General features: G+C 70.9%; 116 protein-coding genes and 4 pseudogenes (1 of these 120 cut by a window edge). 45 read left to right on the forward strand and 75 right to left on the reverse strand.

The genetic code is table 11. The features are described 5' to 3' along the window. Positions 1-1,426: MFS transporter (locus tag ABT324_RS01955; protein WP_351170072.1), on the reverse strand; the 1,426-nt coding region annotated here is incomplete at its 3' end. Positions 1,427-1,811: 385 nt separating this feature from the next. On the opposite strand from ABT324_RS01955, the gene ABT324_RS01960 reads away from it, so the two are divergent. After that, a complete protein-coding gene (locus ABT324_RS01960; RefSeq protein WP_351170074.1) occupies positions 1,812-2,630 on the forward strand; it encodes a DUF1206 domain-containing protein in 819 nt (272 codons plus the stop codon). Between the two features lie 7 nt (positions 2,631-2,637). On the opposite strand, the gene ABT324_RS01965 is transcribed toward ABT324_RS01960, so the two are convergent. The 4 genes from ABT324_RS01965 to ABT324_RS01980 all read right to left on the reverse strand — a co-directional run bounded on the left by ABT324_RS01965 (position 2,638) and on the right by ABT324_RS01980 (position 5,568). Next, a complete protein-coding gene (locus ABT324_RS01965) occupies positions 2,638-3,690 on the reverse strand; it encodes an SDR family oxidoreductase (protein WP_502949671.1) in 1,053 nt (350 codons plus the stop codon). Positions 3,691-3,694: 4 nt separating this feature from the next. After that, positions 3,695-3,874: a hypothetical protein gene (locus ABT324_RS01970; RefSeq protein WP_351170077.1), complete on the reverse strand. Its 180-nt coding sequence runs from the start codon at positions 3,872-3,874 to the stop codon at positions 3,695-3,697. An 88-nt stretch (positions 3,875-3,962) separates the two neighbouring features. Next, positions 3,963-5,150 (reverse strand): zinc-dependent alcohol dehydrogenase, encoded by a 1,188-nt coding sequence (locus tag ABT324_RS01975; RefSeq protein WP_351170080.1) that lies wholly within the window; start codon positions 5,148-5,150, stop codon positions 3,963-3,965. Positions 5,151-5,169: 19 nt separating this feature from the next. Continuing rightward, positions 5,170-5,568 (reverse strand): ChaB family protein, encoded by a 399-nt coding sequence (locus ABT324_RS01980; RefSeq protein WP_351170083.1) that lies wholly within the window; start codon positions 5,566-5,568, stop codon positions 5,170-5,172. 143 nt (positions 5,569-5,711) lie between these two features. Between ABT324_RS01980 and ABT324_RS01985 the strand changes: the two genes are divergently transcribed. After that, on the forward strand, positions 5,712-5,906 hold the full coding sequence (locus ABT324_RS01985; protein WP_351170086.1) for a hypothetical protein: 195 nt from the start codon (positions 5,712-5,714) through the stop codon (positions 5,904-5,906). A gap of 91 nt (positions 5,907-5,997) precedes the next feature. Here ABT324_RS01985 and ABT324_RS01990 read toward each other — a convergent pair whose 3' ends face one another. Both ABT324_RS01990 and ABT324_RS01995 read right to left on the reverse strand, forming a co-directional pair. Then, positions 5,998-6,564, reverse strand: a complete 567-nt coding sequence (locus ABT324_RS01990; protein ID WP_351170089.1) for a hemerythrin domain-containing protein — start codon at positions 6,562-6,564, stop codon at positions 5,998-6,000. A gap of 120 nt (positions 6,565-6,684) precedes the next feature. Beyond that, positions 6,685-6,852 carry a hypothetical protein gene (locus ABT324_RS01995; RefSeq protein WP_351170092.1) on the reverse strand — a complete coding sequence of 56 codons (168 nt, stop codon included), beginning with the start codon at positions 6,850-6,852 and terminating at the stop codon, positions 6,685-6,687. A 116-nt stretch (positions 6,853-6,968) separates the two neighbouring features. Here ABT324_RS01995 and ABT324_RS02000 point away from each other — a divergent pair, with 116 nt between their 5' ends. From ABT324_RS02000 to ABT324_RS02015, 4 genes are all read left to right on the forward strand, one after another. Further along, positions 6,969-7,166 carry a DUF2795 domain-containing protein gene (locus ABT324_RS02000; protein ID WP_351170094.1) on the forward strand — a complete coding sequence of 66 codons (198 nt, stop codon included), beginning with the start codon at positions 6,969-6,971 and terminating at the stop codon, positions 7,164-7,166. Between the two features lie 95 nt (positions 7,167-7,261). Further along, positions 7,262-8,530: an ATP-grasp domain-containing protein gene (locus ABT324_RS02005; RefSeq protein ID WP_351170096.1), complete on the forward strand. Its 1,269-nt coding sequence runs from the start codon at positions 7,262-7,264 to the stop codon at positions 8,528-8,530. A 90-nt stretch (positions 8,531-8,620) separates the two neighbouring features. After that, positions 8,621-8,797 carry a hypothetical protein gene (locus ABT324_RS02010; protein WP_502949672.1) on the forward strand — a complete coding sequence of 59 codons (177 nt, stop codon included), beginning with the start codon at positions 8,621-8,623 and terminating at the stop codon, positions 8,795-8,797. Positions 8,798-8,943: 146 nt separating this feature from the next. Beyond that, entirely contained in the window at positions 8,944-9,450 is a 507-nt protein-coding gene (locus tag ABT324_RS02015; RefSeq protein WP_351170099.1) for a hypothetical protein, read from the forward strand. A 15-nt stretch (positions 9,451-9,465) separates the two neighbouring features. On the opposite strand, the gene ABT324_RS02020 is transcribed toward ABT324_RS02015, so the two are convergent. From ABT324_RS02020 to ABT324_RS02045, 6 genes are all read right to left on the reverse strand, one after another. Next, complete coding sequence (locus ABT324_RS02020) at positions 9,466-10,305, reverse strand: MBL fold metallo-hydrolase (RefSeq protein WP_351170105.1); 840 nt, start codon at positions 10,303-10,305, stop codon at positions 9,466-9,468. Positions 10,306-10,434: 129 nt separating this feature from the next. Next, positions 10,435-10,677 carry a DUF6480 family protein gene (locus tag ABT324_RS02025; protein ID WP_351170108.1) on the reverse strand — a complete coding sequence of 81 codons (243 nt, stop codon included), beginning with the start codon at positions 10,675-10,677 and terminating at the stop codon, positions 10,435-10,437. A gap of 78 nt (positions 10,678-10,755) precedes the next feature. After that, positions 10,756-12,105 carry an acetyl-CoA carboxylase biotin carboxylase subunit gene (locus ABT324_RS02030; RefSeq protein ID WP_351170110.1) on the reverse strand — a complete coding sequence of 450 codons (1,350 nt, stop codon included), beginning with the start codon at positions 12,103-12,105 and terminating at the stop codon, positions 10,756-10,758. Next, complete coding sequence (locus ABT324_RS02035) at positions 12,102-12,341, reverse strand: acetyl-CoA carboxylase (protein ID WP_351170112.1); 240 nt, start codon at positions 12,339-12,341, stop codon at positions 12,102-12,104. Before ABT324_RS02035 ends, ABT324_RS02030 begins: the two co-directional genes overlap by 4 nt. A gap of 13 nt (positions 12,342-12,354) precedes the next feature. Continuing rightward, entirely contained in the window at positions 12,355-13,344 is a 990-nt protein-coding gene (locus ABT324_RS02040; protein ID WP_351170114.1) for a 5-oxoprolinase subunit C family protein, read from the reverse strand. Then, positions 13,341-14,243, reverse strand: coding sequence for a 5-oxoprolinase subunit B family protein (locus tag ABT324_RS02045; RefSeq protein ID WP_351170117.1), 903 nt, complete (start codon positions 14,241-14,243; stop codon positions 13,341-13,343). Before ABT324_RS02045 ends, ABT324_RS02040 begins: the two co-directional genes overlap by 4 nt. 172 nt (positions 14,244-14,415) lie before the next feature. On the opposite strand from ABT324_RS02045, the gene ABT324_RS02050 reads away from it, so the two are divergent. Further along, complete coding sequence (locus ABT324_RS02050) at positions 14,416-15,258, forward strand: LamB/YcsF family protein (RefSeq protein ID WP_351170120.1); 843 nt, start codon at positions 14,416-14,418, stop codon at positions 15,256-15,258. On the opposite strand, the gene ABT324_RS02055 is transcribed toward ABT324_RS02050, so the two are convergent. Beyond that, entirely contained in the window at positions 15,188-16,120 is a 933-nt protein-coding gene (locus tag ABT324_RS02055) for a nitrilase-related carbon-nitrogen hydrolase (protein WP_351170123.1), read from the reverse strand. The two genes, ABT324_RS02050 and ABT324_RS02055, sit on opposite strands and share 71 nt — an antisense overlap. A gap of 17 nt (positions 16,121-16,137) precedes the next feature. After that, positions 16,138-17,487, reverse strand: coding sequence for a glutamate decarboxylase (gene gad / locus ABT324_RS02060; RefSeq protein WP_351170126.1), 1,350 nt, complete (start codon positions 17,485-17,487; stop codon positions 16,138-16,140). 205 nt (positions 17,488-17,692) lie between these two features. On the opposite strand from gad, the gene ABT324_RS02065 reads away from it, so the two are divergent. The 5 genes from ABT324_RS02065 to ABT324_RS02085 all read left to right on the forward strand — a co-directional run bounded on the left by ABT324_RS02065 (position 17,693) and on the right by ABT324_RS02085 (position 21,095). Beyond that, positions 17,693-18,094, forward strand: a complete 402-nt coding sequence (locus tag ABT324_RS02065; RefSeq protein ID WP_351170129.1) for a helix-turn-helix transcriptional regulator — start codon at positions 17,693-17,695, stop codon at positions 18,092-18,094. A 124-nt stretch (positions 18,095-18,218) separates the two neighbouring features. Continuing rightward, positions 18,219-19,199 (forward strand): L-histidine N(alpha)-methyltransferase, encoded by a 981-nt coding sequence (locus ABT324_RS02070; protein WP_351170132.1) that lies wholly within the window; start codon positions 18,219-18,221, stop codon positions 19,197-19,199. A 37-nt stretch (positions 19,200-19,236) separates the two neighbouring features. Continuing rightward, complete coding sequence (locus ABT324_RS02075; RefSeq protein ID WP_351170135.1) at positions 19,237-19,890, forward strand: HemK2/MTQ2 family protein methyltransferase; 654 nt, start codon at positions 19,237-19,239, stop codon at positions 19,888-19,890. After that, positions 19,883-20,122 (forward strand): CDGSH iron-sulfur domain-containing protein, encoded by a 240-nt coding sequence (locus tag ABT324_RS02080; RefSeq protein ID WP_351170138.1) that lies wholly within the window; start codon positions 19,883-19,885, stop codon positions 20,120-20,122. The genes ABT324_RS02075 and ABT324_RS02080 overlap by 8 nt, the downstream gene beginning before the upstream one ends. Beyond that, positions 20,085-21,095, forward strand: coding sequence for an iron-containing redox enzyme family protein (locus tag ABT324_RS02085; RefSeq protein WP_502949673.1), 1,011 nt, complete (start codon positions 20,085-20,087; stop codon positions 21,093-21,095). The genes ABT324_RS02080 and ABT324_RS02085 overlap by 38 nt, the downstream gene beginning before the upstream one ends. Positions 21,096-21,109: 14 nt before the next feature. Here ABT324_RS02085 and ABT324_RS02090 read toward each other — a convergent pair whose 3' ends face one another. Then, positions 21,110-21,394 carry a WhiB family transcriptional regulator gene (locus ABT324_RS02090; RefSeq protein ID WP_351170144.1) on the reverse strand — a complete coding sequence of 95 codons (285 nt, stop codon included), beginning with the start codon at positions 21,392-21,394 and terminating at the stop codon, positions 21,110-21,112. Positions 21,395-21,603: 209 nt separating this feature from the next. On the opposite strand from ABT324_RS02090, the gene tal reads away from it, so the two are divergent. Beyond that, entirely contained in the window at positions 21,604-22,707 is a 1,104-nt protein-coding gene (gene tal, locus ABT324_RS02095; RefSeq protein ID WP_351170147.1) for a transaldolase, read from the forward strand. A gap of 53 nt (positions 22,708-22,760) precedes the next feature. Here the strand turns inward: tal and ABT324_RS02100 are convergent, their stop codons facing one another. Then, positions 22,761-23,615, reverse strand: coding sequence for an SDR family oxidoreductase (locus tag ABT324_RS02100; RefSeq protein ID WP_351170150.1), 855 nt, complete (start codon positions 23,613-23,615; stop codon positions 22,761-22,763). A 212-nt stretch (positions 23,616-23,827) separates the two neighbouring features. Here ABT324_RS02100 and ABT324_RS02105 point away from each other — a divergent pair, with 212 nt between their 5' ends. The 3 genes and pseudogenes from ABT324_RS02105 (at position 23,828) to ABT324_RS02115 (ending at position 27,807) form a co-directional block, all read left to right on the forward strand. Further along, the gene (locus ABT324_RS02105) at positions 23,828-24,937 is read left to right on the forward strand and encodes an enolase C-terminal domain-like protein (protein WP_351170153.1); all 1,110 of its coding nucleotides are present in this window, start codon (positions 23,828-23,830) and stop codon (positions 24,935-24,937) included. 13 nt (positions 24,938-24,950) lie between these two features. Next, positions 24,951-26,759: pseudogene (locus ABT324_RS02110) on the forward strand (FAD-binding oxidoreductase); the annotation flags it as partial. Positions 26,760-27,216: 457 nt separating this feature from the next. After that, the gene (locus ABT324_RS02115; RefSeq protein ID WP_351170156.1) at positions 27,217-27,807 is read left to right on the forward strand and encodes a (Fe-S)-binding protein; all 591 of its coding nucleotides are present in this window, start codon (positions 27,217-27,219) and stop codon (positions 27,805-27,807) included. Positions 27,808-27,839: 32 nt separating this feature from the next. Here ABT324_RS02115 and ABT324_RS02120 read toward each other — a convergent pair whose 3' ends face one another. Continuing rightward, positions 27,840-28,994, reverse strand: coding sequence for a citrate:proton symporter (locus tag ABT324_RS02120; RefSeq protein WP_351170159.1), 1,155 nt, complete (start codon positions 28,992-28,994; stop codon positions 27,840-27,842). On the opposite strand from ABT324_RS02120, the gene ABT324_RS02125 reads away from it, so the two are divergent. Beyond that, positions 28,978-29,208: an FCD domain-containing protein gene (locus ABT324_RS02125; protein ID WP_351170162.1), complete on the forward strand. Its 231-nt coding sequence runs from the start codon at positions 28,978-28,980 to the stop codon at positions 29,206-29,208. The genes ABT324_RS02120 and ABT324_RS02125 overlap by 17 nt on opposite strands. A 5-nt stretch (positions 29,209-29,213) precedes the next feature. On the opposite strand, the gene ABT324_RS02130 is transcribed toward ABT324_RS02125, so the two are convergent. Together ABT324_RS02130 and ABT324_RS02135 are read right to left on the reverse strand one after the other, a co-directional pair. After that, complete coding sequence (locus ABT324_RS02130; RefSeq protein ID WP_351170165.1) at positions 29,214-29,411, reverse strand: cupin domain-containing protein; 198 nt, start codon at positions 29,409-29,411, stop codon at positions 29,214-29,216. 115 nt (positions 29,412-29,526) lie between these two features. Beyond that, positions 29,527-30,936, reverse strand: a complete 1,410-nt coding sequence (locus ABT324_RS02135) for an amidase (protein ID WP_351170168.1) — start codon at positions 30,934-30,936, stop codon at positions 29,527-29,529. 492 nt (positions 30,937-31,428) lie between these two features. Here ABT324_RS02135 and ABT324_RS02140 point away from each other — a divergent pair, with 492 nt between their 5' ends. Then, a complete protein-coding gene (locus tag ABT324_RS02140; protein WP_351170171.1) occupies positions 31,429-32,349 on the forward strand; it encodes an alpha/beta fold hydrolase in 921 nt (306 codons plus the stop codon). A 374-nt stretch (positions 32,350-32,723) separates the two neighbouring features. Here the strand turns inward: ABT324_RS02140 and ABT324_RS02145 are convergent, their stop codons facing one another. Then, the gene (locus tag ABT324_RS02145) at positions 32,724-33,389 is read right to left on the reverse strand and encodes a maleylpyruvate isomerase family mycothiol-dependent enzyme (RefSeq protein ID WP_351170174.1); all 666 of its coding nucleotides are present in this window, start codon (positions 33,387-33,389) and stop codon (positions 32,724-32,726) included. 240 nt (positions 33,390-33,629) lie between these two features. Between ABT324_RS02145 and ABT324_RS02150 the strand changes: the two genes are divergently transcribed. Then, positions 33,630-33,935, forward strand: a complete 306-nt coding sequence (locus tag ABT324_RS02150; protein WP_351170701.1) for a biotin/lipoyl-containing protein — start codon at positions 33,630-33,632, stop codon at positions 33,933-33,935. Here the strand turns inward: ABT324_RS02150 and ABT324_RS02155 are convergent. Next, positions 33,834-34,820, reverse strand: coding sequence for a sigma-70 family RNA polymerase sigma factor (locus tag ABT324_RS02155; protein WP_351170177.1), 987 nt, complete (start codon positions 34,818-34,820; stop codon positions 33,834-33,836). The two genes, ABT324_RS02150 and ABT324_RS02155, sit on opposite strands and share 102 nt — an antisense overlap. Before the next feature lie 211 nt (positions 34,821-35,031). Between ABT324_RS02155 and ABT324_RS02160 the strand changes: the two genes are divergently transcribed. The 3 genes from ABT324_RS02160 (at position 35,032) to ABT324_RS02170 (ending at position 37,703) form a co-directional block, all read left to right on the forward strand. Then, positions 35,032-36,612, forward strand: a complete 1,581-nt coding sequence (locus ABT324_RS02160; protein ID WP_351170180.1) for an MFS transporter — start codon at positions 35,032-35,034, stop codon at positions 36,610-36,612. Positions 36,613-36,667: 55 nt separating this feature from the next. Beyond that, a complete protein-coding gene (locus ABT324_RS02165) occupies positions 36,668-36,961 on the forward strand; it encodes a putative quinol monooxygenase (protein WP_351170182.1) in 294 nt (97 codons plus the stop codon). 172 nt (positions 36,962-37,133) lie between these two features. After that, positions 37,134-37,703, forward strand: a complete 570-nt coding sequence (locus ABT324_RS02170; protein WP_351170185.1) for a hypothetical protein — start codon at positions 37,134-37,136, stop codon at positions 37,701-37,703. A gap of 180 nt (positions 37,704-37,883) precedes the next feature. Here ABT324_RS02170 and ABT324_RS02175 read toward each other — a convergent pair whose 3' ends face one another. The 10 genes and pseudogenes from ABT324_RS02175 to ABT324_RS02220 form a co-directional block, all read right to left on the reverse strand. Further along, positions 37,884-38,666, reverse strand: a complete 783-nt coding sequence (locus ABT324_RS02175; RefSeq protein WP_351170188.1) for a DUF1684 domain-containing protein — start codon at positions 38,664-38,666, stop codon at positions 37,884-37,886. 29 nt (positions 38,667-38,695) lie between these two features. Continuing rightward, entirely contained in the window at positions 38,696-39,139 is a 444-nt protein-coding gene (locus tag ABT324_RS02180) for a type 2 periplasmic-binding domain-containing protein (RefSeq protein WP_351170191.1), read from the reverse strand. Beyond that, positions 39,136-39,684, reverse strand: coding sequence for a GNAT family N-acetyltransferase (locus tag ABT324_RS02185; protein ID WP_351170195.1), 549 nt, complete (start codon positions 39,682-39,684; stop codon positions 39,136-39,138). Before ABT324_RS02185 ends, ABT324_RS02180 begins: the two co-directional genes overlap by 4 nt. A gap of 405 nt (positions 39,685-40,089) precedes the next feature. Continuing rightward, the gene (locus ABT324_RS02190; RefSeq protein WP_351170197.1) at positions 40,090-41,256 is read right to left on the reverse strand and encodes an FAD-dependent oxidoreductase; all 1,167 of its coding nucleotides are present in this window, start codon (positions 41,254-41,256) and stop codon (positions 40,090-40,092) included. Between the two features lie 167 nt (positions 41,257-41,423). Then, a complete protein-coding gene (locus ABT324_RS02195) occupies positions 41,424-42,836 on the reverse strand; it encodes a tetratricopeptide repeat-containing diguanylate cyclase (RefSeq protein ID WP_351170200.1) in 1,413 nt (470 codons plus the stop codon). Positions 42,837-42,939: 103 nt separating this feature from the next. Beyond that, entirely contained in the window at positions 42,940-44,259 is a 1,320-nt protein-coding gene (locus ABT324_RS02200; protein ID WP_351170203.1) for a DUF3100 domain-containing protein, read from the reverse strand. A 78-nt stretch (positions 44,260-44,337) separates the two neighbouring features. Further along, entirely contained in the window at positions 44,338-45,879 is a 1,542-nt protein-coding gene (locus tag ABT324_RS02205) for an aldehyde dehydrogenase family protein (protein WP_351170205.1), read from the reverse strand. Continuing rightward, on the reverse strand, positions 45,876-46,328 hold the full coding sequence (locus tag ABT324_RS02210; RefSeq protein ID WP_351170704.1) for an NAD-binding protein: 453 nt from the start codon (positions 46,326-46,328) through the stop codon (positions 45,876-45,878). The genes ABT324_RS02205 and ABT324_RS02210 overlap by 4 nt, the downstream gene beginning before the upstream one ends. After that, positions 46,320-46,778 (reverse strand): annotated as a pseudogene (locus ABT324_RS02215) (NAD(P)-binding domain-containing protein); the annotation flags it as partial. The gene ABT324_RS02210 and the pseudogene ABT324_RS02215, both read right to left, overlap by 9 nt. Positions 46,779-46,788: 10 nt before the next feature. After that, positions 46,789-47,667, reverse strand: coding sequence for a MurR/RpiR family transcriptional regulator (locus tag ABT324_RS02220; protein ID WP_351170207.1), 879 nt, complete (start codon positions 47,665-47,667; stop codon positions 46,789-46,791). Between the two features lie 200 nt (positions 47,668-47,867). Between ABT324_RS02220 and ABT324_RS02225 the strand changes: the two genes are divergently transcribed. The 3 genes and pseudogenes from ABT324_RS02225 to ABT324_RS02235 form a co-directional block, all read left to right on the forward strand. After that, positions 47,868-48,881: an NAD(P)-dependent oxidoreductase gene (locus tag ABT324_RS02225; RefSeq protein WP_351170210.1), complete on the forward strand. Its 1,014-nt coding sequence runs from the start codon at positions 47,868-47,870 to the stop codon at positions 48,879-48,881. Further along, a complete protein-coding gene (vanA, locus tag ABT324_RS02230) occupies positions 48,878-49,912 on the forward strand; it encodes a D-alanine--(R)-lactate ligase (RefSeq protein ID WP_351170212.1) in 1,035 nt (344 codons plus the stop codon). The genes ABT324_RS02225 and vanA overlap by 4 nt, the downstream gene beginning before the upstream one ends. Next, positions 49,909-50,088, forward strand: a pseudogene (locus ABT324_RS02235) (M15 family metallopeptidase); the annotation flags it as partial. The gene vanA and the pseudogene ABT324_RS02235, both read left to right, overlap by 4 nt. Positions 50,089-50,218: 130 nt before the next feature. Here the strand turns inward: ABT324_RS02235 and ABT324_RS02240 are convergent. The 3 genes from ABT324_RS02240 to ABT324_RS02250 are packed head-to-tail and all read right to left on the reverse strand — an operon-like array spanning position 50,219 to position 52,923. Then, entirely contained in the window at positions 50,219-51,283 is a 1,065-nt protein-coding gene (locus tag ABT324_RS02240) for a sensor histidine kinase (RefSeq protein WP_351170214.1), read from the reverse strand. Positions 51,284-51,293: 10 nt separating this feature from the next. Further along, entirely contained in the window at positions 51,294-51,974 is a 681-nt protein-coding gene (locus ABT324_RS02245; RefSeq protein WP_351170217.1) for a response regulator transcription factor, read from the reverse strand. Positions 51,975-52,023: 49 nt separating this feature from the next. Then, positions 52,024-52,923 (reverse strand): LysR family transcriptional regulator, encoded by a 900-nt coding sequence (locus ABT324_RS02250; RefSeq protein ID WP_351170220.1) that lies wholly within the window; start codon positions 52,921-52,923, stop codon positions 52,024-52,026. A 153-nt stretch (positions 52,924-53,076) separates the two neighbouring features. Here ABT324_RS02250 and ABT324_RS02255 point away from each other — a divergent pair, with 153 nt between their 5' ends. Together ABT324_RS02255 and ABT324_RS02260 are read left to right on the forward strand one after the other, a co-directional pair. Further along, entirely contained in the window at positions 53,077-54,321 is a 1,245-nt protein-coding gene (locus tag ABT324_RS02255; protein WP_351170223.1) for an MFS transporter, read from the forward strand. Continuing rightward, on the forward strand, positions 54,318-55,559 hold the full coding sequence (locus ABT324_RS02260; RefSeq protein ID WP_351170225.1) for an FAD-dependent oxidoreductase: 1,242 nt from the start codon (positions 54,318-54,320) through the stop codon (positions 55,557-55,559). Before ABT324_RS02255 ends, ABT324_RS02260 begins: the two co-directional genes overlap by 4 nt. A 64-nt stretch (positions 55,560-55,623) precedes the next feature. Here the strand turns inward: ABT324_RS02260 and ABT324_RS02265 are convergent, their stop codons facing one another. The 10 genes from ABT324_RS02265 to ABT324_RS02310 form a co-directional block, all read right to left on the reverse strand. Continuing rightward, on the reverse strand, positions 55,624-56,379 hold the full coding sequence (locus tag ABT324_RS02265) for an IclR family transcriptional regulator (RefSeq protein WP_351170228.1): 756 nt from the start codon (positions 56,377-56,379) through the stop codon (positions 55,624-55,626). A gap of 107 nt (positions 56,380-56,486) precedes the next feature. Further along, positions 56,487-56,951, reverse strand: a complete 465-nt coding sequence (locus ABT324_RS02270) for a hypothetical protein (RefSeq protein WP_351170231.1) — start codon at positions 56,949-56,951, stop codon at positions 56,487-56,489. Beyond that, a complete protein-coding gene (locus ABT324_RS02275; protein ID WP_351170234.1) occupies positions 56,948-57,121 on the reverse strand; it encodes a hypothetical protein in 174 nt (57 codons plus the stop codon). The genes ABT324_RS02270 and ABT324_RS02275 overlap by 4 nt, the downstream gene beginning before the upstream one ends. A gap of 11 nt (positions 57,122-57,132) precedes the next feature. Continuing rightward, positions 57,133-57,693, reverse strand: coding sequence for a 3-phenylpropionate/cinnamic acid dioxygenase subunit beta (locus ABT324_RS02280; RefSeq protein ID WP_351170237.1), 561 nt, complete (start codon positions 57,691-57,693; stop codon positions 57,133-57,135). Next, the gene (locus ABT324_RS02285) at positions 57,690-58,493 is read right to left on the reverse strand and encodes an SDR family NAD(P)-dependent oxidoreductase (RefSeq protein WP_351170240.1); all 804 of its coding nucleotides are present in this window, start codon (positions 58,491-58,493) and stop codon (positions 57,690-57,692) included. The genes ABT324_RS02280 and ABT324_RS02285 overlap by 4 nt, the downstream gene beginning before the upstream one ends. Continuing rightward, positions 58,490-59,827 (reverse strand): aromatic ring-hydroxylating oxygenase subunit alpha, encoded by a 1,338-nt coding sequence (locus ABT324_RS02290; protein WP_351170243.1) that lies wholly within the window; start codon positions 59,825-59,827, stop codon positions 58,490-58,492. The genes ABT324_RS02285 and ABT324_RS02290 overlap by 4 nt, the downstream gene beginning before the upstream one ends. Then, positions 59,824-61,101: an NAD(P)/FAD-dependent oxidoreductase gene (locus ABT324_RS02295; RefSeq protein ID WP_351170246.1), complete on the reverse strand. Its 1,278-nt coding sequence runs from the start codon at positions 61,099-61,101 to the stop codon at positions 59,824-59,826. Before ABT324_RS02295 ends, ABT324_RS02290 begins: the two co-directional genes overlap by 4 nt. Beyond that, positions 61,098-61,418 (reverse strand): 2Fe-2S iron-sulfur cluster-binding protein, encoded by a 321-nt coding sequence (locus ABT324_RS02300; protein ID WP_351170249.1) that lies wholly within the window; start codon positions 61,416-61,418, stop codon positions 61,098-61,100. The genes ABT324_RS02295 and ABT324_RS02300 overlap by 4 nt, the downstream gene beginning before the upstream one ends. A 148-nt stretch (positions 61,419-61,566) precedes the next feature. Beyond that, a complete protein-coding gene (locus ABT324_RS02305) occupies positions 61,567-62,838 on the reverse strand; it encodes an MFS transporter (RefSeq protein WP_351170252.1) in 1,272 nt (423 codons plus the stop codon). A 685-nt stretch (positions 62,839-63,523) separates the two neighbouring features. Then, complete coding sequence (locus ABT324_RS02310; RefSeq protein WP_351170255.1) at positions 63,524-64,240, reverse strand: AfsR/SARP family transcriptional regulator; 717 nt, start codon at positions 64,238-64,240, stop codon at positions 63,524-63,526. A 394-nt stretch (positions 64,241-64,634) separates the two neighbouring features. Between ABT324_RS02310 and lanL the strand changes: the two genes are divergently transcribed. The 6 genes from lanL (at position 64,635) to ABT324_RS02340 (ending at position 71,209) form a co-directional block, all read left to right on the forward strand. Further along, a complete protein-coding gene (gene lanL, locus ABT324_RS02315; RefSeq protein ID WP_351170258.1) occupies positions 64,635-67,511 on the forward strand; it encodes a class IV lanthionine synthetase LanL in 2,877 nt (958 codons plus the stop codon). Continuing rightward, positions 67,508-67,855, forward strand: a complete 348-nt coding sequence (locus tag ABT324_RS02320) for a hypothetical protein (protein ID WP_351170261.1) — start codon at positions 67,508-67,510, stop codon at positions 67,853-67,855. The genes lanL and ABT324_RS02320 overlap by 4 nt, the downstream gene beginning before the upstream one ends. Positions 67,856-67,987: 132 nt before the next feature. Next, on the forward strand, positions 67,988-69,277 hold the full coding sequence (locus ABT324_RS02325) for a S8 family serine peptidase (protein WP_351170264.1): 1,290 nt from the start codon (positions 67,988-67,990) through the stop codon (positions 69,275-69,277). A gap of 66 nt (positions 69,278-69,343) precedes the next feature. After that, the gene (locus tag ABT324_RS02330) at positions 69,344-69,580 is read left to right on the forward strand and encodes a hypothetical protein (protein WP_351170267.1); all 237 of its coding nucleotides are present in this window, start codon (positions 69,344-69,346) and stop codon (positions 69,578-69,580) included. Between the two features lie 49 nt (positions 69,581-69,629). After that, positions 69,630-70,199 carry a hypothetical protein gene (locus ABT324_RS02335; protein WP_351170270.1) on the forward strand — a complete coding sequence of 190 codons (570 nt, stop codon included), beginning with the start codon at positions 69,630-69,632 and terminating at the stop codon, positions 70,197-70,199. A 59-nt stretch (positions 70,200-70,258) separates the two neighbouring features. Further along, positions 70,259-71,209, forward strand: a complete 951-nt coding sequence (locus ABT324_RS02340; RefSeq protein ID WP_351170273.1) for a manganese catalase family protein — start codon at positions 70,259-70,261, stop codon at positions 71,207-71,209. 137 nt (positions 71,210-71,346) lie between these two features. Here the strand turns inward: ABT324_RS02340 and ABT324_RS02345 are convergent, their stop codons facing one another. The 5 genes from ABT324_RS02345 to ABT324_RS02365 form a co-directional block, all read right to left on the reverse strand. After that, on the reverse strand, positions 71,347-71,805 hold the full coding sequence (locus tag ABT324_RS02345) for an SRPBCC family protein (protein ID WP_351170276.1): 459 nt from the start codon (positions 71,803-71,805) through the stop codon (positions 71,347-71,349). Between the two features lie 116 nt (positions 71,806-71,921). Then, a complete protein-coding gene (locus ABT324_RS02350; protein ID WP_351170279.1) occupies positions 71,922-72,356 on the reverse strand; it encodes a universal stress protein in 435 nt (144 codons plus the stop codon). Between the two features lie 17 nt (positions 72,357-72,373). Continuing rightward, positions 72,374-72,631 (reverse strand): SHOCT domain-containing protein, encoded by a 258-nt coding sequence (locus ABT324_RS02355; protein ID WP_351170282.1) that lies wholly within the window; start codon positions 72,629-72,631, stop codon positions 72,374-72,376. 25 nt (positions 72,632-72,656) lie between these two features. Continuing rightward, a complete protein-coding gene (locus tag ABT324_RS02360; RefSeq protein ID WP_351170285.1) occupies positions 72,657-73,544 on the reverse strand; it encodes a universal stress protein in 888 nt (295 codons plus the stop codon). Next, entirely contained in the window at positions 73,544-73,744 is a 201-nt protein-coding gene (locus ABT324_RS02365; RefSeq protein WP_351170288.1) for a hypothetical protein, read from the reverse strand. The genes ABT324_RS02360 and ABT324_RS02365 overlap by 1 nt, the downstream gene beginning before the upstream one ends. Positions 73,745-73,989: 245 nt before the next feature. Here ABT324_RS02365 and ABT324_RS02370 point away from each other — a divergent pair, with 245 nt between their 5' ends. Beyond that, complete coding sequence (locus tag ABT324_RS02370) at positions 73,990-74,361, forward strand: CBS domain-containing protein (RefSeq protein WP_351170291.1); 372 nt, start codon at positions 73,990-73,992, stop codon at positions 74,359-74,361. A 12-nt stretch (positions 74,362-74,373) separates the two neighbouring features. Here the strand turns inward: ABT324_RS02370 and ABT324_RS02375 are convergent, their stop codons facing one another. Continuing rightward, a complete protein-coding gene (locus ABT324_RS02375) occupies positions 74,374-74,640 on the reverse strand; it encodes a DUF3040 domain-containing protein (RefSeq protein WP_351170294.1) in 267 nt (88 codons plus the stop codon). Between the two features lie 206 nt (positions 74,641-74,846). Here ABT324_RS02375 and ABT324_RS02380 point away from each other — a divergent pair. Next, positions 74,847-74,927: pseudogene (locus ABT324_RS02380) on the forward strand (hypothetical protein); the annotation flags it as partial. Between the two features lie 178 nt (positions 74,928-75,105). On the opposite strand, the gene ABT324_RS02385 reads toward ABT324_RS02380, so the two are convergent. From ABT324_RS02385 to ABT324_RS02425, 9 genes are all read right to left on the reverse strand, one after another. Then, positions 75,106-75,579: a universal stress protein gene (locus tag ABT324_RS02385; RefSeq protein ID WP_351170297.1), complete on the reverse strand. Its 474-nt coding sequence runs from the start codon at positions 75,577-75,579 to the stop codon at positions 75,106-75,108. A 143-nt stretch (positions 75,580-75,722) separates the two neighbouring features. Continuing rightward, positions 75,723-76,469 carry a D-Ala-D-Ala carboxypeptidase family metallohydrolase gene (locus tag ABT324_RS02390; RefSeq protein WP_351170300.1) on the reverse strand — a complete coding sequence of 249 codons (747 nt, stop codon included), beginning with the start codon at positions 76,467-76,469 and terminating at the stop codon, positions 75,723-75,725. Positions 76,470-76,618: 149 nt separating this feature from the next. Beyond that, entirely contained in the window at positions 76,619-77,977 is a 1,359-nt protein-coding gene (locus ABT324_RS02395; RefSeq protein WP_351170303.1) for a hypothetical protein, read from the reverse strand. Between the two features lie 669 nt (positions 77,978-78,646). Next, positions 78,647-78,889 (reverse strand): hypothetical protein, encoded by a 243-nt coding sequence (locus ABT324_RS02400; protein WP_351170306.1) that lies wholly within the window; start codon positions 78,887-78,889, stop codon positions 78,647-78,649. A gap of 315 nt (positions 78,890-79,204) precedes the next feature. Beyond that, complete coding sequence (locus ABT324_RS02405; RefSeq protein WP_351170309.1) at positions 79,205-79,471, reverse strand: hypothetical protein; 267 nt, start codon at positions 79,469-79,471, stop codon at positions 79,205-79,207. A gap of 250 nt (positions 79,472-79,721) precedes the next feature. Further along, positions 79,722-80,459 (reverse strand): 5-formyltetrahydrofolate cyclo-ligase, encoded by a 738-nt coding sequence (locus ABT324_RS02410; RefSeq protein WP_351170312.1) that lies wholly within the window; start codon positions 80,457-80,459, stop codon positions 79,722-79,724. 1,179 nt (positions 80,460-81,638) lie between these two features. Then, positions 81,639-81,845: a hypothetical protein gene (locus tag ABT324_RS02415; protein ID WP_351170315.1), complete on the reverse strand. Its 207-nt coding sequence runs from the start codon at positions 81,843-81,845 to the stop codon at positions 81,639-81,641. Between the two features lie 322 nt (positions 81,846-82,167). Then, entirely contained in the window at positions 82,168-82,500 is a 333-nt protein-coding gene (locus ABT324_RS02420) for an EthD family reductase (RefSeq protein ID WP_351170318.1), read from the reverse strand. Positions 82,501-82,516: 16 nt separating this feature from the next. Then, a complete protein-coding gene (locus ABT324_RS02425) occupies positions 82,517-84,046 on the reverse strand; it encodes a class I adenylate-forming enzyme family protein (RefSeq protein ID WP_351170321.1) in 1,530 nt (509 codons plus the stop codon). 144 nt (positions 84,047-84,190) lie between these two features. Here ABT324_RS02425 and ABT324_RS02430 point away from each other — a divergent pair, with 144 nt between their 5' ends. Both ABT324_RS02430 and ABT324_RS02435 read left to right on the forward strand, forming a co-directional pair. Further along, positions 84,191-85,753, forward strand: coding sequence for an acyl-CoA carboxylase subunit beta (locus tag ABT324_RS02430; protein WP_351170324.1), 1,563 nt, complete (start codon positions 84,191-84,193; stop codon positions 85,751-85,753). Positions 85,754-85,777: 24 nt separating this feature from the next. Next, positions 85,778-86,896, forward strand: a complete 1,119-nt coding sequence (locus ABT324_RS02435) for an alkene reductase (protein WP_351170327.1) — start codon at positions 85,778-85,780, stop codon at positions 86,894-86,896. 7 nt (positions 86,897-86,903) lie between these two features. Here the strand turns inward: ABT324_RS02435 and ABT324_RS02440 are convergent, their stop codons facing one another. The 11 genes from ABT324_RS02440 to ABT324_RS02490 form a co-directional block, all read right to left on the reverse strand. Next, positions 86,904-87,521, reverse strand: coding sequence for a TetR-type transcription factor C-terminal domain-containing protein (locus ABT324_RS02440; protein ID WP_351170330.1), 618 nt, complete (start codon positions 87,519-87,521; stop codon positions 86,904-86,906). A gap of 109 nt (positions 87,522-87,630) precedes the next feature. Further along, on the reverse strand, positions 87,631-88,365 hold the full coding sequence (locus ABT324_RS02445; RefSeq protein WP_351170333.1) for an SDR family NAD(P)-dependent oxidoreductase: 735 nt from the start codon (positions 88,363-88,365) through the stop codon (positions 87,631-87,633). Beyond that, positions 88,362-88,838 carry a MaoC family dehydratase gene (locus tag ABT324_RS02450; protein WP_351170336.1) on the reverse strand — a complete coding sequence of 159 codons (477 nt, stop codon included), beginning with the start codon at positions 88,836-88,838 and terminating at the stop codon, positions 88,362-88,364. The genes ABT324_RS02445 and ABT324_RS02450 overlap by 4 nt, the downstream gene beginning before the upstream one ends. Then, positions 88,835-89,305, reverse strand: a complete 471-nt coding sequence (locus tag ABT324_RS02455; protein ID WP_351170339.1) for a MaoC family dehydratase — start codon at positions 89,303-89,305, stop codon at positions 88,835-88,837. The genes ABT324_RS02450 and ABT324_RS02455 overlap by 4 nt, the downstream gene beginning before the upstream one ends. Continuing rightward, positions 89,302-90,183 carry an HpcH/HpaI aldolase/citrate lyase family protein gene (locus ABT324_RS02460; protein WP_351170342.1) on the reverse strand — a complete coding sequence of 294 codons (882 nt, stop codon included), beginning with the start codon at positions 90,181-90,183 and terminating at the stop codon, positions 89,302-89,304. Before ABT324_RS02460 ends, ABT324_RS02455 begins: the two co-directional genes overlap by 4 nt. Next, positions 90,183-90,932, reverse strand: a complete 750-nt coding sequence (locus ABT324_RS02465; RefSeq protein ID WP_351170345.1) for an SDR family NAD(P)-dependent oxidoreductase — start codon at positions 90,930-90,932, stop codon at positions 90,183-90,185. Before ABT324_RS02465 ends, ABT324_RS02460 begins: the two co-directional genes overlap by 1 nt. Further along, positions 90,929-92,740 (reverse strand): acetyl/propionyl/methylcrotonyl-CoA carboxylase subunit alpha, encoded by a 1,812-nt coding sequence (locus ABT324_RS02470; RefSeq protein WP_351170348.1) that lies wholly within the window; start codon positions 92,738-92,740, stop codon positions 90,929-90,931. The genes ABT324_RS02465 and ABT324_RS02470 overlap by 4 nt, the downstream gene beginning before the upstream one ends. Before the next feature lie 139 nt (positions 92,741-92,879). After that, positions 92,880-94,229, reverse strand: coding sequence for an MFS transporter (locus ABT324_RS02475; protein ID WP_351170351.1), 1,350 nt, complete (start codon positions 94,227-94,229; stop codon positions 92,880-92,882). Between the two features lie 255 nt (positions 94,230-94,484). After that, complete coding sequence (locus ABT324_RS02480; RefSeq protein ID WP_351170354.1) at positions 94,485-95,342, reverse strand: fumarylacetoacetate hydrolase family protein; 858 nt, start codon at positions 95,340-95,342, stop codon at positions 94,485-94,487. A gap of 18 nt (positions 95,343-95,360) precedes the next feature. Beyond that, entirely contained in the window at positions 95,361-96,575 is a 1,215-nt protein-coding gene (locus ABT324_RS02485; RefSeq protein ID WP_351170357.1) for an acyl-CoA dehydrogenase family protein, read from the reverse strand. Between the two features lie 67 nt (positions 96,576-96,642). Further along, the gene (locus ABT324_RS02490; RefSeq protein ID WP_351170360.1) at positions 96,643-97,068 is read right to left on the reverse strand and encodes a cupin domain-containing protein; all 426 of its coding nucleotides are present in this window, start codon (positions 97,066-97,068) and stop codon (positions 96,643-96,645) included. A gap of 428 nt (positions 97,069-97,496) precedes the next feature. Between ABT324_RS02490 and ABT324_RS02495 the strand changes: the two genes are divergently transcribed. Then, positions 97,497-98,627, forward strand: a complete 1,131-nt coding sequence (locus ABT324_RS02495) for a pyridoxal-phosphate-dependent aminotransferase family protein (protein WP_351170363.1) — start codon at positions 97,497-97,499, stop codon at positions 98,625-98,627. A 173-nt stretch (positions 98,628-98,800) separates the two neighbouring features. Here the strand turns inward: ABT324_RS02495 and ABT324_RS02500 are convergent, their stop codons facing one another. Continuing rightward, entirely contained in the window at positions 98,801-99,244 is a 444-nt protein-coding gene (locus ABT324_RS02500; protein ID WP_351170365.1) for an HIT family protein, read from the reverse strand. A gap of 196 nt (positions 99,245-99,440) precedes the next feature. Here ABT324_RS02500 and ABT324_RS02505 point away from each other — a divergent pair, with 196 nt between their 5' ends. Further along, entirely contained in the window at positions 99,441-99,671 is a 231-nt protein-coding gene (locus tag ABT324_RS02505; protein WP_351170368.1) for a hypothetical protein, read from the forward strand. Between the two features lie 110 nt (positions 99,672-99,781). Here the strand turns inward: ABT324_RS02505 and ABT324_RS02510 are convergent, their stop codons facing one another. Both ABT324_RS02510 and ABT324_RS02515 read right to left on the reverse strand, forming a co-directional pair. Next, positions 99,782-103,081, reverse strand: a complete 3,300-nt coding sequence (locus tag ABT324_RS02510) for a metallopeptidase domain-containing protein (RefSeq protein ID WP_351170371.1) — start codon at positions 103,079-103,081, stop codon at positions 99,782-99,784. A 468-nt stretch (positions 103,082-103,549) separates the two neighbouring features. Continuing rightward, positions 103,550-104,518, reverse strand: coding sequence for a GlxA family transcriptional regulator (locus tag ABT324_RS02515; protein WP_351170374.1), 969 nt, complete (start codon positions 104,516-104,518; stop codon positions 103,550-103,552). A gap of 172 nt (positions 104,519-104,690) precedes the next feature. Between ABT324_RS02515 and ABT324_RS02520 the strand changes: the two genes are divergently transcribed. From ABT324_RS02520 to ABT324_RS02545, 6 genes are all read left to right on the forward strand, one after another. Further along, positions 104,691-105,152 carry a hypothetical protein gene (locus tag ABT324_RS02520; RefSeq protein WP_351170377.1) on the forward strand — a complete coding sequence of 154 codons (462 nt, stop codon included), beginning with the start codon at positions 104,691-104,693 and terminating at the stop codon, positions 105,150-105,152. Positions 105,153-105,155: 3 nt separating this feature from the next. Then, the gene (locus tag ABT324_RS02525; RefSeq protein WP_351170380.1) at positions 105,156-105,434 is read left to right on the forward strand and encodes a DUF3817 domain-containing protein; all 279 of its coding nucleotides are present in this window, start codon (positions 105,156-105,158) and stop codon (positions 105,432-105,434) included. Positions 105,435-105,636: 202 nt separating this feature from the next. Continuing rightward, positions 105,637-106,299 (forward strand): DJ-1/PfpI family protein, encoded by a 663-nt coding sequence (locus ABT324_RS02530; RefSeq protein WP_351170383.1) that lies wholly within the window; start codon positions 105,637-105,639, stop codon positions 106,297-106,299. A 30-nt stretch (positions 106,300-106,329) separates the two neighbouring features. Continuing rightward, complete coding sequence (locus ABT324_RS02535; protein WP_351170385.1) at positions 106,330-106,629, forward strand: hypothetical protein; 300 nt, start codon at positions 106,330-106,332, stop codon at positions 106,627-106,629. A gap of 27 nt (positions 106,630-106,656) precedes the next feature. Further along, the gene (locus ABT324_RS02540; protein WP_351170388.1) at positions 106,657-107,829 is read left to right on the forward strand and encodes an MBL fold metallo-hydrolase; all 1,173 of its coding nucleotides are present in this window, start codon (positions 106,657-106,659) and stop codon (positions 107,827-107,829) included. Positions 107,830-108,226: 397 nt separating this feature from the next. Then, positions 108,227-109,207 (forward strand): hypothetical protein, encoded by a 981-nt coding sequence (locus ABT324_RS02545; protein WP_351170391.1) that lies wholly within the window; start codon positions 108,227-108,229, stop codon positions 109,205-109,207. 1,689 nt (positions 109,208-110,896) lie between these two features. Here ABT324_RS02545 and ABT324_RS02550 read toward each other — a convergent pair. Further along, positions 110,897-111,550 carry the end of a right-handed parallel beta-helix repeat-containing protein gene (locus ABT324_RS02550; RefSeq protein WP_351170394.1) on the reverse strand. Its footprint extends 1,737 nt past the window's final position, so only the last 654 of its 2,391 coding nucleotides appear in the window; the start codon falls outside the window, past its right edge — the gene reads right to left on this strand; the stop codon is at positions 110,897-110,899.

Genomic DNA, 111,550 nt, shown 5'->3' on the forward strand with positions numbered 1-111,550 from the left:
TGGTGGGGCCGGAGGCGGACACCCTCGCCGAGGACATCGAGGACCTGCGGTGAGTGTCGAGGTCGGCAGCCCGGTGGCGGGCCTGGCCACCGGGCCGCTTGCCCGGCCCGGTCCAGCGCGGCCCCCGGGAAGGCCTGCGCGGCGCCTTGCCGGGCTGCCCCGCGGGGACCGCCGGGTGCGCCACGAGGCGCGTCCACCGGGTGTGCGGGGGCATCGCGCGGCGCTGCGGGGACCGGGCGAACAGCACCCACGCGCCAACCGTGGCCAGCACGGTGACCAGGCCCGCGACCTCGAGGGCGTGCCCGGGCCCGGCGAACTCCGACAACCAGCCCAGCAGCGGGCCACCGACCGCGCCGGAGGCCGCGGTCACCATGCTCTTGGCCGCCAGCACCCGGCCGCGCATGTCCTCGTCGGTGTCCAGCTGGATCCGCGTGCTCGTGGCCGTGTCGAGCACGACCGCGCCGACGGCGATGGGCAGCAGGAACGCGGCGAAGACCCCCAGCGTGGGCGCGCTGCCGCTGAACAGCTGGAGCACGCTGGTGACCAGGGCCATGACCAGCACCAGGCGCAGCGTCAGCTGCTTGCACGCCGCGGCGGCGAACCCGCCGACGATGGTGCCGACCGCGAAGACCACCGACAGGAACCCGTAGCCCGGCGCTCCGCCGCCCAGCGGTCCGTCGCTCATGGCCGCCATGGTGACCTGGTAGTTGCGACCGAGGCAGGACAGCACGAAGCTGAGCAGGAACAGCACGATCAACGGCCGGTGCCCGAGCACGTAGCGCAACCCGGCGGTGACTCCCGCCCGCTCCGGCGCGCTGGTCCGGAGCACGAACATCCCCTCCGGCCGCACCCGCGCGATCGCGACCAGCACGGCCGCGAAGCTCAGCGCGTTGAGCAGCAGGAGCAGCGGCACACCGGTGACCACCACGAGCGCCCCGGCCAGCCCCATGCCGAGGATCCGGCCACCGGAGCTGATGATCGACCCCAGTGCCAACGCGTTGCTCAGGTCCTCGCGCGGGATCAGCTGGGAACCGAAGCGGCCGAGCGCCGGGCCGTCGAACACCGAGACGACCCCGCCGACCAGCGCGGTCGCGTACACCGCGGCCAGCGGCCCGTCGGTCCACGCCACGCCAGCGAGCACGAGCGCCAGCAGCCCGTGCAGCAGCTGGGTGGTGAACAGCACCCGCCGGGTCGGCCAGCGGTCCGCGACCGCGCCTGCCCACGGTGCCAGCACCACGCCCGGGAGGGTCTGGAACAGCAGCGACAACCCGAGCATCCCCGGAGACCCGGTCTTGACCAGGACGAACCAGTTGAGGGCGAGGTTCTGCATCCAGGCGCCGGTGACCGAGACGAGGTCTGCGGTCGCCCAGCGCCGGTAGTTCGGGTGCTTCAGCGCGCGGAACATGGTCGCGGCGGAGGCGCGCACGGTGGGGTCCTTCCTGGGGATCTCGTCACCGGCGGCCGGGGGTTCGGGGGTCGGCGCACCGGGCGGCGCCGGGTCGAGTGCGGCGCACCAGGCACGGTGGCACCCGCACCCATAACCTGAAAACTGTTTGTGTTCGGCTTCTCAGCCCGCGCCGAGAATTCCTGGCAGATCACGACCTTCCGCCGAACGACTGGTCACGAGCAGTCAGCGAAAGCGCTCGCGGTGCGGGTTTTCGCGAACCACCCGAGGGGTGGTGGAGCAGGAGTTGCCGCACACTGCCAACGAGGAGGCTCGTGCGCGAAGCCGCGGGGCGGCGGACAAGCAGTGCTCGCGCGACCCGACGTCCCTCCCGAGCCCCGAGGCTGGAGCAGCGCACGAGGACGACATGGCCGATGTCACGCGCCAAGCACGGCGCGCCGAACGCAGCACCGCGGTGCGGGTGCTGGGCGCGCTGGGGTGGACCTGCTACGGGTTCATCCACCTGATCATCGCGTGGCTGGCGGTCGAGGTCTCCCTCGGCGAGCCGCGCAAGCAGCCAGCTCCGCAGGGGGCGATCGCCGAGATCGCCCGGCAGCCGGTCGGCTCGGCGGTCCTGGTCACCCTCGCCGTGGGACTGGTCGGGTTCGCCGCCTCGCAGGCCATCATGGCGGTGATCGGCTTCCGGTGGGTCACCGGCCGCCCCACGCGCGCTACCCGGAAGCTGGGCGCGCTCGGGCGCGCGGTGTTCTCGCTCGGTCTCGGCGTGCTGGCGGCCAAGCAGCTGACCGGCCAGCGGGTCGGCTCCAGCAGCGCGGGCCAGCAGCACCTCACGGCCGACCTGCTCCGGCTACCGGCTGGCTGGGTCATCGTGGCGCTGGTCTCGGCCGTGGTGCTGGTGATCGCGGTGGCGACCGCCCGCCGCGGGGTGATCCGCAGCTTCCTGGAGGACCTCGACGTGCGCTGCCTCTCCGAGCGTGCCCGGCGCTGGGTCGAGCGGACCGGCATCGTCGGCTGGGTGGCGAAGGGCATCGCCTACGCCAGCATCGGCCTCCTCTTCGCGGCGGCGGCGATCTCCAGCGATCCGCACAAGTCCGGCGGCCTCGACCAGGCGCTGCACCTGCTGGCCGGGTACCTGGTCGGCCGGATCGCGCTGTGGTTGATCGCGGCCGGGTTCGTGGCCTTCGCCGTGTTCTGCTTCGCGGCCGCGCGAACCCACCGGCGGTAGGCCGCGCTCAGCGCCGCGTGCCGCGCCGGATGCGGAGCAGCGCGCTCAGGCCCGCCGCCGCCGCGGTCGTGAGGGCGAGCGCGGCACGGTGCCGGGAGGCCCACGCCTGCGGACTGCGCTCCTTGGCGTCGAAGACACCCCGCGCGCCGTAGTCCCGGCCGCCCGGACCGTCGGCGGGTGTCCAGAGGTTCTCCGCCTGGTTCGGGTCGTCGACGGAGTCGTTCTGCTGCGCGGCGTAGGCGTTGCGAGCCAGGTAGTGGTCGAGCGCTCCCGCGCCCACCGCGTTGGCGAGCAGGGTGCCCACGGTGCTGCCGCCGACCCAGTACTCGCGGCGGCGCGGGTGGTCCGCGGCGTGCAGCACGGCTTCCGCGGCGACCTCGGGCTGGTAGATCGGGGGCATCGGTTGCGGGTGCTGCGGCAGGCGGGACAGCGCCCACGAGAACTGCGGAGTGTTGATCGCGGGCAGTTGCACCATCGTGGTCCGGACACCGCTGCGCTCGTGCAGCAGCTCGCAGCGGAGGGACTCGTTGAAGCCCTGGATCGCGTGCTTGGCCCCGCAGTACGCCGACTGCAGCGGAATTCCCCGGTACGCCAGGGCAGAACCGACCTGCACGACCACGCCCCGGTCCCGGGGGCGCATGCACCGCAGGGCGGCCATCGTCCCGTGCACGTAGCCGAGGTAGGTCACGTCGGTCACCCGGCGGTACTCCGCCGGGCTGATCTCCTCGAACGGCGCGAACACCGTGGCGAAGGCGGTGTTGATCCACACGTCGATGGGCCCGAGCTCGGCCTCGGTGCGCGCCGCCGCCTGCTCGACCTGCTCGTGGTCCGCGACGTCGACGGGGATCACCAGCGGGGTCCCGCCAGCGCCGCGGACGTCCCGCGCGGCGGCCTCGAGCCCGACGCGACCGCGGGCCAGCAGCGCCACCTTGGCCCCGCGACGCCCGCACGCGCGCGCGACCGCGCGCCCGACGCCCGCGCTCGCGCCCGTCACGACCACCACGTTCATGGTGTACCGCCCCGACCACGCGGGGCCGGGGACGGCCGCGTTCCGGTGCACCGGCTCATCTCCGGTGCACCCCGCCCCTGCGCCCATCCATGAACACCCGGAGGACCTCCGGGCCGCTGGGGCCGGTCCGCAGCAGGTCCGGCGGGCCGGAGCGCTGCCTCGGGATCTCGCGGTGCGCTGACAACCTGGCGGTGATGCGGCGTGCCGCACCTCTCAGCTTCTCGGTGTGGTACATCCAGCCGAACCTCCTCGACACTGCAATCCGGGATCTCGGCCCCCGGCTACCCGAGCGCGCCTGGTCCTCAACCTCACCGTGACAAGCGCTACTTCCCCGGCTGCAGCAGCACCTTCACCGCACCGTCCACTTTGCGCTGGAAGATGTCGTAGCCGTGCGGCGCCTGCTCCAGCGGCAGCCAGTGGGTGGCCAGGTCGCGCACCCCGAGCGGGTCGGACTCGTCCACCACCAGCGGCAGCAGGTCACCGGTCCAGTGCTTCACGTGGGCCTGCCCCATGCTGACCCGCACGCCCTTGTCGAACATCGTCAGCATGGGCAGCGGATCGGCGGTGCCCGCGTAGACACCGCTCAGCGAGATCGTCCCGCCGCGCCGCACCGCGTCGATGCACTGGTACAGCGCGGTCAACCGGTCCACGCCCGCCTTGGTCATCATCGGTTCCGCCACGGCGTCGGGCAGCGCGGTGACCAGCTTCTGCAGGAACTCGGCTCCCGGGGACCCGTGCGCTTCCATGCCGACGGCGTCGATCACCGAATCGGTGCCCCGCCCCGCCGTCATGTCCCGGACCACCGCTGGCACGTCGTCCTGGTCGCGCGCGTCGACCACCTCGACGCCGTGCCGGACGGCCATCTCCAACCGCTCCGGCTCCAGGTCGATGCCGATCACCCGGGCGCCGCGGTGCGCGGCGATCCGCGCGCTCATCTGCCCGATCGGCCCGAGCCCGAACACCGCGACCGAGCCCCCTTCGGGGATGGCCGCGTACTCGACCGCCTGCCACGCCGTGGGCAGCACGTCCGAGAGGTAGACGAACTGCTCGTCCGGTGGCCCGTCGGGCACCTTGATCGGGCCGAACTGCGCTTGCGGCACCCGCAGCAGCTCGGCCTGGCCGCCCGGCACGCTGCCGTACAGCTTGGTGTAGCCGAACAGCGCCGCACCGCAGCCGTGCTCGCGCACCTGCGTGGTCTCGCACTGCGCGAACAACCCGCGGTCGCACATCCAGCAGTGCCCGCAGGAGATGTTGAACGGGATCACCACCCGGTCCCCCGGCTTGATGTGCGACACCGCCGACCCGGTCTCCTGGACGATCCCCATCGCCTCGTGCCCGAGCACGTCGCCCGGCGCCAGGAACGGGCCGAGCAGCTCGTACAGGTGCAGGTCGGAGCCGCAGATCGCGGTGGTGGTGACCGCGATGATCGCATCGGTGTCGGCTTCGAGCCTGGGGTCGGCAACGTCGGTGACCTCGACGTTGCGCGGCCCCTGCCAAGTGAGCGCCCTCATGCGCACCTCCGTGTTCTGCTCACGACCGCGCCCGCCGGGTCCGGCGTCCGCTCTCCTTGCGCAGCGCTTCGACGAGCTGCCCCTTGGTCATCCTGGAACGTCCCGAGATGTCGAGCTCCTTCGCCCGGTCGTACAGGTGCTTCTTGCTGGCCTGCTCGTCCACGCCGCCGCTGGTCGGCTTGGCCCGCTGCCCGGCGCCCCGCTCCGCCTGCTCGTCCGACGGGCCCTTGCGCTGCTTGGGCATCCACCGGTCGCCGACCTTCTCGTACTGGTGCTTCAAGGCCGAGTAGGCCGTCTGGTGCGCGCGCCGACCTTCCCCGTAGGACTCGACCGCGCTGTCGTGCGCCTTCATCCAGGTCTCCTGCGCGCCCTTCGGTGAGCGGCGCAACGTCGAGGGGAGTTCCTCACGAGCAGGCATGGTTTCCCTCCGTTCTGCTCGTCCTCCTGCGGCTGGGCCCGCGGGAGGACCGGGCGCCGCTGACCGGGGTGTTCCCGCCGTGGGCTCCGGGGCAAACGCGGCGCGGGTGAACTCGTGGTGTGAGGGCCGATCCCGGTGGGTAGGTGAGTGATGACCAAGACCCACCGGAGAAGGGCGGGATCATGATCACGCTGGGAATCATCCTCCTCATCATCGGTTTCCTCACCGGCGTCCAGATCATCTGGGTGCTGGGGATCGTCGCCGTCGTGGTGGGCGCCGTCCTGGCCATCGCGGGCGGCACCGGGCACGCCATCGCCGGTCGCAAGCACTGGTTCTAGCCCGGCCGCGCTGCCCTGCCCCGAGCGCGGGCAGCCATGCGAAGCGCGAGGACGTCGTTGCCGGGCAACGACGTCCTCGCGCTCGTCAGTCCTACTTGCCGCGACCCGAGAGCGCGTCCCGGAGGCGGTCGATCATGCCCGCGCCCGGGTCCAGCACCATGTTCGCCGGGGGCTTGTCCGGCGCCGACGGGTGCGGCCGGGTCGGGGCCCGCTCCTTGGCCTGCACGATCTTCGCGCCGAGGTCCTGCAGCTCGTCCGCCGAGCAGGCCTGCTGCAACCGGGGGAAGAGGTCCTTCTCCTCGTCGTCGACGTGGTGCCGGATGTCGGAGATCAGCTTGCGGACCAGGCGGTCGAACTCGGCGTCCGAGGGTTCCATCCCCTCCAGCTGCTTCATCACCTCTTCCGCTTCGGCGTGCTCCTCGATCTCGTGGTCGGCCAGCTCGTCGCCGTCCGGCAGGACCTTGCGGGCCGCCGGGTAGAGGTGCTGCTCCTCCGCGACGGAGTGGCGGACCAGTTCGGTGATGATGTGGTCGACGAGCCCGCGGCGGGCCTGGTCGGAGAGCCCGCCGCGCTCGTACTCCTCGAAGGCGCTCTCGACCGAGCGGTGGTCCTTGGTCAGGACGTCGATCAGATCGCCCTCGCGCGTGCCTTGCGCCATGTCGTCCCACGCTCCTCGGTGTGGTGGTTCGGAAAACGCGCACCAGAGGAGTGCCCGGACCAGCAGGCGCGGCAAACCCTCCTGGCCAGCACCACCGCGGCTGGGCGCGGGTGCGGGTGTTCACGACGTCGAGCGGTGGCTCCGCCAGCGCGAGCGGACGTAGCGCCGCCGACCACCGCTGGTCCACGACCACGGGCCGAGGTCCAGGGACCAGGTCCGCTTCCCGCGGCGACCGCGCCGCCAACTGAGCGGTCCGAGCTTGCCGCCGCGCTTCGACCGGTTCCGCATGTGATCCACCCCTCTCGATCCTGCCGGGACGCGCTGTGGCGCGGGCACCGCAGCCGGGTACCTGGTGGTGGGGCTTCCCGCTGAGGCCCACCAGCACACCAGCAGTGGAGGCGACGATGACCGATTCCGACGAACGACGGGTGCGGAAGGCGTTGCAGGGAGCGGACTTCCCGGCCACCAAGGAGCAGCTCGTCGACTACGCGCAGGAGCGCGGGGCCGACGCGAAGACCATGCTCGCGCTACGCGCCCTCCCGGAGGGCACCTACGACAACAGCGACCAGGTCGAGAGCGCGGTTCCCCAGCAACCGGCGTGATCCGCACGCGTGGGGGGAGCGGCTCCGCTTCCCCCACGCGGTGTGACGTTTCGCGCGATCGCGTAGCGGACCGGATCTCCGGGTACCTGGGGGGCGTGGCTGAAACGAGGAACATCTTCGTGCTCGGACCTGACGAGCGGAACTTCGCCCTGCTGCGCCAGCTGGAGCAGCGCACCGACTACCGGTTCCACTCCTTGCTGGACGAGGAGACCCTGATGCACGGCGACCACCCGCTGTCCGACCACCTCGACGCGGCGCAGCGCCGACTCGACTCGTTCGACGGTTCGGTGGACGCGATCGTCGGGTACTGGGACTTCCCGGTCAGCTCGATGGTGCCGATCCTGTGCACCGAGAACGGGCTGCCGGGGCCCAGTCTGGAGGCGGTCGTCAAGTGCGAGCACAAGTACTGGAGCAGGCTGGAGCAGCGCAAGGTCACCGACGCCCACCCCGGCTTCGACCTCATCGACTTCGACGACCCGCAACCACCACCGGGGTTGTCCTTCCCGATGTGGCTGAAGCCGGTCAAGTCCTACTCCTCCGACCTCGCCTTCAAGGTCGAGGACGAAGCCGGTCTGGTCGAGGCCACCGCCGAGATCCGCGCGGGCATCGGCCGGGTCGGCCAGGCCTTCGACTTCCTGCTCTCGCGCCTCGAGCTGCCGCCGGAGATCGCCGAGGCCGGTGGGCAGGCCTGCCTGGCGGAGGAAGCGGTCAGCGGGGTCCAGCTCACCGCGGAGGGCTACTGCTCCGACGGCGAGCCGCACGTCTACGGCGTGGTGGACTCGCTGTGCTACCCGGACAGCCCCAGCTTCCTCCGATACCAGTACCCGTCCGAGCTGCCGGCGGAGGTCCAGGACCGCGTCATCAGCACAGCGGCCGCGGTGATCCGGCAGATCGGCCTGGACAGCTCGATGTTCAACATCGAGTTCTTCTGGAACGCCGACCAGGACAAGCTCTACATCCTGGAGATCAACCCGAGGTTGTCGCAGTCGCACGCCCCGCTGTTCCAGTTCGTCGACGGCGCACCGAACTACGAGTGCATGGTGCGGCTCGCGCTCGGCGAGGAACCGGACATGCCGCGGCGGCAGGGTCAGCACGCCGTCGCGGCGAAGTGGTTCCACCGCAGCTTCACCGACGCCTTCGTGCGCACCGCGCCGACCGCGGAACAGGTGGACCAGCTCCGCCAGGAGGCGCCCGAGGCGATCATCGACCTCGTCGCCGAGGAGGGCCAGCGGCTCTCCGAGCTGCCCGCCCAGGACAGCTACAGCTACGAGCTCTTCGCCGCCTACCTGGGCGCGCGGGACACCGACGAGTTGACCGCCAAGTACCACAGGTGCGTGGCGGGGCTCCCCTTCACGCTCGTCTGACGCACGGCGCACCGGACGTTTCGGCGACGCCGCACCGGTCAACCCCCAGTGGTGTCGAACTGGGTTCCCACCGCCCCGAGGAGGGACATCATGCGTGGCTCGGACAAGCACGGACCGGCCAAGGACGACGCGCTGGAGAAGGAGATGGAGGGCTACCTGCGCGGTGGTCACCCCACGCGGGCGGACGAGTCGCTCGACGCCGAACCCCCGGCCGACGACGACCCGGACACCGACGTCCGGCCCACCCCGAAGCCGTCCGGCGACTGACCGGTTGGTGGTTCCCGCACCGCCGGCGGGGCCGGTGGAAGTCCCCCGTGCGCTTCGTCTCAGCTCGCGCACGGGTCTTCTGGCTGGTCACCGGGTTGTCCTACCGTGGGGGCGCTACTGGACCAGCGAGGAAGCGAGACCCCGACGTGTCCTCGGCCGTCGCCCCGATCATCACGGCCACAGCCCGCTGGCTGACCACGGCCTACCCCGCGCCCAGCGCAGGCGCCCTCAGCCGCGCGTTGGCCGAGGCGCAAGCCACCCAGGCCGTGACCGTCGCGGCTCAGCTGCGCTACCCCACCACCCTCGACGCCGACCTGGTGCGCATCGCCGGTCCCGGCGGCGCCGCGCGGCTGGACGCGCTGGTCGGTGGCCCGGCCGAGGTGGGCGAGGCGGACGACGCCTGGCGGACGTGGGTGGACGAGGTCCTCGCCAGCTGGGCGGCGTGCCTGCTCGGTGACCCCGAGCTGGCGGCGCGGGCGGTCGACGCGGTGACCGCCGATTCGCAGCAGTTCAGCCGCCTCCTCGACCCCGGTGACCGGGACCGGTCGGCCGCGGCGCTCCTGCGCCACCCGGACCTCCTGGTGCCGGTGGCCGAACTGCACCGCGCCCTGCTCGACGGCGTGCTGAGCGTCGACTCCTCCAACGCCGCCTGACGCGGGCAGGTTCGCTCAGGGCGGGGACCCGCCGCTGGGAGCGCGGCACTGGACCTCCACGGTCTCGCCCCGCTCGAGGTAGGTGACCTGGTCCTGCAGGCCTCTGCGGCGGACCTCCGCAGCGAAGTCCTCGAGGGAGGACTTGAACACCGCGTAGTCGTCGGTGTGCACCGGGATCGTCGTCCTCGCCGGGACCACTTCGAGCAGGTCCGCTCCCTGGCGGGCGTCCATCGTCACCAGCAGCCCACCGGGCAGCGTGGTCCCGCCGAGGTGCGCGATCACCACGTCGATGTCGGGGTGGCGCCGCGCGATCTCCCGCACGCCGTCGAACAGCAGCGTGTCGCCGGTGATGTAGAGCCGGAGCCACACCCCGCCGCCGACCGAGCAGAACTCCACCAGGCTGCCCATGACCGGCGGCAGCAGGAACCGCGCCGGACCGGGCGCGTGCCGACCGGGCAGCGCGGTGACCCGCACGAAGTCGTCGTGCTTGAGCAGGTCCTGCGACTCCCACACCCGCAGCCCGGTCGCCCGGCGGAAACCGTGCCAGCCCTGGAGGCGGCGCGCGGCGTGCGGCGTCGTCACGATCGGCACCCCGCGGTCGAGCGCGCGGCGGGTCACCCGGTCCCAGTGGTCGCCGTGCAGGTGCGAGAGCAGCACGGCGTCGATGTCCGAGGGCAGCTCCTCGACCGGGAACGCCGGTTCGCGCACGCGCTTGGAGGCCAGCCCGTGCCCGAGGTACGCCAACTGCCCGGCGTGCAGGAAGTTCGGGTCCGTGAGCAGGGTGAACGAGCGCCACCGCAGCAAGGTCGTCGCGGTGCCCACGAACGTCACCGCCACCGAATCCCGACCGCGCATCACCCTCACCCCAGAACCGCCCGCCAACCGGTGCACCACCCGGAATGCCCGCGCCAGCACATCCCAAACGCCGGGCCGGAGGGCCTGCGAGGAGCGGCGCACCAACCCCGGGATCGGGCAGTGGACCGGTCAGGACACCATGCCGAGGGCCAGGAAGACGAAGAACCCGGCCACCAGGACCACCACGACGACGATCACCGCGAGCCACACCCACTTCGCGGGACCCGCGGAGGCGCGGTTGGTGTGCGAAACGGCCCCGGTCGCGGAGGCCGACTCGGGTGGTGTCTCCCCCGGCGGCACCGAACCGCCCTGCTCCAGGCCGGGAGTCCGGTCCGGGTCCGGATCCGGTTCGGACGGGTTCTGCGCAGGCATGTTCCAGGGGTAGCCACCGGGCCCGCGCCGCGAAACGTGCCACCCACCGGGTGCCCTGCGCACCGCGACCGGAGCGCATCACTGCGCGGCGCGGGACTCCTCCAACCACTTGGTGTGGACCGGCCCGGCGAGCAGCCGCGGGTCCGCGGTCAACCGGCGGTGCAGCGCCACGGTGTTGGCCACCCCTTCGACGTGGAACTCCGCCAGCGCCTGCTGAGCCCTGGCGTAGGCCTGCTCGCGGTCGGCGCCCCAGCAGATCAGCTTGGCGATGAGCGAGTCGTAGAACGGGCTGATGCGGTCGCCCAGCACGATCCCGGTGTCCACCCGCACGCCCGGACCACCGGGTAGGTGCAGCGCGGTGATCTCGCCGGGCGTGGGCGCGAAGTCGCGCTCCGGGTCCTCGGCGTTGATGCGCATCTCGATGGCGGCACCGCGCCGCTGGATCGACCCCTGGTCCACCGACAGCGCCTCGCCGCTGGCGATCCGCAGCTGCTCGGCGACGACGTCGACCCCGGTGATCGCCTCGGTGATCGGGTGCTCGACCTGGACGCGGGTGTTCATCTCGATGAAGTAGAAGTCCTGCTCGGCGTCGACCAGGAACTCCACCGTCCCCGCGCTGCGGTACCCGACGTGCTCGGCCAGCCGCACCGCGGCCGCGGTGATCGCCTGCCGGGTGCTCTCCCGCAGGCCCGGCGCGGGCGCTTCCTCCAGGAGCTTCTGCCGACGCCGCTGCACGGAGCAGTCCCGCTCGAAGAGGTGCACCACGTTCCCGTGCTCGTCGGCGAGCACCTGCACCTCCACGTGCCGCGCCCCGGGGACCGCGCGCTCGAGGTAGATCGTCCCGTCGCCGAACGCGGCCCGCGCCTCGGCCTGCGCGCCGGGCAGCGCGTCGAGCAGCTCGGCCACGTCGGCGACCGGCCGGATCCCCCGGCCCCCGCCGCCCGCCGCCGCCTTGACCAGCAGCGGGAACCCGACCTCGGTGGCCACCCGGGCGGCCTCGTCCGGGTCGGTGACCGGACCGCTGCCCGGCACCACCGGCACCTCGGCGTCCTGCGCGGCACGCCGCGCCGCCGCCTTGTCCCCCATCCGCTCCATCGCAGACGGCGGGGGCCCGACGAACACCAGCCCGGCTTCGCCGATCGCCCGGGCGAACTCGGCGTTCTCCGACAGGAACCCGTAACCCGGGTGCACCGCCTCCACCTCGGTGGACCGAGCCGCCTTGAGCAGCGCGTCGGAGTCCAGGTAGGACTTCCGCGCGGCGGACCGGCCGATGTGCACGGCCTCGTCGGCGAGCTGCACCCAGCGGGAGCCCTCGTCGGCGTCGGAGTACACCGCGACGGCTTCGGCCCCGGCCGCGTGGCAGGCGCGAATGATCCGGACCGCGATCTCCCCGCGGTTGGCGACCAGCACCCTGCGCAGGCCGGTCACGGTTCGTCGACCTCGAACATCGTCTGCCCGACGTCCACCTCGTCGCCGTCGTCCAGCAGGATCTTGCTGACCCGGCAGGTCCGGTCCGCCTTGACCTCGTTGAACGTCTTCATCACCTCGATCAGCGCGATCGTCTGCCCGGCCTCCACGAGGCCGCCCGCCTCGATGAACGGGTCCGCGTCCGGCGAGGGCCGCCGGTAGAACACCCCCGGCACGTGAGCTTCCACTTCAGTCATGGCTTCCCCCTGTTCACCGCTGTTCGACGACCAACGCAGCCCGCACCTTCTCCAGCCGCACCCGCCGCTCCCGGCGCGCGGCCACCGCCGCCTCCACGTCCACCGGCGCGAACCGCACCCGGCCCCCGGTCCTGGCCTGGGCCACCCGGTCCCGGTCCACCGAGATCACCGTCCCGATGGTCGCGTAGCCGCCACCGGTGACCGCGTCGTTGAGCAGCACGATCGGTTCGTCGCCACCGGGGACCTGCACCGAGCCGACCGGGTAGCCGAGGTCGACGACGTTGGCCTGGTCGCGACCGGCGCCGAAGGGCTGCTCGCGCTCGACGAACTCCAGCGAGCCACCCCGCAGCCGGTAGCCGACGCGGTCGGCGTCCTTGGTGACCTTCCACTCCACCTCGAGGAACGACCGCAGCGCCCGCTCGGTCAACCGGTAGGCGCACAGCCCGACCACGAACCGCAGCTCGGTGACCGCCGGGAACTCGATCCGCAGCTCCTCGGGCACCGCCACCCCAGCGGCCGGTGCCCCGTCCGCGGGTTCCCCCAGCGGCAACCGGTCGCCAGCGGCCAGCGCACGACCCTGGAAGCCGCCGATGCCGGTGAGCAGGTAGGTCGACCGCGAGCCCAGGTAGGGCGGCACGTCGATGCCGCCACCCACCGCGACGTAGGGGCGGGCGCCGGCCCGGATCGGTCCGAACGCCAGCACGTCCCCGGCCGAGGCGCGCAGGGCAGTCCAGGTCGGCGCGGGCTCGCCGTTGAGGGTGATGGTGCAGTCCGCGCCGGTCACCGCGACGCTGCGCGCGTCGGTGAACTCCAGCTCCGGACCGAGGTAGGTGGCCTCCAGGGCGGCAGCGCCCGGCGGGTTGCCGACCAGCGCGTTGGCCACCGCGAAGGAGTACTGGTCCACCGCGCCCGACGGCGGCATCCCGATGGCGTACTGGCCGTCCCGGCCGGTGTCCTGCACCGTCGTGGACAAGCCGCCGGAGCGCACGATCAGCTCGGTCACCGGTACAACACCTCCATCAGCCGGGTGTTCACCGCGTCGGGGTCGGCGAGCAGCTCCGCGGGCAGGAACTCGGCCTCGCGGATCCGGTAGCGGAACTGCCCGGCCTCGACCTCGGCGCGGGTGCGGTCGTACTCGTCGCGGTCCACGGCCCGGTACCGCAGGATGTCGCTGGGTCGCGGGAAGGCGATGTCGTCGGCGAAGTCCGGCAACCGCTGCTGCAGGTCGAACACCGGGGCCGGGGCGATCCCGAACAGCTGGTAGCCGCCAGCTCCGCGCACCGGGTAGACCACCGCGAAGGCCCCGCCGTACCCGAAGGCCCGCTCCGGGGTGTCGGTGCGCGGGCGCACGTACTTGGGCACCTCGATCTGCCGCTCCCGAGGCACCATCTGGTAGCAGAACGGCAGCCCCGGGACGAACCCGAGCATGGTCACCAGGAACGGCGCCGAGGTGATCGCCTCGACCAGCGCGCGCACATCGCGGAAACCGTTGGTGCGGGCGGCGTATTCGAGGTCGGTGGCGTCCGGGTCCTGGTGCCGGTCGCGGAACCTCAGCAGCGTCTCGCGGGTCCACGGGTCGTCGAAGAGCACCGGCACGTCGACGATGCGGGTCCGCACCGCGGCATCGTCCGGGAGCTGGCCCGCCGAGTGCTCCAGCGCGCGCAGGTGGTCGACCAGGTCGGCGGGGTGCAGCCGGTCGGGGTCCAACCGGACCAGGTAGGAGGCGTTGGACGGGCAGATGTCGATGATCCCGTCGATGCCCTCGCGCCGCAGTTGCCCGGTGATCGCCACCGCCTTCAGGTTGGCTTCCAGGCTCATCTGCTGGTCGAGCTCGACGAAGACGAACTCGTCCCCGCCGTGCTCGTAGCGGGCTGGCGGCAACCGTACTTCCGATGCGCTCACGACCACCCCTCCTCGACCCCCCGGGTGCGAGTCGAGGATGCGGTGCGGCACCGCGCGACGCAGTGCGGTCGTGGCTGAACTCTGCCCCTTCGGGTGAGCGCGGCGCGGTGTGGCCGCCCGGTGCGCGGGGAATCCCGTTGCCATCGTCACCAGCCGACCGGGAGGTGGTCGTGTGCGCACGCTCGTCGATCTGAACGCGGACGCCGGGGAGAGCTTCGGGCGGTGGCGGCTCGGCGACGACGCCCGCCTCATCCCGCTCGTCACCTCGGTCAACATCGCGTGCGGTTGGCACGCCGGGGACCCGGCGACGATGAGCCGGTCCGTGGAACTGGCGCTGGCGGGCGGGACCTCGCTCGGCGCGCACCCCGGTTTCCCCGACCTGGTGGGCTTCGGGCGGCGCGCGGTGGCGATGACGCCGACCGAAGCCGCCCACGCGTGCCTCTACCAGTTCGGCGCGCTCCGCGCGATCGCCGAGGCCCACGGCGCGACCGTGGCGCACGTCAAGCCGCACGGCGCGTTGTACGGCTTGACGATGAGGGACGAGGGCGTCGCGGAGGCCGTGGTCGAGGCGATCGCCAACGCCGCTCCCGGGGTGCGGGTGGTGCTCATCGCCGGACCCGTCGCCGAGCGGCTCCACGAGCGCGGCTTCCCGGTGGTCCGGGAGGCCTTCGCCGACCTGGACTACGACGACTCCGGGCACATCATCATCGAGCCGGAGCCGATCGCCAAGTCCCCGCAGCGCTGCGCCGACCAGGCGATCGCGGTGCTGCGCGGTGAGGTCACCTCCGCCGCGGGCAACGCGATCGCCGTCGACGCCGACACCATCTGCCTGCACGGCGACCGGCCGAACGCGGTCGAGGTCGCGCAGGCGGTCCGCGACCGGTTCGACGCCGAGGGCGTGCGGCTGGCGCCGATGGCCGAGGTCGCCGACCAGCGGGGATCGGTCAGCCCGCTGGCTGCAGCTGGTGCGACGGGCGGATCCGGGAGTCCGCCCGGTGGTCGCCCTCGGGGCTGAACGGGTGCACGTCCTGCGGTAGGCAGTCGGCCACCAGCAGCGAGTCCACCGCGCGCTCGGCCGGGCCCGCCGAGACCACCGCGCTGCCGTCGGGCGCCCAGATCCCGGAGTTGCCGCGGTACTCCCACTGCCCGCGGTCCGAGGTCTCCCAGCCGCGCCGGTTCGCGTAGGCCACGAACACCCGCCACACCGCGGCCATCGCCGGGATGATGTGCTCGGTGGCGTCGGGGTAGGGGACCAGCGTCGGCGTGCCGTCGTGCAGCGTGAAGTGCCGGTCGGCGGCGGTGGGCCCGACGACGAGCCGCGCACCGCGGTCGGCCAGGCTCTGGTACAGCGGTGGGAACTCGCACTCGTAGCAGTTGAGCACGCCGACCGGGAAGCCGTTCACCTCGACGACCGGCGGCAGGTCGTCCCCAGGCGTGAAGTTCGCGCGTTCCGCGGCGCCGTACAGGTGCGTCTTGCGGTAGTTGGCGCGCAACTGCCCGCCGTCGACGACCGCCACCGAGTCGTGCAGGGCACCGGTCTCGGACCGCTCCACGTAGGGCAGCACGATCCCCACCCCGTGCTCCAAGGACAGCTCGCGGGCCAGGTCGACGGACTGGCCGTCGCAGGGCTCCGCCAGCAGCTGGCACTCCTCGGGGCCGAGCGCGTAGCCGGTGTTGAAGCACTCCGGGAAGGCGCAGAGCTGGGCGCGGTAGCTGGCCGCCAGCTCGACGGCCTCCTCCATCCTGGCCAGGTTGGCCTTCACCGCTTCCGGTGTTCCGGCCGGGTTCTCCGCTTGGAACAGCGCCAACCGGAGCCCGGCGCCGGGCTCCGGCGGCTCGCGGTGGGTCAAGCGGCTGACGATGCGAACAGGACGCATGGCAACTCCTCTCCCGATCAGTTCACCGCGGCGGTGAATTCCTCCACCGCGGCGCAGAAACGGTCCACTTCCGCCGCGCCGAGGTCGCTGCGGACGACGATCCGCATCACCTCGACGTCGATGAGTTCCCCGGGCAGCGCGTAGACCGGCACCGCCCAGCCCCGGTCCGCCAGGTGCATCGCCAGCTGCTCCAGCTTGAGCTCGGACCCCGCGGTCAGGGTGATGACCGGCAGCTCGCTGCCGTCCGAGAGCAGCCGGAACCGCCCGGTGCCGCGCAGGCGGGCGGCCAGCTGCGTCGCCAGGCTGCGGCAGCGCTCGTGCACGGCGCGGAAACCGGCGAACCCGAACCGGACGAAGTTGTAGTACTGGAGGACCACCGGGGCGGCCGGTCTGGAGAAGCTCAGCTCGTAGTGCGTCTCGTCGCCGCCCAGGTAGTTGATCCGCTGCCCCAGTTCCGGTCGGCGCCAGCTGGTGTCCCGCCAGAGCAGCCAGCCCAGCCCGGGCAGCACCAGACCGGACTTGTGGCCCGAGGCGTTGATGGAGACCACGCGTGGGAGCTGGAAGTCCCACCGCAGCTCGCGGTCCAGGAAGGGCGCGATGAACCCCCCGGACGCCGCGTCGACGTGGACGGGCACGTCGACGCCGCTGCGCTGCGCGAGCGCGTCGAGCGCCGCGGTGATCTCCGCGACCGGCTCGTAGCGCCCGTCCACAGTGGTCCCGAGCACCGCGATGACCCCGATGGTCGACTCGTCGCACAGGCCGGCGGCGCTCGCCCCGTCCAGGCCGAGGCGGTTCGCCGCGGCGGGCGCGATGCGCGCCTCCACCCCCCAGTGGCGGCAGAACTTCTGCCAGCAGGCGTGCGCGCCCGCCCCCATCACGAGGTTCGGGCGCAGCCCACCAGTTCCGCCACGGGCCTGCCAGCGCCGCAGCAGCGCAGCTCCGGCCAGCAGCGCCGCCTCGCTGGAACCGGTGGTCGCACAACCGACCACCCGGGACTCGTCGCCGTGCCAGAGCGCACCGATCATCCGCACGCAGTCGCGCACCAGTTCGTCGACCGCCGGGTACTGCTCGCGGTCGACCAGGTTGCAGTTGGCGTAGTCGTCGAAGAGCCGCCGGGCCTCCGGTTCGATGCTCGTGGTCAGGAAGGTGGCGAGGTTGCGGACCGGTTCGCAGTCGCCGCGCAGCCTGGCGCGGATGAGTTCGGACGCCGTCGCGGCGTCCAAGCCGGAATCCGGGAATGCAGCACCGGACCCGGGTGCGGACCGTGGCAACGCCCCGCTCAGCAGAGCCGACATCGCGTACCCCCTTTTCGCTCGTGGTCTGCCGTACGACGGCGACGCTACGAGCGGCGGAGCGGGCGGTGCCATGAACAATTCGGCCCAGCACTTCCGGACGGGTCCCAGGGCCGGGCGGCGTTCGGCTATCCGGGTCTACCCGGGCGGCATTCGAGCGATTTGCATGCCAGGCCGAACTGCTGGGCCGATCGCGTGGCGAAATAAGGGGTGGAGGTCGACAACCGGGCACGGGTGCCCCATCTGGACGACCGGGCCGTACGAAAAGTGGAGGCGCTTGATGGGCCGTGCTGACGAGCGGGCGCTGGACCGCGCGATAGCCGTTCTGCTGCACGAGGCCGTCGAGCACTCCCGCGCGATGCGGCACGTGCTGGGCCACGTGAGCCAGCTCGTCGCGATGCGGGTTCAGCTCGGGCAATCCCACAACGGCGATCGTGACGCCCGCGTCGCGGTGAACGGTGGTGCGCTCCCACCGTTGACGAAGCGGGAGGAGGAGGTGCTCGGGCAGCTGATGCGCGGTCGCTCCAACCGGGAAATCGCCCGATCGCTCGGGATTTCCGAGCGCACCGTGAAGAACCACCTGCGCAACCTCTTCACCAAGCTCGACGTCGGTGACCGGACCTCCGCGGTGGTGAAGGCACTGGGCAGCAACGGGGTCAGCCGGACCGGCGGCGCGGACTAGTCCGCCAGGACGTGTTGGTCGCCGAGTGATCCGCCGCCGGGGGTACCACCACCGTCCGAGTTTCGGCCGCTCGAGTTGCCGACAACACTGGGGAACCGGTGCCAACAGCGAGGAGGTGCCCGAGGTGGACGGAGCAACCGCGGTCGAGGCCGTGGACGGCGACACCGAGTTCTGGGCCGATGGCGGGTCGCTGCGGTCCGCGCTGCGGGAGGTACCGCCGCGCATCCCCCCGCACTTCGGCTACGACGACCTCGGCTCGCAGCTCTTCGAGGAGATCACCGAACTCCCGAACTACTACCTGACGCGGGTGGAGGACCGCCTGCTGCGGCGGCACGCCGACGAGATCGCGGACGCGGTCGGCACGCCGTGGGTCGCCGAACTCGGCAGCGGCAGCGGCAAGAAGACGCGGGCGCTGCTCGCCGCGTGCGCCGCCCGGCGGGACACCACGTACCTGCCGATCGACGTCAGCCGCGAGATGCTCGTCTCCAGCGGTGACGCGCTGGCCACCGAGCACCCGGAGGTGGCCGTGCGGGGCCTGTGGGGCCGGTACGAAGCCGGGCTCGGGTGGATCCGCCGGGAGCGCACCGCGCCCGTGACGGCGATGCTGCTGGGCAGCACCCTCGGCAACGGCACCGCGGTCGAACGCCGCGCCCTGCTCGCCGAGGTCGCCGGCACGCTCGCGCCCGGCGACCGCTTCCTGGTGTCCGCGGACCTGGTCAAACCCGCTGACGTCCTCGAACGCTGCTACAACGACCCGCCGGGGCACTCGGCGTTCGCGCGCTTCCGGCTCAACCACCTGACCCACCTCAACCGCCGCTTCGACGGTGACTTCGCGCTCGAGCACTTCCGCCCCGAGGCGCACTACACCGAGCGGATCCAGGCGGTCGAGGGCCACCTGCACGCCACGGCGGAGCACGTGGCGCACCTCCGCGCGCTGGGCGTCAGCATGGTGTTCCGGCCCGGTGACGTGATCAACGTCGGGATCTCCGCGAAGTTCGACCCGGGGGGCCTGGCCGAGGAGGTCCGCGAGCTCGGCCTCGTCCCCGGTCGGTCCTGGGTGGACGAGCACTGGCGCTACGGGATCTTCCTGTTCCACCGCCGGTGAGGGTTTGGCGCGGTTCCCCGCCGGGTATGGGCCAGCCATGCACCTCGTGCGCCCGCCCGGCGTGTACCGAGCAGCCGACGACACCGAGCTGCTCGCCGAAGTCATGCGCCAGGGCGGCTACGCCCGTGGCCGCCGCGTGCTGGACCTCTGCTGCGGCACCGGAGCCCTCGCCCTCGCCGCGGCCCGGGCGGGGGCCAGCTCGGTCACCGCGGTGGACCTCTCCCTGCGGTCGATCGCCGCGACGTGGCTCAACGCCCGCGTGCGGCGGGCCCCGGTCGTGGTGCGCCGCGGTGATCTCTTCGAACCGGTGCGGGGCCGGGCCTTCGACCTCGTGCTGGCCAACCCGCCGTACGTGCCCGCGCCCACCCCGGAGCTGCCCCGCCACCGGATCGGCCGCTGCTGGGACGGCGGGGTGGACGGCAGGCAGGTGCTCGACCGGATCTGCGCCGGGGCCGCCCCGGTGCTCTCCCACGACGGCACGGTCCTGGTCGTGCAGTCCGAGGTGTGCGACGAGGACACCACCGTGGAGCGCCTGCGGGAGGCCGGGCTGAAGGCGCAGGTCGTCGAGCGGGCGACCGTGCCTTTCGGCCCGGTGATGCGAGCTCGCGCCGCGCTGCTGGAAGGCCGGGAACTGCTGGAACCGGGCCGCCGCGAGGAGGAGCTCGTCGTCGTGGAGGCCCGCCGTGCCTGACCGCTCCCCCACCCGCGTCGAGATCACCGGCGAGGGGCCGGTGCTCGTCCACGGCCCGGTCGACCTGGTCCTGCCGGATGGCACCGCCGTGCACTCCGAACGGGCGGTCACCGCGCTGTGCACCTGCCGGCGGAGCCGCCGCTACCCGATGTGCGACACCAGCCACCGCCGCCGCACCCGAGATCGACGGAAGGATGACGATGGGACCAACCGGGACGGTCAGCAGCACTGAGGCCGCCGAGCTGCCTGCTCCCCGCGGCCCGCTCTCCGCCGGAGTCGTCGAAGCGCTCCGCACCGGCTCGGCTCCGGCTCCCCCCGCCCACGGCGCCGAGCCCTACGGGCAGGATCTGCAACTCGCCCTCTACTGCCTGTACGAGCTGCACTACCGGGGCTTCCGGGAGGTCGATCCGGAGCGGGAGTGGGACCCCGACCTGCTGGCGCTGCGCCGCGACCTCGAGCGGGCGTTCCTGTCGGCCCTGCGCGCGGACGTCCCGGCCGGCGACGACGTGGCGGCAGAGCTGCAGCAGCTGCTAGTCGAGCCGCTGGACGCCTGGGGCGCCACGCACCACCTCCAGCGCGACGGCGAGCTGTGGCAGTTGCGCGAGTACGTCACGCACCGGTCGCTCTACCACCTCAAGGAGGCCGACCCGCAAGCCTGGGTGATCCCGCGGCTGGCCGGCGCCGCCAAGGCGACCTTCGTGACCATCGAGCACGACGAGTACGGCGCCGGTCGACCCGAGCGCATGCACTCCCACCTGTTCGCCGCGATGATGCGCGCCCTCGACGTGGACGACACCTACGGGGCGCACCTGGACGTCGTGCCCGCCGAGGCGCTGGCCGAGGTCAACCTGATGTCGATGTGCGGGCTGCACCGCGGCCTGCGTGGGGCGCTGCTCGGCCAGTTCGCTGTGGTCGAGCTGACCTCCTCGCCCGGTTCCGCCCGGCTGGTCCGGGCGATGCGGCGACTGGGCTGCGGCCCCGAGGCCGTCGAGTTCTACGCCGAGCACATCGAAGCCGACGCGGTCCACGAGCAGCTGGTCCGCCGCGGTGTGCTCGGCCCGCTGCTGGCGGCTGAGCCGGAGCTGGCCGCTGATGTCGTCTTCGGGGTGCGCGCCGCGACGCACCTGGCGGGGAAGTTCGAGGCGGTGCTGCTCAACCGCTGGGCGCGGCAGGAGTCCACCCTCCTACCGCGCCCCAGCGGCTGAGCACGTCCCCTCCGTCAGGCGGCGAGCTGCTGGTCCAGCAACTCGCGCCGCTCCCGTTCACCCAGGCCACCCCAGATGCCGTACGGTTCACGGGCCTTCAGCGCGTGCTCGCGGCACTGCCGCACCACGGGGCACGTCGCGCAGACCAGCTTGGCCTGCTCCTCCCGGTTCTCGCGCGCGCTGCCGCGCTCGTTCTCCGGGTGGAAGAAGCGGCTGACGTTGACGTCCCGGCATGCGGCGTGGAGCTGCCAGTGCCAGGATTCGCTGACGGGCTTGGGCAGACGAGAGGTCGCGGTCACTGCACTCACTCCTCCACTTGTCGATGTTCGCCGGCTACCAAGCTCGCTACCCAGCAGCGCGCCGCCGCACACCTCCGGGTCCGATGTAGATCGACCTCGCCCGCGATGTTCACCCGTTCGGCCTAGCGCGAGCTCGATGTGCACCGACCGCGTGTCACCGCCGGATCTTCCGGGTAGACCGCTGGACACGACCTCGTACGGGAGGTGCCATGAGGACACCACTGCACGCGTTGGCCGAGCACGGGCAAAGCCCCTGGGTCGACTACCTGTCCCGGCGGTTCATCCGCGACGGCGACCTGGCCCGCCTGGTCGAACGGGGCCTGGCGGGCGTGACGTCCAACCCCACGATCTTCCAGGGCGCCATCGCGGAAGGCGACTTCTACGACGACCAGCTCCGCGACCTGCTGGCCGCGGAATCCGATCCCAAGGAGGTCTTCCTGGCGCTGGCCCAGGAGGACATCCGGGCCGCGTGCGACACCCTCCGCGAGGTCTTCGACCGCGACCCGGACAACCTGGGCGGGTGGGTGTCGCTCGAAGTCGACCCGAACCTGGCGCACGACACGCAGGCCACCATCGCCGAGGTCGCGCGGCTGCACCAGATGATCGACCGGCCGAACCTGTTCGTGAAGATCCCCGGCACGCTGGCCGGGCTGCCCGCCATCGAGGAGGCCATCGCCAGGGGCGTCCCGGTCAACGTCACGCTGCTGTTCTCCCTGGAGCGGCACCGCGCGGCGGGCAAGGCCTACCTGCGGGGGTTGCGGCGGCTCCGGGACAACGGCGGGGACCTGCGCTCGGTCGCCTCGGTGGCGTCGTTCTTCGTGTCCCGGGTGGACACCGAGGCCGACCGCCGCCTCGACGAGATCGGCGGGCACGACGAGCTCAAGGGCACCCTGGCCATCGCCAACGCCAAACTCGCCTACCAGGGCTACAAGGAGTTGTTCTCGGGTCCGGAGTGGGCGGAGCTGGCGGGTGCGGGTGCCACGCCGCAGCGCTGCCTGTGGGCTTCGACGTCCACGAAGAACCCGGAGTACCGCGACGTGCGCTACGTCGAGCAGCTCATCGGACCGCAGACGGTGAACACCATGACCCGGCAGACGCTGGACGACTTCCAGGACCACGGCCAGGTCGCGAACACCCTGGAGCGGGACGTCGACGAGGCGCGCAGCCTCTTCGACCGGTTCGCCGCCGCTGGTGTCGACTACGACGACGTCACCGCGGTGCTGGAGCGCGAAGGCGTGGACAAGTTCGCCACGTCGTTCAGGCAGCTGTTCGACGAGATCACGCACAAGCGCGACCAGCTGATCCGCAGCTGACCGCTCGGCCCGGTGGAGGAGGCAGCCGCGGGCCGCCTCCTCCACACGAGGTCTCAGCCCGGGTGGGTCTCCCCGCCGACCGGGGCCAGGACTTCACCGGTGTAGTAGCTGGAGAGCTGGTCGGCCGCGAAGAAGACGTAGGACGGTGCGATCTCGTCGGGGTGGGCCGGCCGCCCCATCGGCACGTGCTCGCCGAACCCCTCCACGTGCCCGGCGGGCAGCGTCGCCGGGATCAGCGGCGTCCATACCGGCCCCGGGGCCACGCAGTTGACCCGGATGCCCTTCGCGGCCAGCGACTGCGCCAACGACATGGTGAGGACGTGGATGGCGCCCTTGCTCGCCGAGTAGTCGATGAGCGTCTTGTTCCCGCGCAACCCGTTGACCGACCCGGTGTTGATGATCGCCGACCCCTCGCGCAGGTGCGGCAGCGCGGCGCGGATCAACCAGAACACGCCGTAGACGTTGACCTTGAAGGTGCGGTCGAACTGCTCGGTGGTGGTCTCGGTGAAGTCCTCCACCGCCTCCTGGGTCCCCGCGTGGTTGACCAGGATGTCGAGACCGCCCAGCTCCTCGACGGCCTCGCGGACGAGGCGCTCGCACTCCTGCTCGGAGGCGAGGTCGAGGCGGTGCAGATGGCAGTTCCGGCCCTCGGCGCGGACGAGCTCGGCGGTCGCCTCGGCGTCCTCGTCCTCCAGGCTCGCGAGGTAGGCGATCGAGACGTCCGCTCCCTCCTTGGCGAACGCCACCGACACGGCCCGGCCGATCCCGGAGTCACCGCCGGTGACCAACGCCCGCTTCCCCGACAGCAAACCCCGCCCCTGGTACCCGTCCATCCGGTCCTTCGGCACGGGCTCCATCGGGGGAGTCGTGCCCGGGTACTCCTGCTGCTGCCCCGATCCGTCAGACATGAACGCCTCCGACTCGCCGACCAGTCCTCCGGATCCCTGGTTAGCCACTGATCCCAGGGGGCAAACTCCGCGGGCCGGGTTCCCGGCATGGCCAGCCGGGCGGTGGGGTATGGCCGGGAGGTCACGTCGTGAAGTCGAGGAGGTGCAGGTGTGGCCGACCTGATCGTGCACTGCGACGTCCAGCGGTTCCGCCCCCGGGACTGTGATCGCGGGTGAGTTCGCCCGACACGCGCATCCGAAGGCTGCGGGCCAGCGCGTACCGGGTCCCGACCGAGGCGGACGAGGCGGACGGGACGCTGGCGTGGACCTCGACGACCATCGTCGTGGTCCACGCCGAGGTGGGTGCGGTGGAAGGGCTCGGCTGGACCTATGCCGACGCCGCCTGCGTGGACCTCGTGCACGGGGTGCTCGCGGCAGCGGTCGACGGCCGCGACGGGCTCGACATCCCCGCGGCGTGGCAGTCGATGCAGCGGGCGATCCGCAACCTCGGCAGGCCGGGCCTGGTGTCGTGCGCCATGTCGGCGACCGAGATCGCGCTCTGGGACGCCGCCGCCCGCGTCGTGGGGTTGCCGCTGTGCCGCTTGCTCGGCAGGGCTCGGGAGTCCGTTCCCGTCTACGGCAGCGGAGGGTTCACCAGCTACGACGACCACCAGCTCGCCGCGCAGCTGTGGCGCTGGGCGCACCGGTTCGAGCTGCCCGCGGTGAAGATCAAGATCGGTGACCGGTGGGGGCGTGACGTCGATCGAGACCTCGGGCGGGTGGACCTGGCCCGCGAGGTGGTGGAGCCGGGCACCGCGCTCTACGTCGATGCCAACGGCGCTTACGCACCGGCGCAGGCGGTGCGGGTGGGCAGGCAGCTCGACGAGCGCGGGGTGCTGTGGTTCGAGGAACCGGTGTCCAGCGACGACCTCGCGGGCCTGCGCGACGTGCGCGGAGCCGTCGGGGCGGACGTGACCGCTGGGGAGTACGGCTACCACCTGCCCTACTTCGCGGCCATGCTCGACGCCGGAGCCGTCGACTGCCTGCAGGTCGACGTGACTCGCTGCGGCGGTTTCGGCGAGTGGCTGCGGGTGGCGGCACTGGCCGCCGCGCGGAACCGGGAGATCTCCGGGCACTGCGCCCAGAACCTCAGCGCGCACGTCGCGCTGGCCACCCCCAACGCGCGGCACCTGGAGTGGTTCCACGACCACGACCGCGTCGAGTCCGTGCTGTTCGACGGGGTGCTGGACCCCAGCGGGGGCGAGGTGCGTGCCGACCTCGACCGCCCGGGGCACGGCATGCGGCTCAAGGAAACCGACGCGCACCGCTTCCGCATCAGCTGAGAGGAGCCTGGCGATGTCCACGGACCTGCTCGAACGCGACCTGCTCCGGGCCGTCGACGGCGAGATCCGCTTCGACGCCGGAGCGCGCGGGGCGTACTCGACGGACGCCTCCAACTACCGCCAGGTCCCGATCGGCGTGGTCCTGCCGCGCACCGTCGAAGCCGGGGTGCGGGCGATCGCCGTGTGCCGCGAGCACGACGTGCCCGTGCTCTCCCGAGGTGGCGGGACCAGCCTCGCCGGGCAGGGCACGAACGCCGCGGTCGTCGTCGACTGGAGCAAGCACTGCAACCGGTTGGTGTCGGTAGACCCGCGGGCGAGGACCTGCGTCGTCGAACCCGGCATCGCGCTGGACGACCTCAACCGGCAGCTCGCCGAGCACGGCCTGAAGTTCGGCCCGAAACCGGCCACCCACAGCCACTGCACCATCGGCGGGATGATCGGCAACAACTCCTGCGGCGCCAGCGCGCAGCGCTACGGCAAGACCGTGGACAACGTTTCCAGGTTGGAAGTCCTCACCTACGACGGTCGCCGCGCCTGGGTGGGCAGGTCCACAGCGGACGACGAGTTCCGCGATCTGCGGGTGCGGCTGCGGGACATCCGCGACCGCCACGCCGACGAGATCCGCGAGCGCTTCCCCGACATCCCCCGCCGGGTCTCCGGCTACAACCTCGACCGCCTGCTCGGTGAGGACATCGACCTGGTGGGTCTGCTCGTCGGCAGCGAAGGCACCCTCGCCACCGTCCTGCACGCCGAGGTCGACCTGGTGCCGGTGGTGCCCGCCACCGCGATGCTCGCGCTCGGCTACCCGGACATCACCGCGGCCGCCGACGCCGTTGCCGACATCGTCGCGAACAGCAGCCCGTTGCAGGTGGAGGCCATCGGCGGTGAGCTGGTCCACTTCATGGTGGAGGAGGGCCAGTTCCTCGACTCGGTCGCCACCCTGCCAGCGGGCGAGAGCTGGCTGCTCGTCCAGTTCGGCGCCGACACCTCCGACGACGCCGACCACCAGCTGCACTCGCTGCTGACCGCCCTCGGCAAGTCGGCGTCCGACCAGGACGTCGCCGTGTCCGAGGAGCCCGAGCGGCAGCAGGAGATGCTCAAAGCACGAGAAGCAGGGCTGGGCGTCACAGCACACCCCCCGGACATGCCCGCGAGCTGGGAGGGTTGGGAGGACTCGGCCGTCCCACCCCACCTCCTGGGCGACTACCTGCGCGACCTGCTGTCGCTGCTCGCCGAGCACGGTTACGAGAGGCCTGCGCTGTACGGCCACTTCGGACACGGTTGCGTGCACATCCGGATGCCGTTCCGGCTCAAGTCCGCGCGTGGTGTGCGCAGCTTCCGGCAGTTCCTGCACAGCGCTGCGGAGCTCGTCACCTCCTACGGCGGCTCGCTGTCCGGCGAGCACGGGGACGGCCAGGCGCGGGGCGAACTGCTCCAGTGCATGTTCGGCCCGGTGATCGTGTCCGCGTTCGAGGAGGTCAAGGCCGCGTTCGACCCCGGTGACCGGATGAACCCCGGCAAGGTCGTCCACCCGCACCGGGCCGACGAGGACCTCCGCCTCGGCGCCGACTACCACCCGTCGGACCCGACCACCTTCCTCGGCTTCCCGGACGACGGCGGGAGCTTCCCGCAGGCCGCCGCCCGGTGCGTCGGGATCGGCAACTGCCGCCGGAGCACCGGCGGGGTCATGTGCCCGTCCTACATGGTCACGCGCGAGGAGCAGCACTCCACCCGCGGCCGGGCCCGCCTGCTGTTCGAGATGCTCCAGGGCCACCCGGACTCGCCCGTGCGGGACGGCTGGCGCTCGACCGCCGTGCGGGACGCGCTGGACCTGTGCCTGGCCTGCAAGGGGTGCAAGTCCGACTGCCCGGTGGGCGTGGACATGGCGACCTACAAGGCGGAGTTCCTCGCACACCACTACCGGCACCGGCTCCGGCCAGCCGCGCACTACTCGCTGGGGTGGCTCCCGGTCGTCGCCCGCTTCGCCCGAGTGGCACCGCGGCTGGTCAACGCCGCCCTGCGCGCACCTGTGCTCGCGCGGACGGCGAAGCGCCTGGGCGGCATCGCACCGCAGCGCACACCGCCGCGCTTCGCCGAGGTGAGCCTCCAGCACCTGTGCCGAGGCCGACCAGCACCACGCCCTGGTGATCCGGACGCGGTGGTGCTGTGGCCGGACACCTTCACCAACCACTTCGCCCCGCACATCGGCCGTGCGGCAGTGGATGTCCTGGAGGACGCCGGACTACGCGTCGCGGTGCCCCAGCAGCCGCTGTGCTGCGATGTCGACCGGGCAGCTGGGCATGGCGGAGCGGGCCCTGCGCCGAACGCTGCGCGTGCTGCGCCCCTGGCTGGAGGCGGGTACCCCGATCGTCGGGGTCGAGCCCTCCTGCGGCGCCATGCTGCGGTCCGACAGCCGCGAGCTGCTGCCCCACGACGAGGACGCCCGGCGCCTGCGGGACCAGTTCGCCACCTTCGCCGAGGCGCTCCGGGACCACGCGTCCCCGGACTGGCGGCCACCGAGGCTGGACCAGCGGGTCCTCGTGCAGGAGCACTGCCACCAACACGCCGTCCTCGGCTACGACGCCGACATCGAGCTGATGCACCGCGCTGGGGTCGACGTCGACGTGCTCGACTCGGGGTGTTGCGGGCTCGCCGGGAACTTCGGTTTCGAACGCGGCCACTACGACGTGTCCCTCGCCTGCGCGGAACGCGTCCTACTCCCGGCGCTCCGGGAAGCCGACCCGAGCACCGCGGTGGTCGCCGACGGTTTCAGCTGCCGCACCCAGATCGAACACGGCCTGCCCGCCCAGCACCCCGTCCACCTTGCCGAACTGCTGCGGGCGGGAATGCCGCAGCGGCGGAGGCCCTGACTGCCACCGACCGGCCACGGCGCCCGGTCCAGTCACGTGATGCTGATGGCGCCCGTTGCGAGCGCGAAGGCGATGTAGGCCACCGATGCGGCCAGGACCCACAGCAGCGCGAAGCGCTGGAACTCACCGAGGTCCTTCTTGACCAGCCCCAGCAGCACCCACAGCGGTGCGGACGCCGGGCCGATGGAGTGCATCATCTGCCCGATCGCGCCCGCGCGGGCGATCTCGGTGGCGTCGACGCCGTAGTGAGTGGCCGATTCGGCGAGCACCGGCAGGACGCCGAAGAAGTAGGCGTCGTTGGACATGAAGAAGCTCAGCGGCAGCCCGACCAGCGCGGTGAACAGCGGGATCAGGTTGCCCAGGGAGTCGGGGACCACCGACAGCACGGCCGTGGCCATGGCACCGGTCATGCCGGTGTCGGTCATGATGCCGGTGAAGATGCCCGCGGCCAGCACCAACAGGACCACCGGCACGGCGTTGGCGGCGTGCTTGCGGATCACCTCGCCCTGCTCGGTCAGCTTGGGGTGGTTGACCAGCAGCGCGATCACGAAGGCGACCATGAACAGGTTCACCAGCTCGGCCACGCCCAGCACCAGCAGGACCAGCAGCAGCGCGGTGAGCCCCGCGTTGAACCACAGGCGCCAGTCGCGGCGGGCTGGGCCACCGCGCCGCTGCTCGGCGATCTCGGCGGCGAACTCGGCGATGGTCGCCGGGTCGATCCCCTTGCGCGCCCGGCGCCCCAGCAGGTAGGCGATCGCGATGATGGCACCAGAGGTCAGCACCATCGGTGGGATCATGTGCGCGAAGTAGTCGGTCGCGTCCAGGTGCAGCACGCTGATGCCGCGGGTCGCCGCTCCGCCCCACGGCGTGGTGCCCGAGATCGTGCCGAGCGCCATGGTGGCGATGGTGGCGATGACCAGCGGGTTGATGCCGAGCCTGCGGTAGACCGGCAAGAACGCCGAGCAGATGATCATGTAGCTGGTGGTGCCGTCGCCGTCGAGGGCGACCAGCAGTGCCAGCACGGCGGTGCCCACGCAGATGCGCACCGGGTCCCCTTTGGACAGCCGGATGATCGCGCTGCTGATCGGGTCGAACAACCCCGCGTCCATCATCACGCCGAAGTACAGCACCGCGAACAGCAGCAGGACTGCCGAGTTCCACGAGATGGTCGTGGCCTGCGCGGGCAACGCCTACCTGCTGGAGTCGGTCCGGCGGGTCAACCGGGTGCGCCGCCTCATCGAGTACCGCCACCAGTCGGAGCGCCAACGCCTGGTCCAGCAGGCGGAGGAGCACCTGCGCCTGCTGGACCTGATCGAGTCCGGCGACCTCGCGGCGGCCTCGCACTTCCTGCACAGCCACCTCGACGCCGTCCGCCTCCGCAAGACCCAACCCCGGCGGTGAGGCCACTACCTCGGGTCCGCGCAGAGGTGGTGCTCCCCGAAGGTCGTGATCGACAGGTGCGCCATGGGCTGCCCGGCGTTGGCGAGGTGCCGGTGCGCACGGCCCTTCGGCACGGTCACCACGTCACCGGCGCGCAGCGGGTGGACGCCGCGGTCGTCCTCAAGAGCACCCGCGCCGCTGAGCAGCACGAGCGTCTGGTCCACCGCCGCCCTCCTGCATGCCACGGTTGCGGGCATTCCAGCTGCGGCCCCATTTCGGGCACCTAGCGCGCAGCACCGTCTTCCCCCGCACCGCGGGGTTGATTGCCTCGCGCTGTGGTCAGCGGGGTTCGATGGGGGTCAGGGTGCCGTAAGCATCCTCGATGGCTTGTGCGGCGTCGAAGACGGTGTCCTCGCGGAACATGGGGCCGATCAGCTGCACGCCGACCGGGCGCCCGTCGGCGAGGCCGGTGGGCACGGCCACCGCGGGGGCGCCGACTGCGGTCGACCACACCGGCAGCGCCATCGAACGCCCGTACCGGCGCTTCTCCTCCGGTGACGAGGATTCCTGGCCTGGCGCGAACCAGGCCCGGGTGCTGACGGGACCGAGCAGCAGCGGTGCCTCGGCTGCCCGCTGGGCCCACGCGCGGCGCACCGTCAGGAGCCGGGCGGAACGCTGGAGGTACTGGGCGAGGTCCAGCGGAGGGTGCTCGTCGAGGTCGTAGTCGATGTAGCGGGAGGCCTCGGGACCGACGAGCGCGCTGATCGCGGGCCAGTTCCCGGCGAACTCGGTGAGGACCATGCCCGTGTACACCTCCAGGGCGTCGTCAAGCATGGGCACGTCGACCTCGCTGACCTCGTAGCCAGCGTCGGAGAGCGCACCGGCCGCAGCGTCCACGGCCTCCGCGATGGCCGGGTCCACGCCGTGGCCACCGGGATCACGGACTACGCCGACGTTGCGCGGGAGCGGCGGTCCGGAGGCGGGCACCGGAACGGCACGGGGGTCCCGCGAGTCGGTGACCGCGAGGACCTCGAACGCGGCACGCAGGTCGGACACGCTGCGCGCGATCGGTCCGTCGACGGGGAACAGCGCGGAGGCCGGTGCGGGATCGTCGGCACCGATGCGGTGGTCGGCGGGGAACCGGCCCGGTGTCGGCTTCAACCCGGCCACCCCGCACAGCTGCGCGGGCAGTCGCGTGGAGCCCCCGGAGTCGTTGCCCAGCCCGATGACCGCCATCCCGGTGGCCACCGCGACGGCGTCCCCGCCGCTGCTGCCACCAGGCGTGACGGCCGGGTCCCACGGGTTGGTCGTGTCGCCGAACAGCTCGCTGCGCGGGTGCATGCCGGTCAACGTCAAGGTCGGCATGTTGGTGTGGCCGACGACGACGGCACCAGCGCGGCGCAGTGCGTCGACGGGAGGAGCATCGGCGGCAGCCACGCGGTGGGCGAAGGCCCGCAACCCGTGCGTGGTCGCCAGCCCGCGCACGTCGGTGGTCTCCTTGACGGTGATCGGCACCCCCGCCAGCGGCCCGACCTCCTCACCACGCGCGACGGCCGCGTCGACGGCCGCCGCATCCCGCCTCGCCTCCTCATCCCGTCGCGAGGTGACCGCCGCGAGACGCGGGTTGCCCCGGTCGATGCGGTCCAGGTGCGCATGCAGGACCTCGACCGCACTCATCCGGCCCGAGGCAACCGCCGCCGCGATCCCGGACGCAGACCAGCTCGTGACCTCGTGCCCGCTCTTCTCCATGGCACCAAGATACACAGCTGTATCTGGATTCAGTACTGAATATGAACAAGGCTTCTGCGCAATCGGAACCGCCCGTCCTGGGGCCACATCGAGCCGTGCGGGAAATGGGTTGTGAACCCAACAGCACCCCGCACCCGTGGTGGAGGTGGGCGGCGCGGTGGTCGCGCTGTGCTCGGCGGTGTGGACGCGGAGCACTGCCCGGACGGGGGAAGGATGCCTGCGAGGTGGAGGAGCGCCTGCTCACCCCGCATCGAGACGCCGGATGTCGAGCACGGGCGCAACTCCCTCGCGCACGTCGATCGAAGCGGTGGCGCTGAGCGGTCACCGAACGACCGATCGCCACTGGCGGCGCACAGCGGCGAATGCCCCGCGCCAGCTCCCCCGCCCCGCCTCTCCTGCTGGCAGCGACCTCGCGCGACGGCACCGTAGCGCCAGTCCCCCGCAGCAGGCACGCCGCTACTTCTCAACCACTACTAGTCCCAGGAGAAAGACGTGTTCCACCTTTCCAAGGCAGCCGGAGCGACCGCGCTGGCCTGCACCGCGGTCGTGGCGCTGCTGGCCGGTTGCGACGGGGGCTCGGGGAACGGCCTGGAGTCGCTGGACGAGCTGGACAAGCTGGACAGCGAGCTCGGCACCCCCACCGGGGACCTGTTCACCGGCACCCAGAAGATCGAGGTCAACGGCAAGTCGGTGAACGTCTCCTGCACCGGGAACGCGGTGGCGGGCAAGCCGGCGATCATGCTGCTGCTCGGGTTCGGCGATGGTCTGGAGGCGATGGGCGATCTGCAGAAGTCGCTCAGCGCTGACAACCGGGTCTGCTCCTACGACCGGCTGGGCGAAGGCGCCAGCGACCAGCCCGGCGGCCCGCAGGACATCGCCAGCAACGGGCAGATCCTGACCGCGGTCCTGGACAAGGCGATGGGCGACCAGCCGGTCGTGCTCGCCGGGCACTCCATGGGCGGCCTGATCGCGGCCCGCTACGCCCCCGACCACCTGGACCGGGTCAAGGGCCTGGTGCTGCTGGACGCCACCGGGCCGACGGCGATCACCGACACGCTGGCGCTGATCCCCGAGGGCGACACCAGCGAGGCGTCCGCCTTGCGCGAGCAAATGATCGCGATGCGCGAGGGCGCCAACCCGGAGCAGCTGCGCATCCAGGACAGCGCGGTGCGCTCCGCCGGGGACATCCCGGTGGAGGTTGTCCAGCACGGCCAGCAATACCTCGCGCCCATCCCGCAGTATGGTCCGGACCTGGAGCGGATCTGGGCCGAGGGCCAGCAGAAGTGGCTCGCGCTGTCCTCCCGCAGCACCCTGGTCACGGCCACCAAGAGCGGCCACTACGTCTACCGCGACGAGCCGGAACTCGCGCGCCAATCCATCGAGCGCGTCACCGCGCAAGCCACGGCGGAGTAACCAGCGAACACCGAACCGGGTGGGCAGCCCCAACAGCAGCCCACCCGGTTCGGCTCCTCAGGAGCTACCCGAACCTCGAAGCGATTCCTGGAAGGGGCTCTCGAAGGCTGGCGGGGTTCACTCGCGCTGCAACCGCCACGGGGAGTCGGACCAGCTCGCGGTCTCCAGCGCCAGGGCGTGCCTCTCCGGCCCGAAACCCCGAGAAGGCCATTGCTTCCGCGACGAAGCAGCAGCGGGCCGCACAGGCCCCGGTGCTGCGGGCCCTGCCTGCGGAGTCAGCCAGGTCCGCCGCGATGGGCAGGAAGACCGCCGCCATGGTGTTGACCGAGAACAGCGCGGCGACCACCAGTCCAGTGCGCCCGGCCGGTACCGGATCATCCAGTCATGTCCTCGACCGGCCTCGTGGGTGGGGTGAACGGTCCCCAGGTGAAGGCGGGTAGCCAGGGTTCGGGCGGTGCACTCCACGACAACCGCGCGATTTGCGCGACCGTCCGCCGCCCGGCCAGCGACCGGTACAGGTCGACCCGTGTGGCGCGCACCGACGCGGCGGGCTCCCCGTCGCCCGCGGTCCACTTCGCGCCGTCCGCCTCCAGGAGCAGGGCGGGGAGGCGGTGCTCCCGCAGCGACCGGTCGAGCCCAGCGATGCCGAACTCGAACGCGCTGACGTACGCGCAATGCTCGGTCGGCAGGGGTTGCGCCAGCGCGCAGCGCAGGTCCAGCTCGTGGGTGAAGGCGTCGGCGACCAGCTGCCTGCCGGTTCCGCCGGGCCGCTGCTCGAGGACACGCTCGACCTCCCCGCCGAACTCCGCCCACTGCTGGAGCAGCTCGGCTCGAGACAAGCCTGGGTCCAGTTCGGCCGGCACCGCACCGGTCAACCGGCCCCGCACCACGCGCGCCACCTCGACCAGGTGCCGCAACAGGTCGTGCACCGTCCACTCCGGACACGCCGGGACGCGCAGCTCAGCGGCGGCCCGGGTGGACCGGAGCAGCTCGCCGACGTTCTCCCTGACCCGCCGGTACGCGACGTGGTTGCCGATCACACGCCGAAGTATCACCCCCGCCGGGCCCCCCGTCTACGTCGAACTTGCGCTTCACAGCGGCACGTTGCCGTGCTTGCGCTGGACCGGCGGAACCCGCTTGTGCTGCAGCATCGCCAGGCCGCGGGCAACCGCCGCCCTGGTTTGGGCCGGATCGATCACCTCGTCCACCAGGCCCCGCTGTGGTGTGCGCGGCCCGGCGACACGGTCGCGGTGAACCAGCCGACCGTCGAGGTCGAGACGGTGAAGTCAGCGGTGGAGCTCCCATGCCCGTTCGCCGGCACGGTCGTCGAACTGCTGGTCGCCGAGGGCGCGGCGGTCGAGGTGGGCACTCCGCTGATCCGCGTGGCGACCAGTGCCCCGGGGGATCCGGTGCAGGTGCTCGTCGGGTACGGACCGCCGCCGCGGGTGAAGGCGCGCCGACGCCGACGCCGCCCCGGTGCGCCGTCACCGCGGCACCGGCAGGACCTCGGGCAGGTCGAAAGCGGCGTGCAGGGCGGGGTCGGCGAAGGTCGTGACGTGGCTGATCCGCGTGCCGGTGAGGGCTAGGACCTGCACGCAGGTGATGCGGTGCTGGTCGTCGGGCTGCTCGCGGCGGTAGGTGGCGAAGCTGGGCTGGCCGTTGGCCCGGACGGGCACCAGCACCACGTCGCCGGGGTCGGCCGGGCAACAGACCTCGAAGTGCCGGCGGATCACCGCCACGCCGCGGTACCAGGTGGGGTGCGGTGGCATCTCCCAGGTGGCGTCGGCAGTGAACAGCTCCATCAGGGTGGCGATGTCGTGGTTCTCGAACGCGGTGACGTAGCGTTCCATGACGGCGCGCTGGGTGGATACCGGCGGATCGCTGGTGTGGTCTTGGCGGGGGGCGATGCGCTCGAGGTGGGCGCGGGCGCGGCGCAGGCTGCTGTTGACCGCGGTGGCCGTGGTGTCCAGGACGTCGGCGACCTCGGCGGCCCGCCAGCCCATGACGTCGCGCAGGATGAGCACCGCGCGCTGGCGCGGGGGCAGGTGCTGCAGGGCCGCGACGAGCGCCAGGCGGATGCCTTCCCGGGTCGCGACCACCGCGGCCGGATCCGCCTCGTCCAGCACGAGCGCGTCCGGGATGGGCTGCAGCCAGGGCAGGTCCGGGCGGCTGAGGTCGGGGTCGGCGAGGTCGGTGGACGGACCACCGAGGCCGACCGGCAGCGGCCTGCGCTGGCGGCTCTGCAGCGCGTTCAGACACGTCCTGGTGGCGATGCGGTAGAGCCAGGTCCGCAGCGACGACCGCCCCTCGAAGCGGTCGTGCGCACGCCATGCCCGCAGGTAGGTTTCCTGGACCAGGTCCTCCGCGTCCTGCACCGACCCCATCATCCGGTAGCAGTGTGCGAGCAGCTCCCGCCGGAAGCGGTTCGCCATGCGGAGGAAGTCCTCGTCAGCCGCGCTCTGCACAGTCATCCAGCGACGCCGCCCTCCTGCTTCGCCCGCTGCTCGATCCTCATCACGGCCAAGGCACCGCGCTCCAGGTTACCGCGCCCGACCGCGATCGAGGTGACCGCTGCTCGCCCAACTCGACCAAGGCGGACGAAAAAAAGTGCGGTGGACCCGGCGAAATTCGGCTGCCCGCGCTGTCTGCACAGATGACACGTCCAACGCGAAAGGATCACCCATGCAACGGACTGCCCTGGCAGGGCGTCGGGAGTGGGCGGGGCTGGCGGTGCTGACGCTGCCCACCATGCTGCTGTCGATGGACATCAGCGTGCTCTACATCGCACTGCCGCATCTGAGCACCGACCTGGGGGCCAACGCTGCCCAGCAGCTCTGGGTGCTCGACATCTACTCGTTCCTGCTCGCCGGGTTCCTGGTCACGATGGGCACGCTCGGTGACCGGATCGGCCGCCGCAAGCTGCTGCTGATCGGCGCCGGTGTGTTCGCCGCCGCCTCGATGCTGGCCGCCTTCTCCACCAGCGCGGAGATGCTGATCGCGACCCGGGCGGTGATGGGCGTCGCCGGAGCCACCCTGATGCCGTCCACCCTAGCCCTGATCAGCAACATGTTCCGCGACCCGAAGCAGCAGGGCGCGGCCATCGGCATCTGGGCGAGCTGCCTGCAAGCGGGCGGCGCCCTCGGCCCGGTCGTCGGTGGTGTGCTGCTGCAGAACTTCTGGTGGGGCTCGGTGTTCCTGTTCGCCTTGCCGATCATGGCGCTGCTGCTGCTCACCGGACCGCTCCTGCTTCCCGAGTACCGCGCCCACGGCGCGGGCCGGATGGACCTGACCAGCGTGGTCCTGTCGCTCGCTGCGATCCTGCCGGTCATCTACGGCCTCAAGGAGCTGGCTCGGGAAGGCGTGCAGCTGCTGCCGGTGGCAGCGATCGTGGTCGGGGCAGTGTTCGGACTGGTCTTCGGCATCCGCCAGACCAAGCTGAGCTCCCCGTTGCTGGACCTGCGGCTGTTCGGCAACGCCGGGTTCAGCGCCGCCCTGGGGATCATGCTGATCGCGGGTGCCATGCTGGCCGGGATCTTCCTGCCGGTCAGCCAGTACGTGCAGCTGGTCGAGGCGCACTCGCCGGTGGAGACCGGTCTGTGGCTGATCCCGGTGGGCCTGTCCATCGGCATCGGCTCGATCGTGGCACCGAAGCTGGCCCAGCGGTTGCGCCCCGGGGCGGTCATCGCGGGCGGGCTGGCGTTGTCGGTGCTGGGCTTCGCGATGATCACGCTGGTCGGCGCGTCGGCGGGGGTGCTCCTGCTGGTGCCGGGCATCGTGCTGACCTACCTCGGGGCCGGGCCAGCGATCTCACTGGGCACGGGCCTGGTGGTCGGTTCGGTGACACCGGAGAAAGCCGGATCCGCCGCCTCGATGTCGGAGACCAGCAACCAGCTCGGCGCCGCGCTCGGCATCGCCGCGATCGGCGCGGTCGTCACGGCGGTCTACCGCAACCAGTTCACCGTTCCGGCGGAGGTCTCGGGGGAGGCGGGGCAGACGGCGCAGGAAGGTCTGGCGGGCGCCACCTCCGCGGCCGAGCAGCTCCCCGCTGGTACGGCGGAGCAGCTGCTGCAAGGGGCTCGCGAAGCGTTCACCAGCGGCCTCAACACGAGTGCCATCATCGGCGGCGTCGTGTTCGCCTGCCTAGCCGTGGTGGCCACGGTGTTCCTCCGGCACATCCCGCCGTCCGGTCAGCCGGGGCCAGCCTCGGACGACACCGGAGCGCAACCGGTCAGCGCCGAGCAACCGCAACCCGACCGGGAGTGAAAACGCCGGTCGAAGCGCACCGGCACACCACCCACCGCAGAATAGGATCGCGCACATGTTGATCATCGCTGGTTATCTGGAAATGGACCCCGCGCACCGGGACGAGTTCGTCGCCGCGCACCAGGACCTCCTCCTCCGCGGTCGCCAGGCTCCAGGCTGCCTCGACCTGGCCATCAGCGCCGACTCGGTCAACCCCGGCCGGGTGAACAACTTCGAGCGCTGGGAGTCGCGGGAACAGCTCAACGCGTGGCGCAGGGTCGCCAACGCCCCGGACACCGGGATCGCCATCAAGGACGCCGACATGCTGGAGTTCGACGTCGCCGATGCGCGCCCGCCGGTGTTCGAGTGAACCGGTGAACGCGGCTCGGGGTGGTGGGGTGGCGGCCTCCAGCGGTCGCCACCCAGCGCACTACGTGGTCCTCGACGTCGGCATGTTCGAGGTTTGCCCGCCGCGGATCCGGGCACTCCGTGGGGAGTTGGGCGTGCAGACCCGTCAAGTCGGACTCGGAGGTGCCAGGGACGTGGACACTCCCGCTCCGCAGCGCATGCTGGAGATCTACCTCAACGACCACCTCGCGGCCGCCACCGGTGGTTTGGCCTTGGCGCGTCGAGCGGCCCGGAGCAACCGCGACGCGGAGGTCATGCCGCGCCTGGCGGAGATCGCTCTGGAGGTCGACCAGGACCGGCGAGCTCTCCTGAAGATCATGCGCAAGCTCGACGTGCGGGTTGCCCGGACCAAGGTGGTCCTCGGCTGGGCAGCGGAGAAGGCGGGGCGGCTGAAGTTCAACGGGAGCGTTCGGACCCGCTCACCGCTGAGCGTCTTGGTCGAGGTGGAGGCCCTGTGCCTCGGAGTGCAGGGCAAGGCTGCGGGGTGGCGAACGCTGCTGGCGTTCGCCGACCACGATGCCCGCCTGGCCACCGACATCTTGCAGGACCTGGTGAACCGCGCACAGCACCAGTTCGAAGTGCTGGAACGCATCCGCGTGCAGATGGCGTCCGACATCGCAGCCCGCCCACAGGACCGAGGAGCCTCCGCTCCGAACGCAGCTGAGCACCCCAGCACGCCCGAGAACACGACCTCATCGTCCTGAGTGGACGGAATCACCCCGTGGCTTGGCGCTGCTGGGTGAACTGGTTGCGCGGGGCGCGACCAACCCGACGTGGTCGAGTTCCCCTCGTGAGTGGCAGCGGTTGCTCTTACCACCATTTGCACTCACGAGTCCTGACCTGCACGAACGCGACCCCCGGCACACAGGGTCCACTGAGGACGACTACGCGCGCTCGTAGGGGGTCTGCTCGCCCGCCGCGACCTCGAACGGGAGGTGGTTCCCGGGCGGGGGCAACGGGCAGGTGGCGAAGTCGGTGAAGGCACAGGGGAGGTTCGTCGCCCGGTTGAAGTCCAGTTCCACGGTTCCGTCCGCGGCGACTTCGGCGCTGAGCGAGCGGTTCGCCGCGTAGGTCGTCACGCCGCTGGTCCCGTCGGTGAACAGGACTTGCACACCGCTCGTCTTGCCGTTGAAGGCGGTCAGCTCAAAGGACTCACCGCTGTGCTCCAGGTGCACCACACCCGGCGAGGTGTAGACATGGCTGAGCCCTTCGACGACCGCGCCGACCGTCACGGGCCGCGGCTCGTCGAACGGCTCGAAGCGGCCCTGCAGCACCCAGTCCGGGTCGGGTTCGAACGTCGGCACACCGCGGAACGCCCGCAGCACGGGCGCCTCCGGGTCGTGCACCCGGATGAGGTAGCCGGACCTCCGGACCACCTCGACCTCCCGGTCCCCCGCCACCACCCGCACGCCTAACCCGCTGTTGACCAGCTCGAACCGCCGCACACCGGTGACCGGCGCACCGTCGTGGACCAGCTCCGCGCCGTCCGGGTCGACGTAGGCGGCGTCCTCGTCCTGCCACCACAGCCCGGGGACGCCCGGGTACCGGCTGGGCGCATCGCCGAGCCAGTCCAGCGACACCAGCGCCAGCCAGCCGTGCGGATCGGCCAGCGCCTCCTCGCGCTCGATCCGCCACTGCCGCCATTCCGCGACGAAGTCCGCACCCATCCCAACTCTCCCATCCTCCGTTGGTGTCCTCAGCCGGTCTTCGGCAGGCCTGGCGGGTTGATCCGGGACTGGGGCACCGCCTCGTCCGCCAGGTACCACCGCCGCAGGACCTCGCCGTAGTGGCCGTTGCCGATCTCATGGCCGATCGCCCTGACCAGGGCCTCGACCAGGCCGTGGTCCTGCTTCGTGGTCGCGGCGATCTCGGCGGGCACCGCGCCTCCTCCGGTGACGGTCCCCACGACCTTGCTGTCCCCGCTGACCGCGGCGTGGTGGGCCATGCTCGGGTTGGGCCCGACGGAGAGCTCGATGCGGCCGGACCGCAGCGCCAGGTAGTAGTCCACCGAGTTCTCACCGTAGTGCTGGAAGTGCACCGCGGGCAGGCCCGCCGCCCGGTTGCGCGTCCCAGTCCAGCAGGATCTGCGCCTGGGGTCGAGGTCGGGTTGCAGGCGGGTCCCGCCGCGCGTGGTGGTCACGTCGCCTCCGCGGTCGGCGGGTCGGTGAGGATCTTCTCGAACGGCAGGGGCGGGGTGAGCTCGGCCGGGTCGCGAGTGGTGTCGAAGAGCGGCCGGTACCCGGCCGCCAGGTACAGCGCCTGGGCCTCCGGTTGCCGCGGGCCGGTGGTCAGGTGGACCCGCCGGTACCCGCTGGCCAGCGCCTGCCGCTCCAGTTCGGCGAGGACGCGGCGGGCCAGCCCGCGCCTGCGGTGCCCGCTGCGGGTCCACATCCGCTTGAGCTCCGCGGTGCGCGCGTCGTGGCGCCGGAAAGCACCGCCCGCCACCGGGTTCCCGCGTTCCAGCAGCAGGACCAGCGCGCCGCCGGGCGGGGTGAAGTCCTCCGGCGGGTACTCCTCGGCCAGCTTGCGGACCTGCTCGTCGAGGGGCATCCCGTAGCGGGCGGAGTACTCGCGGGCAAGTTCGTCCAGCAACGGCGCGGCCAACGCGTCGTCGACGTGGACCCGCCGGAACTCCCAGCTTTCCGGTTCCGTCGGCGCGGCGGCGGTTGGAGGATCAGCAACCACGTTCGTCCACTTCGCTCGAAGACGCCCAGATCGGCCTGATGCAGGTGTGGAAGCTAGAACGGAACTCGGGGTTGCGACAAGCAATCCCACGATGTGACCGCGCGGATGCGACTTCTCAGGCTGGAGGTTGCGCGGGTGTTGCGGAAATGGGCAGCTCGTCCCAGGCCCCGGAAGCACTTGACGACTACAACAGGCGTCGTGTTGGTTCGGGGCCGAGCGGGAGCACTACCGCTGGGCACCGCCCTCCTCAGCGCACCAGGGCCGCCCGCTGCTCGACGAGAGCACCATCGTGGTCGCCGGGGACTCCGCGGTGATCACCGTGTTCCCTCCGCCTCGCAGCAACCACTTCGGCGAGCAGACGGACTGATCCTCTACCGCACCGAGCTCCGGGCGTTGCTGGCGTGCTCATCCGGAGGTGGTCGTGACGCGGAACTTCGGGGGAACGGTGGGGACGTCCGCTGGGTCGGCGGCGCTGGCCAGGTCGGCGGCCAGCGCGCCGATCAGGGGTGCGAACTTCGCGCCGTGCCCGGAGCAGGGCGAGACCACGGTGATCCCGTCCGCGCGGTCGAGGACGAAGTGCTCGTCGGGGGTGCTGGTGAACAGGCAGGTGGTCTCCGCGTAGGGGTCCGGTTCCAGGCCGGGGACGTTGCCCCGCACGAAGGAGGTGACCCGCTCGCGGTTGGCCGGGGCGACGAGCTGGTCCTGGTGCGCCGCCGACGGCAGCAGCTTGCCGCCGTTGAACTCGGCGACCTTCTGGCCGCGGAAGTCGGCGTCCTCCCCACCGGGCAGCCCGTAGACCTGGATCTGCTCGTCCTTGTGGATGAAGGACGGCCACGGCACGGCAGCGGGACCACTGGCGGCCCGGTCCCCGTACGGGAAGTGGTACGCCTGTTCCTGCCGCACCACCAAGGACGGCATCCCGGACAGGAACGCGCGCGGGAGCGCCAAGCCGCCCAGCAGGTCGGGCAGCCAGCCACCGGCGCACACCACGACTCGTTCCGCCGCCACGACCTCCCCGCCGGTCGAGACCAGCCGGTAGCCGCTGCCCTCCCGCTCGGCCGTCGCCAGCTGCCAGCCCGTCCGCACCTGCGCGCCGCGAGCCGCCGCGAGGTCGACCATCGCTCGCACCGCCGCTTGCGCGTGGATCACCCCGGCACCCGGGTGCCACAGGACGGGCGTGTCGAACCGGAAGTCCGGCCAGCGCTCGGACGCCTGCTCGCTGCTTAACAGCTCGTGGTCGACGCCGAGCTCACCGAGGATGCGGGCCAGGCGCTCGGGCTCGTGCCGCGCACCGGAGTCGAGGGCGCCGGTCGGCGTGATGATGGTCCTGCCCGTGGCTCGTTCGACGTCGTCCCACAGCGGCTTCGCCTGCACCACCAACCGGGTGTAGAGCGGTTCGGGGTAGGCGTAGCGGAGGATGCGTGCCGACCCGTGCGAACTGCCGCCGCGGTGGGCAGGGGTCGCTTGCTCGAGCAGGACCACCTCGTGCCCGCGGGAGGCGAGCTGCCACGCGGCGGCAGATCCGGCCAGACCGGCACCGATGACGGCGTACTGCGAGGTGTGGCGGGGCAAGGCGCGACTCCGGGTGGTCGAGGACGGGTGCGGACGGGACCCATCAGACCTCACCCGGTTCTGACCTGTCCAACACCTGTTCGTCGACCTCGCGGTGGACGTGCGACGACTCCGGCGCTTCGGCCACGCACGTGCGGGGCTGCGCGGTCGGTGCCGGGACGGAGCGGCTAGCTGCCCTCGACCTCGACGCGGTTGCGGCCTGCGTGCTTGGCCCGGTAGAGGGCTTGGTCGGCGGCGGCGAACAGCCGGTTGAAGTCGGTGGGGCCAGCGGCGACACCGATGCTGACCGTGGGTGGTTGCGTTCTCGGGCCCAGGCACCAGTCGTGGGCCGCCACCGCGGCGCGGACGCGCTCGGCCAGTACCGGGCCGTCGGGGACGGGGCCCAGCACCAGCACGAACTCGTCGCCCGCCCACCGGCAGACCAGGTCGTCGGGGCGGCATTCGCGCCGGAGCAGCTGGGCCACCCCACGCAGCACTGCGTCGCCCGCGGCGTGGCCCGCGGTGTCGTTGATCTCCTTGAAGTTGTCGACGTCCAGCACCGCCAGCCACCGCGCCACGACCCCGTCGGCCGACGTCCGCTGTTCCACGCCGCGCCGGTTGAGCAGGCCGGTCAGCGGGTCCCGGCGCGCGGCCTGCTGCGCGGCGGACTCCTGGCGCTGCGCCTGGATGGCCATGCGGCGTTGCTCCACGGCGTGGCCGAGCCCGGTTTGCAGCGCGCGCATGTTCGTCCTGCTGACCGCGACCAGGCTGCGCAGCGCGGCGACTTCGCCGACGGCGTCGTCCAGCTCCCGGCAGATGGTGCTCAGGGCCAGCGAGGACCGCATCCGCAGCCGGGTGTCCCGAATCCACTCCGCCATGTCGACCGCTCGCCTGGCGAAGGTCCGGGCCTCCGCCAGGCGGCCCTGGTGGCGGCGGATCTCGGCGAGCGCCCAGTTCGCGATCGACGAGGTGTAGCGGTCCCCCGCTTCCTCGCCCGCCGCGAGGGCCTGCACCGCGCGGTCCTCAGCATCGGCGAGGTGCCCGAGAGCTGCCAGCGCCCGAGCACTGCCAGCCTGGACGCGTTCGCGGACCTGCCCGGGAGAAGCCAGCGCCAGCGCTTCGTCGAAGAGCCCCAGCGCCGTGCGGAAGCACTCGTGGTTGTCGCCGCTGGCGTCCATGGCCTGCAGCTGCCAGCAGTTCGCCTCCCGCTCCAGGCAGTGCGCGAGGACCTGCGGGTCCCCGCTGCCCCGGGCAACCTGGACCGACTGGGCGATCAGCTCGCGCGAGGCGTCGTGGTGCCCGACCGCCTGCAGCAGGTCCCCGAGGATCCCCATGGCCTGGGCGGCGCCGCCGCCCTGCGGCCGGTCGACGTCGAGCCCGGTCCACCCATCGGCGACGAGGTCGAGCGCGAGCGCGATCCGGTCCAGCCGCCACGCCAGGTAGGCCCGGTGCACCAGCACGACGCTGGGGTCCCACTGGCCGTCGACGTCCTTGGCGCCACCCGCGATCAGCCGTTTGAAGGCGAGCGCGGCGGCGTTCGGGCGGCCGGACTCCAGCAGCAACCGCACGCGCCGGTCCTGCTCGGGGACCAGCCCCGCCATCAACGGATCGTTCTCCCGCACCGCCCCGCCCCGTCGCCACCCGCGGTGACCTGCTGTTCCGCGCTGCCGCGCTGCCTCCAGGGTATCGATCCCAGCGGGGCGCTCAGCCCCACAAGCCCAGGGCGAACTCGGCGATCACGGTGGACAGCAGGAACGAGGCCGTGATCGCGACCAGGCCGACCGGGATGATCTTCCAGCCGATCCGCCGCAGCAGCGGGATGTCCTTGCCCAGCGACAGCCCCGCCAGGGTCAGCATGATGGTCGCGATCGAGAGGAAGTCCACCGACTTCACCAGCGGGTTCAGCACCTCCGCCGCCGGGAACCAGGGGCTTGAGATGTAGGCGCCCACCGTGGTGATCCACACGATCGCCGAGATCTTCCGGGACACCTTCGCCAGGAGGAGTCCGAGCAGCACCAGCGCCAGGAGCACCGCGTAGCCGCCGACGATCTTCCAACTGAAGGCTTCGGCCGCGATCGAGGCGGTGCCCAGACCGAGCACCGTCAGCACCGCGAGCGACAGCCACAGCGGCAGCGTGACCTGGGCCGAGGCCGCGGCGACCTGCTCCCGGAACGCGCGGTTGCCCGCGCCGGCACCCGCCGACCCGCCCGCAGCGGCGGTGTCCCGGCCCCTGGTGAGCAACCGGTAGAACCGGTCGGCCAGCGGCAGCGCGAGGTAGATCCCGACGTAGACGCCCAGGATCGTGGTGATCAGGTTCGACACCGCGGCCATGCCCAGGACGGCCTCCGCCTGAGCCGGGTACGCATCCGCGATGCTCGCCGTGGACGCTGCCATCATCGAGCCGGACCCCACGCCCGCGCCCATGGCCAGCGCCAGCGGGTCGAAGACCCGCCAGTTCGCCACCAGGGACGTCAGCAGGGTGATGAACACCGCGCCGAAGAGCGTGCCGAAGACGTACATCGCCAGCACGCCGCGGTACTGGTCGGAGTCCGGCCCGTACTTCTCCGAGACCATGGCGAACGACGGCTCGCGGTCGAGGGAGAACGTGGCGCCGACCGTCGCCCCGCCCATGCGCAGCAGCACGGCCAGCGGCAGCGCGAGGGCGACCGTGCCGAGCAGGTGCCCGACCTCCTGCAGCAGCAGCGCGGGCCCCGCCCGGACCAGGACCGGCAGGCTCGGACCGATGTTGAAGGCGAGCCGGGCCACCAGCAGCATCACCGCCACGCCGACCAGCGCCGCGGCCACCTTCTGCAGGTCCACGCCGAGCGGCTTGAACCGCTGCACCGACACCAGCAGGCCGAGGACCAGTCCCCACACCATCGGGAAGATGATGATGGACCCGATGCCCAGGTCGATCTCGGCCTGTCCGACGAACTGCACGACCAGTCCGATGACCAGCGCCAGGACGGCGATCGGCAGCGCTTGCTTCGGTCCGGCCACGGGCGGGACGGCGGGAGTGGTCATCGGGCTGCTGCTTCCTGCGCGGGGTTCCGGCGGTGCGGCACCGCGCCGGAACGGTCTTCCTGGGCCCATCACGCCTCCCTAGTAGCTCAGCGACGGAAACGGTGCGCCAGCGGTTCGGGTGGGCACCCAAACGGCCTTGGTCTGGGTGTACTCGTCGAGCACGCCCGGGCCGGAGGAGCGGCCGTGGCCGGAGTCGCCGAACCCGCCGAAGGGGACGGCCACATGGATCGTCTTGTAGGAGTTGATCCAGAAGGTGCCGGCGTTGACCGAGCGCGCCACGTGGTGGGCGCGGGACACGTCACCGGTCCACACCGCGCCCGCCAAGCCGAAGTTGGTGCCGTTGGCCCGCTCGACCGCCTCGGCCTCGGTTTCGAAGGCGTCGGCACCGAGGACCGGCCCGAAGACCTCGTTGGTCTCCAAGCGGTTGGTGGCGGTGACCCCGTCGAGCAGGGTGGGTGCGACCCAGCGCCCGGCCGCCAGCTTGGTGCCGCTCACCGCGGCGGGCAGCTCCACACCGGTGACCCGGCGGCCACCGTCCTGCAGTCCCGCCTCGATCAGGGAGGTCACAGTGGCGAACTGCGGTGCGGTGATGATCGGGCCGACCTCGGTGGCGGGGTCGAGCGGATCCCCGAGCCGCAGCCGCGCCGCCCGGGCCGCGACGCGTTCGACGAACTCGGCGTGGACGCTGCGCTCCACCAGCAGCCGCGAGCCCGCCACGCAGGACTGCCCGGCCCCGGAGAACACCGCCGCGACGGCACCATCGGCCGCGCGGTCCAGGTCCGCGTCGGCGAAGACGATGTTGGCGCTCTTGCCGCCGAGTTCGAGGACGGCCGGAATCCCGGCCTGGGCCGCCGCGACCGCCACCCGGCGGCCGGTGGCCACCGAGCCGATGAACGAGACCTTCCCGACGCGCGGATCGCTGGTGAGCGCGGCACCGACGGTGCCACCGAGGCCGACGGCGACGTTGAAGACGCCGTCCGGCAGACCGGCCTGGTGCGCCAGCTGGGCCAGCCGGACGGTGGAGGCAGGGGTGAACTCACTGGGCTTGACGACGACGGCGTTGCCCGCGGCCAGCGGCGCGGCCGAGTTCCAACCGCCGGTGAACAGCGGCGCGTTCCACGGGGTGATGGCCACGACGACGCCCCACGGAACGCGCTCGGTGTAGGTGTGCCAGTTGCCGGGGACGGGGATGGTCTGGCCCAGCAGCTTGTCGGCCCATCCCGCGTAGTAGCCGAACATCTCGGCGACCTTGGCCGCCTCCACCCGGGTGTCCCGCAGCGGCTTGCCGGTGGTGGCGGACTCCAGCACGGCCAGTTCCTCACCGTGCTCGGAGATCGTGCGCGAGACCTCGCGCAGGATCGCCGCTCGTTCGAAGGCGTCCGTCGCGGCCCACGTGGCGGCCCCGCGCACCGCGCTGGCCAGGATGGCGTCGGCGCCCTCCCGGCCAGGATCGCGGAAGTCCGCGCAGTCCTCGCCGGTGGCAGCGCAGGTGAGGGTGATGCGCTCGCCACCGCCCGCTGCGATGGCGCCATCGACGAAGGCCCCGAGGCCGTCCGGGAAGGCGGCGGCCAAGGCCTGGCGCGCGGTGGCGGCCGAGGAGGTGATCGGAGTGGTGCTCATGCTCCAGAGGCTCCTTCCCTGGTCAGGGAGGGCGCGACGGTTCGCGCGATCTCGGTGAAGTCGGCGCCGGGGCCGAGCTGGGCGAGGGCGTCCTGCCAGCGCTGGCTCGCGGCGATCAGCAGGTCGGGCTGCTCGCCGCGCTGGCCAGCGACCTCGATGGCCAGCGCGGCGTCCCGGGCCATCAGCCCGAGGGAGAAGCCGGAGTCGTGCGTGCCGGAGAGCACCCAGTTCGGGTACATCGCGGCGGAGGCCTTGCTGCCGCCGGACGCTCCGCTGATCCCCGCCGCGGCTAGGGCGGGGTCCACGCCGTAGGCCTTGGCGACCGCGAGGGCTTCCCCAACGGACACCAGGTTGGCCGCGGCCAGGACGTTGTTGAGCAGCTTGACGACGTTGCCAGCGCCAGGACCGCCGAGGTGCTGGTACTGGCCGCCGGTCAGGGCCTCCAGCACGGGCCGTGCCGCGTCGAGGGCTTCGTCCGCGGCCCCCACGAACGCGGTCAGCTGCCCCGCCGCAGCCCCGTCCCGCCCGCCCGAGACGGGCGCGTCCACGAAGGCGGTACCCCGTTCCGCCGCGAGCGCGGCGAGGGCGGCGCTGGTGGTTGGCTCCGAGGTCGTGGTGTCGACGATCGCGACCGTGCCCGCGCTCTCCAGCAACGTGGGGACCGTCGCCTCGACCGCGCGGGCCGAGGGCAGCGAGAGCACGACGTAGGGCGTACTGGCCAGCAGGCCGAGGTCGTCCACCACGCGGATGCCGTCGCTGGCCGCCGCGGAACGCGCGTCGGGCGAGGGGTCGAACCCGGACACCTGCCAGCCAGCCCGGTGCAGGGCGGAGGCCATGGCCCCGCCCATCGATCCCAGGCCGACCACGGCGATCTGCTCGTCCATCAGAACTCCTGTTCGCGAAGACGTCCTAGTCGAGGTAGACGTCCAGGTCCTTCCACAGCTGCTGGGTGCGCCGGATGGCGGCGCGGCTGCGCTCCGGTTGGGCCGCCTGCATCCCGGCGAGCAACCCGTAGACGACCGAGGTGGCCGCCGTGACCGACTGGAAGAAGGAAATGCCCTCCGAGGGCACGATCAGCAGGTGGTCGGCCACCGTGGTCGCCAACGTGCCCCGCCGCATGTCGGTGATGGCGATGATCGTCGCGCCCGCGGCGCGCGCCGCCTCGGTGGTGGCGATGAGCTGCTTCATGGACCGCCACATGTTGATGACCACCAGGACGTCGCCCGGCCCCAGGCTGTTGATGGCGGTGGCCAGGTGCACCCCGGCCCGGTTCTCCAGGGAGACCGGGTAGCCCATGGTGGATCCGAGGTGGGCCATGACGCTGGCCGGACCGGCGAAGGAGCCGACGCCGACCACCAGGATCGACCTGGCCGCGGCGAGCGCCGCGATGGCGGCCTCGGCGTCCGCGGCGCTGTTGGCGTCCAGCGTCTGGCGCAGGTTGTCGATGTCGTGCGTGAGGGCATCGTGCAGCGGGCTCCGGTGCTCGCCGTGCTCAACGAGCGTGTCCTCGGAGGAGATCATCACCAGGTAGCGGGCGCGCAGCTCGCGCTGCAGGTCCGGCCAACCCCGGTAGCCCAGCCGCTGGGCGGCGCGGACCACGGTGGAGTTGTTGACGTCGGCCCGCTGCGCGATCTCGGCGATGTCGGCGTAGGACGCCAGCTGCGGGTTGCGGACGATCACGTCGACCACGCGCGCCTGGGCCTTCGACAACGGCACGTCGGGCACGACGGCGCCCAGCCACTGGGCGTCGGCGTTGCCGAAGACCTCGTCGTTCTGCGCTGTCGACACGAATGCTCCCTGGTCCGAGACGACACGCCCTGCAAGCGCGTTTGCAACACCGTACATCGCAAACCGAATTGCAGAAACCCCTCGTGAGCGGCGATGGTGGTCAGGACCACCATCACCACTCACGAGCGGCCAGGGGCATGTCGTCGGCGTATCGGGAATCTGATACGCGCTGGCAACACGGCACCCCCTTGACTTGGGGCATGGTCAGCGAACTGGGTGTGATCCACAGCGGAGCGACTGCACGAGCGGCGGCCGAGCCGGACCCCCCGCTCACGGTCTTCGGGTGCGGCCCGGACGAAGCCGCGGTGTTCCGCGAGGCGGGGGCTCGCCTCGGCGCACCGCTGCGGATCGTCGAGGCTGCACTCGACGAGACCAACGCCGAACTGGCGCGCGGCAGCCGGTGCGCCAGCGTCAGCCACCGGACGCGGATCACCAGGCCCGCGCTCGCGGCGCTCAGCGAGGTCGGGGTGGAGTACCTCTCCACCAGAAGCATCGGCCACGACCACATCGACCTGGCACAGGCCGAGCGCGTCGGCATCGCGGTGGGCAACGTCGCCTACTCGCCGGACAGCGTGGCCGACTACGCGGTGATGCTGGTGCTGATGACCGTGCGCCACGCGAAATCCGTTGTGCTGCGGGCAGAGTCCCACGACTACCGGCTGAGCAGGGCCCGTGGCGCGGAGCTGCGCGACCTGACCGTGGGCGTGGTCGGAACGGGACGCATCGGCGCGGCAGTGGTCGAGCGGCTGCGGGGTTTCGGGTGCCGCGTGCTGGCCCACGACCGGCAGCCCCGGGAGGACCACGTGTCGCTGGACGACCTGGTCGAGCGGAGCGACGTCGTCACGCTCCACACCCCGCTCACCGCGGAGACGCACCACCTCCTCGACCGCCAGCGCATCGCGCGGATGAGGACCGGCGCGCACGTCGTCAACACGGGGCGCGGGCCGCTGGTCGACACCGCAGCCCTCCTGGCGGCTTTGGAGAGCGGCAAGTTGGGCGGCGCGGCACTGGACGTCCTCGAAGGCGAGGAGGGAATCTTCTACGCCGACTGCCGGAACCGGCCCGTCCAGAACGAGTCCCTGGTGCGGCTGCAACGGCTGCCGAACGTGCTGATCAGCCCGCACTCCGCGTACCACACCGAGCGCGCCCTGCGGGACATCGTCGAGAACAGCCTCATCAACTGCCTGAACTTCGAGAACAGGAGAACAGCATGAGCAGGGTGAAGGTCGCAGTCCTCTTCGGAGGCGCTGGCGAGGAGCACCCCGTCTCGGTCAAGTCGGCGCGGGAGGTGGCGAACAACCTCGACACCGACAAGTACGAGCCGCTCTGGATCGGCATCACGACCAGCGGCGACTGGCGGTGGTGCGAAAGCCCGCACGGGGATTGGGAGAACGCCAACCCGCGCCCGGTCACCCTGTCACCGGACCGGGGGGTGCACGGCCTGCTGGTCGCGGGTCAAGACGAGGTGGTGCGCCTCGACGTCGTCCTACCGGTGTTGCACGGCAGGTTCGGGGAGGACGGTGCGGTGCAGGGCCTGCTGGAGCTCTCCGGCATCCCCTACGTCGGGTGCGGCATCCAGGCCTCGGCCGTGTGCATGGACAAGACCTTGGCCCACACCGTCGCCTGGAGCGCGGGAATCGCCACCCCGACCTCCTGGGTGGTCACGGCGGACGAGGAGGTCGATCCCCACCGGTTCCGGTACCCCGTGTTCGTCAAACCCGCCCGCTCGGGCTCCTCGTTCGGCGTCAGCAAGGTCACCCGGGCCGAGGAACTGCCGATCGCGTTGTGCACCGCGCGGCAGTACGACTCGAAGGTCCTGGTCGAGGAGGCCGTGTCCGGCGACGAGGTCGGCTGCGCGGTCCTCGGTGACCTCTCCGGACTGGTCACCGGCGAGGTGGACCGGGTCGACCTCTCGCACGGGTTCTTCCGCATCCACCAGGAGGACTCGCCCGAGACCGGCTCGGAGAACGCGACCTTCGTCGTCCCCGCCGACATCCCCGACGAGTCGCGCCAGCTCGTCCAGGACACCGCCAAGACCCTTTACCGGGCGCTGGGCTGCGCGGGGCTCGCCCGCGTCGACCTGTTCCTCACCGGCGACGGGCGGGTGGTCCTCAACGAGGTCAACACCATGCCCGGAATGACCTCCTACAGCCGCTACCCGCGGATGATGGCCGCCGCGGGGGTGCCGCTGTCGGACCTGCTCGACCGGCTCCTCTCAACGGCGTTGGACGGGGCGGAGCGGTGAACGACGACTTCTGCTACGTCGACGAGCAGGTGCCGGGCGTGCGCTGGGACGCCAAGTACGCCACCTGGGACAACTTCACCGGCAAACCGGTGGACGGCTACCTCGCCAACCGCATCGTCGGCTCCCGCGCCCTGTGCGCGGGGCTGGCGCGGGCGCCGCAACGAGGAGGCCACCTCGTGCTGGTCCACGCGGTCGAGGACGGGGTGGTGCGGTTCCACAACCCCTCGGGCTACTCCCACAACTCCGACTCCGCAGCGCTCCCGATGTCGGTGTTCGAGCGGTTCCACGCGGACCGGGGGATCCTGATCACCGCGGCGCAGCAGGCAGTCGCACCGTGACGTGGAGACCGCCGCCGGTGCGCGGGCTGAGCGAGAGCGTTCCGTCATGCGCCCGGGTGATGCTCTTGGCGATCGCCAGGCCGAGACCGACACCGGCGTGGCCGCTGCGGCTGCGTTCGGTGCCGCGCTGGAACGGCTCGGTGAGGGTGCGCACCAAGTGCGGGCTGAGCTCGGCACCGGTGTTCTCGACCGTGAGCACGGCGCCTTCGGGACCGGCGGTGGTGCTGACCTGGACGGTGCCGTGCTCGGGCAAATTGTGGACGATCGCGTTGTGCAGCAGGTTCGTGGTCAACTGCAGCAGGAGCGCGTGGTTGCCGACGGTCGGGGCGATGTCCCCGGAGGTGTCGATGACGACGCCGTGCTTCTCGGCTAGCGGGAGGAGCGCTTCCGTGGCCTCTTCGGCGGTGAGGGACAGGTCGACGTCCTCCCGGGTGAAGGAGCGCCGGTCTGCGCGGCTGAGCAGGAGCAGCGCCTCGGTGAGGTCGATCGCCCGGGCGTTGACGACGCGCAGCCGCTCGTCGAGCTCACTGCTCTCCCGGTTCGGATCGTTGCGGGCGACGTCGAGCAGGGTCTGCGTGATCGCGAGTGGCGTGCGCAGCTCGTGGGAAGCGTTGGCGGCGAAGCGCTGCTGCTCGGCGACGTGCGCTTCGAGCCGCGCGAGCATGCCGTCGAAGGCGTCGGCGAGCTCCCGGAACTCGTCCTGGCTCCCCGCCATCTCGATCCGGTGGGAGAGCGACCCCCTCGCCGCTGTGCGGGTGGCCTCGGTGATGCGGTGCAACGGCGCCAGCATCCGCCCAGCGAGGATCCACCCACCGGCGAAACCGAACACCAGGAGGAACACGATCGCGGCGACAGCCGCTGGCGCGAAGTCCTGCAGCAGTTCGCCGCCCGAAGGCGCGATCACGATCTCCCCAGCATCTTGCGCCCGCTCCCGGTACCCGTCCAGGAACACCGCGAACGCGCCGAGCAGCACGGCTCCGGCGACCACCAGGAAACCGGCGTAGCTGAAGGTGAGCTTGAGCCGGGCGCTCATCCCGGGCGCCCTACCCACGCTCGCCGCTCGCGACGGTGTCGATGCGGTAACCGACGCCGGGCACCGTGGCGATCAGCCAGGGTTCGCCGAGCCGCTTGCGCAGCGCGGACACCGTGATGCGCACGGCGTTGGTGAACGGGTCGGCGTTCTCGTCCCAGGCCCGCTCCAGCAGCTCCTCGGCGCTGATGACACCGCCTTCGGCGGCCACCAGGACTTCGAGCACCGCGAACTGCTTCCGGGTGAGCGCGACGTACCGCCCGTCCCGGTGGACCTCGCGGCGGAACGGGTCCAGCCGCAGCCCGGCGAGCTCCCGCACCGGCGGCCTGCTGTGCGCGCGCCTGCGGTCCAGGGCCCGGAGCCGGAGCACCAGCTCGCGCAGCTCGAAGGGTTTGGTGAGGTAGTCGTCAGCGCCGAGCGCGAACCCGGAAGCCTTGTCGTCCAACCGGTCCGCCGCGGTGAGCATCAGGATCGGCATGCCGCTGCCCGAAGCGACGATGTGTTCGGCGACCTCGTCACCGGAGGGCCCGGGGATGTCGCGATCGAGGACGGCGATGTCGTAGGAGTTGACGCCGAGCATCTCCAGGGCGGTGTCGCCGTCCCCGGCGATGTCGGCCGCGATCGCCTCCAGGCGCAGTCCATCGCGGATCGCCTCGGCCAGGTAGACCTCGTCCTCGACAACCAGCACGCGCATGCGCTACAGCGTAGGAGCGACCCCATGTCGCCGACGTATCGAAAAAGCGTCAGCCGCCAGCGCCCCCGGGGCCCGCTCCACGCGTGGCGCTGATGGTGCGGGCCACCTCGCCGACCACGGTCCGCGTCTCCGGGGGCCAGGCCAGCCAGGTGGTCAGCGCGAGCTCGGGTCCGGTCAGCGGCAGCCACGGCCAGTCCGGCAGCAGGCGGCGCGAGGAGTGCGCGGTGAGCAGGACGGCGTCGGCCCTGGCGGCTTCGGCGCAGGCGAGGGCGTGCTCGGTGAACTGCGCGAACTGCCACAGCGGTACCGCACCCGCGTCGTGGGCCGCGACGACCAGCCGGTCGTCGACGACCGGCACCTGCTGCCGACCGTGGGCGAGGACCCGCAGGCCGTCCAGGGCTCGGACGGGGCACGTCGGGCCGTCGGCCAGCGGGTGGCCGGGGCGCACGGCGACGCCGAAGGGCAGGTCGAACAGGCTCTCCGCGCGGAACCGGGCCGGGGGATGCTCGTGAACCATGGCGAGGTCGAGGTGCCCCTGGCCCAGCATCCGCAGCTGCTCGGTGCTGCTCGCCTCGGTCAGCGTCACCGCTGCGCGGGCGACGTCGGACTCCAGGGCGGTGAGCACGGTCAGCAGCCAGCCGCTCGGCATCCCCGGTGGCACGCCGAGGTGCACGACCTCCCGGCTCTGGCCGACCGCGGAGCGCGCCATGTCGGGTGCCGCGTCGGCGAGCCGGAGCAGCAGCAGCGCGTGGCGGTGCAGGGCGGCGCCAGCCGCGGTGAGGGTCGTCCCGCTGGCGGTCCGGTCGAACAGGGACGTGCCGATGTGGTGCTCGAGTTGCCGGATCTGCCTGCTCAGCGACGGCTGGGTGAGGTGCAGGCGCTCAGCCGCGCGGGAGAGCGAGCCCTCCGCGGCGACCGCGGCGAAGTACCGGAGATGGCGCAGTTCCACAGGGCTCCTCGGGCTTCGGCTCTGCCTGGCAGGCATACCGCGTCTGATTACCCGGCATTGGACGCGCCGTTGTCAACCGCGGTGTACTGCCCGGGCCCGGCGTCCGGGGCGACCACCCGCGCCCCGCCCGGCGGGCAGGAAGGACGCCCAACGATGAGTCTTGCCGTCGATCCCGCCGCGCGGCACCCGTACCGGTGGGTGGTGCTGGTGCTGTCGTGGGCGGCGTTCACGATGACCGCGGTGGACCGGTCCACCTGGGGTCCCGCCTCGGTGTCGGTCGGCGAGGACCTGGGGGTCTCGCTGGCCGGGCTGGGGGTGTTCGCCACCGGCTACTACGTCGGTTACGTCCTCTCCAACGCCGCCGGCGGGGTGCTGGCGGACTGGCTCGGCCCGCGCGTGGTGCTCGCCGCCTCGTTGTTCCTCGCGGGCGGCTTCATGGTCCTGTTCGGCGAGTCGGACTCCGTCGTGCTCGGCATCGCGTTCCAGGCCGCGGTCGGCGTGTTCGCGGGGTGCGACTACTCGGCCGGGGTCAAGCTCATCGCGCAGTGGTTCCCGGCGCGGGACCGGGGCTTCGCGATGGGCTTGTTCATGACCGCGACCTCGCTCGGCACCGTGATCGCCAACGCGGTGGTGCCGAGCCTGATCGCCGCGTCCGGGTGGCGGGCCTCCTACCACCTGTTCGGCGCGGCCTCGATGGTCGTCGCGGTGCTGTGCTTCCTGCTGCTCCGCCCCGGCGGGCACGCCATGGCCGCGCGTCGGGAGCGGCCTGGCCTGCGCCCCCTGGCGCGCAACCGCGACCTCTGGTTGCTCGGCCTCGCCGGGTTCGGCGGCCTGTGGGGCACCTACGGCTTCATCACGTGGTCCAACGCCCTGATGGTCAAGGGCAACGGCGTCTCGCCGGTCCAGGCCGGGGTCGTCGTGGTCATCTTCGGCGTCGCGGCCATCGTGGCGAAACCGCTGGTGGGCGTGGTGTCGGACCTCTCCGGTGGCAGGCGGAAGGTGCCGACCGCCGTCGTGCTCGGCGGGTTTGTGGTGGCCCTGCTGGCCTTCGGCACCCGCAAGGACCTGGTCGGGTTCCTGTGGGTGGCACCGTTCCTCGGCGTCGCGGCGTACGTGTACAGCCCGCTGATGGTGGCGTTGATCCCCCGGCTCGCCGGGGTGCGGCTGGCCGGTTCCGCCGCCGGGATGACGAACGCGTTCTGGCAGCTGGGCAGCACCATCGTGCCGGTGGTGATCGGTGGGGTGTTCCAGGCGACCGGGTCGTTCTTCTGGGCCTTCGCCACGCTCGCCGCCGGTCCGCTGCTCGGGATGTTCCTCATGCTCGGCGTGCGCGAACCCGGCACCGCAACTGCCACGCACGCCCCGGAACCCGTTGCTCGAGGAGGGGAACCGCAATGACCGAGCACTACGACGTCATCGTGGCCGGGGGCGGGTCGGGTGGCCTCGGCGCTGCCCTCGGCGCGCGCCGCGCGGGTGCGCGGACACTGCTGGTCGAACGGGGGCCGTGCCTGGGCGGGGCGGCCACCTTACGCAACGTCGTCACCTACTGCGGCCTGCACACCCTGGAGAAGCGCCAAGTCGTGTTCGGGGTCGCCGAGGAGCTGCTCGCCGGTCTGCGCGAGCTGCGCGCGGTGACCGAGCCACGCAGGTTCACGGCGGTCACGGTGGTGTTCGACCCGGAATCGGTGAAGCGCGTCGCGGACGAGCTGTGCGAGCGGGCGGGCGTGGAGGTGCTGCTGCACTCGCACGTCCTCGACGCCACCCGGCACGAGGACCGGATCACCGCGCTGCGGGTGGCTGACCACTCCGGCACCCGCACCATCACCGCCGACGCCTTCGTCGACGCGACCGGGGAGGCGGACCTCGCGCACCGGGGCGGCGCGGAGGTCCGGTACGGCAATGACGGCCGGGTCATCAACGGCACGCTCGGCGTCCGGTTCGGCGGCATCCCCACCGACGTGGAGGTGGACCGGGCCGCCCTGTCCGCGGTGATCCGCGCGGAGAAGGCGGCCGGTCGGGACGACCTGACCGGGGAGCGGGGCCTGGTCGCGCGGATGCCGGTGTCGGGGGACGTCATCGCCTACCTGGCCGACGAGGGCTACGACGCCCGCAGCGCCGCGGACACCAGCCGCGCCGAGCGCAGTGCCCGGCGGCAGGCCCAGGCCTACCTCCGGGCGGTCCGGACCCTGCCCGGGTGCGCCGGCGCCTACATCGTCAGCACCGGGCCGGAACTGGGCACGCGCGAATCCCGCCACCTGGTGGGCCGCGCGCAGATCACGGAGGAGGAGGTGGTGCGGCCGGGTCCGGTGGACGACGCGGTGGCGGTCTGCGCGTGGCCCATCGAGTCGCACCCCGGGCCGGGGCTCCCCGCGGAGTGGAAGTACATCGGGGAACCCGGCTACTACGGCATCCCGCTGGACGTCCTGCGCAGCCGCAACACGCCGAACTTGTTCGCCGCTGGCCGCACCGTGGACGGTGACGCCGGTGCGGGCGCCTCGCTGCGGGTCATGGGCACCGCGCTGGCGACCGGGCAGGCGGCCGGGGTCGCCGCGGCCCTCACCGCGCGCGACGGCGACGCCGCGACGGCAGCGGTGCGGCGCGAGCTCGACCGGCAGGGCGCTCCCCTGCCGGAGTGACCCGCCGCGGCGATCACCGCACCACGAGCGGGATCCAGCGAGGCAGGAGTGGGACGTGGTCGGGTCAGGCGCCCAGGGCGTGGGAGATGTCCGCGGCGGACTTGCGGACCAGGTCGATGATCGCCTCCCGCTTCGCCTTGTCGAGGCGGAACGCCGGACAGGGCGCGGACAGGCTGGCCACCGTCCGGCCGCCTTCGGTGATCGGGGCGGCGGCCGCCCAGATGCCGTCGTCGATCTCCTGGTTCGACACCGACCAGCCGCGGGCGGCGTCGCGCTCGGCGTCGCTCAGGAACCGCTCGCGGCCCTTCAGCGGGGGCCGGGCGCCCTCGGCCAGCGCCTGGTCCACGTAGCGCTCCCGGTCGGCCGGGTCAAGGCTGGCCACCAGGAGCCGGGCGCTGGCGCCGCGCAGCGGCGGCAGGTGCTGGCCGATCTCGAAGGACAGCCGGAACCGCTGCGCGCTCTCCACGCGGTGCATGCAGACCGGCCGGTTGTGCACCAGCCGCACGAGGAGCGCGGATTCCCCGGTCTGGCCCACGAGTTCCCGCATGAAGGGCTCGGCCAGGTCGACCAGCGGGGTGGCCTGCCGGGCGGCCCGGCTGAGCGCCGCGACCCGCATGGTCAGGTGGTACTGCCCGCGGCCGCGTTCTTCGAGCAGGCCCATGTCGCGCAGCAGGGCCACGTAGCGGTGCACCGACGGCACGGGGATGTCGAGGTCCTCGGCGAGTTGCCGGACGGTGAGCAGCGGGCGCTGCTCGGTGAAGGAGAGCAGGATCTCCAACGCCCGCCGCCCGCTGTCGGCCCCGGTCTTCGCGGCAGCCATCGACATCCCCCTCCATCGGCGCGTCCCAGCAAGACTTCCCGCGAAAGTCTCACAGAACGATAGTATCCTATCGCTCTACTGGGCCAGCCCGACGGCGCGCCGCCCGGTCAGGCGGCGCCGGGGTCCACGTGGTCGGGGTCCAGGTGGTGTCGCGGGGTGAGGAAGTCGTCGGTGAACTCCCCTTTGGACACCTTCACCGGGATCTCGCCGTCGAGCCCGAGCTCGATGATGTCGTTGCCGGACCGGAGCCCGTTGTCAGCCAACGACCCGATCCGCGTCGCGACCTGGTCGGCCTGCCACGCGTTGAGCACCCAGGTGAAGGTGCCCTCCCCCGGCACGGCGCGCAGGCCGTACCGAGCAACCGGCCCGTCCCCGGGAACGAGGGTGAGCCGCGAACGCCCACCGGCGCCGGGAAGTGCTTCCCGGACGTCCACCGGGCGGGGATGCTCGGCGAACTTGCGGAGCAGGTCGGCCAGTGCGGCGAGGTCGGCGCTGTCCCCGAGGAACAGGAACAGCGGGTGGAAGTCGCTGGGCATGTGGTCGAAGCGGAGCACGGTTGCACCTCCGGTCATTCCTGGACGAGCTGCCGGATGTCCTCGGCGTGGACCAGCTCGCTGTCGGCGGCCCCCGCTTCGCGGGCCTGGACCCACTGCCCGTCGCCCATGTTCTCCTCGACCACGACCCGGCGCCCGTCGACGAGCTCGACGCGCGCCCCGGCGGCCAGCTGAAACACGTTGATCACCCGATCTCCCCTCAGAAGAACGTGGTCAGGTTCTTGGCCAGCAGGACGTTCTGGTCGAGCAGGACCTCCCGCCGGGCGATCCGCCACCCCTCGTCGGTCCAGCGCAGCGTGTCGGTCCGCTTGCCCACGAAGAAGTACGTCTCGTACTCGACGCGGTTCTGGTAGACTAGGAACCGGGACCGGACGTCGACCTCCCGCTGCCCGCCCTCGTCGCGGACCGCCAGGAGCTGGACGTTGGACACCAGGTGGCACACCCGGGACAGCGGTTCCTCCGCGTAGTGCACGCCGGTGAGGATCTGGTCGACCCGCTTGCCCAAAGTCCACTTGTCCTCGTCGAACCAGCTGATCCCCTTGCCAGCCCTGGTGTTCTCGCGCTCGGCGTGCTGGCCGAACTTGACGTTGCGCCGGATCGGCATGAAGTAGCTGACGTCGTCGGTGAAGAGCTCCAGCCACTCCTGGAACTGCCTGCTGTCGAGCAGCTCCGCCTCGGTGTTCAGGAAGTCCTCGACGTCGGACTTGAGCCGGTAGTAGTCCGCGTCCCGGACGAGGTGCTGCTGGGTTCCGCTGCTCATGCGCCTTCCTTCTTCCGAACTGGCCCACCTTGGTGGGCGAAGCAGCCGACGTCGACGACGGTGCCCGACACCGCCTCGGCGGCATCGCTGATGAGGAACGCGACCACGTTGGCGACGTCGGCCCCCGCCACGGGTCGCCCGGCTGCCGAGCCCGGCGCGCCTGCCCCGGCCATCGGGTTGTCGTCACCGGCCCGGCCCGCGGTGATCCCCGAGGCGATCCCACCGCCGCCCGGCACCACGGTGTTGACCCGGATCCGGTCGTGGAAGAAGTCGTAGGCGGTCGCGGCGCCGAGGGCGAACAGCCCGCCCTTGCTGGCCGCGTACGCCGCCATGTTCGGCTTCCCCCACCCGGCACCGGAACCGATGTTCACGATCGAGCCACCGCCGGCCTGCCGCAGGTGCGGCACGACGGCGCGCGAGCACAGGTACGTCCCCTTGAGGTTCACCGCGAGGATCCGGTCGAAGGTCTGCTCGTCGGTGTCGAGGATCGTGCCCAGCGGGCCGATCGCCGCGTTGTTGACCAGCGCGTCGATCCTGCCGTGGCGCTCGGCGGCGAAGTCGACCACGGAGGACACCGCGGCGGCGTCGGCCACGTCGGCTTCGAGCACGTCCACGGGGAGCTCGCGCGCGGCCACCTCGTCGCGGAGGCTGGTGACGGACCCGACCGCGGTGCTCGACGGCTGACGCGCGTCGAGGCCGAAGGCCACCACTCGGTGCCCGCGCTCGGCCAGACCGGTGGTGATGTCGTGCCCGATCCCGAACGTCCCCCCGGTGACGACGACCACTTTGGACCCGCTCACCGCTCCCCCTCACCCAGCAGCGCATCCCACGACTCGCCGCGCATGTAGTTCAACCAGGTGCGGTAGTAGCCCCGCGCCATCTGCTCGGTCGGCTGCAGCGTGACCGATCCCGGGTAGTCGTAGGAGTTCGTGGCCTTGCCGAGGGACTGCTGGTAGTTGAAGGGGTAGCGGCGGGCGACCGTGCCGACGCTCGCCGCGGTGGCGTACAGCCAGTTCTCCATGTCGTCCTGCTCGGTCATCCCGGCCGGGCCCGAGTACCGCATGTAGTACCGCCGCAGGTAGTCCTTGACCTCGTCGGGCGCGTCCTTGTCGACGAGGAAGAAGCGCCACGCCTCGGTGGTGGTCGGCGAGTGCGGGTGCCACGCGCACAACCCGCGGGGCTGGCGCCCGTGGTAGGAGGTGTTCGGGAAGATCGACCCGACGAACGGCAGCAGCCGCGCCTGCTCGCCGAGCCGCCGCTTGCGCTCCTCGTAGCAGTGCCGGAAGTACTCCTCCAGGACCGGGTTGTCCAGGAAGGACTCGACGTACTCGTTGGCCGTCGGCTGGACCGCCGAGTGCACGCCGTGCCCTTCCGGGAAGCTCACCCAGATGTGCTGGGCCTTCTCCAGCTCGTCATCGCGGCGGCCCTTCTTGCCGGACTCCGCGCTCGGCCCGATCCCGATCAGGTCGACCGAGCGGTGGCTGGGGTTGTGGTAGGTGTCGCCGAGGAAGTTCTCCGCGGCGAACTTCCAGTTGGCCGGGAAGATCCACTTGTGGATCCCGATCACCTCGGAACCGCCCTCCCGGCCGTCTCGGCAGTCAAGCGCCTGGTCGAGGTGCAGCTTCGCGTCGCCGAGGTAGGTCAGGAAGTCGGGGGCCTGCGGATCCCAGGTCGCCCAGATGGTGCCCTTGTAGTGGGCGATCTTGGCGACCCGGGCCAGCGAGTTGGCCTCCCGGTCCAGCACCCCGTCGTACAGGCTCCGGTACTGCGGGACGCCCTGCAGCCTGCCGTCCGTGGTGTAGGTCCAGGAGTGGTAGGGGCAGGTGAACAACGACGTGTTGCCCGACTCGTAGCGGCAGACCTTCATGCCGCGGTGGCGGCAGGAGTTCAGGAACACGTGGACCTCACCCCGCTTGTCGCGGCAGAGGATCACCGACTCCTCCCCCATCCGGGAGGTGAAGAAGTCGCCGGGGTTCGGGATCTGGCTCTCGTGCCCCACGAACAGCCAGGCGCGGGTGAACACCGCTTCGAGCTCGCGGCGGTACAGGTCCTCGTCGACGAAGAGTTCCCGGCTGATGAAACCGTTCTCGGTGTCGACGAGCCCGTCGAGCGCCTCGCCGGTCAACTTGCTCATGCTGTCGTCCTTTCCAACTTCGTCCTGGCGGTCCCGCCGCCAGGCGGATCGGTCGCGGCGGACCGCAGGGAGAACCCGGGAGCCCGCAGCTGCGCTTCGGTGAGGAGCGCGCCCCGGGCGAGGAGCTTGCGGGCCGCGAGGTGGTCGCCGGGGCTGTTCACCGACTCGACGGCGGTGAGCACGCCGTCGCGCAGTCGGCACACCGAGAACCGACCGGCGGACGGCTCGCCGAGGGTGGCGCTGGCGTCGGCGGGGTGCGCCAGTCCCGCGATCTGGAGCTTGTCCCCGGCCTGGTGGCTCCAGAACCACGGCACCGCGTCGTAGGCGGCACCCCGCTCGGCCCCGCAGATCCGGCGGGCCACGTACCTGGCCTGGTCCGTGGCGTTCTGCACGGACTCGAGCCGGACCAGCGCCGGGGACCCGGGGCGCGGGTATCGGGCACAGTCACCGATCGCGGAGATCGCGGGGTCCGCGGAGACCAGGCGCCCGTCGACGACGACGCCGTCATCGACCGGAAGCCCTGCTGCTGCGGCGACTTCGGTGTTGGGCAGGACACCGATCCCCACCAAGACCAGGTCCACCGGGTGGGTCCGGTCGCCGATGCGCGCCTCGGTGACGCGACCGCTGGCACCAGTCCGCAGCTCCTCGACCGTGGTGCCGCAGAGCACCGGGACTCCCGCTTCCGCGTGCCGCGCCGCGAAGTAGGCGGAGGTCTCCTCCGCGACGGCACGCCCCAGCACGCGTTCGGCCGCCTCGACCACGAGGACGTTCGCTCCGCGCCGCGCGGCGACCGAGGCGAACTCCAACCCGATGAACCCCGCGCCGATGACCAGCACGTTGCGGGCGCGGTCGAGCTCCCGCCGCAGGCGGCGCGCGTCGTCCACCGTCCGCAGGTGGTGGACGTTGTCGGCACCGGCACCGGCGATCGGCAGCTGCCGGTTGCGCGCGCCCGTCGCGAGCACGAGGTGGGCGTAGGGCAGGACCTGCCCCGAGGACAAGCGGACCTCCTGGCGCGGCCGGTCGATCGACGTGACCGCGGTTGCCGTCACCAGTTCAATCCCGCGTTCCCGGTAGTGCTCCGCGGTCCGGATCGGCAGGTCCGGCTCGTTGGTCGCGCGCCCCAGGAAGTCTTTGGACAGCGGCGGTCGGTGGTAGGGCGGGTGCGGCTCCTCGCCGACCACCGTGATGCCGCCCGCGTGCCCGAAGTCGCGCAACGACATGGCCAGCTGGGCACCGGCCTGCCCCGCCCCGGCGATGACGACGCCGGTGCTCACTGCGACTCCGGGAGGGTCAGGACGAGCCCGTCGAGCCCGTCGGTGATGCGGATCTGGCAGGACAACCGGCTGTTCGGCTGCCGTTGGCAGGCGGCGAAGTCGAGCATGTCGTCCTCGTCCGGCCCCGGCCCGCCTACCTGGTCGAGCCACTGCTCGGCGACGTAGACGTGGCAGGTGGCGCACGACGCCTCGCCGCCGCAGTCGGCGGTGATCCCGCTGACGCCCCCGACCAGTGCCGCGCGCATGGCGCTCGCCCCCTCGGCGGCCTCGACCTCCTGCGACTCACCCTCCGGGCGGACGAACACGATCCTGGGCATCAGGGATTCCTTCCTGGGTGCGCATCGAGCGGCACCTGGTCCGCGGCGGAGCCGCGCCTGGCTGGTGCACTCGATCCGGCGTGATATCACTGTGCGATATTCACAAATCATTGTGTGATGCGAGAGTAAGCACCGGCTCGAACGGACGTCAAGACTCCTGGCCCTGGACAGCCGCGTGCTCCGGCGCCGCGGACCGCAGCGCGGACCGGTCCTCCCGGACGGCGAGCATGATCAGCAAGCCGAGCACCGGCCCGGCGGCCAGCGTCAGGAACGCCGCGTTGAACGAGCCCGTCGCGGAGAACACCGCACCGACGACGACGGGGACGACCACGCTGCCGAGCTGCCAGGTGGCGTTGGCGAATCCCGAGGCGGCACCGGTGACCGCGGCCGGGACCAGGCGAGGCACCAGCGCGACGATCAACGGGCTCCACCCGTACGCGGCGGCTCCCAGGACCGGGGCCAGCCACAGGAACGCGGTCGGCGAGCTGAGGTTGCCGAACGCCACCAGGGCCAGCGCGAAGAGGCCCAGGATGACCACGATGGGCATCCGGCGGGCGCCGCCGAGGTACCGGTCGGCCACGAACCCGACGACGGGTTTGACCACCACGGCGGACACCGCGAAGATCGCCACCACGAAGCCCGCGGTGGCGGGCGAGACCTGGTAGCCCTTGATCATCAGCGCGTTCGCCCAGACCACGAAGCCGTACAACCCCCAGAACGCGCCGAACCCGGCCAGGCAGGTGAGGACCAGGTTCCGGTTGCGGGCCATCGCCCCGAAGCCCGACTTTCGCGCCGCGGCCCGCGTCCCCCTCGCCTCGTCCAGCAGCGGACCGGGCTTGAGCACGAAGAACAGCACCACCGCCAGCACCATGGAGATCACGCCGAACAGGTGGTAGGAGGCTTCCCAACCGTGCCGGGCGATCAGCGCGGGGACCACGGCGTTGGCGATGGCGGTTCCCAGCGAGGTGGCCGTGGTGAAGATGCCCATGGGCAGCCCGAGTTCCGAGGGCTTGAACCAGCTCGCGATCAGCCGCACCCCGGCCGAGTAGTCAGCGCCCGCGAACAGCCCGACCACCGCCTGCACGGCGATGCCCACCGCGGCCGAGGTGGTGGAGCCGAACAGGGTCATGAACCCGCCCGCCCCGAGCAGCGAGATCGACAGCATCGCGCGGCCACCGAAACGGTCGGTCCCGATCCCGCCGAGGGCGTTGGAGACCACGTAGCCGATGTAGTAGGCCGTCGCGAAGGCTCCGAGGCTGGCGATCGGGACGGCGAGCCCCTCGCCGACGAACACCGAGGCCGGTCCCCAGGTGGAGCGGTCGATCGAGGTGAGGGTGAACGACGCCCAGCAGGCGAGGAGGACGAGCCATCGGTACGGCCTTCGCGCCCGGGCCCCGGTGCGGGCAGTGGTGGTGCTCATCGTTGAACCTCCGTGGTGGGGTGCGCAGCACACGACATGAGCTCAGCGGCCGCGGGCCGAACGTGTTGGACAACTGGTCACCGACGCGACCCGCGCGGAATCGGGCACACCGCGCCAGCGCGCGGGGAGGACATCTCGTCAGCCACGAGCTGACCGCGCAGCCTCGGTGGCGAACGCACTGGCACGCCAGCAGCGGCGACCGGGCGTCGCCGCCGGGGAGCCAGGAGGAGGCGCGGTCAGCGCAGGACGCCGACCCGACCGGAGGCGCGCACCGCCGATCTCGCCCGCGCCCGAGGGCTCAGAACGCCTGGTCGCCCTCTCCGAGCCCGGGCGAGCAGGCCCGGACTCGCCGTGGGAGCAACAGGGAAGCGCTGACCGCCGCTGGGCCTGGAACCTCGTACCCCACGCCGCAACCCACCCACTTCCCTATCGCTATGTGATACCTAGCTATCGCTTCGTGGTTTCGGTACCATAAGCCGGGACACCACGAGCGTCAAGGCACGAACGCGACCACCCCACCGGCGCCCGCATCCGACGGTCCACATTGGACTCATTGCCAGGTTGTCCCGGGCGCACAGCTTCCCGAGCAGCACCGCATGCGTGCCCGGCCTGCTCGAAAACCGGCCGGGGCGGGCATTGCTCCTGCGCGACCAACGCGCAATCCGCTCTGCCCTCCTCCGAATTCCTACGGGAGGAGGTCGTGGGCCAGTCCGGTTATCCGGTCCGAAGGCGCAACACCGAGTTCCCTCAGGAGCAGCGCGCGGTATTGCTGGTAGTGGCGAATCGCCGATCCGGTGTTCCCCTCATCGGCGTGCACTTCCATGATGATGCGGTGCGCGCTCTCGCGGATTGGCTCAACCGCCACGGCAGCGAGTGCCGCTTTCAGCGCGCCTATGTAGTGCCGCTGACCGCGGAGGTGGCGGGCCACCCCTTCCAGGGCGTGGAGGCGGATCTGCTCCCATTGTTCGCGGGCCACCACCAGCCAGTCGTCAGTCCAGTCGGGCAACAGCTCGCGGCTCAACGCGTCGATCAGCTCCTCATGGCCGAGCTCGACCGCCTGTGGACTCTCCATCACCTTGCGGGCCAGGGATCGCGCGGTGTGCAGGTCGACACCAACACCTTCCGCGACGCGGAGCCGAGGCCCTTCGCACTGGATGACCGTGGTGCCGCCGATCCGCCGCGCTCGCCACAGCGCTGACCGCAGGTTTCCCGCGGCGCGGTTGCGAGAGCTGGCGGGCCAGAGGTGCTCGCCTGCAATTGCACGGTGCAGACCATCCGGTTCGAGCGCGAGCAGGGCCAGCAGCCGTTGCGCGCCAAGCGGCAAGGATGTTCTCCGTCCGGCGTAGGAGCATTCGAACCTCCCGAGCACCCGGATGTGCGCGCCCTCCACCCCAGTCGTCATTGCTTCCCCCCACGCGATGCGTCCTCGGGGAAACTATGTCCTGCGGATGTCGCAGGGACCACACGATCATGTGGGTGCGAAAACCAACGCTGCGTCTTCCCCGCGTCACCGCTGCGCGATCCGCCCGTCGTACCACCAGCGCAAACGAGTGCGATGCCGCACTACGTCCCACGCAACAGCGGTCTCGGGCACGCGCTGGACCACAAACGCGTGACGACCGGTTGACGCGCGTGCGATGCCCCGGCAGACGGGGCAGGAAGAGCCTGTTGCTGCGAACGCCAGGAAGTGCTGCGGCGACGCGTCCACGGAATTGAGGTTCGATCGACCGCTGCGAGGCCCGCTCGGAACCGCGGCACTACTCGGTGACGACCGGCTCGATGGAGGACACGAAGCGATGCTCGCTCTGCACAAGGACAGCCAGCTACCGCTACCACCGGAGACCCGCGGGACTTCCTACCTGGCGGTGACCAGCGAAGTGCTCGCGACGCGCGCGAGCGAGCCCGCTCGATGGCACGTCGAGTCAGACTCGGACCTCCCAACCGCGTGGATCACGATCGCCCATGAGCGCGTCCACCTGCGCGAGCAGGGGTGGAAGTTGCATGTCTCCGCGAGTCCCTGGTCAGCTGAGCAGGTGCTCCGGCACGCGCTCCCGGTCCTCTTCTCCGAGCCGGTGTGCCTGAAGATCGCCGCGGCTCCAGAGCTCCTCGCCGGGCTCAACGACGGCACCCACGGGATGCTCAGCCAGATCGGCAAGTTCATCACCGTCTACCCCACCGATGACGAGCAAGCGGTCCGCCTGGCAGTCGCGCTGCACGAGCAGACCAGGGGCCTCGGAGGTCCCCCTGTCCCCTCCGACCGGCCGCTGGAACGGGGCAGCCTGGTCCACTACCGCTACGGCGGGTTCGGCGCGCTCCACGTCCAATCACCGATCGGCGAGGTCACCCCGGCAGTGCGAACCCCAGCAGGTGAGCTCGTCCCCGACGTCCGCACCACGGCCTTCACGCCCCCGGACTGGGCCGTCGATCCCTTCGTGGAAGCCGGTGCTGCCGAGGAGTTGCCGACTCGCTCCCTGGTGGTCGACGACCGGTATGCGATCGCGCTTCCGCTGCACCACTCGCCACGGGGCGCCGTGCACCTCGCCCTCGATGCGCGCACCGCGGACAGCTGCATCCTCAAGCAGGCATGTCGTGGCGCCCAGCCCACTCCGGACGGGAACGACGCGCGCGATCGGCTCCGGCGCGAGGCAGCTGTCCTCGAGTCCCTCGCCTTGGATGGCCGCGCGCCCAAGGTGATCGACCTGGTCGAACACGACGGCGACCTGTTCCTCGCGATGGAGGACGTGCCCGGGGAGACGCTGGAAGAACGCGTGTCGCGGGAATCCCGTCGCGGTGGGACGTTGTCCAACGCCCAGATCGTGCACTACGGCTTGGAACTGGCTTCGGTGCTGGGGCAGGTCCACGCCTCGGGCTTCGCGTACCGCGACCTCAAGCCCACGAACGTCATCGTCGGGCCAGATGACCGGCTCCGCCTCGTTGATTTCGAGATGGCCCGCGAGCTCGATGGGGGCGGCAACACCTTCCCCGGGTTCGGGAGCTTCGGCGTCGGCACCCGCGGTTACATGTCCCCGCAACAGGCGCGGGGCGACCATCCCGCCATCACCGACGACGTGTACGGCTTCGGGGCGCTGCTCTTCTTGATGGCCACCGGCGCCGAACCCTCACGCGCACCCCATCCGATGACCTTGCTGGACCGCCCCCTCCACCGCCTGAACCCGTCGATCGGCGCCGACCTCACCGAGCTCGTGCGGCGATGCCTGGACCCGGACCCGAGCGCGCGGCCCTCCACGATGGCCGCTGTCGAGAAGGCCTTGCGGGCGGCCAACCGGCCCTCCCCCGCCGTGAAGTCCGGGTGGGAGGACCTCGCGGAGTTCCACGCCCACCGGGCCGCTTACCGGGACGCTGCCAGGCGCCTTGCCAATTCCCTTTGCGCGGACGCCCGCCCGGCACCCGGTGCTGCCGGGCTGGTCTGGATCAGTCCCCACAAGCTCGCGAGCGGGTCGTGGTCCCGAGATCTCTACGTTGGCAGCGGCGGCGCGCTGTTGGCCTTGGCCGAACTCGTGGCCCACTTCGACGATCCGGACCACCGCCGCACCCTGGCGGAGGCAGCGCGGTGGCTCGCCCGCGCCCCGCGCCCGGGTGGCGCTCCGGTGACCGGCCTGTACGTCGGAGAAGCGGGAATCGCGGCCGCCCTGCTGCACGCGGGGCAGGTGCTCGCCAGCGACGAGCTCACCTCGGAATCCCTGAACCGCGGAGCTTGGCTCGCCACCCTCCCGTTCGCCTCCCCGGACCTGATGAACGGAACCGCCGGGCGCCTGCGGTGCCACCTCCTGCTGTGGCGCGCCACCGGTGCGGCGGAGCACCTCGACCACGCTGTCACCGCCGGGGATCGCCTGCTGGAAACCTCCAGTGATGCTGGCGATCGTGAGCTGTGCTGGGTCATCCCACCCGGCTACAAGGACATGAGCGGCACGGCCCCGCTCGGGTACGGGCATGGTGCCGCCGGGATCGCTGATTCGCTCCTGGACCTCTTCGAGGAGACTCGGGATGACCGGTACCTGCACACCGCCGAGGCTGCTGGCCGCTGGGTCGCGAAGCACGCCATCCCGGCGCTCAACGACGGCAGCGGACTTGCGTGGCCCATGTGCGCGGGCGGCGACCCCATGCCGCCCTACTGGTGCCACGGTGCTGCTGGCATCGGACAGTTCTTCCTGCACGCCGACGCCCTGGACGTCCTCCCCGAGTCCCACGCCGTGTGGACAGCAGCTGCGCGAGCCACCGCGCGCGGTGCGCGTTGGGCGGGTCCGACGCAGTGCCACGGCCTGTCCGGCAGCATCGAGTTCCTGCTCGATGCCCACCGAGCCACCGGCGGCACCAGCTACCTCGCGGAAGCTGACTCGCTGGGCCAGCTGCTGATGGCGTTCCGCTCGGACGACGGCGGAACGCTCCGCTGGCCCTCGGACTGGCCATGGGTGCACGGCCCCGACTACATGCTCGGCTATTCCGGCGTGGCATTAGCACTTCTCCGCTTGGCAGAACCGGAAGCCCTCTCCCCCGTGCTCGCAGCAGAGCGTTTCCGAACTCGAGCCAGTCAGGACAGGAGCAGCGCCGCAGTCGGTGACGACACGACTGCGAAGCGCGGAGGGGGAAGGAGGTCCGTTCGGGCCTCCAGAACGGCAGGAGAACCGGGAACACGAGAAGGAGCAGGACGATGACGACTGGAACCACGTCGGACCCGCACGACGAGTACACACCGCGTCAGCGGTTGTCCGCGATCAAGGCCCGCGCCGAGATCGACGCCGCATACGCCGCTGAAGTCCGAGCCAACCCGGGCGAAGCCCTGCGGGCCGCCGGGTTCACCGAGGGCCAGGCCCAGGCACTGACCACAGCACAAACGGCATCCGACAACCCAGCGGTGGTGCTGGGCGCGTGCTTCGACACGACCTGCGCCATCAGCATTTGCCCGCCCACCTGTGTGGTGAGCATTCCTGGCATCCCGGGAGTGTGCAAGGGAGCTGGCGGCGGAGGCGACAGCTGCGGCCTCTTCTCGATCTTCTGAGCAAGGGCGCTGCGACCCGCGTTCGGCCGGAGCCGCTCGGGGCGGACGCGGGTACCGCCCCCTCCACCACCCAACCTGATCCGGCAGCCACGACCCACCGCTGCTGGCTGCGAACAGCTGAGGACGTGCACCATGACGAACAGCCACGAAGACACGGCTCAGAACAAGCTCGACGCCACGCCCGATGACCTGCTGGCGGCCCATCGGGAACGCGGCGATTCGGGCTTCGAGACGGGCAGGGTGATCGCTACGTTCAAGACTGGCGCCTTCGACCACGGAGTCCACGCACTCCGCAACGCCGGTTGCCGAGTCGCCGACGCCCGGGACTTCACCGGACAAGCTGTCGCGGCGGCCGATCTCACGCAAGCAGATGCCCTCGTGCTGCCGATGGTGGGAGCCGCAGTGCTGACCGGAACGGCCCAGGGGCACGCGCTGCAGGTGGAAGACGAGCAGGGCAGCCCGATCGCGGTGTCCGAGCCGGAGCGGTTCGCCTTCGCCACGCGCGGGCTCGAGGACACCTACGCGGAGTACTTCCGCGGCTTCGCCCACGCGGCCGAGACGATCGCCCAGCACGTCCAGGCCACCACCTCGGAGGTGGTTGAAGAGCAGGCGCAGGTCCTCGGTGTGACCTGGGGCCTTCTCAGCTGCCAGGTTCCGCAGAGCGCACAGACCGGCGGGGGCGTCTCACTGGCGGTCCTGGACACCGGCCTGGACCTCGGCCACCCGGACTTCGCCGGCCGCCAGGTCACGAGCGAGACGTTCGTCGGGCAACCCGTGCAGGACCTGCACAGCCACGGCACGCACTGCACCGGCACCGCGTGCGGTCCACTTGACCCGCCAGGCGGCACGTCCCGGTACGGGATCGCCCACCAGGCCGCCCTCTTCCCCGGCAAGGTCCTGTCGAACTCCGGCAACGGCACCACCGGCGCCATCCTCGCCGGGATCAACTGGGCCATCGCCAACCACTGCGAGGTCATCTCGATGTCCCTCGGCGTGCGGTCGTCCGTGCAGGCCGCCTACAGCGCAGCGGGCGCGGCGGCGCTCAACAACGGCCTGCTGATCGTCGCGGCTGCCGGGAACGATGGCGCGCAGACCGGTGCTCCTGCCAACTCGACGACCATCATGTCGGTCTCCTCGCTGGACCCGACCACACTGGCTCCGTCGAGCTTCTCCAACTTCGGGAAGGTCGATGTCGCTGCGCCCGGCCGAGATGTGTTCTCGTCGGTGCCGATGCCGCGCCGCTACGGAACGGAGAGCGGAACGAGCATGGCCGCACCACACGTGGCGGGCTGCGCAGCGCTGTGGGCGCAAACATCGCCGAGCCTGCGCGGGCTGGACCTCTGGCGCAAGCTCGGGAACACCGCGAAGCCCCTCCCGCTCCCAGCGTCCCGCGTCGGGGCTGGGCTGGTCCAAGCGCCGTGATCGCCGCTCGGTCGCGGGCGCGGGGGTGTGCGGCGTGGTCTCCTGTCAGCTGGGGAGGAGCGGACGTTGGCACTGCGCAGGTGGGTCGTCACCGTTGCGAGCGGTCGGGCACTGACCGACGTCGCTTCGGCGCTCGCTGGGCACGGGTTCACCGACATGCAGCTGCACGACCAGATCGGCGTGATCGTCGGTGCGGCCGAGGAGGACGTCGCCGACGACGCCCGCGCGGTGAGCGGTGTCCTGGACGTCTCCCCCGAGGGCCAAGTCGACGTAGGTCCCCCGGACGCCCCGCTGAGTTGGTAGACCGGGCGGGCGGAGTGTGGCACCCCTGCTCATGCGGGTACTCGCTGGCATGGGGAAGGGCAAGAAGGACTACGAGCGCGACTACACCCACCCGCAGCTGCGGGAGCGGTTGAAGGAGGAGGTGAAGGCCTCCGACAAGGGCGGCGCGGCCGGGCAGTGGTCGGCCCGCAAGAGCCAGCTCCTCGCGCAGGAGTACGAGAAGCACGGGGGCGGTTACCGGCACCCGCAGCAGCGGACCTTTGCCCAGCGGAGCCTGGAGGAGTGGACCGAGCAGCGCTGGCAGACCGAGTCGGGGTCGGCGCAGGCCCGCCACGGCGAGGAAACCGAGCGCTACCTGCCCGAGGGGGCCTGGGAGGAGCTGTCGCCGCAGGAGCGTCGCGAGACCCAGCGGGCCAAGCGGACCGGGTCGCGCCAGGGCGAGCAGCACACGGCGAACCCACCGGCGGCCAAGGGCGCGCGCAAGGCCGCCGAACTCGACGCGCTTCCCGCCAAGGAAGCGGTGAAACGCGCTCGCGCACTGTCCCCACGTGAAGCGGAGCAGGCCTTGCAGCACGAACGTGAGCACAAGGCCCGCAAGACGGTCCTGCGCCAGCTGGACAAGGTGACCCACCACGGGTGACCGCACGCACCGGAGCACCCCGCCGAACCCTGCCACGGCGATCCAGAGGGGGAAGAAGCATGTTTTTCCACGTACAGCGGATGATCAACGAGATCGTGCCGGACGAGCCCGATCCGGCGGCGGCGAACGCGCTGCAGGAAGGCCTGGGCGGTCAGTTCGGCGAGATGCGCACGATGATGCAGTACCTGTTCCAGAGCTTCAACTTCCGAGGCGCGGAAGCGAAGCCGTTCCGGGACCTGCTGCACGGCATCGGGACCGAGGAGATCAGCCACGTCGAGCTGATCGCCACCACGATCGCACGCCTCTCCGACGGGTCGCCCCGCTACCAGGGCTCCCCGACCGACCTCGACGAGCCCGCTGCCGGTGGCGGGACCCCGTTGTCGAACGCCCTGAACGAGGGCAACATCCACCACTTCCTGGTCGGCGCGCAGGGCGCCCTGCCGGTCGATGCCGTCGCCAACCCGTGGATGGGTTCGTACGTGTACAACAGCGGCAACCTGGTGCTGGACCTGCTGTACAACCTGATGCTCGAGTCGACGGGGCGGCTGCAGAAGTGCCGGATCTACGAGATGAGCTCGAACCGGACGTTGCGCTCCACGGTGGCGTACCTGATCGTCCGCGACCACGCGCACGAGAACGCCTACGCCAAGGCCCTCGAGAGCCTCGGTGTGGACTGGGGGAAGACGCTGCCGATCCCCAAGACCAGGGCCGAACGGTACCCCGAGGTCGCGGCCCTGCTCGAACAGGGGTTGGAGAACAAGCAGTACACCTTCAGCCTGGACCACCTCTCCGAGGCCGGGAAGATCTTCCGCGCGGCGTCCCCATCGGACGATGACAAGACGCTGAGCACCGCGCAGGCGCCGGAGGGCGTGCCCATCGACATCGCCGACCCGCGGCCCGAGGAGTTCGCCCCGGGCCTGGACCCGGCGCTGCTGGAACGCGTGCAGGCCGCTGCGGAGCAGGAGATCGCCCAAGCCGACGAGCCCTGGCGCTACGGACCGACCCAGTAACCCGCTTCCTCATGCGGGGTTCCCGGCGGTGGGCCCCACCGCCGGGAACCCGTTGTCGCCGGCTGCACCTGCGCACGAGCCTGCCCAGCACCCCCTGGTGCACCAAGGGATGCTGGGCGCCCAGCTGCTGCGAGAACTCAGCGCGCCGCGTCCGGGTTCTCCATCAACTCCTTGAACTTGTCCAGCGCGCGCTCGACCTTCTGCTGCGGATCAGCGAACAGCGTCGCCACCGCGTCGGCCACCGCCCCACCCGGCGGCTCGTACTTCAGGCTGACCTCCACACCGGTGGAGTCTCCGTGGTCGTCGAAGCGCACGGCACCCGCGGTGGCCACGGTGTTGGACTGCTCGGTGCCCTGCTCCACCGACTTCCAGGCCACCTTGCGGCCGGGCTCGTCCTCGACGATCCGCGCGTCCCACTCGACGTCCTTGCCAGCGGGCCCGGAGACCACCCAGTGCGTCGTGTCGGCTTCGCCGCTGCGCGGCTCCACCTTCTGCACGTCCGGGAAGATCAACGGCATGTGGGTCAGTGGCCGCCACCAGTCGTAGCACCGCTGCGCAGGGGCCTGGATCTCCAAGTAGTGCGCTGCTGAACCCATGGGAACCTCATTCCGTTGGCTCGGCTTCCGGTGCCCCTGAACTACCCACCCGATCCCAGGGCAAACACCTCGGCGAACGGGCTGTGCCAGCGACGGCCACCCACCGCGTCGACCGGTCATCCGGGTTCGGGGCGGACCACGACGACTGGGCAGGGTGCGTGGGTCACGCAGTGCTGGCTCACCGAGCCCAGCAGGGCGCCTGCGAAACCACCGTGGCCGCGGCTTCCCACCACCAGGAGGTCGGCGTGCTGGGCACGGCCCGAAAGGGCCCGCGCCGCCCGGCCTCGGACCACCTCGCGGCGCAAGGGCACCGAGGTCGGTTGGGCCGCCGTGGCGTCCTCGACGGCTTGGCGGAGCCGGTGCCCGGCGCGCTCCTCCGAGTCCTCGTCGGAGATCACCGGGGGTGCGGGGACGGGTTCGACGTACGTCGGCGGCGTCCAGGCGATCAGCGCGGTGACGGCGCCGCCGCAGTGCTCGGCGTAGTCCAGCGCCCACCGCAGGGCGGCCCGGGACCCCGGTGAGCCGTCCACACCGACGAGGACCTCCCGCATCGCGCTCCCCACTGGCGTCAGGTCTTCCGGCGGCCGTGCTCCGACAGGGCTTGCAGGCGGCGCCGGTACTCCTCGTCGTCGATCTCACCGCGCGCGTACCGCTCGGCGAGGATCTGCTCCGCGGACGCGGTGCTCTGCTCGCCGCGCCCGGACCGGCCGAGGTAGCGGACCAGCGCGATGATGGCGACGATGATCAGCGCCCAGAACAGGACCGTGCTCACCGCCATCACCGCCATGCCCCACATGCTCGGGCCGTACCCGTCCCAGTAGTGCATCGCCTTCTCCCCTCCGGCGGTCCCGTCACCGCACCACGAGCACCGGGCACGGGGCGTGGTACACCAGCTGCTGGCTGGTCGAACCCAGCAGCAGCCCGGTGAAGCCTCCCCGACCGCGGGTGCCCACCACGACGAGTTGCGCCCGCTCGGCGTGTTCGAGCAGCGCCCGAGCCGCCGGGCCGTGCACCACCACGCGTCGGACCGCCACGTCCTGGTACTTCTCGGACCACCCGGCCATCGTCTCGGCGAGGAAGCGCTCCTCCTCGGTTCGCACCTCGTCCGCCTGGCCGTGGTCGCGGAAGCTCCGCCAAGCGCGTCGGGAGCCCACCTCGTGCCACGCGTGCACGGCGATCAAGAGCACGCGGCGCATCGCGGCGGCTTCGAACGCGGCCGCCAGCACCCGCTCCTGGTCGTCCCGGCCGTCCACGCCGACGACCACCGGCGCGGCCGAGTCCACCTCGGCGGGCGGTCGGCGCACGACCGCGACCGGGCAGTGCCCGTGCGCGGACAGGTCCACGGCGACCGATCCCACGATCAAACCCGTGTAGCCACCGAGCCCGCGGCTGCCCACCACCACCAGTTGCGCCCGCCGGGACTCCTCGATGAGCACCGGAGCCGCGCTCCCGGTGCGGGAGGTGGTCCGCACCTCCAGGTCGGGTGCGGTGGACCGCGCCTCGCGTTCCGCTTGCTCCAGCCAGGTGCTGGCCTGCCGGGCCATCGCCTCGCTGTAGGACTCCGGCAGCGGGATCGTCGGCAGCTCCGGCAGGTACACCAGCGCGAAGACGTCGGCGAAGACGACCCGCAGCGGGGCCCCGCGGCGGGCCGCCTCGGCTGCCGCCCAGCGCACTGCGTCGAGGGCCGACGAGGACCCGTCGATCCCGACCACGACCGGTTTCCCCGCAGGACTGCTCATCACTGCTCCCTGCTGTTCCCAGGCGGCGGAGCGCCGCGCACCGCAGTGTCGACAGTTCCGCACCGCTCGCGGCCCCGGGTAGGGCTGATGGTCACCAGCTGGCCACGCACGCCACCGGCGGCGCTCGGGCCGAACGCGGGCTCGTTGAGCACCCCGACCAGGAACTCCCGGCCGGATTCGACCACGGGCTGCACGACCACCCCGCGGAAGCGGCGCCGAAGCGCTCCAGGTGCGTCCAGTGCTCGCGGAGGTCGGCCACCGTGGTCACCGCGGTGCGCAACCGCCCCGCCCCACCCCCGGAGCACGGCAGTGCCCAAGGGCCCCGCGCGCCACGCACCGCAGGGGATTCCGGGCCGATCGCCCCTCCCCGACGGCGGCCGCGCGAGGCAGAGTGACGACCGCGTCCAAGCGGACCAGCCACCCTCGTCAGCCAGCGGAGGAAACCATGCGAGTCGAGGACGCCTACCACCCAGGAACGCTGACCTGCGACGCGGCGGATCCGCTCGTCGACGTCGCGGTGAAGATGACCACCGGCCACGTCGGCGCGCTCGCCGTGCTCGACGACGACCGGATCACCGGCATCATCTCCGAACGCGACCTCGTCCGGTCCCTGGCCGAGCAGGCCTACCCCCGGCACACCACGGCCACCGCGTTCGCCACCCACCAGCTCGAAACGGCCGACTGCGACGAGGACACCCGGGACGTCGCGCGCCGGATGCTCGACGCCGGCATCCGCCACCTGCCGGTGAAGAAGGGCGGCACGGTCGTGGGGGTCATCTCCATGCGCGACCTCCTGGCGATCGAAACACGGCTCTGACCGGTCGCACCGTCATTCGGCCTGGATGCTCCAGCCATCAGTGGCGAGCACCACCACGGCGAGAGCTGCGGAGAGGAAGAACGCCGCGCTCTCGTTGAACAGCAGGCACAGCAGCGCGAGGAGCACCGCGCCCAGGGCCAGCACCCAGCGGGGTGTCAGCCACGCCCGGATCCCTGCTAGCGGGCGTTCCTGCGCCAGGTGCTGCACGAGGTTCGGGTCCGATGCGCGGAGCTCCCGTTCGATCTCCTCGAGCCGACGTCGTTCGTGAGGTCGAAGCATCGCGCCTCCTCCCGCGGGTCCGTTGCGGTCAGGATCGCGGTGCCGCGGCACAGCCAACAGGGCAGATCGGCCCGGTCGTGGTCGGGCGCCTGGCTCAGGCCCGCAGGACCGCAACGGGGCAGGGGCGCGGTTCACCGCAGCGTGGCTGACCGAGCCGAGCAGCGCCCGCCGGACGCGTCCCCGACCACGGCTGCGCGGGGTTCGACCTGTCGGAGTCGTCGCGGCGCGCGGTCCGGTGGGCGGCGCGGGAGGCGTCCAGCCGTCGCCGACCGCTGCTGCTGGTGCACGTGCTCGCCTGGCCGTTCCAAGCACGCACCCCGATCCCGGTGCCGGGTGAAGGTGACCTGCGGGAGCGCTGCAGCATTTCTCGGAGCGCGAGCTCGCCGAGTTGGTCGAAATGTGCCGCGAGATCGATGGTGGCTCGCCCCGCCACGAGAACCACCTCCTCCGCCAAGGGCGCTCCCCTCAGCCCGGGCCGGTGGCGTGCTCGCCCACCACCCCAGCGGGCACGACCACCACTGGACACCGCGCCCGGTGGATGCAGCGCAACACCGTGCTGCCCAGCACCGCTTCGGCCACGCGCCCGCGCCCGTTGTCTCCCAGCACCAGCAGCGCAGCATGCGCCGACCTGTCCGCCAGGACCTCGGCGGCGTCGCCCTCGACGAGCTCCGCGTGGACCTCCGGAGACGACGCCGCACCCACGCACTCACGCACCAGCCGGTTCAGCTCCTGCCAGTGCTGTTCGCGCACGTGGTGCGGCGCCAGGCCCGGTCGCATCAGCAGCGGCGCTGGCCCGGCGGTGACCGCATGCGACTCCCACACCCCGAGCGCGTACACCGCGACGGCGCGCCGGCGCCCCTCCTCCAGCGCCCAGCGCAAGGCCCGCGCGCTGGCCGCCGACCCGTCCACCCCGACCACGATCGGTTGCCCACCGGTCATGACGTCCGCTCACACCACTCTCTCCCGGAGACTGCTACTCCCAGGCTGAGTGATCCGAGCGACCGCGATCAGGGCCTTTCGTCACCGAACACCAGGGGTGCGCCACCCGTGGCCGTGGCCGGAACACCTGGTGCTCCCGCTGGTCACATGCCGCAGTCGGGCGCGGACCAGGTGCTGCCCCCGCTGGCGACGTGCACGTGGTCGTCGTGCCCGGGGAAGCCCGGGCCGAGGATCTCGCTCAACCCGTGCTCGCGCGCCTGCAAGGCCAGCGCGCAGAAGCCCTGCGAGCCCGCCCCCAGGTCCGCGGCATCCCCGTAAAGGTGGCGGCTGTTGGGCGCTCCGCCCACCGAGTCGTTGCAGGACACGCTGCGGAAACCGCCGTTGACCACGATCGGCGCGTCACCCATCGCGTGGCGCATGGCCTGCAGCTTCCACATGACCACCAGCGCGTTGGCCTTCGCCTCGTCGGCCGGGACCTTGCCGCCGGACCAGTCGGAGTTGCAGTTGTTGAGCTCGGCGTAGTCGAAGTTGGCCGGACTGCAGTCATCGTCCTGCAGCTCGTAGATCTTGCTGAAGGTGTCCGCATCCGCGACACCATCGGCGCCGAGACCGTAGGCCTCCTGGAACCGGGCGACCGCGTCCCTGGTGGCGGGCCCGTACTGGCCGTCGATCGCGAGCTTCCCGCCACTGCCGGGATAACCGGACACCCTGATCTGCAGGTTCGTCACATCCGCGCCAGCATCACCCTCGCTGAGGGTGCGCTCCCACGTGTAACAACCATCGCCTGCCGACGTGGCCGGAACGGGATCCGCGACCGCCACCGGCACGACGAAAGGAGCAACCGCACCAGCAACCAGGGCAACGGCCCCACCGGCTAATCGACTTCTCATGGAAGACACCTCTCACCACTGGAGATCCATTCGCAGCGCGAGATGCTCCCAGACCGCACAACCCAACCGCCCACCTTGTCCGGAAATGTCCAATCCAGTCCGAGCGCTGGTCGACCGAGAACCCAGCGCCGGGGCGATCGGCGGTCACCTCACCCCCCGCGCCGGTCAGGGAGCAGGCGAATGGCGAGCACGGTCCCATCCGGGCGGACCGAAACCGGACCGCCCCACGAGTGGTCCCAGGAATCGTTGGGCCAGGAGGTGCGCCGCGCGTAGGTCTCGCGGCGGTACTGCTCCACCTGACCACGCACCAGGAGGGCCAGCAGGTGCTTCTCCACGCCGGAGAAGGCTTCCACCCGGGTCCTGTTGAGCCGGAAGACGTGGTCCGTCCCGAAGAAGGGCATGCCGAGGAGCGTGTGGTCGGCATCCTGCACGCTCCCAGCAGCTGCGTGCGCGAAGCCGGTGAAGCGCTGATTCCCCTGCCGTTTGGTCAGGTACTGGGCGGTCGCTTCGCCGTCTCCGGCGAAGGCCGTCACGCCAGCAGCGCCCGTGCGCGCGAGCACTCGTCCGAACCATTCGTACTGGTCCGGTGTGACGTGGAATCCAGTGACCCGGGTCGGGCTCCCGCCGCCCTCGGCGGGTACTTCGATCCCGGGGAAGAAGTTCTCCTCGGAGAATCCGAGGTCCAGCGAGGCACCCCCGGTGCCAGGCGCGCCCAGTCGGCCGCCGCGCCCGTCGGCGCGGAGTGCGTGGATGGTGACGTGGTCGTCCGTAGGTAGCTCGGTGCTGAAGATCAGCGCCGGGGTTTCGTTCCACGGCCCGATGTGCACTGCTTCGGCGTGGACTGATGCGGAGGCGAGTTGGGTGTGGGAGTACGCGGCGTTGCTGTGGTTCCCCTTGCAGGCGATCGGGATCGCCACGGAGGGTTCGCCCGGCTTCCACAGTTCGGCGAAGAACTGCGGGCGGTAGGTACCGCGCGCGCTCCAGCCAGCAAGCAGTGCCGTGTCCGCGGGCACGAACGAGACGGCGCGGTCCGGGTAACGGCGCGCCAAGACCTGCTGGGCCACAGCCAGGGCGAAGCCAGTGCCGAGCTCGCCGGACTGGAGTGTCTTGTAGTGCTTGGCCGTCTCCTTGCCCTCAGCGGACAACCTCATGGCGGAACTGGTGTCGCTGGTCAGCGCCTGGCTGTACTTCAGCGCACCCCAGTGCTCGGCGAACCCACGCGCGGCTCCCTGCCTCGCCAACGCGATGGCCCGGCCGAGCGCGTGCAGCACGGCCCACGGGGTCAGCGAGATGGACTGCTCAGCCCGAGGGACGGCCTGGAGTTCGGGCTTGCGCCGCAAGGGGCTGTCCCTGTTCTTCGGTTCCTTCTCGGCTTGCTCCGCCGCACGCTTCTCGTCGTCCTTCGCCGCCACGAGGTTGACGGCGCGGACCAGTTCGGAATTCGAGCGGAGGAAGACGTGCGAGCTCCGGGCGAGATCGTCCAACACCTCATCTACCGACTTCAACACCAGCCCCCTACGGGTCACGAGACGGGCACCAGGACCTTCGTGATCGACACCGCCTCGCAACGCTACGGATTTGATCACCCGTCCGCTTCCGCACAACGAGTGATCTGCAGACGCACGCACCAAGCCAACCTGCGGCTGGTAGAGGAGCGGGAAGACGGGGTGCTTGGGGCCATCTCAACGCCTTGCACCGTGATGTCCCGAGTCTCCGTCCGCATCGGCGGTGGTTCTGGTATCGAGGAAAACCGTGCGGAAGCAAGTGACGAGTGGTGGTGGGGGGTCGTTGTCGACCACTGACGAGGAGTTCCAACCCAGCGCAGCATCCGCCTTTCGCGGCTGATCTCGATGGGTTGTGACGCAGTGTCCTACCCCCAGCTCAGCGACGCCATCGACGCACTCGGCCCGAGCCAGCCGGGTTCCGGGATTCAGAAAGCGGCCAGCGGGACCGACCTCCACGAGGACCGGAAGACCGCACGCGGACCGGCCAACGGCCGTGGTCCACTCGAATTCGAGGACGCGTGACAGAGGCCGCGCGGAAGATCCAGGCGCCTCACACAGCGCGGGACTCCGGCTTGCACGACCAGGCGAGCACGCCGCGCTCGGGCACAGACCTGGCGCGGGGCCGAACGCGAAGAAGCCGCCGCTGCCCCGCAGCGGCGGCTTCGTGCTCGCTCAGTCCAGGCTCGGGTCGAGCGAGTTGATCCAGAGCTCGACCTGGCCGTCCGCGTGCTGCACGAAAGAGCAGATGTCCCAACGGCCCTGGGCCTTGCCGTCCTCGCACGCCCGCATGGCCGAGCTCAGCGACGGGTACACCCCAGCGAACACCCCGTCGGTCGCCATGGCCGGTACGCTGAAGGACAGCATGCCTGCGACCACGGCCGCGCCCACGATCACCTTGCGAATCACTCCGCTCAACCCCTTCCTCTCCTGCAGGTAGGCCTGCGGGAGGAGCCTACGGCCACAAGCGGGAACCGCCACGGCTCGACCAGCACCCGTGCCCGAACGCACCCAACATCTTTCCCGCTGGCGCAGTGCGAACCCCACCAAACGCTGCGGCCAGGTTCCCGAAACCACCGACAGCGGAGCGCAATCCGGCCAGGCCCCTCCGGCAGGACTTCCAGGTTCCCGCGATGTCGGAACCCCTCGGACCGCTCGAAAGACCTGTGTCGAGCGAGGACCCGAGCATGGTGGAGCCGCCGCTGCAACTCGCAGCGGCGGCTCCACGCCGACTCAGCTCGGCAGGTTCGGGTTCTGCGCAGTGCCACCCGGAGTCGGCTTCTCGAACTTCTTGATCCAGAGCTCGACCTGGCCGTCCCTGCGGAACTTGAACGTGCAGATGTCCCAACGCCCCTGCGTCACACCGTCGGAACACGCCTGCCTCGCCGCGCCCTCCGACGGGTACACCCCGGCGAACACGCCGTCAGACGCCATGGCCGGAGCGCTGAAGGCCAGCGTGCCTACGACCACGGCCGCGCCCACCAGAACCTTGCGAATCACGCCACTTCTCCCCTCGTCCTTCACAGGTGAACCTGCGCGAGAAAGCCTAAGCCGCCGAAAGGAAACCCCACCGCTCAACCGATCACCTATGCCCGAACGCACCCAAGGTTCTTCCCGCTGACGCAGCGCTGAACGCGATGCAAGGGGAAACAGGCGAGCCCATCACACCTATCAGCAGATGCGAGTCGGACTGAGCGGGCCGACATGCGACGGCAGATCGACTTCGCGAGCGCCACCGGCAGGGCCTCACCTAAGAGCTGCGCCCGTCCCGCAGCGACTGCAAAGCGGGCATCGCAGCAACTTGGTCCGCGCTGAGGCCATCCCAGTCGAGCCCGGCGGGCCGCCGTGGTGGTGAGCAGGTGATCACCTCATCGGGGGTGAGAATCAGGTCCACACTGAAGTCGTGACGGGTTTCCGGGATGTCGTCATCGACCACTTGGAGGGAATGCACAGTGGTGACGATGGTGGTGCCGGGACCGATCAGCCCGGCCTGCGCCAGGAGAGCGACTTCGATGTCGGCATAGCCCGCGCCCTTGCCCAGCCGCACGCCGTCGCGGTTGACCGCGACGCTGCCGCACACGATCAAGTCGACTGGTCGCAGCTCGCCCAAGCCGATGTTGCGAGCGATGGACGCCGCGATGCAACTGGACGCCGCTTCCTCCGGAGCAACCACCAGCTCGGCGGGGTCCAGGAGGTAGAACGGTTGCGGCTGCGCCAGTTTCGGCACGGCCATGTACACCAGCTTGCCCGCGCGCAAAGCGCGCGCACGGACTGGGAGCTGGGCCTTGTCCGGCACTGCCTTGACCACGGCGGCGTCCTGCCAGACCTGCAGCTCCGCGAGCCGGGCAGCCGCGACGTCGGCGCCGATGAAGTTGGGGATTCGGCCGTGCGCGCTGCCGGGCCCGTCGAGAGCGCTGTGGCTTTCAAGCAGGTCCCACACCTGATTTCGGATGGTGTCCTTGCGCACGTCCACCTCGGTCCTGGTCACCGTGCCGCTCCTCGTCACGCCGTGGCCATCAGGATCAGCAACTGATCGTATACACCTCGCGGAGGAACTGGGTCGCGGAGACAGCACGCAAGACCTTGACGCGACATTCGCAGTAGTACCAGCAATTATTAGCATCACACTCGCCCCTCGCCACCACGTCGGCGCCTGAGGTCGTCCCCGCGCGCCACGTGGCAGGCACCCACGGTCCGCAAGCCGACGTGGTGATCATCAGAGGGACCATGCCGATCTTTCTACCGATCAGCACCGAGGCCCTCGAACGCCGGATCACGTCGGCACCGACATCGAGCGCGAAGCAGTGCTGCGGGTACGAGCGGATGGCTCGTCTTGTAGCGTTCGCATCGGCGACGCCCGAGGCGTAGGTTGTTTCCGGATACCAGGACCAAGCGCCTCTGAGAAGCGCGTGGTGTTGATGCCTAGAGAGGTTCGTGAGCAACTCCACAGCCGGGATTGTTCTTCGCTTCCGCCTCCCACTGGGAGCACCCTGACCTGGCTGGGTGTTTTGATCCGGAGCCTCGGCGAGCGGCACTGGCACTGGGGTGGGGTTCGTTGTTGGCACCCCAACGAACCCTGCTGGGCGTCGATGCGCATCCCGTTGTCGAGGTCGACGCCCAGGCGCACGCCCCGAGGAAGCGCAACGACCAGCCACCGCTATTGGATCACGATGCTCTCGCCATGTGGGAATGGCCGGAAGCCGGGCCTGTTCGGGCGCCTGAAGTAGTCAAAGTCGTAGGAGTGCTGAGCAGAGGGCGGTCGTGGCGTCGCGCCTTGTCCGGCGCTGCGCGACTTCGGAAGTTCTTCAGCACAGCCGTGCTGGTCGACTCCCCCACCGGGGTCGATGAATCAGAATGCTTGCTCGAGTGCAAGCTCTGGGGGGCTTCGTCGAGCTCGATGCCGCCGGTGAGGTCCGAGTTGTGGAGCCCGCCGAACGAGGACGGGCTCCACAAGCACGGCGCAGCACCATGGACCGCTGGATCGAGGAGCTGCTCTATCGAGACCTCATCGAGGCTGGTGCATTGGACCGACCGGCTTGTCCTGCGGGCTGGGCCTCCCCACGGCACGCCACGCCTTCAAGAACGCTGGCGTCGACCAGTCCCGGTACGGCCGACCTGACACGAGTCCGGCGATCTCCTCGTGGTGGCACGCCGCGCTGCTGCAGTGCTAGATCCAGCTGTTGCGCCGGTCAGCTGAGGTCAGCCCCGGCCTGAACAGTCCTTCCTTGACGTCGAGCAGCCGTTGGAACGAGTGGCGGAACGCGGCATCGGTCCGCTTCCCGTGGTTCTCGATCAGGGCGAAGTGACCAAGCCCCCGCCCGTTGCACGTGTCGCACTCGCACTGCCAATAGTTCGCCTGATCCGGCGCGTTCACCCGGTCGACCGCCTCCTGGCCCAGCCGGGTAGAGATGCCTGAGCGCAGGTGTGGTACCGACGGCGGCACCCAATGACCCGAAGCACAGCTCCTAACGCCGAGACATCGCTGCGCAGTAGCAAGATCGGGGTGCCGAGCGAAAGCAGCCTGAGCAGTCCCCGCAGGGCCGACTGCGCCCCGAGCGGGTCGTTCGGGTGCTGCAGGACGAGCGCGACCGGAACAACGAGTCGGCTCTCCTAGGATGCGGCGCCGCCGCTGTCATCTCCCCTCGGCGAACGGGAGGGCTTCGGCCCGGCCGGGGGCCTGGCCTAGTCCCGGATCGTCAGTGCCGGGCGTCGCCGGTGGGTTCCACCGTCGTTTCGGTTGCGATGAACCAGTCGATGGTGTCGAGGAAGTGCTTCTCGTGCTCGCGGAGCGGTTCGGCCTGTGGGGACGCGAAGGCGGTGCGCACGTCGTCGATGCTGTCGAAGTGCAGTTCGGCCATGCCGTCGTAGGGCCAGGGTTTGCGGTGCTCGATGGCCGGGCTCTGTCGGTAGGCGCGCAGGCCCGGCAGCTGCCAGACGAGTGCGGGGTGCTCCTGCTGCCAGTGGGCGAGGAAGTCCTCCCTCGACAGTCCAGGTCGTGCCTTCAGCATCGCCACGATCTTGACGGGCATCGCTGGATCCCTCCTCCTACCAGCCGACGAGTCGGCGCAGGTTGCTCTTGACGATCTTCCCGCTGGGGTTGACGGGCATGGCGCCCGGTTCGAGGAACACGAAGCGCTTCGGGACCTTGTAACCGGCGAGGGACCGGCGCAGGTGGTCGCGGAGCTCGTGCTCCGTCGTGCTCCGCCCGGGGCGCAGCGCCACCACGGCTCGGACCTCCTCGTCCCACTCGGTGCTGGCGACCCCGAGCACCCCGCACTCCATGACGGCCGGGTGGCTGTAGAGGACCTGCTCGATCTCCGAGGCGTAGACGTTCTCGCCGCCCGACTTGATCAGGTCCTTCGCGCGGTCGCGAAAGTAGAAGTAGCCCTGCTCGTCCTGGGTCACCAGGTCACCGGTGTGCAACCACCCGTCGCGCAGGGCCGCTGCCGTGGCCTCGGCGTTGTCGTAGTAGCCGAGCATCACCGCCGGGCCGCGCACCACGATCTCGCCGAGCACCCCGTGCTCGACCGGCTCCCCGGTCACCACGTCGACCACGCGGGCCTCGGCCATGGAGTACTCCTGGCCGATGGAACCGTCGAGTTCGGGGCGCATGATGTCGCGGTCGAGCAGCCGGGTCACCATCGGTCCGGCCTCGGTGAGCCCGTAGCGGAAGTACATGCGCACCTGCGGGGTCAGCTCCCGCACGGCCTGCTTGTCCGGCATCCGCAGCAGGCCTCCCCCGCTGTGGAGTTGGCGGAGGTGCTGCTGGAACCCCGCGGTTTCGAAGGTGCCAGCCTGCAGCAGGCGGCGCAGCATGTTGGGGATCATGAACGACGTGGTGATCCGCTCGCGCTCGACGAGGTCGCCGATCTGCTGCTCGTCGAAGCGGTGCAGCATCACGTTGGTGCCGCCGCTCATGTAGTGCGGGGCGAACACGCACAGCAGCGCGGCCGAGTGGAACATCGGCGTCACGTTGAGGCCGACGTTCTCCGCGGCGCTGGCGATCCCGACGTCGAGCCGCTCGTTGAGCGAGTTCGCGATGCCGGAGCGGTGGGCCAGCACAACGCCTTTCGAGGAACCCGTGGTCCCGCCGGTGAACAACACGCACATCGGGTCGTCCGGACCGACGCCGGGATCGACCGCCTGCCCCGGCGTGGCCGCGAGGGATTCGAACTCGGGGCCCTGCCGGACGACGCTGAGCGAGGGATCGAGGTCTCCGGTCGCCTGGGCGGCGTCCAGGGCGTCCTCGAACCGGGACTCCACGAGGACGGTGCGGGCGCCGGTGGCGGCGATGCCCCGCGCCAGCTCGGCGGTGGCCCAGCGCCAGTTGTACATCACCGCCACGGCACCGGCGGCGATGACGCCGAGGAACGCTTCGCCGCAGAAGACCGAGTTGCCCGCCAGGATCCCGACGTGGTCGCCGCGCTTGATGCCGGACGCCCGCAGACCGCGGGCGATGCCCTCGGCGCGGGCGCTGAGCTCACGATGGGTCAACCGGCTCGTGTCGTCGACCAACGCGTCCCGAGCGGGGTGCCTGCGGGCGTTGAGGCGCACACAGTCGGCAAGCGTCCACATCGTTGTCCCCTTCGCATGCTCCGAGCTTGCCGGAGAGCCTAGGAAACGAATGCACGTTTGTCCATCTCATCTCCTTGTATTCCCAGCAAGTCGCGCTAACATACGGTCGCTCGTTCGTTTTTGTTCGCGTATCCAGGAGTGCTGATGACCGACCACCAGGACAGCCCCACGACCAGCACCGAGGACGTGCACGGCGAACTCGGGCGCCGGTTGGCGCAGGCCCGGCTCGGCGGTTCGGAGAAGAACCGCGCGAAGGTCCTCGACTCCGGCAAGCTGCTCGTCCGGCAACGCCTGGAGCTGCTGTTCGACGACGGCTGGTCGTTCGAGGACGGCCTGCTCGCCCGCTACGACGAGGGCCTGCCCGGTGACGCGGTGGTCACCTGCATCGGCAGGGTCGACGGGCGTGACGTGGCGGTGATCGCCAACGACTTCACCGTCAAGGCCGGGACCTGGGGCAAGCGGACGTTCGAGAAGATCACCCGCACCCAGGAGATCGCCGACGAGACCGGCATCCCGCTGGTGTACCTGTTCGACTCCGCGGGCGCCCGGATCGACGAGCAGTTCGAGAGCTACGCCGGTCGGCGCGCCTGGGGCAACATTTTCTACAACCAGGTGCAGATCTCCGGCCGCGTCCCCCAGGTGTGCGCGTTGTTCGGCCCCTCCCCCGCCGGGTCGGCCTACGTCCCCGCCCTGTGCGACTTCACCATCATGGTGCGCGGCCACGCCACGGCCTACCTCGGCTCGCCCCGCCTGGCCGAGATGGTCACCGGGGAGCAGGTGACGCTGGAGGAGATGGGCGGCGCCGAGATGCACTGCCGCACCTCCGGGCTCGGCGACTGCCTCGTCGAGGACGACGCGGAGGCCATCGCGGCGATCCGCGTGTGGTTGTCGTTCCTGCCGTCGAACTGGGCGGAGAAGCCGCCGGTGGCCCCGGCCGCCGAACCCGCGTCGGCGCGCACCGTCCAGGAGGTCGTGCCGGAGCGGGAGTCCGAGGTCTACGACGTCCACGAGCTCATCGACGCCCTCGTCGACGAGGACTCGTTCCTGCCCTACAAGGACCTCTTCGCCCCCGAGCTGGTCACCGGATACGCCCGGATCGAGGGCTGCAGCGTCGGCTTGGTCGCCAACCAGCCGATGCAGCGCGGCGGCGTGCTGTTCCCGGACTCCTCCGACAAGGCCGCCCGGTTCATCTGGACCTGCAACGCCTACAACATCCCGATCGTGTTCCTGGTCGACATCGCCGGTTACATGATCGGCTCGGAGGTGGAGCGGCAGGGCATCATCCGCCACGGCGCCAAGATGCTCTTCGCCGTCGCCGAGAGCCGCGTGCCGCGCATCGCCGTGCTCGTGCGCAAGGCCTACGGCGGTGGGTACCTCGCCATGTCCGGTGCGCCGATGAAACCCGACGCCGTCCTCGCGCTGCCGACCGCCAAACCAGCGCTGATGGGCCCGGACGCCGCCGTCAACGGTGTCCACTACAACCGCATCCAGGCCATCGGGGACCCCGAGGAGCGCAAGCGCTTCGTGGCCGAGAAGCAGGCCGAGTACGCCGCGGGCATCGACGTGTTCAAGATCGCCAACGAGAACGCCGTCGAGGCCGTCGTCCCGGCGAACGAGCTCCGCGCCGAACTGCACCGCCGCCTGTCCGTCTACCGGCGCCGCAGCACCCCGCCCGCCGCCCGTCGCCAGGCCGTCACCCCGGTCTGAGCTCTGCTTCGAGGAGGGAAGCGCATGGCCTCCAGTTCGCTCTTCGAGCCGGTCGACCTGGGAGCGCTGCGGCTGCGCAACCGGTTCGTGATGGCTCCCATGACCCGCAGCCGCGCTCATCGCGACGGGACGCTGCCGACATCAGCGCCGACCTACTACGCCCAACGCGCCACGGCCGGGCTGATCGTCTCCGAGGGGGTGTGCGTGTCCCCGGTGGCGGTCGGCAACCCGAGGGTCCCGGGGATCTGGACCAACGACCAGACGGCGTCCTGGGCGGAGGTCGCATCCGCCGTGCACGCCGCCGGTGGGACGATGGTCGCCCAGCTCTGGCACACCGGCCGCGCCTCGCACCCTTCGCTGCAGCCCGGTGGGCAGCCCCAGGTCGCTCCGTCGGCGATCAGGATCGACGGCTTCACCTACGCCCGCGGCGGGCGAACCCCGCACGTGACGCCGCGGGCGCTGGAGGCCCTGGAGATCCCGGTCATCGTCGCGCAGTACCGGCACGCCGCCCGCAACGCGATCGCGGCGGGCTTGGACGGCGTGGAGATCCACGCGGCCAACGGCTACCTCATCGACCAGTTCCTCCAGGACAACGCCAACACCCGCACCGACGCCCACGGCGGCTGCGTGGAGAACCGCGCGCGGCTGCTCTCCGAGGTCGTGACCGAGGTCAGCGCCGAGGTCGGCGCGGACCGGGTGGGGGTCCGCATCTCCCCGGCCAGTACCTTCCAGGACATGGCCGACTCCGACCCCGCCGCGCTGTTCGGGCACGTGCTCGACCTGCTCAGCGGAGCCGGGCTGGCGTACCTGCACCTCGTCGAGCCCGGCATCGACGGTTCGCAGGACCTCACCGGTGGTCGGGACGCGGCGCGCCGCGCACTCGGATCGGCCTGGGCGCGCGAGCGCTACCGGGGCAAGATCGTCGCCGCGGGCGGTTACGACGCCGCCACCGCGGAGGCCGCGGTGGCCAGCGGGCGCGTCGACGCCGTCGGGTTCGGACGGCCCTACATCGCCAACCCCGACCTGCCGCACCGCGTCGCAGCCGGGGCACCGCTGGCCGAGTCCGACCGCGCCACCTACTACGGCGGGGGCGACGTCGGCTACACCGACTACCCCACGCTCGGGGAGATCACCGGCGGCTAGCGCGGTGTCAGCTGGCGGTCGCGGCGGTGGCCGCCGGCGACACCCCGACCTGGCGCAGGATCATCTCGGTGTAGGTCCGGACGATCGCTTCGAGGGACATCCCGCCGCGCGGCTTGTACCAGGACGCCACGTGGGTCCCGATCGCCACGATCGCGTAGGTCTGCAGCCGGGCGTCGACGACCTCGGCCTCGCCCTGCTCCGCGAGGCCCTCGATGACGCCGCGAATGAGCTTCTCGTACTGGTCGCGCTTGGCGACCACCCGCCGGCGCTCCTTGGCGGGCAGCGCGCGCAGCTCGGAGTTGCCGATGAACACCTCGCGGGCCCGCTGGGCGTGGAACCGGATGTGGGTGTCCACGCAGGCGCGCAGGGCGGCGACCGGGTCGTCCTCGTGCTCGCGCAGCGCGCTGCGCAGGGCGGCCAGCAGGTCGTCCATGATGCCGATCATGATCGAGCTGAGCAGCTCGTCCTTGCCGCTGATGTGGTTGTACAGGCTGCCGACCCGGATCCCGACCTTGGCCGCCACCTCGCGCAGCGAGGTCGCCTCGTAGCCGTGCTCGTAGAAGAGCTCGACAGCGGCCTCACGGATGGCGTCGGACGTGCGAACGCCGTTCGTGGGGCGGGGCATGCGGTGCTCCGATCCGTGGTGGGAGACCAGCTGGCCTCAGTGGTTGTGCCTCACCCGCGATTCTAGCGGATGGCGAACGAGCAGCCGTTCGTCATCCGGCAGGCCGTGATCAGGCGATGGAGGTGCCGCCGTCCACCGGCAGCACGTGGCCCGTGACCCACTCGTCGTCGATGAGGCGGGTGATCCACCTGGCCACCTCGGTCGGCTCGCCGGTGCGGCCCAGCGGGATGGTGGCGGCCCGCTGCGCCAGAAACGACTCCGTGGTCGCGAGATCCATGCCCGCCGCGGCGAACAGCGGTGTGCTGGTCGGCCCCGGCGCGACGGCGTTCACCCGGACCCCGTGCGGTGCGAGTTCGAGGGCCCAGCAGCGGGTGAGCTGGGCGACCGCGGCCTTCGAGGCCGCGTAGTGGGCGTTGGAGACCGACGGCTTCAGCGCCACCGTGCTGGAGAGGTTGACCACCGCGCCGCGGGCCGCGACCAGGTCCGGCAGCAGCGCCTGGGTCACCAGGGTCGTGCCGGTGACGTTGATGTCGAACAGCCGCCGCACCTCGGCCACCTCGACGTCGGCCAGCGAGCCGAGCACGAAGACCCCGGCGGAGTTCACCAGGAAGTCCACCCGGCCCCAGGCTCCGCGCACCTGCTCGGCCGCTGCGGCGACCTGCGCCGGGTCCGTGACGTCGACGACCGCCGCGCGCGTGGTCCCGCGGTCGGACAGCCACTCCAGCCCGTCGCCGCTGACGTCCCAGCCCGCGACCCGGGCGCCGTGCTCCAGCAGCAGCTCGGCGGTCGCCCGCCCCAACCCCGAGGCGGCCCCGGTGACGACTCCGACCAGGTCGGGCCTCATCGCGCACCACCCCCGGGGCGGCGGCGGACCATGAAGCTGCTCGAGAACGTCATCACTGCCTCGCCCCGCTGGTTGACGGTCCGGTAGTCCAGCGTCCAGATCCCCCGCCCCGGTTTGCTCGTCGTCCGGGCCGCGGCGACCCGGGCCTCCGGGTGCACCGTGTCGCCGATGAACACCGGGGCCAGCGCCCGGACCTCGTCGAGGCCCAGCCACGCCTGCACGTTGCCGAAGATCCCCGTCTGCGTGAGCAGCCCGAGCGACAACGACAGCGACAGCGGGCCGTGGGCGATCCGCCCGGCGAAACCCGCTTCCTGGGCGTAGGACTCGTCCAGGTGCAAGGAGACCCAGTCGCCCGTCAGGCCCGCCCACTGGACCAGGTGCGAGTCGGTGATCGTCACCCCGGGGCCGCGCAGCGCGTCACCCACCGCCAGGTCCTCCCAGAACACCTGGCCCTGCCCGCTGACCGCGCTCATGCCGTCACCTCCGCGGGCCGCCGCTTCATCAGGGCGGCGCGGCGCAGGCGGCAGACCAGCTCGCCGCGCTGGTTGAACGCGCGATGCTCGAGCTTCACGACGCCGGTGTCCGGGCGGCTCTTGGACTCCCGCACCTCCAGCACCTCGCTCTCGACGCGGAGCGTGTCGCCGATCAGCACCGGACCCGGGAACTGCACGTCCTCGAAGCCCAGGTTGCCGACGGTGGTGCCGAGCGTCAGGTCGTGGACGTGGATGCCCGCGACCAGGCCGAGAGTGAACACCGAGTTCACGATGCGGGTGCCGAACAGGGAACCCTTGGCGAACTCCTCGTCGAGGTGCAGCGGTTGCGGGTTCATCGTCAGCGTCGTGAACAGCAGGTTGTCGGTCTCGGTGACCGTGCGGGTCACCGCGTGCCGGTGGACCTCACCGACCACGAACTCCTCGAAGTACAGGCCTGGCATGCTCATTCCTCCTCGTGGTGCCCGGCGACGGCCAGGACGGATCGGGCGCGCTGGGCGTGGGCGAGGTCGATGTGCTCCCCTTCGAACATCACGGCTCCCCGCCCGGAGCGGGCTCCGTCCTCGTAGGCCGCGACCAGTCGGCGCAACCGGTCCAGCTCGGCCGCGTCCGGTGTGTAGGTCTCGTTGACCGGGCCCACGTGCGAGGGGTGGATGACGACCTGCCCGCCGAAGCCGAGGTCGCGGTTGGCCCGGGCGAAGCCGCGCAGGCCGTCGAGGTCGCGCAGGTCCTGCCACAGCCCCAGCACGACGTGCGCCAGCCCTGCCGACCGGGCGGCCAGCACGACCTTGCTGCGCAGGTACAGGGTTTCCAGGCCGCCGGGGCTCCAGGTGAACCCGACCTCCCGGGAGATGTCGGCGTCCTTCGCCGCGGCGGCCATCAGGCTGACCACCCGGGGGGCCGCGGCGATCTCGTCCACATTGGTCAGCGACCGCGCCGTCTCCAGCGACGGGATCAGGCCGACCGTGCCGCGCGGCAGCCCACGTTCGACCTCGGCCGCGGTGACCAGCGCGTCGTAGGCCAGGACGTCGTCGCGACCGTGGACCTTGGGCAGCAGCAACGCCGTGAGCCCGGGGCGGACGACGGCGGCGACGTCCTTGCCGAACAGGTCGGTCTCGAGCGGGTTGACGCGGACCACCAGGCCGGTCGGGCCCCCGGCGAGGCGGTCGACCGTGGCGGCGGACGCCGCGCGCGCCTCGTCCTTCGCCTCGACCGGGACGGCGTCTTCGAGGTCCAGGACCAGCGCGTGCGCCCCGGCGCGGATGCCCTTGTCGGCCCAGTCGGGTTTGTGCCCGGGCACGAACAGCAGGGAGCGGTAGGGCTTCATCACGCCTCCTCGTCGGTGAAGCGGAAGACCGCGGTGGCGCCGCCATCGACGACGACCGCCTGACCGTTGATGTTCCTCGCGTCCTCGGACAGCAGGAACGCGCACACCCCGGCGACCTCGTCGGCGCTCGAGATGTGGCGGGTGGGCGTCTTGCGCAGGAACGCCTCGGTGGCAGCCGTGTTGAGCATCGGAGTGCGCATCGGCCCCGGGCAGACCGCGTTCACGGTCACGCCCGTGCCCCAGAAGTCGAGCACCAACGCCCGGGTGAGGTTGACCACCGCGCCCTTGGAGGTGGCGTAGGCGGTGAACTCGTAGCCGTTCATCCCCGCGATCGAGCCGATGTTGACCACCCGGCCCGCACCGGTGGCGGCCAGGTCGCTGGCGAACTCGCGGGTCACGGTGTAGGCACCGGTCACGTTGACGTCGAGCACCTCGCGGAAGGTCGCGGTGTCGGTGGTGTCGAGCTGGCCGCGGAACAGGATGCCCGCGGCGTTGACCAGGTGCTGCGGCAGCACCTCCTGGCTTGCCAAGGTCTCGTGCAGCTCGCGCACCGACTCCTCGTCGGTGATGTCGACGCCGAGGCCGGTGGCGCTCCCACCGGCCTCGACGATGGCACCGGCCGTCCGTTCCGCGGCGTCCTGGTCGACGTCGATGCAGACCACGGGTTGCCCCTGGGATGCCAGCCGCCGGGCGATGGCCGATCCCAGACCGCCCGCGGCTCCGGTGATGAGTGCTGTCGGGGTGCTCATGCGGGCACCACCACGGCCAGTGGTGCACCTGCGGTGACCACGTCCCCCACCGCCACGCCGACCTCGCCGACCGTTCCGTCCACAGCGGACCGGACCGGGTTCTCCATCTTCATCGCCTCCACCACGAACAGGACCTGCCCCGCGGTCACCGCGTCGCCGTCGGCGACCGCGACCGCGATGACCGTGCCCTGCATCGGGCTGCTCACCGCGCCCGAGCCACGCGTCCCCGGCCCTCCGGCGGCTTTCCGCCTGGTCGTGCTCCCCCGCGATCGGCGTGCGGGCGGTTCTGCGGGAGCCGCTGCGCCTGCGCCGGTGAAGAACGGGATGACGTACCGGCGACCACCGACCCAGACCTCGTCCCGCGCGCCTTCGGAACCGCCGTCCTCGGCGGCTTCCCCCGTCTCCGCGCTGGGCGCGGCGGGGAACTCGACGGCGTCCTCCAGCCACCGGGTCGTGAAGGCGACTCCGGTGAAGTCCGGGTGGGCCAGGACGGCCCTGGCGGCGGGGACCGTGGTCGGCACCCCGTCGACGACCAGCTCCTCCAGCGCGGCCGACGTGCGCCGGATCGCCGTGTCGCGGTCCGGGCCCCACACCACGAGCTTCCCGATCATGCTGTCGTAGTGGGGCGCGACCTCGTCGCCGCTCTCGTAACCGGAGTCGAAGCGCACCCCGGGGCGCACCGGGACCTGCAGGGCGTCGATCCGGCCGGGGCGGGGCACGAACAGCCCGCCTGCCGGGTCCTCGGCGTTGATGCGGCACTCGATCGCGTGCCCGCGGGGAGCTGGCCCCGAGGTCGGCACGCTCAGCGGCTCGCCCGCCGCGACCCGCAGCTGCTCGGCGATCAGGTCGACCCCCAGCACGGCCTCGGTGACCGGGTGCTCGACCTGGATCCTGGTGTTCATCTCCAGGAAGTAGAACCGGCCACCCTCCACCAGGTACTCGACCGTCCCGGCCCCGACGTAGCCGACCGCCCTCGCCAGCCGCACCGCGGCTTCACCCATCTCCACCCGCAGGTCGTCGGGCAACCCCGGCGCCGGTGACTCCTCGACCAGCTTCTGGTGGCGGCGCTGCACGGAGCAGTCGCGGTCGCCCAACCACACGGTGTTGCCGTGGGCGTCGGCGAAGACCTGGACCTCGACGTGGCGGGCCGCCGACAGGTAGCGCTCCAGGTAGACCTCGGAGTTGCCGAAGGCAGCTCCCGCCTCGCGTTGCGCCGCCGCCAGCGCGTCGTCGGCCTCGTCCGGACCGGCAACCGTGCGCATCCCCCGGCCCCCGCCGCCGAAGGACGCCTTGACCGCCACCGGGTAACCGTGCTCAGCGCCGAAGGCCCGGATCTCGTCGGCGCTGGTGACGGGGTCGGTGGTCCCGGGGACCTGCGGGACACCGGCCTGCGCGGCGACCCGCCGCGCGGCGACCTTCTCCCCCATCACCTCGATGGCGTCGCCGCTCGGGCCGATGAACACCAGCCCCGCGCCGGTGACCGCGCGGGCGAGGTCGGCGTTCTCGGCGAGGAAGCCGTAACCCGGGTGGACCGCGTCGGCCCCGGTCTGCTGCGCCGCCCGGACGATCCTGGCGATGTCGAGGTAGTTCTCGTTGGCAGCAGTGCCGGGGAGCGCGACCGACTCGTCGGCGAGGCGCACGTGCAGGGCCTTCTCGTCGGCGTCGGAGTGCACGGCGACGCTGGCGATGCCGTGCTCGGCCAGCGTGCGGATGATCCGGACCGCGATCTCCCCGCGATTGGCGACGAGCACCTTCGACAGGGCCCCGGTGGCTCCCCGTCCTACCTGTTCCCGCGGCACCTGGGCCATGGGCACCTCCTCATTGACGAACGTGCGCTCGTTTTTCAAACTAGGCTCCCTCGCGAACCCCGGTCAACAGGTGCAGTGCACAGCACTTGCGCAGGCGAGCGGGTGTTCGCTCCTTCCGCTCCAGTCCTGGAACCGGTGATCAGAGGTCGTCGTGCAGCGGCCGCTTGAAGCGCTCCGGGAGCAGGAGCGTCGCGATGACCGACACCACGACGAGCCCGACGCCGATCCCCGAGAGCGCGAGGACCCCGTTGGTCGTGTTCTGGAAGATCCACGCGGCCACGAACGGCATCGGCGCGCCGAAGATCAGCCCGGCGAAGGTCATCCCCAGCGCCGAACCGGTGTAGCGCATGCTCGTCGGCAGGGCCTCGGAGAAGAAGGCCGCCTGGGTGCCCGCGGTGATCTGGATGCCGCAGAGCGCCAGCGCGACCACGGCGACGCTCGCGGGGAAGTTCATGCTGTCCATGACCGGGAACATGGTCCCGGCCGCGATGCCCTGCATGGTCAAGCCGAGGACGAAGACCTTCTTGCGCCCCACCCGGTCGCTGAGCCGCCCGCCGCAGATCGCGGCGGGCACCGAGATCAGGTTCGCCATGACCAGCAACGAGAAGGTCACCGAGTTGGCGTAGCCCAGTTCCTTGGTCATGTAGTTCACCGCGTAGGTGACGCAGATCCAGAACAACCCCGCCGACGCGGCCCACGACAGGACCAGCTTGACGACCGTCCCCGGACGTCGCCGCAGCACGGCGAGCGCGCGCTCCTGTGGGACCGCCGAAACCTCCGCCCGCTGCTGGCTCTCCCGGAACGCGCTCGACTCCTCGATGCGCCGCCGGATGAACATGCCCACGACCAGCAGCAGCACCCCCATCAGGAACGGCACCCGCCAGCCCCAGGAGGCGAAGGCCTCCTCGGACAACCCGGCAGCGAGCCCCGCGAGCACGACCGAGGCCATCGTCTGCGCGAGCGGTGAACCGATGGCGAGGATTCCGCCCATCATGCCGCGCCGGTCGTCCGGTGCGTGCTCGACCACGAGGATCTGCGCCCCGCTGGCCTCACCGCCGAGGGCGAAGCCCTGCAGGAACCGCAACGTCACCAGCAGGGTCGGCGCCAGGATCCCCAGGGCGGCGTAGGTGGGCAGCAGTCCGATCAGGACCGAGGCCATGCCCATGAGCACGAGCGTGAACATGAGCACGTTGCGCCTGCCGATCCGGTCCCCGAGCACACCGAAGACGATGCCGCCCAGCGGCCGGGCCAGCATCCCCGCGCCGAAGGTGGCGAACGAGGCCAGCACGGCCGTGTTCTCGTCGAAACTCGGGAAGAACAGGCTCGGGAACAGGGTGGCCGACAGCGTGCCGTAGACGGCGAAGTCGAACCACTCCATGGCGGTGCCGAACGTCCCGCTGGCCACGGCTCGTCGCGCGGCCCGCACGTTCGTCGGCGCTGGTGTCTCAGGCTGGGTCGCCTGTCCTGCTGGTCCGGTGGTTTCAGGCATGGGAGGTCTTCCTGCTCGGGCTTGGTTGGCCGACCGCGGCGGGCGCCAGGTTCACGGGGAGGCGACGATCATTCGTTCGCCGCTTGCGGGACGACGTCGCCCCGCAACTGTTCGCTTGGAACTGCGCGAGAAGGCCGGGGGGACCAGCCGTTCCCGGTTCGGCAACGCTGACGATCGGGCTGCCCAGCTGCACCTCCTGCGAACGTGCGCTCGTTCTTCACGCGGGGCACGTCGGCCCCGGCGAGCCATCCTGCGTCAGGTCTCGGCGACGACCGGGTTGCGCAGCAACCCGACCCCGGACACCTCCACCTCGCAGACATCTCCGGGCCGCATCCACAGCGGGGGTTCGCGGCGGGCACCGATCCCGCCGGGGGTACCGGTGGCGATGACGTCGCCCGGTCGCAGCTGCGTCCACGACGAGCAGTAGGAGACGATCTCCGGCAGCGAGTAGGTCAGGTCCGACAGCGGTGCGCGCTGGACCTCGGCACCGTTGAGGCGGGTGGTCAGCTCCAGCTCAGCCGGGTCGGCGACCTCGTCCAGAGTGACCAGCCAGGGCCCCATCGAGCCGGTCGCCGGGAAGTTCTTGCCCGGGGTGAACTGGTGGGTGTGGAACTGGAAGTCCCGGATCGAACCGTCGTTGAGGCAGGTGACCCCGGCGACGTGGTCCAGCGCGTCCTTCGGTGCGATGCGGCGGCCACCGCGCCCGATGACCAGGGCGAGCTCCCCCTCGAAGTCGAAGCGCTCGCTCTCGGCCGGGCGGACCAGCGGGGCGCCGTGCCCGACGAAGGTGTCCGGGAACCTGGTGAAGATCACCGGGTGTTCGGTCCGCTCCCGACCGGTTTCGATGCGGTGCTCCTCGTAGTTCAAACCGACGCACAGGACCTTCCCCGGGTGCGGGACCACGGGCAGGAGCTCCGCGGAGTCGAGCGCGATCCGGTCCGCGGAGTCCGCAGCCGCGGTGACCGCGCGCCGGATCCCGTCGGTGCCAGCCGCGTCGAGCGCGGTGGCCAAGGACGGCCAGGCCGGGTTCACTGCCGCCAGGTCAAGGACCTCCCCCTCGACGAGAGCACCCCACGAACACCGGTCAGAACTTCGGTAGGACAGCAGCTTCATGGTCTCAACGACTCCGGTTCAGTAGGAGCGCGGCAGGCCGAGCCAGCGCTCGCCGACGAAGTTGCGCAGCATCTCGTTGGTCAGCGGCGCGAAGGTGTAGAGGCGGGCATCGCGGAAGTAGCGCTGCATGGGGTACTCGCGGCTGTACCCCGCACCGCCCATGACCCGCATCCCGACGTCGGTGATGCCGGTCGCCGCGTCCGCGGCCGCGATCTTGGCCATCGCGGAGAGGGTGTCCGACTGCCCGTCCCCGGCGCTCGCGGAATCCGCTGCCCTGGTCAGCAACCCGCGGGCGGCTTCGACCTGGACCGCCCCGTCGACCAGTCCGTGCTGCAGCGCCTGGAAGCTCCCGATGCTCCGCCCGAAAGCCTGCCGCTGGGAGGCGTACTCGACCGCGCTGCGCAGGGCTCCGCGCGCGATACCGAGCGCCACCGCGGCAGCGTTGAGCCGCTCGCCGTTGAGAGTTCCGATCACCTGCCGGAACCCGGCCCCGACCTCCCCCAGCACGGTCGAGCCGTCCAGCTGGACGTCGTCGAAGGTGACTTCGCAGGTGTCGAGGCCGTGGATGCCCGCGGTGTCGAGCACGCGCACCGAGATCCCGTCCGCGTCCAGCGGCACCAGGAACATCGTGATGCCGTCGATCGCCGAACGCCCGACCTCGGACGTGCGGGCCAGCACGATCGCGTGCCCGGACGTCGCCGCACCCGAGATCCACGTCTTCCGGCCGGAGAGGACCCACCCCGCGCCACCCGGCGCGGCCCTCGTCCGCATGGCGCGGGCGATGTCGGTTCCGCCGTCCTCCTCCGAGAGCGCGAACGCGAGCCGCCCCCGCCCCTCCGCGAGCGGCACGAGCAGCCGCTCGCGCTGCTCGTCGTCCCCGTGGTGGGCGAGCAGGCGCAGGGCCATGTACTGCACGACCAGGCAGACAGCCATCGAGGTGTGCCCGGCCCCGAGCTCCTCGAGCACGACGACCTCGTGCCGCGGGTCGGCGTCCTCGCCGGTCGCCGGATCAGCGCCCAGGCCGATGAGCCCAGCGGCACCGAGGTGCCGGTAGAACTCCTCGTCGAACGCCTCCGCCTCGTCGAGCCGGGACACGCGGTCCGCCGGGGCGTGGTCGGCGAGGATCGACCGGACCAGCTCCCGAACCTCGGCCTGGTCCGGCGAGTCCGTCGCGACCACGTCGACCTGCCACCCCGCGGGCCGGTCCTGCCCGCCTGCCGTTGCGCTCCGCATGGTCGAGCCCTCCTGCCGTCCGCCACCCGTGCGGCGCCCGGCGTCGATGGTGTTCCCGAGTGCCTGGTCAGGCGCGCCGGTAGCCTTCGAGGGCGTGGTCATCGACGTCGTCGAGGTTGACCACGATGTTGTCCGGCGTCCGGCAGGTCAGCCAGACCAGCTCCTCGGTGGTGCTCATGTTGCCCTCGACGTGCGGCATGAACGGCGGCACGAACACGAAGTCGCCCTCCGCCAGGTCCACGTGCTCGGAGTAGTTCGGGCCGAACCAGATCCGCCCCTTGCCCTTGAGGACGTACCCACCGGTCTCGGCCTCGCCGTGGTGGTGCGGCAGCGACCGGTAGCCGGGCTCGTTGCTGACCTTGCCGTACCAGATCCTGGTGGCGGGCGTGTGCTGCGGGCCGACGCCCGAGATCCGAACCGCGCCACCCGACTGGCCGGTACCGGTGTCCTCGTGGCCCCGCCGGGTCACAACCGGAACGTCGTCCTTGGCCATCTCAACGCCTCCTCATCGACTCGGACGCCCGCAGCGTAACGAACGTGCGATCGCTCGTCTAGCATCATTTTCCACCCCAGCCCCAGTTCAGAACCCATACAGACGAGCGCACGTTCGTCATTTGTCGTCTTCGGAGCGGAGAGCCGGACCGGCCTGGCCACAGCGGATCGCGACGGCGTCCTCCAGGGGCGAGACGCGCCGCGAGGGGACGGGACGTGGCCCGTGTCCACGCGCCCACCTGCCGCGATGCCGAGGTCTCGCGGCAGCCCACCCGAGCAACAGCACCAGGCCGCCGCGAGCGTCCATCCGCGAGTCAGGCTCGCCTCTTGGGGCGACCTCGGTTCCGCAGTGCAACATGGAGCAATGGGGACGAACAGCCCATACCACCTGTCCGCGCCCGGCTTCCTCGCCTGTGTCAGGCTACGGGCATGGCTCTGCCTCATGATGATGTCGATCCCGGAGGTCTGCTCGAGTACTCGGTGGTGTTCACCGACTACTCGCTGAACCACATGTCCCAGCGCTTCGTGGGCGTCATGCAGGGCATCGTCGATGTCCTGCGCACCACCTACCGAGCGCACAGCGTCGCGCTGGTGCCCGGCGGCGGCACCTACGGCATGGAGGCCGTCGCCCGCCAACTCGCGACGGGCCGCCGCTGCCTCGTGGTGCGGAACGGGCTCTTCTCCTACCGCTGGACGCAGATCCTCGAGATGGGCTCGATCGCGCGGGAGCACGCGGTGTGCCGGGCCCGACCGGTCGACTCCTCGCACCAGGCCCCGTGGCAGCCAGCGCCGATCGACGAGGTCGTCGCCACCATCCGCGAGCAGCAGCCCGAGGTGGTCTTCGCGCCGCACGTCGAGACGGCCGCGGGCATGCTGCTGCCGGACGACTACGTCCGCCGCCTCGCCGAGGCCACCCACGAGGCCGGTGGCCTGCTGGTCCTGGACTGCATCGCCTCCGGGGCGCTCTGGGTCGACATGGCCGACCTCGGCGTCGACGTCCTGCTGAGCGCGCCGCAGAAGGGCTGGAGCGGCTCGCCCTGCGCCAGCTACGTCATGCTCAGCGAGGCCGGTCGGGCCGCGGTCGAGGCGAGCACGTCGACCAGCTTCTCCGTGGACCTGAAGAAGTGGCTGTCGATCACCGACGCCTACCTCCAGGGCCAGACCCCGTACCACACGACCATGCCGACCGACACCCTCGCGCACAACCTGGAACTCATGCGCGCGACCCGCGACCGCGGACTCGAGGACCTCCGCACCGCGCAGGTCGAACTCGGCACCCGGGTGCGCACGATGCTCGCCGAGCACGGGCTCCCCTCGGTCGCCGCCGACGAGTTCGCAGCCCCCAGCGTGGTCGTCGTCCACACCGACGACCCGGAGCTGCGCAGCGGTGCCCGCTTCAAGGAGGCCGGTATCCAGATCGCGGCCGGTGTGCCCCTGCACTGCGACGAGCCGGCTGACTTCGCCACCTTCCGCATCGGCCTGTTCGGGCTCGACAAGCTCGGCGACGTCGAGGGAACCCTGGCCCGGCTCCGGACGGGTCTGGACAAAGCGCAGCGCTGACCGCCTCCCGTCGGCTCTCCCCCCGCTTCCACCGGGGAGGGCCGGCGCGGTGGTGCTCCCGGCCGGTAGCGAATCAGGACGTTGGCCCTGCTCGGCGTCGGCCGGTGAGACCGGGTCGCGGCCGTCGACGGGAAATCGAAGCCGACGACCGAGGTTCCCCACGTCCTCCGGGGCTACGACTCCGGCTGCGAGGCCAGCGCTCCGGAGATCCTTCCGCCCAACGCCGCGATCGTGTCCGGGTCGCCCGGTACCTCCGGTCTCCAGGGCAGCACCAGGCGGTCCTTGGCCTTGTCGGCATACCGGGGAATCACGTGCAGGTGGAAGTGGAACACCGACTGCCACGCGGCGGCGCCGCAGCAGTTGAGCAGGTTCACCCCGTCAGCACCGAGCACGTCAGCCGCCGCCTTGGCGACGCGCTGCGCGGCCAAGGTGACGGCGGCCAGGTCATCGGCCGGGATCTCGAACAGGTCCTTGCTGTGCCGCTTGGGAACCACCAGCAGGTGACCGTCCGAAGCCGGGTTGATGTCCATGAACGCGCACGTCGCCGCGTCCTCAGCCACCTTCACGCTCGGAACGTCCCCAGCCACGATCCCGCAGAACACGCACTGATCACTCACACCACCGAGCTTAACCACCCGACCAACGCACCCACCGCCACCCGACCGCTCCCGAGTTCGCAAGAGGTTGCAGCCAGCGGCTGTTCACTCGTTTGCCGCTGTGCTTCCCGGTGGCGGGTGGCAACGGCCCGCCCGACACCGGCGTTCTTGCTCGTGGTGGGGCTGTTGCGGCGGGAGGCGGGGCGCGGTGGACGTGATGGTGTACGTCGTTCTGGTCCACGTGGTCTTGCTCGTGGGAGTGCTGGTCTGGGGTTGGGTGGAGCGCAAGCTGATCAGGCGCCGTAGGCGCCGGTACCTCCAGCAGCGGCGTACCAGTTCCGATTCGAGCACCGGCGGCGCCGACCACAGCGCTGGTTGGGAAGACGGCACTTCCGGCGACGGCGGAGGCGGCGGGGACTCCGGCGGTGACGGTGGCGGCGGCTGGTGAGCAAACACCAGAACACCCCCGGAGATCTCAGTCCGTGCCGACCTTCTGCTCGAAGCGCATCCTGCGCTGCGACCGCCGAGGTTCGGACCGCCATCCGGGAGCTGCGCTGGTCAGGGCTGGTGCACCACCACCTGTTCGCTCTCCGACGGTGCGGCGCCGTGGCCACCGAGGTAGTGCGCTTGCAGGACGCCGTGGTTGGCCTCGAGCGGTCGGCTGAAGCCAACTTGGAACAGCCCGCCGACGACGGCGCCTGCTGCGGTGACCTGGTCGCCGCCGGGAATGATCGCGCCCGTGCTGTCGGTCTCCCGCACGACGACGAGGACCCTGCCGTCAGCGCCGCTGCTGCCGTCGACGAATGCGACAGCACCGACCGCGTGCTCAACAGTTCCCGACTCGATCAGGGTGCGTGTTGCCCGACCTGAATCGACGCGGATGCCGACACCGCCGGTCAGGGTGGGCGAGCCGCAGACGGCCGACTGCGGTGGTTCTGCCCAGCCCTCGACGCTGACCTGGTTGGCACGTCCGAACAGGTCCTTGGCGACGGCTACGTCGTCGACGCCGGGAAAACCCATCAGCGCCTCGTCGAAGACCTGCACCGGCAGGCTCTCGCCACCGGGCACGCGCAGCCACCGGTGATCGAGGTAGACGCGGTGGTGTTCGTGGGTCTGGCGCACGACCGCGCCGACCACCGTGGCCTCGTCGTACGGATTGGTCAGCTGAACCTCGGCGACCGCGCGGGACGAGGGCGATGCGAAGATCGACCACAGGCACGTGTAGTTCGACCGGGCCTCGTTGTTGTGCGGGTTCACCTCCACCACTTCCGGCTCGAGCGGGTCGTGGTACGGCCTGATCCGGACCACGACGCAGTAGTGGCCGAAGGCCTTCACCGGCAGCGTCAGCTCCGAACTGAATTCGGTCGTGCCGAAGGCCGGGATGTCGTCCCTGGTCGTACCTACGTGCACTTCCGCCGCGGGCCCGGTCGCCATGTCCACGAGGAAGAAGTCGACCAACACCCCCTTGCACGCGCGGTCGCCGTTGTTGCGGACCTTCGCCACGATCGTGTTCGCCATGCCAGCCCACAGCGTGTTGTGGAAGTGCGCGGGGTCGGCCGCCGACCGGGAGTTACGGATCTCGATGTCGGGGCTCTGCCAGGCGGGTCCACCAGCCCACGGGTGGATTCCGGGATCGGGGTTCGTCTCCGACCGGTACGCCACGTTGACGATGGCGTGATCCGCCTCGGTCGCCTTCACCGTGACCCGGATCATCTTCCCGATCGTAAGGTCGTCCTCCCAGTAGTCCATGTCCTTGGCCAGGATTGGGCCGTCGCCGTCCAGGTCCTTGGGGCCGAAGAGGATCACCGGACGCGGGGCGGGAGTCAGGAACCTCTCCGGGACGACGTCGGTGATGAGAACGCGACGGTCCTCCGGCACAGCGTCACCGATCTGCGAGGCCTGGCGAGCGCGGTACTCGACGTAGTAGTTCCAACCACGAGCCTTGCGGATTTCGATGCCGCGCACGCGACCAGGCGGCGGGCTACCCAGTGATGCAGCATGCAGCACGACGTCCTCGTTGGTGGCAGGTTGACTCTTGTCGATCTTGTACAGCTTGAAGTCCTTGTGTTCGGTGCCAGGGTCGACCCAACCCAGCCGCAGGCGGTTCGACATGGAGAAGTGCGGCAGGCTGTCGCGACTACCGGCCATCATGTCCCACCCGCCGGTGATGATCCGCTTCTTGGCGTCCTCCACGTACTTGTTCCCCGGGATGTCGTACAGGTCAGAAAGCCCCAGCGTATGACCGAGCTCATGCGCCAGTGAGGTGTGGAACTGCCGCCCGTCGCGGGCCTGCCAGTCCGGCGGCATGAACACGTAGGCGAATGATTCGACCTCCCCAGGTTTGGTACCGGCCAAGAATTGTTCGGGTTTGATGCTCCCGTTGGGCCACACGAACCGAGGAGTGCCAGCCCCCGGAGCACCACCCGGGGAGGAGGGAACCATCAGCAACACGTTGATCTCAGCGTAGTCGGTCCTGGTCACCAGGCCCGCGTTGATCGACTGCGTGATGATCGTCTGCGCGGTCGGTGTTGGCTGCCCCGGCATCGGCCACCACCGGGAGCTCCCCGCGCTCCCCGTCGGCCTTTCTTCGAAGTAGTCCGTCCAGCCCCCCGGCAGGGTCACCGGTCCAAACACCTGGTCCTTGTGGACGTCGATGGTGAGGCCACGTCCCACGGCGGAGTCCCAAGCCGAAAGTTCTTCGTAGTAGCCGCGCACCGACCGCTGGCGGCCGTCGAAGTTGACACCGTTGACGACTTCGTCGAGGAGCTTCTGCCGTACCGCGTCGAGCTGGGTGGGATCGGTCGGGAATGCCCCGTCCGCGGTGTTGACGAGGAGGATGAGCACGTGCCAGTCACCGCGGTGCTCGTTCGTTCCCAAGTTCTCCGGACCGGCAGGATCATCCTGCCCCGCACCGCCCGGCGGCGGCGCGGTGGGGCCCTGCAGCATCTGGGACGGCCCGTGGTCCCGGTCGGACCAGTGATCGGTCACCTCGAAGGTGGCGCGGTCGAGCTCCAGCCCCGAGCTCGTCCCCATCGACACCTCGTACGAGCCGGGCACTCCGCCGACGACCAGGACGGGCACCCGGTGTCCGCCAGGGGTCATCGAGGTGTGGTGGACCAGCGCCGCGTCGGCGGTTCCCCCGTGCACCTCGAAGGACAGATCGTCACTCGAGTACGAGGTTCCCGACAGGTCGTACTGCAGCGGTACCCAGGACCCGACGAACAACGGTTCGGCTGGCGGTACCAGCCGCGGTCGAACCGTGAGGTCGCCGATGTCGTCGGCCATCGCGAGTTCCTCCGTGGTGACGAGCAGGAAACGCCCGTCGTCGAGACGGCGCACCTCGACGATGTGCCCACTGAGGTCCTGATCGGTGGCGAGGGCTGTCGTGCTGCCGCTGGCCATGTCCACAACGGTCACGCGGTCGGCTGCCGGGTGCGCGACCAGTAGGCGTTCGTCGGCGGTGGTGCTCACGTGCCCGGTCGGCAGCAGACCGTCCGCCACGCCGTGCGCGCTGTCGGTCATGACCTCGTGCAGGCGCCCTTCACCGACGGTCGTCCCCGCAGCCCACACCCCCTCGTCCCCGAAAGTCCCGTCGGCCGTGACGCCGGTCGGGTTCGCGACGCCGACCAGGCTGCGCACCTGTGCGTCACTCAACCCGACAGCGAGGATGCTCGAATGGTCCAGCGAAACGACGAGTGCTTCGCCGAGGCCCCCGGGTTGTGAGGTGACCGCCAACTGCCCCAGCACCTGCGACACCTGAGCAACCTCCGTGCTGCCCGCAGCCGGATCACCGGCAGGCACCGAGACGATCGTCCCGTCGCGGAAGGAGACGAGCACCTCGTCGGCGTCCCCGCTCAACGCGACGCCACTTGGCTCGGAACCGAACGTCAAGTGCTGGTCAAGCTGACCGGCGGTCAGGTTCCACGAGGACAGGCAAGGCTGCCCGCCCCCTGCGACAACCCAGACAACGCCACGAGCAACGTCCTCAACGGTGGCGCCAGCACCGTCCAACAGAGTGAGATGTGTGATCATGGTACGCCCCCGAGATGATCACGCTGGACCCAGTGGTCTCAGCGGGAGGCGCTCATCGAGGCACCACATCCGTCCGCAAGCATGGCACCGCCCGCCACGGGTTCGGGTGGAATGGCGGTGGTTGAGCGAAGTCCTGAGCCCCGAGACAGCACTTCTCGGTCCACGACGGGATCTGAGCCAGCCAGTCGATCCGTGCAAAGCCCAGGCTGCACCGCTGGCTTACACCCGCGTAGAGTCCTTCGACCCGACGTGGCGCTGACGACGGATCGCACGTCAGCGCCTGCGGCCCGGGTGTCAGCCCACCACCGCGGAGCTGGTTGCGCTGGAAGCGCGGAACGCTGCGCGGTAGGAATTCGGATTGGTGCCGACCACGCGCCTGAACCGTTCGCGGAACGCGGTGGTCGAGGTGAATCCCACTTGCCTGGCGATCCGGTCGACACTGTGATCGGTGGATTCGAAGAGGTGCTGCGCCTTGCGGATCCGGGCGCGGTGCAGCCACTGCAGCGGCGTGGTGCCGCTCTGCTCGCGGAAGTGGCGGTTGAGGCTGCGGGTGCTCATCCCGGCCTTGGCGGCGATGTCGGCCAGTGTCAGGTCTTTCGCGCAGTTGTCCTCCATCCAGCGGAGCACGGGTTCCAGGACCGAGCCGCGCGGCGTCGGCGGCTGATCGTGCACGATGAACTGCGCCTGCCCTCCCTCGCGTTCCAACGGCATGACGGCGAGGCGTGCGGCGTCCGCCGCGACCGCCGAGCCGTGGTCGCGGCGGACCAGGTACAAGCACAGGTCCAGTCCGGCGGCGGCACCTGCTGAGGTGAGGAACTGGCCGTTGTCCACGTACAAGACGTCGGCGTCCACTTCGATCGCGGGGTGGCGCGCGGCCAGGTGCGGCGCGGCCGCCCAGTGCGTGGTCGCCCTGAGCCCGTCGAGGAGCCCGGTTGCGGCGAGGATGAACGTGCCGGAGCAGATCGAGGCGATCCGCGTCCCCGCGGCCGCGGCGCTGCGCAGGGCGCTGAGGACGTCCTCGGGAATGTCCGAGAGCTCGGCACAGCCGGGCAGGATGATCGTGTCCGCCTCGGCGAGGGCGTCGAGTCCCCTCGGGGCGCGCAGGGTGAACAGCCCGGCGTCAACGTTCGGGTTGGCGGCGCAGACCCAGACCCGGTACGCGGGTCGACCGTCGGGCAACCGGGCGCGCGTGAACACCTCGATCGGGGTGGACAGGTCGAACGGGACGACCTTGTCCAGGGCGAGGACAGCCACCGTGTGCATGGCACCACCCTACATCCAGCCAACGCTCTGACCACGGCAGCAAAACCATTCCAGCTGGCTGGGCGTGCTGGCGAGAATCCGTTGAGAACTGGCAATTTCGTCGGTTCCGCTGCTGGATGGCCGTCATTAGCGTTGCCAGGCATCTGGCTGAACTGAACGCAGGAGAACGTCGTTGACGAAATTCCTTCTCTCGATCCACGTCCTGGCGGCCATCGTCGCGATCGGGCCGGTGACCGTTGCGTCGAGCATGTTCCCCTCCGCGGTGCGACGGGCTGTGGGCGAACACGGGACCGAGCGCGACGTCGCCGTTCTCCGTACCCTGCACCGCATCTGCCGGGTCTACGCCGGAGTCGGGGTCGTGGTCCCGGTCTTCGGGTTCGCAACCGCCAGCAGTCTCGGGGTGCTCGGCGACACGTGGCTGACCGTCTCGATCGTGCTCACCGCGATGGCCGCGGGCGTCCTCGGACTACTGGTGCTTCCCCGCCAGCAGCGCATCCTGGCCGCGATTCCCCACCCCGGACCGGACGAGCGAGCCCCTTCTCGGCTGGCGATGCACACCGGACTGTTCAACCTGCTCTGGGCCGCGGTCACCGTCTTGATGATCGTCCGGCCCGGCTCGACGACGGGAGCGTGAGGCGTGAACGCGCCACGGGCACTGCGGATCACGGCGGGGGCGGAACTCGCCACGCTGGTCATCCTGCTGGTCAACCTCGTCACCGCGCACTGGCCGCAGATCTCGTCGCTGATGGGGCCGACGCACGGGAGCGCGTACCTGCTCGTCATCGTGTTGACCGCCCAGCGGAGCCGAGTCACCGCGACGCGCCTCGCTGCCCTCGTCCCTGCCATCGGCGGCTTTCTCGTGCTCCGCAGGCTCGCGGCGGAGGCGGCAACCCCCGCGCCACACCAGCCGCGGTGAACTTGGTTGCAGCGCGGCGGTAATCGCGGGTGCCGCATCCGTGAGGAACCCCTGCGGACGAAGGTTTCCTTCGCGGTGCACCCGCCGCGCGAGGACAACGGACCAAGAAAGTGTTCCATCCGATCTTGGCTGTGTTCGCCGCGGTCTGCCGTCGCGCACACAGCCGAAGTCGTTCTGATCGAGTTTCCCACCGGAGGATCCTGTGCACGTTCAGATCGTCTTGTTCGATGGTTTCGACCCGCTCGACGCCGTCGCACCTTTTGAGGTCTTCCACGCCGGTGGAATGGCTTCCGACGGTGCTGTCACGACAGAACTCGTGTCCGCCGAAGGACCGCGCGAGGTGGTCAGCGGCACAGGTGGGCTGTCGTTGCGCGCGACGGCCGTGCTCGACCCCATGCGTGCGGGCGTGGTGCTGGTCCCCGGCGCGGCGGGGCCGATCGGCGACACTCCAGGAGTCGACAACACCGGAGACACCATTCCGGCCCTGCTCGGACGGACCCTGGAAACGCCCTTGCCCGCGCTGCTCGGGCAAGCCCTGGCGCAGCCCGACGTCCTGTTCGCCGCGGTGTGCGGTGGCTCGCTCATCCCCGCCATGGCCGGACTCATCGAGAGTCGGCACGCCACGACTCACCACGAAGGCATGGACCTGCTCGACGCCACTGGCGTGCACGCGGTACGGGCACGCGTCGTGGACGACGGCGACCTCGTCACCGGAGCCGGGGTCACCTCGGGCCTCGACCTCGGTCTGCACCTCCTGGAACGGGAGGTCGGTCCGCAGGTCGCGCACGCCGTCGAGGAGTTGTTCGCGCACGAACGGCGCGGTGTCGTCTGGCGCAACACCGGGCCTCACCCGACTGGATTCTGAACCCGCTCCGCACGACCGAGGGGAAACCCGTTGAACTGCACCGAAATCTGGAACCTCACCATCTCCACGCCGATCGGGAAGATCGGAGCAGTCATCGAGCTGCGCGAACAGGACGGGACCTGGAGCGGCACCGCACGCGGTTCCGGCGAGGACGTCGAACTCCAGGACCTCGTTCGCGACGGCGACCGGATCACCTGGCGGCAGGCCATCACCCGGCCGATGCGGCTGAACCTCTCGTTCGACGTGGTGGTCGACGGCGACGACCTCGATGGCACTTCGAGGGCTGGTCGTCTACCGGCGTCGAGGGTAGTTGGGCGGCGCCAGCTCTGATCGCGACCGAACCACCGGAGGAACACCATGTGTGACTTCTTCTCCCGCGCTGCCGCCGAAATCCCGAAGGGCCCCGGTCGGCGCCGGTTCCTGCAGCTCGTTGGCACCGCAGCCGCAGGGGCAGTCCTGGCCGGGTGCAGCGCGGCCGCACCTCTCTCCAGCGGCGCCGCCCAGCAGACTGCCCGCACCCGCGTCGTGCTCCTCGGCACCGCGGGCGGTCCCACCATCTTGAACCCCGGCCGAGCGGGAGTGTCCACCGCGATCGTGCACGCGGACCAGGTGTACCTGGTCGACCTCGGCATCGGCGCCTACCCGCAGCTCGCCCGGAGCGGGATCACCCCGGGGCCCGCTGGGGGCAACCTCTTAGGCAACGTCCGCGGGATCTTCTTTACCCACCTGCACAGCGACCACATCGCCGACTGGCCTGCGCTGTACCTGACCGGCGCGTTTAACACGACCGGACGCACCGGTCCGCCCATCCAGGTCTGGGGCCCGCCGCCGCGCCCCACGCTGCCGCGGGTCTTCCCACCCGGCCGCCCAGCTCCGCCTGTCCACGCACCAGGCGAACCAGGCCCTGGCACCACCAGCCTGACGAACCACCTGCACCGAGGCTTCGCCACCGACCTCAACGACCGGTCACGAGACAGCGCCCTCGCAGGCCCCGACAGCCTGTTCCAGGTGCACGACATCGACCTCGACGGGATCTGGGCACCAGACCCAGGCGGACGGCCACCCCGCCTCAGCACACCGATCCCGGTTTGGCGGGACGGTGCTGTTGCCGTCACCGCGACGCTCGTCGACCACCACCCCACCGCACCGGCGTTCGCCTACCGGTTCGACACCCCGGACGGGTCCGTCGTGGTCTCGGGTGACACCTGCGTGAGCCCCAACCTCATCGACCTCGCGAAGGATGCCGACCTGCTCGTGCACGAGGTGATCGACCCGGAGTTCGTCGAGGACCTCGTCGCCCTCCTGCCGCCGGACAAGGCCGGCCCGATGCGAGAACACCTCCTCTCCTCCCACACCACGATCGGGGAGGTCGGCGCACAAGTCGCCGAGCCAGCTGGCGTCCACACCTTGGTGCTGACGCACCTCGTCCCCGCCACCACCCCGGAACACCGCTGGTGGGAAGCCCAGCAGGGGTATTCCGGTCGCCTGGTCGTCGGGCACGACCTCCAGGTGCTGCCCGTGCAGGCGTGACCTCGCAGCGCCACCGGCCGCTGCACGGCGGTCGGTGGCTCTGCGGGTGGTCAGGGCTTGCTGGACCGGCACGGCGGCGGTGAATTCCGCCAGCCTGCCCGCGAAGCCCCCCGGCGGGACCGCTGAGCGGGTTCGCTCGTGCACACCAACGCCTTGCCGCAGGACCTCGACCTGACCGGGTTGTGCCCAGCGGACGCCCCCCCGGATCGATTTCGCATGTCGCGCAGATCTGTTGCGCCGATCGGGTAAGCCGTCCATTCCCCGGTGCTCTTTTTCGGTCCCGCCGGTACCGGTTGCCGTGCGCAGCGCCTACCGTGTGATCGATCCGCAACCGACGCCGCTGACGACATCGATTCCACCCTGGTCCGCCGAACGCGACCGGACGGTGGAAGGCAGCATGCCCGCCGGAGATCACTCGCCCGAGGAGGATCACGTGGTCAGCACCGGGACAAGCACCGCAACGGCACCCACCGAAGACCTCCCGCGCCGGCGCGCGGTGCTCGTCGTGTTGAGCTGCCTGGCGGGCTTCCTGCTGACCGTGGTGTGGTCGGCGGAGTTCGTCGACCAGACGATCGGCGCGAACGTGGCGAACACCCTGCTCGGCCAGGACACCGAGCACACCCCGATCGTCGGCGCCGCCGCCGGTATCGCGTTCGCGTTCGTCTCCGGGCTCGCGGGCACGTTCACCGCCTGCAACATCGCTGCTTTCGGCACCATGGGATCGGTTCTCACCGCGACTGGGAACAGGCGCCAGCGGATGGCCGCGACCCTGCGGCCACTGGGTTGGATGTCGCTCGGGCTCGTCGTGGTGTCGGCGAGCTACGGTGCGCTCGTCGGCCTCGTGGGCACCGCCATGCCGCAGTTCTCCACCGCCCCGACGACCGCAGGCGAGCTACCACCGCGGCTTGTCCAGGCCATGCTGGTCTTCGGCGTGATCGGTTTGGTGATGTGCTACCTGGGGTTGGCGGCGGTGCGCGTCGTGCCCGATCCGTTCAGCCGGATCCGGCACCGCCTGCCGCACGCGCCGATGGTCCTGCTCGGCGCGCTGATCGGCGGCTTCCTGATCGGGCGCCCGTTCCCGTTGTTCCGGCAGATGTTCCACGACGCCGCCGAAAGCGGCAGCCCGCTGTACGGCGCGGCGGCCTTCACCCTGCAGTCCCTGGCGAACGTCCTCCTGCTCGCCCTGCTCCTGCTCCTGCTGGCGGCGTTCGCAGGTGGCCGGGTGCACCGGTGGCTGACCGCGAAGCCGTCCCGCGGACCGGCCATCACCGCCACCGCAATGCTCGTCGCGGGCTCGTTCCTGGTGCTCTACTGGGACGTCAGGATCCTCGCACGCTACGACTTCATCCCCTGGTACCCCATGGCCCCGTGGACATGACCACCCTGCCAACGCTGAAGGATGCGTCCCGGTGACAGCAATAACCAAGACACGCCGACCACGCCGACGCTGGCCCGACGCGCTCACGGTGCCGAAGCCACCACCACGCCGACAGGACCTCAGGCAGGTCGAGAGCGGCGAACAAGCCGGGAGTCGACGAAAGTCGCGACGTTGCTGTTCCGCGTCCTGGTAAGGGCTACCCAAACCACTGATCAGCAAGGAGAAGTTCAACGAGGCCGCGGACCGACAGCTCTCCGCACGAACCAAGCTTAAGAAGCGCGAACCGGAACCGACCCCGGAACGAGCACGTGTTGATGGTGTGGTGCGCCCGCGGCGACCGGCGCACCCGGAGATCGTGAGTGTCGAGGACTCCACTCAAGCCCAGCTTCTCCGCCGGTCGAAGGGCGCTGGCGGACTGCGGTCCGCCCGCAAGACCGAGCGCAGTGGCCGACCCACCAAGCGGCCGTATCTGTTCTGAGGCCGCATCCGGTGCGGAGTGTGCACGCGTAAGCCGGAAGCCAGCCCGCGCGTACACGGCATGTACTACCGGTGCCCGGTCCGCTCCCTCGCGCCGAGCCCGCCAGCACTGCCCGAGCACCTGCGCGCCGTGCATCTCCGTGAGGATCTGATCAAAGACGAGATCAACAGAATGGCTCGGCGGGCTATTCCCCCTGAGAACATCGATCAGACCAACGCAGCGCTGCTGGCGTCCCAGCAGGCGCCGGCGCCACATCAGCCACGCTGGAGACAGCCAAGAAACGATTCACGGACGCCGAAGCGTGCTTGCACCGCTTCCAGGCAGCCATCGGGGCGGGCGTCGATCCAGCGGCGTTGACGGAGGCGATCAACGAGGCTCAAGCCGAGCGCGCCGCAGCTCGCGCTGAACTTGGAGAACAAGCCAGCGCCTAACACGCTCTCGGATGCCGAGGTCTACGCGATGATTGATTCGCTCGGCAACGTGGGCGCATCGCTGTCGAGCGCCAAGCTGGACCGGCTAGCAAGTCCCTACGAGGCCGTTGACCTGCAAGTTCACTACGAACCGACCGAGCGAGCCGCCCAAATGAAAATTCACCCGGCACGCCGGGTGAATCGTTTTGTGTCCGAGGCCAGACCTGAACCAAATCCCCACCTTGTTCGAGCCCGCGGTGCTGCGCTTGGAAGGCGGTAGCTCGGGTGCAGGTCGGATATGAGGGCGCGTGGTTGCGAGAGTACGTCGGTGGTGCGTCTCGTGGTGGTCCCGGACGAGTCGACACCCGAACCGCAGATGCTGGCGCACTACCTCACCGAGCAGATGAAGGGCCGCACGCCGGCCGGCCCCGGCCTTCCGGCACCACTGCCGCAGCTGGCGGTCGTCGTTTCCGTACCGACGATCCGGTCCCGACTCCGTGGCAGGCCGACTCGAAGCTCACGTTGCTGACGGGGACGCTCCGCTGGCCAGCGGGGCCAGGAGCTCTGCCCGATGAAGTACCGTGCGAAGGCGTCGTTGGGCTCCCCGAGCGGGAAGATCTGGTTAACAGAGCGCGCAGAGCGGTTTCTGACGGCTGCTCAGCACAGCGCACTCGATAGGTGGAGCCCGCGGCCACCGCCCGCTCGGCTGGTTTGGGCAGGCCGCTGGCCGCGTACCAACCATCCACCTCGTCCCAGCGCGTCCAGTGCTGGTCGACGTTGATCGCTTTGACGCGGTCCGGGTCAGGTGACCGGGGCGTCGAAGAGGACGTCCTCGGCACGCAGGCGGGTCAGGTCCGCGGGTGACACCGACGACGAGCGCGCTAGGCGGGACGCTTGCCTGTCCACGACTAGTTCGAAGGTCTTGCGGGCCGTGCGGCCGTTGCCGAAGGTCTCGGCCTTGGGCATGTCCTCGAAGTACCGCAGGAGGATGTCCGCGGCATCGTCGTCGAGCTGGTAGTCGTGGCGGGAGCACTGGTGCTGGACGATCGTGACCAGTTCGGGCGCAGAGTAGTTGGAGAACTCGATGGTCCGGTTGAAGCGCGACTCAAGGCCTGGGTTGCTCGCCAGGAAGTCGGCCATCTCCCGGGAGTACCCGGCGACGATCACGACGACCTCGTCGCGGTGGTCCTCCATGAGCTTGACGAGCGTGTCGATCGCCTCGCGGCCGAAATCCGGGCCGGTTCCGCCCTTCTGCGAACTCAGCGTGTACGCCTCGTCGACGAACAACACGCCGCCGAGCGCTTCGCGGAACGCCTCAGTGGTCTTGATCGCGGTGCCGCCGATCACCGAGGCGACCAGGTCCGCCCGGGCGACCTCCACGAGGTGGCCTGACGTGAGCACGCCCAGTTCGGCGAGGATCGCGCCGTACAGGCGGCCGACCGTGGTCTTGCCCGT

The sequence above is a fragment of the Saccharopolyspora sp. NPDC000359 genome (assembly GCF_040300525.1).
GTDB lineage: Bacteria > Actinomycetota > Actinomycetes > Mycobacteriales > Pseudonocardiaceae > Saccharopolyspora.

Coding starts and splice junctions, on each gene's coding strand:
- ABT324_RS01960 (WP_351170074.1), top strand. CDS start 1,812: ATGGCCGATGTCACGCGCCAAGCACGGCGCGCCGAACGCAGCACCGCG.
- ABT324_RS02545 (WP_351170391.1), top strand. CDS start 108,227: ATGCCCGCCGGAGATCACTCGCCCGAGGAGGATCACGTGGTCAGCACC.
- ABT324_RS02310 (WP_351170255.1), bottom strand. CDS start 64,240: ATGACGACTGGGGTGGAGGGCGCGCACATCCGGGTGCTCGGGAGGTTC.
- ABT324_RS02375 (WP_351170294.1), bottom strand. CDS start 74,640: ATGCTTCGACCTCACGAACGACGTCGGCTCGAGGAGATCGAACGGGAG.
- lanL (WP_351170258.1), top strand. CDS start 64,635: ATGCTCGCTCTGCACAAGGACAGCCAGCTACCGCTACCACCGGAGACC.
- ABT324_RS02370 (WP_351170291.1), top strand. CDS start 73,990: ATGCGAGTCGAGGACGCCTACCACCCAGGAACGCTGACCTGCGACGCG.
- ABT324_RS01975 (WP_351170080.1), bottom strand. CDS start 5,150: ATGAGGGCGCTCACTTGGCAGGGGCCGCGCAACGTCGAGGTCACCGAC.
- gad (WP_351170126.1), bottom strand. CDS start 17,487: ATGGCACCGCCCGCTCCGCCGCTCGTAGCGTCGCCGTCGTACGGCAGA.
- ABT324_RS02335 (WP_351170270.1), top strand. CDS start 69,630: ATGGGGAAGGGCAAGAAGGACTACGAGCGCGACTACACCCACCCGCAG.
- ABT324_RS02455 (WP_351170339.1), bottom strand. CDS start 89,305: ATGAGCATGCCAGGCCTGTACTTCGAGGAGTTCGTGGTCGGTGAGGTC.
- ABT324_RS02320 (WP_351170261.1), top strand. CDS start 67,508: ATGACGACTGGAACCACGTCGGACCCGCACGACGAGTACACACCGCGT.
- ABT324_RS02435 (WP_351170327.1), top strand. CDS start 85,778: ATGGCCTCCAGTTCGCTCTTCGAGCCGGTCGACCTGGGAGCGCTGCGG.
- ABT324_RS02075 (WP_351170135.1), top strand. CDS start 19,237: ATGCACCTCGTGCGCCCGCCCGGCGTGTACCGAGCAGCCGACGACACC.
- ABT324_RS02280 (WP_351170237.1), bottom strand. CDS start 57,693: ATGAGCAGCGGAACCCAGCAGCACCTCGTCCGGGACGCGGACTACTAC.
- ABT324_RS02055 (WP_351170123.1), bottom strand. CDS start 16,120: ATGCGTCCTGTTCGCATCGTCAGCCGCTTGACCCACCGCGAGCCGCCG.
- ABT324_RS02425 (WP_351170321.1), bottom strand. CDS start 84,046: ATGTGGACGCTTGCCGACTGTGTGCGCCTCAACGCCCGCAGGCACCCC.
- ABT324_RS02205 (WP_351170205.1), bottom strand. CDS start 45,879: ATGAGCACCACTCCGATCACCTCCTCGGCCGCCACCGCGCGCCAGGCC.
- tal (WP_351170147.1), top strand. CDS start 21,604: ATGAGGACACCACTGCACGCGTTGGCCGAGCACGGGCAAAGCCCCTGG.
- ABT324_RS02445 (WP_351170333.1), bottom strand. CDS start 88,365: ATGAGGCCCGACCTGGTCGGAGTCGTCACCGGGGCCGCCTCGGGGTTG.
- ABT324_RS02035 (WP_351170112.1), bottom strand. CDS start 12,341: ATGACTGAAGTGGAAGCTCACGTGCCGGGGGTGTTCTACCGGCGGCCC.
- ABT324_RS01980 (WP_351170083.1), bottom strand. CDS start 5,568: ATGCCTGCTCGTGAGGAACTCCCCTCGACGTTGCGCCGCTCACCGAAG.
- ABT324_RS02135 (WP_351170168.1), bottom strand. CDS start 30,936: ATGGAGAAGAGCGGGCACGAGGTCACGAGCTGGTCTGCGTCCGGGATC.
- ABT324_RS02260 (WP_351170225.1), top strand. CDS start 54,318: ATGACCGAGCACTACGACGTCATCGTGGCCGGGGGCGGGTCGGGTGGC.
- ABT324_RS02490 (WP_351170360.1), bottom strand. CDS start 97,068: ATGGCCAAGGACGACGTTCCGGTTGTGACCCGGCGGGGCCACGAGGAC.
- ABT324_RS02325 (WP_351170264.1), top strand. CDS start 67,988: ATGACGAACAGCCACGAAGACACGGCTCAGAACAAGCTCGACGCCACG.
- ABT324_RS02300 (WP_351170249.1), bottom strand. CDS start 61,418: ATGCCCAGGATCGTGTTCGTCCGCCCGGAGGGTGAGTCGCAGGAGGTC.
- ABT324_RS02010 (WP_502949672.1), top strand. CDS start 8,621: ATGCGTGGCTCGGACAAGCACGGACCGGCCAAGGACGACGCGCTGGAG.
- ABT324_RS02350 (WP_351170279.1), bottom strand. CDS start 72,356: ATGCGGGAGGTCCTCGTCGGTGTGGACGGCTCACCGGGGTCCCGGGCC.
- ABT324_RS02360 (WP_351170285.1), bottom strand. CDS start 73,544: ATGAGCAGTCCTGCGGGGAAACCGGTCGTGGTCGGGATCGACGGGTCC.
- ABT324_RS02475 (WP_351170351.1), bottom strand. CDS start 94,229: ATGCCTGAAACCACCGGACCAGCAGGACAGGCGACCCAGCCTGAGACA.
- ABT324_RS02480 (WP_351170354.1), bottom strand. CDS start 95,342: ATGAAGCTGCTGTCCTACCGAAGTTCTGACCGGTGTTCGTGGGGTGCT.
- ABT324_RS02020 (WP_351170105.1), bottom strand. CDS start 10,305: ATGCGCGGTCGGGATTCGGTGGCGGTGACGTTCGTGGGCACCGCGACG.
- ABT324_RS01970 (WP_351170077.1), bottom strand. CDS start 3,874: ATGTACCACACCGAGAAGCTGAGAGGTGCGGCACGCCGCATCACCGCC.
- ABT324_RS02085 (WP_502949673.1), top strand. CDS start 20,085: ATGACGATGGGACCAACCGGGACGGTCAGCAGCACTGAGGCCGCCGAG.
- ABT324_RS02460 (WP_351170342.1), bottom strand. CDS start 90,183: ATGAAGCCCTACCGCTCCCTGCTGTTCGTGCCCGGGCACAAACCCGAC.
- ABT324_RS02440 (WP_351170330.1), bottom strand. CDS start 87,521: ATGCCCCGCCCCACGAACGGCGTTCGCACGTCCGACGCCATCCGTGAG.
- vanA (WP_351170212.1), top strand. CDS start 48,878: ATGAGCAGGGTGAAGGTCGCAGTCCTCTTCGGAGGCGCTGGCGAGGAG.
- ABT324_RS02515 (WP_351170374.1), bottom strand. CDS start 104,518: ATGCACACGGTGGCTGTCCTCGCCCTGGACAAGGTCGTCCCGTTCGAC.
- ABT324_RS02025 (WP_351170108.1), bottom strand. CDS start 10,677: ATGCCTGCGCAGAACCCGTCCGAACCGGATCCGGACCCGGACCGGACT.
- ABT324_RS02000 (WP_351170094.1), top strand. CDS start 6,969: ATGACCGATTCCGACGAACGACGGGTGCGGAAGGCGTTGCAGGGAGCG.
- ABT324_RS02470 (WP_351170348.1), bottom strand. CDS start 92,740: ATGGCCCAGGTGCCGCGGGAACAGGTAGGACGGGGAGCCACCGGGGCC.
- ABT324_RS02240 (WP_351170214.1), bottom strand. CDS start 51,283: ATGAGCGCCCGGCTCAAGCTCACCTTCAGCTACGCCGGTTTCCTGGTG.
- ABT324_RS02255 (WP_351170223.1), top strand. CDS start 53,077: ATGAGTCTTGCCGTCGATCCCGCCGCGCGGCACCCGTACCGGTGGGTG.
- ABT324_RS02340 (WP_351170273.1), top strand. CDS start 70,259: ATGTTTTTCCACGTACAGCGGATGATCAACGAGATCGTGCCGGACGAG.
- ABT324_RS02465 (WP_351170345.1), bottom strand. CDS start 90,932: ATGAGCACCCCGACAGCACTCATCACCGGAGCCGCGGGCGGTCTGGGA.
- ABT324_RS02355 (WP_351170282.1), bottom strand. CDS start 72,631: ATGCACTACTGGGACGGGTACGGCCCGAGCATGTGGGGCATGGCGGTG.
- ABT324_RS02495 (WP_351170363.1), top strand. CDS start 97,497: ATGGCTCTGCCTCATGATGATGTCGATCCCGGAGGTCTGCTCGAGTAC.
- ABT324_RS02065 (WP_351170129.1), top strand. CDS start 17,693: ATGGGCCGTGCTGACGAGCGGGCGCTGGACCGCGCGATAGCCGTTCTG.
- ABT324_RS02485 (WP_351170357.1), bottom strand. CDS start 96,575: ATGCGGAGCGCAACGGCAGGCGGGCAGGACCGGCCCGCGGGGTGGCAG.
- ABT324_RS02115 (WP_351170156.1), top strand. CDS start 27,217: ATGTCGACCGGGCAGCTGGGCATGGCGGAGCGGGCCCTGCGCCGAACG.
- ABT324_RS02155 (WP_351170177.1), bottom strand. CDS start 34,820: ATGACTGTGCAGAGCGCGGCTGACGAGGACTTCCTCCGCATGGCGAAC.
- ABT324_RS02265 (WP_351170228.1), bottom strand. CDS start 56,379: ATGGCTGCCGCGAAGACCGGGGCCGACAGCGGGCGGCGGGCGTTGGAG.
- ABT324_RS02450 (WP_351170336.1), bottom strand. CDS start 88,838: ATGAGCGCGGTCAGCGGGCAGGGCCAGGTGTTCTGGGAGGACCTGGCG.
- ABT324_RS02270 (WP_351170231.1), bottom strand. CDS start 56,951: ATGACCGGAGGTGCAACCGTGCTCCGCTTCGACCACATGCCCAGCGAC.
- ABT324_RS02200 (WP_351170203.1), bottom strand. CDS start 44,259: ATGACCACTCCCGCCGTCCCGCCCGTGGCCGGACCGAAGCAAGCGCTG.
- ABT324_RS02505 (WP_351170368.1), top strand. CDS start 99,441: ATGGTGTACGTCGTTCTGGTCCACGTGGTCTTGCTCGTGGGAGTGCTG.
- ABT324_RS02420 (WP_351170318.1), bottom strand. CDS start 82,500: ATGCCCGTCAAGATCGTGGCGATGCTGAAGGCACGACCTGGACTGTCG.
- ABT324_RS02160 (WP_351170180.1), top strand. CDS start 35,032: ATGCAACGGACTGCCCTGGCAGGGCGTCGGGAGTGGGCGGGGCTGGCG.
- ABT324_RS02540 (WP_351170388.1), top strand. CDS start 106,657: ATGTGTGACTTCTTCTCCCGCGCTGCCGCCGAAATCCCGAAGGGCCCC.
- ABT324_RS01990 (WP_351170089.1), bottom strand. CDS start 6,564: ATGGCGCAAGGCACGCGCGAGGGCGATCTGATCGACGTCCTGACCAAG.
- ABT324_RS02290 (WP_351170243.1), bottom strand. CDS start 59,827: ATGAGCAAGTTGACCGGCGAGGCGCTCGACGGGCTCGTCGACACCGAG.
- ABT324_RS02345 (WP_351170276.1), bottom strand. CDS start 71,805: ATGGGTTCAGCAGCGCACTACTTGGAGATCCAGGCCCCTGCGCAGCGG.
- ABT324_RS02305 (WP_351170252.1), bottom strand. CDS start 62,838: ATGAGCACCACCACTGCCCGCACCGGGGCCCGGGCGCGAAGGCCGTAC.
- ABT324_RS02225 (WP_351170210.1), top strand. CDS start 47,868: ATGGTCAGCGAACTGGGTGTGATCCACAGCGGAGCGACTGCACGAGCG.
- ABT324_RS02100 (WP_351170150.1), bottom strand. CDS start 23,615: ATGTCTGACGGATCGGGGCAGCAGCAGGAGTACCCGGGCACGACTCCC.
- ABT324_RS02195 (WP_351170200.1), bottom strand. CDS start 42,836: ATGGCGGGGCTGGTCCCCGAGCAGGACCGGCGCGTGCGGTTGCTGCTG.
- ABT324_RS01995 (WP_351170092.1), bottom strand. CDS start 6,852: ATGCGGAACCGGTCGAAGCGCGGCGGCAAGCTCGGACCGCTCAGTTGG.
- ABT324_RS02430 (WP_351170324.1), top strand. CDS start 84,191: ATGACCGACCACCAGGACAGCCCCACGACCAGCACCGAGGACGTGCAC.
- ABT324_RS02385 (WP_351170297.1), bottom strand. CDS start 75,579: ATGACCGGTGGGCAACCGATCGTGGTCGGGGTGGACGGGTCGGCGGCC.
- ABT324_RS02175 (WP_351170188.1), bottom strand. CDS start 38,666: ATGGGTGCGGACTTCGTCGCGGAATGGCGGCAGTGGCGGATCGAGCGC.
- ABT324_RS02165 (WP_351170182.1), top strand. CDS start 36,668: ATGTTGATCATCGCTGGTTATCTGGAAATGGACCCCGCGCACCGGGAC.
- ABT324_RS02245 (WP_351170217.1), bottom strand. CDS start 51,974: ATGCGCGTGCTGGTTGTCGAGGACGAGGTCTACCTGGCCGAGGCGATC.
- ABT324_RS02390 (WP_351170300.1), bottom strand. CDS start 76,469: ATGAGAAGTCGATTAGCCGGTGGGGCCGTTGCCCTGGTTGCTGGTGCG.